Below are 115,343 nucleotides of genomic sequence, written 5' to 3'. Positions count from 1 at the left end.
CCGTCAAGGCGCAGATCATCGGACTGCTCAAGCAGCTGCAGGCCGAAATGGGTCTGTCGATCCTGTTCATCAGCCACGACCTCTCCACCGTCAAGTCGCTGACCGATTCCGTGGTCGTGATGTATCGCGGACGGATCGTGGAGGAAGCCCCGACCGAGCGTATTTTCTCGAATGCGCAGCATCCCTATACCCGGGCCTTGCTCGATGCGGTGCCAGCCACCAACCCGCGCGATAAGAGGGCGCGCAGCTTCCTTACCGCCGATGAGATCGCTGCCCAGACTCCGCGCTTCACCGTCATCCAGACCGGAGCCGCACCCCGGGCGGAGCCGCAACTCGTTTCCATCGCTCCCGATCATCGCGTCGAAGCCTTCGTGACGCCCTGAGGGAGGATCAATCATGCTCAGCTACATCCTCCGCCGCCTGGTCTCAGTCGCCTTCACCTTCTTCGTGGTGTCGCTGATCATCTTCCTGATGATGCATTCGGTGCCCGGCGGCCCGTTCGACGCCAATGACATGCCGGTCTCGGCGGCAGTCCGCGAAAAGCTCATGGCCCAGCTCGGGCTCGATCAGCCGCTTCATGTCCAATATCTGCGCTATATGTGGGGTGTGCTGCATTTCGATTTCGGCGTGCCCTATCAGAGCCCAGGCGAAACCGTTATCCAGCTTCTGTCCCGCGCCTGGGTGCCCAGCCTGGTATTGGGCGGGCTCGGTGTGGTTATTGGCGCGCCGCTCGGCATACTGCTGGGGATGGCGGCAGCGCTCAATCGCAACACCTGGATCGACTACATCGCCTCGGCCTTTTCCACGATCGGTCTCACTATTCCGGTCTTTGTGACCTCGATGCTGCTGATCCTGGTCTTTGCCGTCTGGCTGAACTGGTTGCCGGCCAGTGGCTGGCCGCATCCGAACCGCTGGATCCTGCCCATTATCGCCTATGCTGCCATCCCGTTGGCGACCTATGCCCGCTATACCCGCTCGGCGATGCTGGACACGATGAGCCGACCCTTCGTCACCGTGCTGCGTGCCAAGGGCCTGTCCGAACGGCGCATCGTCTTCCAGCATGTGCTGCGCAATTCGGCCATCCCACTGGTGACCGTGTTCCTGCCCATGTTCATCGGCACGGCGACGGGCTCGATCTTCGTGGAAGCCATGTTCCGCATTCCGGGACTGGGAGCCTATTTCGTCTCCTCGATCCAGACCCGCGACTACCCCTTGGAAATGGCGCTGATGCTGATGATCACCTTCATGTATTGCATCGCCTATTTGCTCTCGGACATCGTCTACGCGCTCATCAATCCGCGCATCCGTGTGGGAGGCGGCGAATGACCGAAGCTCTCGCCCAGTCCGCCCCACCCCGCCAGCGCAGTCCGCTTTGGTTTGCCTGGCAGCGTTTCTTGTCCAACAAGGCAGCAGTAGCGGGCGGGATTGTCCTGTCGGCGCTGATCCTCATGGCGCTGTTTGCCCCGCTGATCACCCCGGTGCCGCCCGAAGCGCAATTGTTTCTGACCCAATCGCTCGCCTTCCCTTCGGCGGAGCACTGGTTCGGCGTCGACAATCTGGGGCGCGATTTCTACACGCGCATCGTCTACGGCGCCCGCGTCTCGCTTTCTATCGGCTTCATCGCCGCGGGATTTTCGGTGTTGATCGGTATTCCGCTGGGCGCGCTGGCCGGCTATTTCGGCGGCCGGACCGACTGGGTGATCATGCGTATCATCGAATTGTTCTCCGTGGTGCCGCCCCTGCTGGCCGCCATGCTGCTGGGTGCGCTGACCCGCGGCGGCTACCCGACCATCGTGGCCATTGCCGCCCTCTTCGGCTGGGTGCAGGTGTGTCTTCTGGTGCGAGCACAGGTCAAAGCGTTTCGCGAAAAGGAGTTCGTACGCGCGGCACAGGCTCTGGGCGCCTCTCCGGGGTATATTATCCGCCGGCACCTCATTCCCAATTCGATCAGCCCGATCATCGTCGGCTTCGTCCTGGCCATTCCTCTGGCGATGATGCTCGAAGCCTCCTTGTCCTTCCTCGGCATCGGCGTGCCACCGCCAACCCCGACCTGGGGGCAGATGATCAATGAGGGCATCGACTACATGTTCTTCTATTGGCATCTGGCGGTATTTCCAACCGCTGCCCTCGCGATCACCGTGCTGGCCACCTCGCTGTTCGGCGACGGTTTGCGCGATGCGCTCGACCCGACCCTGAAAGGCCGCTGAATTGTCCGAAAACCTCGCCCGTCACTTCCTGCTGCGTGACGATGTGACCTTTCTCAACCACGGCTCCTTCGGTGCGTGTCCGCGCCCGGTTTTCGAGACCTATCAGCAGTTCCAGCTGGAGCTGGAAGGCGAGCCCGTGGAGTTTTTGGGCCGCCGGTTGCACGAGTTGCTGCGCGTGCCGCGCGAGGCCTTGGCGGCTGAACTCAACTGTGGTTCCGAGGATATCGTGGGTGTGCTCAATGCGACGACCGGGCTCAACATCGTCATTCAGTCGCTCGGCCTCAAGCCGGGCGACCAAATCCTGACAACGGACCACGAATATTCCGCGCTCGAAAAGACCTGGGATTATATCTGTCGCAGGACCGGCGCCGAGGTTGTGGTGGCCAAGGTGCCCATGCCGCTGACGACTGAGGCACAATTCACCGACACGGTAATCGCAGGGATGACCGAGCGCACGCGGGTGCTGTTTCTCAGTCATATTACCTCTCCCACCGCCTTGCTCTTTCCCATCGAGCGGGCCATTACCGAGGCCCGCAGTCGTGGCATTTTCTCGGTGATCGATGGCGCCCACACACCGGGCCATATCCCGCTCGACCTCACAGCGCTCGGCGCCGATTTCTATTCGGGCAATTGTCACAAGTGGATGATGTCACCCAAGGGGTCAGCCTTTCTTCATGCCCGACCCGAAGTGCAGGGGCTGCTCAATCCGCTGGTCATCAGCCATGGCTGGACCAAGCAAAGCCGCGAGCCAGGCGCAAAGGGTGCGTTCGGCAATTCGCCCTTCATCGATGAAATCGAAATCCAAGGCACGCGCGACCCCGCAGCCTGGCTCACCGTGCCTGCGGCCATCGCCTTCCGCCGAGACAATGACTGGTGGGCCATTGCCGACCATTGCCGCGCATTGGCGCAGGAAACCGCGCGCCGGCTGGGCGAGCTGACGGGGCTCAGCCCGCTCAGTGCACCCGAATTCTCGGCTCCGCAGATGGTGGCAATGCCCATACCCGAATGCGATACGGCAGCAGTTCACGCCGCACTGTTCGAGCGCTACGGGATCGAAATTCCGGTGTTCAAATGGCAGGAAACCTGCATCGCCCGACTTTCGGTGCAGGGCTACAATTCGGCTCCGCAGATGGACAAGTTTCTTGCAGCGCTGAGCGAGTTACTGGAATTGGGCACCAGGCAGCGTGCGGCCCAAGGCTGACAAAAGGCTGTGGATGTGGTGTGAGTACGCAACTGCGTCCGCTGGAGGAACGGGCACCGATGAGTCGGAATGCCGCCCTGAATTATCTTGAACCGCTTGAAAACCGCACGCGCAATGTTGCGGTTCTGGATGCGCTTGCCGAAATGGTCGAGCGCGCCGGCCTCAAGATTGGTGACCGGCTGCCGCCGGAGATTTCGCTCGCGGCTTCTTTGGGCGTTGGGCGCTCGACCATTCGCGAAGCTCTAAACCGCTGGGAAGGGCTCGGGATCATCCGGCGGCGGCGAGGCGACGGCACCTACCTGTCGGCACGCGTTCAAACCTCGCGCGGCCTCGTTCCCACGATGATCCGCCTTGAAGGCGAGGCGCTGCTGCGCCTTCTGGAAATCCGTCGTACGCTTGAAAACGACGTGGTGCGCAAGGCCACGCTGCACGCAACCAAGGCTCAGCGCGCCGAGATTTTCCGCTTGTGCCAGATGCTTCTCGTAGACGTCGATGCAGGCCGCCCCTGGCGCAAGGCCGACCATGCATTTCATCGCGCGATTTACGATGCGTCTGGCAACCCGATGTATGGGCAAATACTGGAAAACCTCGATCACGCGCTGGAAAGAAGCGACACTTCGCCCTTCAACCGCGACGGGTTTGGCCTTGAGTCCTTCCCTATCCATCGCGACCTTGCCGAGGCAATCGCAACGTCCGACGCGGTTGCAGCGGTGGACGCGATCAATCGCATCCTCGACACTGTAGAAACAGAAGTGCGCACGATCATCGGCGAAGGGCTATCGGCCTAGACGCCTTGGGTTGACGGAACGCCTTTAGGATCACCCTATTTTCACATGAACTACGTTCGAAGGCCTGTCGGCAATCCACAGGCCTGGAATGCCGTCTCAACTGTCACAAAACTGCTAAGCACCTGATCTAGAACCCTGGCCAGGGTCGCTAAGAAGCTGCCCCTTTCGCCTCCGATGTTCAAATGAACATTTCCTGTTTGCAAAGGAAGATTCGATGCTGTCAAATGCTGCCAAGCACGGGACGAAAAAGTCCTGGCGTAACGTCAAGGGAGTGAGCATGTTCAAGACCGTATTGTGCCTGTCCGCAGGCATGGCCGCCCTCGTTTCGGCAAGCACCGCCTATGCCCAGACCGAGATTTCCTGGTGGCATGCCATGGATGCCGAACTGGGCCAGAAGCTGGAGGCGATCGCCCAGGGCTTCAACGATAGCCAGGACGAATTTACCGTCGTGCCCACCTATAAGGGTAGCTATGCCGAAACGCTGACCGCCGCCATTGCCGCCTTCCGTGCCAACGAGCAGCCGGCGATCATTCAGGTCTTCGAAGTCGGCACCGGCACCATGATGGCCGCTACCGGCGCCGTTAACCCGGTCTACCAGCTGATGGCCGATGCCGGCGAACCCTGGGATCCCTCAGGCTTCCTCGCTCCGGTGACCGGCTATTATTCGGACACGAGCGGCAATATCCTGTCCATGCCGTTCAATTCGTCCACGCCGATCATGTATTACAACAAGGACGTCTTTGAAGCCGCCGGCCTTGATCCCGACGTTCCGCCCACAACTTGGGCCGAGCTTGAAACCATGGGCCGCCAGATCGTTGAATCCGGCGCTGCCAATTGCGCCCTGAGCTCTGCGTGGATCACCTGGATCCAGACCGAAAATCTTTCGGCCCTGCACGACAAGCCTTTCGGAACGCTGGAAAACGGCTTTGGTGGTCTTGGCACCGAATTCGTCTTCAACGACGAGCTTCAGGTTCGCCATTGGGACAACCTCAAGAAGTGGTCTGACGAAGGCCTCTTCCAGTATGGTGGCCCTGCCGGCGCTGCCGACGCTGCGCCCAAGTTCTACTCGCAGGAATGCGCGATCTTTATGAACTCCTCGGCTGGCCGCGCCGGTGTGATCGCCAATGCCACCGATTTCGAAGTCGGCTTCGCCCCGCTCCCCTACTATGACGACGTGATCGAAGAGCCGAAGAACTCGATCATTGGTGGCGCGACGCTCTGGGCGCTCAATGGCAAGGACGCCCAAGTCTATAACGGTGTTGCCAAATTCTTCACCTATCTCTCGAGCCCGGAAGTCCAGGCTCAGTGGCATCAGGACACCGGCTACCTGCCGATCACCAATGCTGCCTATGAGCTGGGCCAGGAACAGGGCTATTACGCCGAGAACCCCGGCTCCGACATCGCGATCAACCAGATCACGCGCGGCACTCCCTCGGCAAATTCCAAGGGTATCCGCTTCGGCAACCTGACCCAGGTTCGCGCTATCGTGGACGAAGAATTCGAGGCCCTGCTTGCCGGCTCCAAAACCGCTCAGGAAGCCCTGGACGCTGCCGTTGAACGCGGCAACCAGATCCTGCGTGACTTCGAAGCGGCCAACAGCTGATCCCCACGCCTGCCCGGGTCCATCGGGGGCCCGGGCAACTTTTCATCCGGGCGGCTCGGCCGTCAGGATCTGATCAGGCACGACCATCGGGAGTCCGGCCGCCAATGCAAACCAAGCGCACCATCTTCCCCAACAGGGTACTTCCTTACTTCCTGTTGCTGCCGCAACTTGCCGTCACGCTGGTTTTTTTCATCTGGCCAGCTCTCCAGGCGGTCAAGTCATCCTTCGAGCGCGAAGATCCGTTCGGCTTCAGAACCACCTTCATCTGGCTGGACAATTACACCCGCCTTTTTGCCGAGGCCGGATATATCAACTCCCTCTCACGCACGGCAGTCTTTGCAGTTCTCGTGACGCTGCTATCGATGTCGCTGTCCCTGATCCTGGCCGTAGCGGTCAATCGTGTCCTGCGGACCAACCGCATCTACACCACGCTTCTGGTCTGGCCCTATGCCGTGGCACCCGTCGTGGTCGGCATCCTGTGGTGGTTCATCTTCAACCCAACCATCGGCATCTTGCCATACATGATGCGGTCCGTCGGCATTGCGTGGAACCCGCGTGTCAATGGCGACCACGCCATGATCCTGGTGATCGTGGCCGCCAGTTGGAAGCAGATTTCCTACAATTTCCTGTTCTTCGTCGCCGGCCTACAATCGGTACCGCAATCGCTCACCGAAGCCGCTGCCATCGACGGCGCAGGGCCTTTCAAGCGCTTCTGGACCATCGTCTTCCCGCTCCTGTCGCCGACGACCTTTTTCCTCCTCATCGTCAACATCAATTATGCCATGTTCGATACATTTGGCATCATCGACGCCACGACGTCTGGCGGCCCTAACCAAGCCACCAATGTGCTGGTCTACAAAGTCTATGCAGATGGCTTTCTCGGCCTCAACATCGGTTCTTCGGCTGCACAATCGGTCATTCTCATGCTGATCGTCATCGCCCTCACCGCCATCCAGTTCCGCTTCATCGAGCGGCGTGTCCAGTATTGAGGGAGCCAGTCAAATGGTAGAAAATCGCCCTTGGCTCGCGTTCTTCACGCATCTCGTGCTGATCGTCGGCGTCGTGATCGTGGTCTTTCCGGTTTATCTCGCCTTCGTCGCCTCGACCCATACCGGCGCGGACTTCCTGCGCGGTCTCGTGCCGCTGCTTCCGGGTCTGCACATGATCGAAAACTATTCGAAGATGCTGTTCGACGGCATTTCCACGGCCGGCGCTCCGCCGCTCTGGAGGATGATGCTGAACTCGACCGCCATCGCCGTCATCATCGCCATTGGCAAGATCGTTATCTCACTGCTCTCGGCCTATGCGATCGTCTTTTTCAAATTTCCCTTCAGGCTCTTCGCCTTCTGGATCATTTTCATCACCCTCATGCTGCCGGTCGAGGTGCGCATCATCCCGACCTTTGCCGTGGTGGCAAACCTGGGCCTGCTCAATTCCTATGTCGGCCTCACCCTGCCGCTGATCGCCTCGGCGACCGCAACCTTCCTGTTCCGTCAGTTCTTTTTGACCGTTCCCGACGAGTTGATGGAAGCGGCCCGCGTCGATGGGGCAGGACCAATGAAGTTCTTTCGCGATATCCTGCTGCCCCTTAGCCGCACCAATATCGCCGCGCTCTTCGTCATCCTCTTCATCTATGGCTGGGTGCAGTATCTCTGGCCGCTGCTCGTTACCACCGACAGCCGCTATTACACCGTCGTCATGGGCATCAAGCGCCTTGCCGCCACTGCTGACGCCGAACCGCAATGGCATCTGGTGATGGCTGCGGCCGTGCTCGCGATGCTGCCCCCAGTCCTTGTCGTCATCTTCATGCAGCGCCTGTTCGTCAAAGGCCTGGTCGAAACGGAGAAATAGTCATGGCCACGATCAATCTCGTCGACCTACAAAAAGACTACGGTAATTCCCACGCCGTGCGCGGCATCAACCTCTCAGTGGCCGATGGCGAACTCATCGTCCTTGTCGGGCCTTCCGGCTGCGGCAAGTCCACGTTGCTGCGCATGGTCGCTGGCCTTGAAACGGTCACGTCCGGGCGCATCGAAATCGGTGGCCGCGATGTCGTGAAAGCCGAGCCGGCCGAGCGCGACATCGCCATGGTGTTCCAGAACTATGCGCTTTACCCGCACATGACCGTGCGCGGAAACCTTGAATACGGCCTCAAGAACCGCGGCACCCCACGCGCCGAGATCGATCGTCGCGTCGCCGAGGCCGCTGACATCCTCAAAATCGGGCCCATGCTCGACCGCAAGCCGCGCCAGCTCTCAGGCGGACAGCGCCAGCGCGTCGCCATGGGCCGCGCTATCGTGCGTGAGCCTGCTGCCTTTCTCTTTGACGAGCCCCTCTCCAATCTCGACGCCAAGCTGCGCGTGCAGATGCGCGTCGAAATCCGCAAGCTCCAGCGCCGGCTCAAGACCACAAGCCTTTACGTTACCCACGACCAGCTCGAAGCCATGACTTTGGCCGACCGCCTCGTGGTGATGAATCAGGGATTGGTCGAACAAATCGGCACGCCCACCCAAGTCTATGATCGTCCCGCAACGCTCTTCGTTGCTGGCTTCATCGGCTCCCCGCCGATGAACCTGATCCCGGTGACGTCGTTCGGAAATGAGCTTCCGAACCTGCCGGAAAATACGGACATCGTCGGCGTTCGCCCTGACCAGCTCAAGCTTGAGCCATCGCATGACGCTGCGATATCCCTGGCTGCGACAGCGGAACTGCTCGAGCCCATCGGTGGCGAAAGTCACCTTCATGTTCGTCTTGCGGATGGCCAGACCGTCATTCTGAGTGTTCCCGGCCGGCCTGCAATCGCGGAAGGTTCAGCGATCACCATTTACGCCAACCCGTCCGCCCTGCACCCTTTCAATCGCCAGACCGGCCGGCGTACCGATCACTGAGCGCAAGGAACAAAGCGTCATGTCCACTTCCGATCTTCCCGGCCCCTCGCCCGATCAGGTTCAGGCCCATCGCGGGGCCTCGGCAATAGCGCCTGAGAACACACTTGCCGCCTTTCGGGCCGCGGCCGAAGCGGGCGCGAAATGGGTAGAACTCGATGTCGCACTCAGCGCTGACGGTGTTCTTGTCGTCATTCACGACGACCGCGTCGATCGCACGACCTCGGGCACGGGCTCTCTGGGCGATCTAACTCATGCCGATCTTGTCACTCTTGACGCCGGCACATGGTTCGACCCGCGCTTTGCCGCTGAACGCCTGCCGACGCTCGAACAGGTCATCGTCACGCTTGGTGAGCTTGGCCTCTCGGCCAATGTCGAAATCAAACAGCACGCCCATCACACTTCCCTCGACCGGCTGGTCGATGCGGTCCGCTCGGCCATCGCCACCCGTCGTCCGGAAACCAGGATCATGATCTCGAGCTTCGATCCGGATTGCCTCAAGGCCATGGCCGCCAAGGAGCCTGACCTCGAAATGGCGATGCTCTGGGTCCAGTTGCCACAGGATTGGCAAGCCCAACTCGCTGCCATTCCGGCAAAGACCATCCATATGCATTACAAGGCGCTGAGCATCGGCATTCTTGAGGAAACGCGCAAGCACGGCATCGCCGTGCGGGTCTGGACCTGCAATGATCCCGTGCAGTTGCTCTCGTTCTGGGACGCGGGTCTTGCTGGCGTGATAACGGATAATCCGGCAATTTTTCTTAAGTAGAAAGGCCAGACGGCAGATGCTCTCTGTCCGGCAGCGCGATATCCTGTCCCTGATCGAGGCTGAAGGCGCCCAATATATCGAGGCGCTTTCTGAACGGTTCGGCCTGACCACCCAGACGATCCGTCGCGATATCAATGCGTTATGCGATCTTGGCTATGCCAAACGCTTTCATGGTGGCGTGGATGCGCCCGTAGGCGCCCGCAATATTTCCATCAGCGCGCGTGCCTCGCTCAACAACCAGGCCAAACAGCGCATTGGCCGGCGGGTGGCTGCTGCCATAGAGCCAGGATCGACCGTGTCGATGGGGATTGGCAGTACCGTGCGCTTCGTCGCTCAGGCTCTGCGCAACCATGAGCGATTGCGCGTGGTGACCAACAATCTCGACGTTGCGCTGATTTTGTGCGACGCGCCGCAGATCGAGCTTCACATGACCGGCGGGGTGCTGCGGCACGACGACAGGGATGTGGTGGGCACCGAGACGCTGCAATTCTTCAAGAAGTTCTATGCCTCCTACGCCGTGGTCGGCGCCGGTGCGCTTGATGCTGACAAGGGCGTGCTGGATTTCAGCTATAGCGAGGCGGAGACCACCACCACGCTCCTCGCTAATGCCAGGACCCGGCTTCTCGTCGCCGATGCCAGCAAGTGGGAGCGCAATGCCAGCATGCGTGTCGTACCATTCAGCGATATCGATTGCCTTTTTACCGATCACCTGCCCGCGGGACCGGCTACCGAGGCCCTAGAGACCGCAAAGACCGACGTCGTGCTGTGCGGCGCCGACAAGCCCTGAGGCGCAACCGGGGCCTTGAGCCGCTGTTGCAGGTGCTGTTTCACTTGGAGAAAAACCATTCATAGGCTCTTCCCATCGGGCGCGTATGCCTTCTAGATAGGCACTAGGAAGAAACGGCTATCAGAATAGCAATACGGGGATGCAGATGTCATTTATCACGCGCCGAACCATGCTCGCGACATTGGGCTTGAGCACCGCCTTGTCTCTAAGCGGCGCGTCCTGGGCGCAGGACGTAACCAGGGTTGCCGCCGTCTGGACCGTTCCGGTCGAGCAGCAATGGGCCAGCCGGCTACACAATGCGCTAATCGCCGCCGAAGAGCGCGGGGAGATCGACTACGTCTATTCGGAAAACATCACCAACACCGATTACGAGCGGGTGATGCGCGAATACGCCGAACAGGGCGTTCAGCTCATGGTCGGCGAGGCATTTGGTGTCGAGCAGCCGGCCCGTGCAGTGGCGGCCGATTATCCGGAAATCAGCTTCCTGATGGGGTCATCCCTGCCGCCCGTCGAGCCAAACTTTGCCACCTTTGACAATTTCATCCACGAACCGAGCTATCTCACCGGCATTATCGCCGGCTTGAAGACAGAGACTGACAAGATCGGCATGGTCGGAGGCTATGCCATTCCCGAGGTCAACCGCCTCATGCATGCCTTCATGGCCGGAGCGCTTTCGGTAAACCCGGATGCCACCTTCTCGGTTAGCTTCATCAATTCCTGGTACGATCCACCGAAGGCCAAGGAAACTGCCTTCGCCATGGTCGATGCCGGAGCCGACATCCTTTACGCCGAGCGTTTTGGCGTGTCCGATGCTGCCAAGGAGCGCGGCATCCTGGCCATCGGCAACGTCATCGACACCTCAACGGATTACCCGGGCACGATCCTGGCCTCCGCGCTCTGGCACGGCGAACCGATGATCGACAAGGCCATTGCCGACGTCAAAGCGGGCAGCTTTACCGCCTCGGACTACGGTATCTATGCTTTCATGGAATATGGCGGCGGTAGCCTGGTCGTCGATGAAAGCCTGGCTGGCCCAGAAGCCGTGGCAGCTGCCAGGGCTGTCGAGGCGACCATCCTCGACGGATCCTTCGTGGTCGAGATCGACGATACCGAGCCCACGTCCAGCCAGTAAGTCGTCGCTTTATTCCTTCATTCCGGTCTCCCCATCGGGAGGCCGGTCTTCGCGAGCGCGTCACCGATGCGACACTATTGTTTCTGGGGACGATGGCTATCGCCCGTTTTGTTCGGAGCGCAGATGTGACAGAGGAGCGGCACATCATGAGCCCGTCCAAGACCCTCCTCTCCCTGGAAAACATCACCAAGCGTTTCGGTGCGCTTGCCGCCAATGACGATATCTCGCTGAGGCTGGACGAGGGGGAAGTCCTGGCCCTTCTTGGAGAGAATGGGGCCGGCAAGACAACGCTGATGAACATCCTCTTTGGGCATTACGTCCAGGATGCAGGCAGCGTGCGCGTCAAGGATCGCGAGGGAAATCTGGTCACCTTGCCCCCCGGCTCGCCGGGCGCAGCCCTGGCGGCGGGGATCGGCATGGTTCACCAGCACTTCACGCTGGCGGAAAATCTCTCCGGCCTCGACAATATCCGGCTCGGCACCGAAAAGCTGCTCTCGTTTGGCCAGTCTGGCAGGGCCCGCGAGAAAATCGCACAGATCATCGCGGAAAGCGGGCTGGACGTTGATCTGGAGCGCCGGGTCGACAGCCTAACCGTCGGCGAAAAACAACGGGTCGAAATCCTCAAGGCGCTGTACCGGGATGCCAGGGTACTGATCCTTGACGAACCCACCGCCGTGCTGACGCCGCAAGAGGCCGAGGGCCTCTTCACCGTTCTACGGAGACTGGCCGCCAACGGGCTTGGCGTCATCTTCATCTCCCACAAGCTTGGCGAAGTGCTGTCCATCTCAAATCGTATCCTCGTGCTGCGGAGCGGCCGCAAGGCGGGCGAACTCGTCACCGCCGATGCTGATCGACGAGCCATCGCAGATCTGATGGTGGGCAAGGCTGTGACCGCGATTGACCGAAAGCCCGGCGTCCCGGGCGCGCCGGTCCTCGCGCTTGAGGGAGTGAACCTGGGCAAAAGTGGTGCCCGCCAATCACTGGTCGATGTCTCGCTCACACTCAGGGCCGGCGAGATCGTGGCGCTGGCCGGCGTGTCCGGCAATGGCCAGTCGGGTATCGCGGCGCTGTTGTCAGGCCTCGCCATTCCCGACAGTGGGCTTTTCAGTCTTTTTGGGCAGCCCGTCCTACGGGCCGACCCGCGTGATCTGGTTCGGGCGGGTCTCGCGCGCATGCCTGAAGATCGACAGCATGATGGTGTCGTCGGGACCATGAGCGTCGCCGACAATATCGCCATTGAGGATGTGCGCTCACCCGGTTTTTCACGCTTCGGCCTCCTGGACCGCAAGGCCATGCAGGAGCGCGCCGTCACTGCCATTGAAAGGTACGACGTGCGCTGTTCGGGGCCTGATGCCGAGGCGAGGCTGCTCTCGGGCGGCAATGTTCAGAAGCTGATCCTTGCGCGCGTGCTGGAGCGCACCCCCAAGGTCATTCTGGCCAACCAGCCGACGCGCGGGCTCGACATCGGGGCGCAGAGCGAGGTGCATAGACGCATTCTTGCTGCCCGCGACCGCGGCGCCGCTATCCTCGTGATATCCGAGGATCTGGACGAATTATTCACCCTGGCCGATCGTTTCCTGGTGATCCATGCCGGGCAGGTTGTCGACGCCGGACCCACCGAGACGCTGGACCGCGCCACTGTCGGCCTGCTTATGGCCGGCCACATGAACAGCATCGAGAGCCGGGCATCATGACACTTCGCCTTGAACCGCGCGCCAATGCTTCGCTGGGCCTTCGGCTGTCCGTTTCCATCGCCTCTGGACTGGCTGCCCTGCTGATCGTCGCCATCCCGGTCCTTGCGGCAGCCGGTAATCCGTTCACTGCCTATATTCTCATGGCGCAGGGCGCCTTCGGATCGATGTTCGCGCTCTCTGAAACACTCAACCGGGCGACGCCGCTGATCCTGACCGGCCTTGCCGCTACAATCGCCTTTCGTGCACGCTTGTGGAATATCGGTGCCGAGGGGCAGCTCTATATGGGCGCGCTTGCCGCCGTGTTGGTGGGCTCGGGTTTGCTGCAATTGCCACCTGCCCTGATGGTACCCGCGATCATGCTTGCGGGTTTTGTCGCCGGCGGCCTCATGATGATTGTGCCCACCTTGCTCAAGCAGCGCTTCGGTGCCGACGAAGTGGTCATCACCCTGCTGCTGAACTTCGTGGTCATTCTCTTAATCCAGATGTTGATCGAAGGGCCGCTCAAGGATCCGCTGGCCATGGGCTGGCCGCAATCGGTGCCGCTTTTGGCCGAAGCGCGCTTCGACAAGCTGATCCCGCGCTTGAGGATGCATTGGGGGCTGGTCGTCGGCCTGGTGGCCGCGCTCGTGCTCTGGTTCATGGTGCGCAAAAGCGTCCTCGGCTTTGAGATCAAGGCCGTGGGCGAGAACAAGGCCGCGGCACGCTTCGCCGGCATCCCTGTCGACGCCACTATGCTCAAGGTTGCACTGATCTCGGGAGGCCTTGCAGGCCTCGCCGGCGTTAGCGAAGTGGCCGGGGTCAAATTCTATTTGTCTGCCGACCTGTCGCCCGGGTTTGGCTATTCCGGCATCGTCGTGGCCATGCTGGCCGGTCTGTCACCGATTGGTTCGGTACTGGCGGCAGTCTTTATTGCTGCGGTGTTTGTCGGGGCGGATTCGATGAGTCGCGCCACGGGCATTTCGAGCTACATCGCCGATTTGGTCGTTGCGCTTTCGCTCCTCTGTATCCTGGTCGGCAGCTTCTTTCTGCGCTTCCGTATTGCCGGTATAGGCCGGCGCGTTGAGGTCTGACCCATGGACGTGCTGCTCGATATTTTCGGCTCCGCCAATTTCTGGGCCGCCGCCATCCGTATTGCCACGCCGCTGATCTTCGGCGTGCTTGGCGCCTTGCTGTGTGAACGGGCCGGCGTCCTCAATCTGGGCATCGAGGGCATATTCGTGGCCGGTGCCATGGCCGGATGGCTGGCGGTCTATCTGGGCGCCGGGCTTTGGGGTGGCGTGCTTGTTGCAGCGCTGGCTGGGGCGACCTTTGGATTGCTTCACGCCTTCCTCACCATCATCCTGGGATTGTCCCAGCACGTCTCGGGCATCGGCATCACGCTCCTGGCGACCAGTATCAGCTACTTCACCTATCGAACGTCCTTGCCGAGTGTGACCTCCCCGCCCCGCATCGCGCCGTTCCAGCCGATCGCCATACCAGTGCTGTCCGATCTTCCTTTTCTCGGGCCTGCCCTGTTCCAGCAGACCGCCCTGACTTGGCTGGCCCTGTTCATGGTCGCACTCATCGCTTTTGTCCTCTATCGCACACCCCTAGGTCTCGCTATCCGAGCCGTGGGCGACAACCCCGCATCGGTCGAAGCTCAGGGGCTTTCGGTTCGAGGACTGCGGATAGGGGCTGTGGTGACCGGATCGGCGCTCATGGCCTTGGGGGGCGCCTTTCTGACCATGTCGGCTTTCGATGCCTTCTTTTTCGGGATGATAAATGGTCGCGGGTGGATCTGCATTGCCCTCGTGGTCTTCGCCTCGTGGCAACCCGGCAAGGCGCTGCTCGGCGCCCTATTTTTCGGCGCCTTCGACGCCTTCCAGATCCGGCTGCAGGCTGAAATCGGCCAGGTCGTACCCGGGCAGATCTTCCTCATGCTACCTTATCTTCTTTCCATTCTCGCACTGGTGCTTGTGGCCCGTAAGGCGGACTATCCAAGAGCATTGCTGCAACCATGGACCAAGGGGCAAAGGCATTGAAAATTGCCTATTGTCCACTGGATTAACGACAGAGCGCCAGAGACCATTATGTTCGACCTCAAGATTACCAATGCCAATCTCCCCGATGGTCGCACCGGCGTCGATATTGGCATCCGGGACGGCCGCATCGCTGCCATCGAAGCCGATCTTGCTGGTGAAGCCGGCGCGGTTATCGACGCTGCCAATCAGCTCATCTCCCCGCCCTTCGTGGATACGCATTTCCACATGGACGCTACCCTGTCGCTCGGACAGCCGCGCTATAACGAGAGTGGGTTATTGCTTGAAGGCATTCAGATCTGGGGTGAGTTGAAGCCGCTCCTGACCCATGACGCTGTCATCCAACGGGCACTTGATTATTGCGACCTGGCCGTTTCGCAGGGCCTGCTCGCCATTCGCACGCATGTGGATATTTGCGACCAACGGCTGTTGGGCGTGGAAGCTCTGCTCGAGGTCAAACGACAGGTCGCGCCTTATATAGACCTGCAGTTGGTGGCCTTCCCGCAGGATGGTTACTTCCGCTATCCAGGCGCCATTGAACTGCTCGACCGGGCTCTGGACATGGGCGTCGATGTGGTCGGAGGCATTCCGCACTTCGAGCGGACCATGGCCGACGGTGCTGCCAGCGTGAAAGCCTTGTGCGAGATTGCCGCCGAGCGTGGCCTGCTGGTCGACCTGCACTGCGACGAGACTGATGATCCGCTTTCGCGGCACATCGAAACCTTGGCCTCCGAGACCCAGCGGCTGGGCCTCCACGGCCGCGTCAACGGTTCGCACCTCACGTCCATGCATTCGATGGACAATTACTATGTCAGCAAACTGCTGCCGCTGATCGCCGAGGCTGAAGTCAGCGCCACGGCCAATCCGCTGATCAATATCGGCATCCAGGGTCGTCATGACACCTATCCCAAACGCCGTGGCATGACGCGCATCCCCGAAATGCTCAAGTACGGCATCACCTGTGCCTTTGGGCATGATTGCGTCATGGACCCCTGGTACTCCCTCGGCATGGGCGACATGCTCGAGGTCGCCTCCATGGGCCTCCATGTCGCGCAGATGACCAGCCGCGATGCCATGCGCCAGTGTTTCGAGGCAATCACGACGGGCCCGGCGAAAATCATGCATCTCGACGGCTATGGCATCGCGGTCGGCAATAAGGCCGATATGGTTCTGCTCCAGGCAAAGGACCCCATCGAAGCTATCCGCCTCAAGGCGACGCGTCTTGCCGTGATCAAGTCGGGCAAGGTGATTGCCAGCGCGCCGCGCCGGGAAAGCGCCCTGGCGCTACCCGGCCGGCCGTCCAGCATCGACGCCTCTAGGGTGGGCCCACAATAGCGGCTAGAGGTTATGGCAACGAACATAATGGCCTGACCCTATATCGGTCGGGCCAGGCATGCTCTCCGAACAGATGGACGTTGCCTTGGGACAGCGGGACACAAAAGGACATCCCCGGCTGCCGCGGGTCCAAAGCGGAATATCTGCGGCTCGTTTCGTCCGCGTCGTCGCGATCTTGCGGTTGGGATTGGGCACGGCCTCGATCAACAGCTGCGTATATGGGTGGCGTGGATTATCGGTGATCTGCTCGCTGGGCCCCTGCTCTACAAGATGACCGGCATACATCACCGCTGTATCCTCGGCAAAATAGCGGGCCGTAGCGATATCGTGAGTAATGTAAAGCGCTGCAAGATTGCGCTGCTGCTTGAGATCCTCGAGCAGGTTCAAGATGCCTAAACGCACCGAGACGTCGAGCATTGAGGTCGGCTCGTCAGCCAGCAAAACCTCCGGCTGCACCGACAAAGCCCGCGCAATCGCGACGCGCTGGCGCTGACCGCCCGATAGTTCATGCGGCCGGCGCTTGAGATAATCGGCTGCCGGACGAAGTCCTACGCCTTCAAGAAGGGTCAGCATTTCCTCCTGAACCGCCTTGCCCTTGAGGTCGGGCCGATGCAGGCGCAGCGGGCGTTCAAGATGATAGCCGATGGATTGGGTGGGATTGAGCGAGCCGAACGGGTCTTGGAACACCATCTGCACTTCGGACCGATAGCGTTGCAGGCGATCGCCCTTGAACTGAGAAATGTCTTCGCCGTGGAAGCGGATCGCGCCGCTGCTGGGTTCATAGGCGCCGGCGACCATGCGGGCGCAGGTGGATTTGCCCGAGCCGGATTCGCCCACCAGAGCGAGCGCCCTGCCCCGCACCAATCTCAGGGAAATCCCGCTCAGCGCCTTGAGATAGGTCTGGTTGAGGAATGCGCCGCCAAGAATGAATTCCTTGTCGACATCGTCCATCTCGATGACAGGCGCATCGGCAACACGGGTCATGGCGGACGCTTCTAGTTCAGCAAGTGACATGCGGCCTCGCTCCGGTTCTGGGGATAATATCGCAGTTCAGGGGCGGTCGTCCGGCACACCTCCATGGCGTGGGGACAACGCGGCGCAAACCGGCATCCCTGCGGAAGGGAGCGCAAATCGGGCGGTGTGCCCGCAATGCCTTCCAGCCGCGTCCGCGGGCCGGTCAAGGGCGGGAAACTGTTCCCCAGCGCCCTGGTGTAGGGATGAAGCGGATTGGTGAGGATAGCCTCTGCCGGGGCCACTTCCACCAGTTCACCAGAATACATGACCCCTATCCGGTCACAAAATTCGATCATCAGGCCCAGATCGTGGGTGATGAACAGCACCGAAAAGCCCAGACGGGCTTTGATCTCCACAATCTGTTCGATGATGTCCCGCTGCACCACGACGTCGAGCGCGGTAGTCGGCTCGTCCATAATGATGAGCTTGGGGCTGAGGGCCAGGGCAATGGCGATACAGATGCGCTGGCGCATGCCACCGGAAAACTGGTGCGGATAATCATCCAGGCGGCGCGGCGGAATACCGACCAGCTCGAACAATTCCACCGCCCGCGCCCGCGCCCCGTCATTGCCCAGTTCGGGCTGATGGGTATGGATCACGTCAGTGATCTGCTCGCTTACCGGAATAACCGGGTTGAGCGCATTCATGGCAGACTGAAAGACAAAGCTGACCTCGTTCCAGCGATAGGCTTTCAATCGTGCCTTGTCGAATTTGAGCACGTCGTCGCCATTGAGACGGACCTGCCCACCCGACACCAGACCAGGCAGCCGGGTCAGGCGAGCCAGTGCAAAGGCGACGGTGGATTTGCCACAACCACTTTCCCCCGCAAGCCCGAAAGCTTCACCTTCGCGGATTTCGAAGTCGATGCCGTTGACGGCCCGGGCGACGGAATTGTCGCCAATATAGTCGACGGTGAGGTTGCGCACCTCGATCATGGCACGATCAGAAGACATCGGCACTTCTCCCCCGGCGTTTCAGGAACTTGCGGATCAGGCCGATCTTCCGGCCAGCCTTGAGCTGGGGATTGGTGATCTCATCCACGGCGAAATTGATCATGACCAAGGCGGCGCCAGTCAGCATGATGGCTAGGGCCGGTGGCCAGATCTCCCACCACGCTCCGGTCTGAAGCGCCATATTGTTCTGCGCCCAATAGAGCATCGTGCCCCAGGTGACCGCATTGGGATCGCCCAGGCCGATAAAGCTTAGTGCGGCCTCGGCCAGGATTGCCGCTATCGTTCCCAACACGAGCCCGCTCATGAAGAAGCTGAGCATGTTCGGGAAGATTTCCTTGAAGATGATGCGCCACTTCTTCTCGCCCATCAGCTCTGCGGAGAGCACAAATTCCCGCGTGCGAAGGGATAATGTCTGCGTCCGGATCGTGCGCGCTGGCCAACCCCAGCCGGTCAGGGCCAACACGATGCCGATGACAAGGGGTCCTGCACTATCCACCAAGCTGGCTATGACAATGATCAGTGGCAGGCCGGGCAGGACCAGCACCACATTGACGAAAAAGGTGAGGATGTCGTCGACGCGGCCGCCGAAATAACCCGCCGAAATGCCGATGGCGAGACCGATGACGGCAGCGGCAATACCGGCGCCGAAGCCAACGCCCAGGCTGATGCGGCCGCCATAGGCAACCTGCGTATAGACGTCCTTGCCCATGCGCGTCGTGCCCATCACATGTTCGTAGCTCGGCGCGACATGCGGTTTGCCGGCCCGGCGATGCGGATTGTACTCGCTGAACATGGGGGCCAGGATCGAGAACAGAATGATGGCCAGCAGGATGATGACGCCCGACATGCCCTTGGGATTGGTGACGAACGCGGCAAGCGAGGGCGACAGGCGGCTGGTCCAGCCAGGTTTCTTCTTGATGCGCAATTCGCGCATCACCTGATCCTGACTGGGTGCGGCACTGGCAATCGCCGCCTCGTCAAGCCGATCCAGCAGCGAACTGGCGTGGGTCTGAGTAATATCGGCCATGGGTCAGCCCTTTCTCAAACGGGGGTCGAGAATGACATTGGCAATGTCGGACAGGAAATTGGCGACCAGCACCGACATGGTGAGCAGGAGGAGCTGTGCCTGGATGAATGAATAGTCGCGACTTTCGATGGCGGTGACCGTAAACTTGCCCAGGCCCGGATAATTGAAAACCTGTTCGGTCACGAGCGCCCCGCCCAGCAGGAAGCCGACCGACAGAGCCAGCGACGTAATCTGCGGCAGGATGGCGTTACGGGCCACGTAGCGATAGCGCACCCGCCGGTCGCTGAGCCCCTTGGCGCGCGCAAGGATGACGAAATCCTCGTTGAGAAGATTGATCATCACATTGCGCATGCCCAAGTGCCATCCGCCAAAACTGACGATGAGAATGGAGAGAACTGGCAGCGTGGCGTGATAGAGCACGTTGCCAATAAATTGAGGGTCCCAGCTTGGAGACAGCCCTGTCGCGTGCGCTCGTCCCAAGGGAAACCACTGAAGCTGAAGCGAAAATGCATAGAACAGAAGCAAAGCGACGACGGCGGGGGTAAACGCGTTCAACATGACGTTGATCGGCGTGAACACGCTGTCGAAGAACCCGCCGCGGTTCCAGGCGGCGTGGATGCCCATCATGGTGCCGATCAGGAAAGCGAAGGTGATGGCGATGCCGACGAGCACCAGGGTCCAGGTTGCTCCATAAAACAGAAGGGATGAGGTCGGCTCCGGGAATTGGACAGTCGATATGCCGAAGTCCATGCGCAACACCTGCCCCACATAGCCGATATATTGCTCCCACAGAGAGCCAGTGGTGCCGTAGGATGCTCTGATTGCCTCTACCTGGGCTTCGTTGAGACGACCCTGGAATGACGCGATGATGCGCGCAGACGGATCGCCCGGCATGATGCGCGGGATAAAGAAATTGAGCGTTACCGCCACAAAGAAGGCGGCCAGATAAAAGGCGACACGCCGCAATATATAAAGCATCTGTCCAATCCTCGAATTTGCCGGTCGGAGCCAGGAACAAGCCCCGGCGCGGCATGGGCATCGTCAGAAGCGGCTACGGGCCGGAGCGGACGCGCCTGTTGGATCTGGTACCGACGATGGCGCCCCACCTGCAAAAGCGGGACGCCGCATGTCGGAACGGGAGGCCTATCGACTGATTGGCTTCAGCGAGAGAGCGTGGATCACGCGTTCACGTGTGCCTTCGAAGACGACTGGACGCACATAGGGATTTTCCTCGGTCACCCAGCCTTCGAAATTGCGGGTCGAGTACTCATACCAGGTGGGATTGGCAAAGAGGCCGATGACGGGCAGGTTCTCTGCCACTGCGAGGTGGATGTTGGTCATCTGCTCCATTTGGGCATCGCGATCCGCCGTGCTGCGGAAGGCAGCCAGCGCGTCCTCGACTTCCGGCAGTCGCATCTGGTGCATAGCCTGATAATCAACCCTGCCCTGCTCCATGTTGCGTGGATTGAACATGGGATTGTACGTGTTGTACGGCGTCGGTCCGCCATTGGTCCACATGATGTAGCTGTCGAAATCCCCGGTCCGGGCCTTATCGTTCCAGGCCCCCTGGTCCATGGTGCGGACTACGGCATTGAGGCCGACATCCTGCAGGTTTTCCGAAATGGTCTGGCCTGAATTGATCCAGTCGGTCCAGCCGTTCGGGATGTTGATTTCAAAAGAAATCGGCGTGCCGTCCGGGTTGTTGCGCCAGCCGTCATTGTCGGCGTCGACGAAGCCTGCTGCATCGAGCAGTTCCATCGCCTTGTCAGGATCGTAGGCCATCAGCCAGGCATAGGGTTCAAGCGCTTCGTCGTTGATCCAGGTGGCGTAGGCTTCGCCGGTGCCGATGGGGAAGCGAGTGTGGGTGGTCAGGCCAAATGTCGAAATTTCAACGATGGTGTCCCGGTCGATGGCGACCGACAGCGCCTTGCGGAATTCCAGGTCGTTGAATGGCGCCTTGGTCGTGTTGATCTGCAGATTCACATCGCCGCCAGGCGGCAGCCAGTAATTATTGAACTCGCTTTGCGGTGTGAAGGTGATTTCTGGATCGGTCAGGCCGGTGCCAAGCCAATCCACCTCGCCGGCCGACATCGCTGCTATGATCTGCTCGTTGCCATTGAGCTGCAGAAAGCGCAGGCAGTCGATGGCGTTCTCTTCGTTATAGCGGCTGGTTTCGTTGCGGCAGAGCTCGACCGAAGACCGGGAGAAATTCTGCACCTCGGTCCAAGGACCCGTCCCGACCGGTTTGGCATTGGCGTAGTTCTTGGGATCTTCGATGTCGGCCCAGATATGTTCGGGCAAGGGGTAGATGCCACCCAGAGCGAACCGGGCCAGCGCGTCGGGCTCCTTAAGATTGAACTTGACGGTATAGTCGTCAATCTTTTCCGCGCTTACAACAGAACCGGTATCGGTATCTTCCACATAGACGTCGATGCCCATGGGATAGTCTTGATTGGCCTTGGCGTATTCGAACGTAAAAATGACGTCGTCAGCGTTGAAATCCTCGCCGTCGCTCCATTTGACCCCCTCACGCAGGTTATAGGTAATCGACATCAGATCATCGGCGATCTCGTACGCGGTGGCCAGGGCCGGAAAATCGTTATCGGGGTTCCAGATATTGTCGATCCACAACGGTTCATAGGCGAAGTCACGGACGAATTGCTGAGGGCCTGTGGGATTGTTCGGATTGAAATTCTCGATCAATGCGTCGCTGTCGATCGGATGCAGGGTCAGCACCACGCGATTGTCTTGGGCCATGGCAGGCATGGACAGGGCAAGTGTCGCCAGGCCAGCGGTCATCAGCGCCAGCTGCTTTATCGATTTCATTTTGGTTTCCTCCACTTGGGTCTCCTCCTCGAGACATTTGTGAGATCGATCTCACATTAGAAATAAGTCGGCCCTTCGGGCCCTTGGTCTGCTAGGCCACCTCCATGGCCTGCTGCACTTCGACAGCACTGGATCGCAGGACAAGGCTAGTCTTGACCTCAGAAAGCAATTGAGTGGCATTGGATGACGCCATCAGCTCCAAAAGGTGCAGGGCCGCGTACTCGCCGAGCTTGTCGGGTTCCTGACGAACCGTCGTCAGGGGTGGCGACATGAACTTGGCATGATAGGAATCGTCAAAACCGACGACCGAAATGTCATAGGGGATACGAAGCCCAGCTTCGCTGACCGCAAGGTAAAGACCTGCGGCGATCACGTCCGCCCCTGCAAAAACCGCTGTCACGTCCTTTCGGCGGCGCAGGATTTCCGAGCCGGCCTGATAGCCGAAGTTCTCGTGGAAGAGCCCCGCCTGCACCTCGATATCCTCGATCGACATCCCGTATTCGGCCAAGGCCGCCTTGACCCCGCTCAGCCGATCGATCGCATCGCCGATGGTCGGATCGCCGGAGAGGTAGACGATCTTGCGATGGCCGAGCGCAAGAAGGTGTCGCATGGCGCTGCGAGCGCCCTCGAAATTATCGAGCAGGACCAAACCGCCCGAAGCCGGACAATGATCATGCCCAATCGAGACGACGGGAATTTTGGCTTTTCGCAGAATTTCGGCAGCGTCTTCGCGCATGGGACGCTCGAGATAGAGCACGATGCCATCGCAGGACCGGTCTATCATTTCTATGATGGCGCGCGCTTCCTGATCCTGATCGGCATAGCCGGACGAGACCATCAGCGATTTGCCCGCCGGGCGAATGGCGCGCTGCACGCCGTATATTATGTTCGCGAAATAGGGCGTGCCGATATCGACGACGACCGCACCGATGACATTGGAGCGGTTCGAGCGGAGCGCCTGGGCCATTGAATTGGGACGATAGCCGAGTTCGGCAATCGCTGCCTCAATGGCTTTGCGGTTCGCATCCGACACATAACCGTTGCCCGCGACTACTCGCGAAACGGTGGAGCGCGATACGCCCGCGCGTCTGGAAACGTCGGTAATGGTAACCATCCCGCCCCAACTCTCTCCCTGACAGCCCTCTTATGGGACCGATCCCACAAATCATGAAATCGATTGCGGGGGATGTCAAGCGCAGTGGTGGGACCTGTTGAGAACCACCTCCTCTCACGCAGCCGAGGCAATTTTTGCTGGGTAGTCAAAGTGGCAGCCCCATCCTGTAGTTGAGAGGGGCGTCATCGCGGCGCCGATTCGTTCACCGGGCTATACCCATCTGCTGACCCCTATTTAACAATGCGACGCCCATGACCGGTTCGCGCTATCTGGCCGTTGACTCGCTGCGCTTCCCGCCGCGTTGAGGTTAGCTCTCATCGAATGTGCAGGCTCGATGCGTCAAGGCCTTCGCCCTTTTTGATAGCGGCAATAACACCATCTCAAACGCTTCACTTGCCTCAATGACAGAAAGCCTTCTCTGATCGGTACTGTCGGCATGCCTTTGGATTGGCGATAGGTCTCTCTCTAGTCGGCACTAGGAATTTTGAAGAATAGCCTGCGCGCTTGAGATGCCGTGTCACCCCGCTAGCCAAGGCTTTGCGCAAGGGTGGTCGTTAAGGGTATCGCCACGAGCACGTTGAAGGGAAAGGTGACGGCCAATGACATGGTGAGGGGCAGTCCGGGGTCGACTTCTGGCAGGGCCATGCGGATGGCAGCGGGGGCCGCGATGTAGCTGGCGCTGCCGGCAAGGATTGCGAGTGCTATCACCGAGCCGGGCTGCAGGCCGATGAGGATGCCGACAAGCAAGCCGATGCTGCCGTTAAAAAGCGCAAATCCGATCGCCAGGGCGACGAGCGCAGGCGTTAGCCGACCACTGCGGAACATGTAACGCGCCGCGAGCAGGCCCATATCAAGCAGAAACAGGCAGAGAATGCCGCCGAATGCGCCTTCAAACACCGGTTGCACCGGTGCAAAGCCGACTGGCCCCACAGCCAGGCCGATAACGAAACCGCCAATCAGCAAAATGACCGAGCCATCCCTGAAGGTATGTGACAGGTGCGGCGCCAAGAGCGTGGATCGGGGGCCTGCAGAACGGCGTGCCAGCCAGAGCCCAACCAAAATTCCTGGGGCTTCCATGAGGGCAAGAACGGCAACCATGAAGCCGGCGACTTGCATGCCGGCGGCCTCGAGCGCAGCTGTGCCCGTGACAAAAGTCACGACCGAGACCGAACCATAATGCGCAGCTACGGCGCCTGCATCCATTCGATCGAGACCACCAAGTCGTCGGGTCGCCCAATAGACCGGCAGAGGCAGGAAGGCACTCAGGGCCAGACCGGCAAGCCCGGCCAGTATGAGTTCTATCGTCAGTCCACTTTGGGCAACCTGCACACCGCCTTTGAGGCCAATGGCTGCCATAAGGTAGATTGCCATCGCCTTGCTGATGGCTTCGGGAATTTGCAGATTGCTGCGCAGAAGCGATGCGAGCAGGCCAAGCGCGAAAAACAGGATGGCGGGAGAAACGAGACTTTGCATGGCGAACCGGGATGCTGAAATGGTCGGCCCGGGTCTAAGCCATCAAAATCGTTCTTGAAAATTCATTGATTGGATCCATTCATTCTTTAAAATAGAAAAATGACTGGTTTCAACTTTCACCACCTGCGCTATTTCATGGCGGTCGCCCGAGAAGGCAATCTCACCAAGGCCGCGCAGGGGCTTGCCGTTTCGCAATCGGCGCTTTCAACCCAGATCCAGACACTTGAAGCCCGGCTCGGACATTCCCTGTTTGAGCGGGTAGGACGACGACTGATCTTGACGGAAGCCGGTCGCATTGCGCTGGATCATGCAGAAGCCATATTCGCGCTGGGCGATGATCTCCTATCGACGCTGCGTGCGGGCGCAGGTCGACGGCAGGTACTGCGCGTGGGTGCATTGGCCACCCTTTCCCGCAATTTCCAGATCGATTTTCTCAGGCCTTGCCTGGGAAGGGAGGATCTCGAAATCGTCTTGACATCGGGAGGGCTCGACGAGTTGCTCGGTTTGTTGCGACGGCTCGACCTCGACGTCATCCTCTGCAATGCGGCCCCTGGAAGGGGACAGGCCGAGGGCCTTGTGGCGCACCGCTTAGCGCGCCAGCCTATCAGCCTTTTTGGCGCCGCATCGCTGGCTGGCCCATTCCGCACGCCGCGCGAAGCGTTGGCTGAGCATGGCGTGCTTCTGCCAACCGGTCAGAGTACCATCCGGCTTGAATTCGATGCCTTATGCGCCCGCCTGAACATTGTCCCCGCCGTCTTGGCAGAAATCGACGACATGGCCATGTTGCGCCTTATGGCTCGCGAAGGGATCGGACTTGCCCCCTTGCCTCCAATTGTGGTTCGCGACGAGCTGGAAGCCGGCACACTTCGGGAGGTCGTCCGGCTGCCGGGCATCGAGGAGACATTTTATGCCCTCACCTACCAACGGCAATTCCAGAGCCCAGTGGCCACAGAGTTGATCGAGGCTGCTTCGCGCTGGATCGCATAAAATTATGTCCGCACGCCTCTTGCAGCGCGTTGCACACATACCAATGTCAAAGCGGTGACCGGGCCCCTCTGGCGTTGACGGCGACGACCGCAACGCGATGTCGGATCACCTCGGCAGGGCCCGCGGGCATCTGCGTGTGGTGTCCGCAACTGGCGAAAGGCTCCCGCACGCACACTCCCTCAGCCCTCCCGAGCGGCACTTTGAGAGGAGTTATTCATGACAGAAGACCGATATTTGCGGCACGACGCCCTTTCGGCAGGCACCGCACGCCGACGCGAAGACAAATCAACCATCCGAGAAGTCCATCAGGATGCCGGGAGTGCATGTCACGAGGATTTCTTCCAGGCGCTCGTGGCCGGCGTGGCCGTGATCGCCCATGTCGATGGCCGGCTGGAATTGGCTGAAAGACGTCTCCTGGTCCAGGCGTTTGTCAAAAGCGCGGGGCCGCACGGCTTTTCGGTAACAGACCTCGCCCAGGAACTGGCCGACCACAGCCGAACCTATGACTACGACCCGTCTCTGGCCGAAAGTCGCGCGCTGGCTCAGCTTGCCGCCCTCACACTCAACGTGTCCGAGCGGCAGGCCATACGGCAGATCTGCCAGGATGTCATCATTGCAGACGGCGTCGTCCATCCCGTCGAGTTGGGCGCGCTTTACCGGGTTGAGAAAGCCCTGGGCATCGGAGGGGGACGATGACAGGGGCTCTGACTTGTTCTGCGCAAGCTGAGAGGCAAAAATGGAGCTTCTGACCAGCGCTTTCCTGGGCCAGCCCATCTGGATGTGGCTCGGCTTCCTCGGGCTTGTTATCGCTCTGCTGGCATTCGATCTGGGCGTGCTCCATCGGGATGGGCAAGAAATCGAAGTGCGGGAAAGCCTTCTCCTTTCAGGCTTTTATATCGCTCTCGGCCTGGCTTTTGGCGGCTTTGTGTGGTGGCAGCTCGGTGCCCAGTCAGGTGTCGAGTATCTGACTGGCTTCGTTGTCGAAAAAAGCCTGGCGATGGACAATGTCTTCGTCATTGCGATGATCTTCGGCTATCTCGCCATTCCTAGACAGCTACAGCATCGTGTCCTCTTCTGGGGGATACTTGGCGTTATCGTTCTGCGGGCGATCATGATCGGTTTCGGTGCAACTCTTGTTTCCGAATTCGGATGGGTTCTGTACATTTTTGCCGCCTTCCTGATCTTTACCGGCATTCGCATGCTCATGGTGGATCACGGCGATGCCGATCTGAGCAAAAACCCAGTGCTTCACTTCATGAAGCGCCGCTTTCGCGTTACCGAAGGTCTGCATGGCAACCGCTTTTTCGTACGTCAGCTAGATCCCAAAACGGGGCGCATCGAGCGTTACATGACGCCGCTATTTCTTGCGCTCGTTATGATTGAAATTGCTGACGTCATCTTTGCCGTGGACTCCGTACCTGCAATCTTCGCGATCACCACCGATCCCTATATCGTCTATACGTCCAACATTTTTGCGATCCTGGGGCTTCGAGCGCTCTATTTTGCACTGGCTGCCATCATTCATCGCTTCGCCTATCTCAAGCAGGCTTTGGCGGTTCTATTGGTGTTCATCGGCTCGAAGATCTTTGTGGCCGATCTGCTCGGCTGGGAAAAGTTTCCGGCCGAATGGTCGCTGACCATTACGGCGGTGATCCTTTCAAGCGGGATTGCCTATTCCCTGTGGAAGACCGCAAAACGAGCATGATGGTCAACTTTTGGGAGGACGCGGTTCGCCGCGCCCTCCCGTCAAGGAGGCCATCACGATCAAGCAATTGCTACGTTCTGGCCCGACAGGCGTCCGAGCAATATCGGACCTCATGCCAGACGCGCGCCCACTTCTTGCGCCATGTGAACGGGCGACCGCACTTGGCACAGATCTTTGTAGGAAGATCGCGCTTCTCGATCCGTTTGGGCATTTCAGATCTCGCTCCGCGTTACCAGCCGACTGAGCCGGGCTCGCCCTTGAATGGCCCCACAATGCCGGACGTGATCCATCCACCATAAAAGCGTCCTGGCTGGGGCGTAACGCGCTCGCCCCCAACGCTGCACCGGTCCATCGGCGCTGCGTAAAAAGCGAAAAAGCCTGCGATGGCGGCAAAGGAAGGCGTTGGCGCGGCATAGCACCAGGCTGCGCGAGCGGCGGTGCGGTCGCCCGCCACGACATCGAAATAGTCGGCCTCACCCTTCCATTCGCAGAAACTAGTGCCCTTCGCAGGCCGAAGCGCACCTGCCCGCACAAAGGACGGCGCGATGTAATAGACTGGAGGATGGCTGGTTTCGAGCACCCTGTGGCACCGGGGTGTGTCGACAATGCAAAGACCGCCAAAATGGATTTGTATGTGCAGTTCGACCGCTTCCAGGCGTGGCGGGCGCGGATAATGCCAGACACTTTCCTGCCCAGGCAGCGGCTTGATCGGCACGGGGATGCTCATTGCAGGCCTCAACGCGGTGGATAGGACTTGATCGTAGAAGTTGTACGGCACCACCGGGGAGCTGGATCGCGACGAGTTCTCGAAATAACCGTGCTTTCTATATCGCGCGGCAATCCTAGCGCTTAGTTTTACAAGGGCAATGTGCTAGATCGAGATCAACCAGCCAAGGTGGACAGACCGTGCTCAACGGCACTCACGACAATGCGCTTGTCATTCTCTCGATCATTGTCGCGACCGTGGCCTCCTACACGGCCCTCGATCTGGCAGCGCGAACGCATGCCGCGACCAATCGCACTTGGTCACGCGTCTGGCTTTCGGCTGCTTCCATTGCCATGGGCGGTGGCATCTGGTCCATGCATTTCGTGGCCATGCTGGCCCACACCATGCCGGGTATGGACGCCTCGTACGATCCGGGACTGACGCTCTTGTCCTTTGCACTGGCCGTGGGCGTTACCGGGCTTGCCTTTGCCATTGTCAGCCGTTCCAGCGCCATCCTGCCCCTGCTTGCCAGTGGCCTTTTGATGGGCTTGGGGATCGTCGGGATGCACTATACCGGGATGGCCGCGATGCGCATGCCTGTGCGCATCAGCTATGATGCGGCTTGGGTCATCCTTTCCATTGCCACCGCCATTGTCGCCGCCATTGCAGCGCTCTGGCTGGCCTTTCGGATGAGGTCCGGACGCTTCAGGATCGGCGCGGCCATCATCATGGGCTTTGCTATTTCCGGCATGCATTACTCCGGCATGGCCGCGGCCCAATTCATATCTGTACCCGAGACCGACCATATCCATCATGCAACAGATGTGGGGCAGACCAATCTGGCGCTTATTGTTTCCGCCATCACGCTCTTCATCCTGTTCCTTGCCATCCTCGCCAGCATGTTCGACCGGCGCTTTGCCGATCTGGCCGAGCGAGAAGCGGCGGCCTTGCGTCGAAGCGAGGAATTGTTTCGGACACTCTATCGGCGGACACCCCTGCCCCTGCATGCGCTGGACATCGACGGCCGCATTCAGGACGTGAGTGACGCCTGGACAGATCTTCTGGGCTATCGCCGCGAGGAGGTCATCGGCCGCCCCTTGGTCAGTTTCATGTCCGAGAGTTCTGCGGCAAGACGATTGTCGACCGACTGGCCGGAACTGATGGCGACCGGAGGCCCTATCGCGCGCGAATACGAGATGCGCACGCAGGCCGGCCAAATCCTGTCGGTGGTCTCGACCTCCCGGGTTGCGCCCGAGCTCGACAGCCAGTCCTATCGTGTGATCGGCGGCCTTATCGATCTCACTGGCCGGAGGGAAGCTGAAAAGGCCTTGGTCCAGGCGCAGAAGATGGAGGCCATCGGCCAACTGACCGGCGGCGTGGCGCATGATTTCAACAATCTGCTCGCCGTCATTCTGGGCAATCTGGAACTGCTGCGCAAGCATGTGCCCGCGGACGAGCGCACCGAGCGACTGGTAAGCAACGCGCATGAAGCGGCGCGCCGAGGCGCTTCGCTGACGCAACGCATGTTGTCCTTCGCCCGCAAGCAAGACATGCGGCTGGAAGTTGTCGACACCTTCGCGCTTATCGAAGGCATGATGGACCTGCTCAAAGGCTCCATAGGGCCGCAGACGCCATTGCAAGCTATGGCCAGGACCGACCAACCCCACGCTCTGGTCGACCCGCACCAGCTGGAGCTGGCTATCCTCAACCTCGTCGTGAACGCGCGAGACGCCATGCCGGGCGGCGGGTCGATCAGCATTACCGTTTCCCGGAATGAGGATCTCACCTTGGAAGGCCAAGGGGCCAAGCCCTTCGTCGTTATCGATGTCACCGATACGGGCACTGGCATGGACGAGGAAACAATGGCGCGGGCCCGCGAACCCTTCTTTACGACCAAAGGCGTGGGCAAAGGCACCGGCCTCGGCCTCTCCATGGTCCATGGCTTTGCCGAACAATCGGGCGGGCAATTCGTCTTGTCCAGTCGGGTGGGTGTAGGAACGTCGGCGAGCATCTATCTGCCAGCGAGCCGCCCGGCCGTCTCAGAAGGTCCGTTGGCAAAACCTGCTGCCCTGCACGATGAGGGAGCGCTCCGGATCCTGGCAGTAGACGACGATGCACTGGTACTGATGAGCACCGTCGATATGCTCACCGAGTTGGGCCATGACGTTACTTCGGCAAGCAACGGCAAGGAGGCTCTTTCGCTTCTGGAAAGCGATGCACCATTCGATATCCTGATCACTGACCAGGCCATGCCGGGAATGACCGGCGTCGAGCTCAGCCGGCAAGCACTGGCGAATGTGCCTGAGCTTTGCGTGATCATCGCCACGGGATATGGAGAGCTTTCCGACAGCCCCGAACGCGCAGCCCTGTTGACCAAGCCCTTTGATGAAGCGCGCTTGTCTCAAGCCATAGCGGCGTGTCGACAAGCCGACCCGGCCGACTAGCCGCCTCTGCCGAGCAGGCCGCATTGACTTGTATGGAAGACTGGCCGATCGTTTCCATCTAGTTGGGAGACGCTCGATAATATGAGCCATGTGCTGCTTTCGAACCTCAGAAATCTTGACGTGGCGCGCGCGATCGGGCCACTGCCTCAAGACCTTGGGCCAGACGTACTCCATGAGTGGTTTGGGGCCGGGGTCAGCTTTTTATCAAGTTCAGAGCGGCTAACTGCCCGATATTGGCAGGCGGTTCGCGAACTTTTCAGCTGCATCACGCCTCATGCCGGCAATGGCGGTGCGCTGCTCAACGAAGGCGGCATCTACCATGGCTGCTGGCTCGAAAGCACTGGCACGATAAACGCTGAAATCCTCAGCCGCTTTTTGCCCTCTGTCAGCACGTCGACCTTCAGCGCTTTCGCCGCCCATCAACGTGATGATGGGCTCCTGCCCTATAAGATCACCGCGCAAGGGGCAGCTTTCAATCAGATCCAGCTCGTCAGCCCGCTGGCTCGCTCCGCCTTCAACCATTATCGGCTCAACGGCACCGCCGGGACTTGGCTCGCCCAGATGTATCAGGCGATGGCCCGCTATGATGGCTGGATCAGCACATATCGGAACACGCAGGGCACCGGCGCGGTAGAGGCCTTTTCCACGTTCGACACCGGACATGATCTCTCACCCCGGTTCTGGCATGCTCCCGACAGTCCGTTTAAAAACGATCCTAGCCGACTTGATCCGGACAATCCCCTGCTGCCCTATATCGCGCCCGATCTTACCGCCAACATCGCCTGTCAGCGGCAGTATCTGGGGCTCATCGCAGCCGAACTGGGGCAAGACGGTGGGCCCTGGCAGCAAAAGTGCGATGCCAGTCTCAAGGCGCTTTTTGCGCAGTGTTATGACGCTGATGACGGCAATTTCTATGACCGGGATCGGCACGGAAGACTTGTGCGTGTGCAGTCGGACGTTCTCCTGCGGGTGCTTGCCTGCGAGGTAGGAGATGGTGCCCAATTTGCCGCTGCGCTGGATCGATACCTGCTCAATACCGGCAAGTTTTTTGCAAAGTTTCCACTGACTTCCATCGCGCTGGACGATCCGCGCTTCGACCCGAATGTCTCGCGCAACAGCTGGGCGGGGCCGACCAATTTCCTTACACTGATCAGGGCGCCGCATGCATTCGAGCATCACGGCCGTCATGTAGAGCTGAGCTGGATCATGCAGCCTATATTAGCAGCTCTGTTTGCTATGGATCGCTTTCCGCAGACACTCGATCCCTTCACGGGTGAGCCGGGATTTACCGAGGCCTATTCGCCTTCGATCCTGTGCCTGCTCGATTTCATCGAGCGGATGTCTGGCATCCTGCCACGGCCCGATGGCACAGTGTGGTTCACGAGCCTATTGCCAAAGCCGGTTCATCATCGACACGAGACCTGGGAAACCGGCTACGCTCGCACAATTGACGGGAGCCGTTTTGAACTCATCAATTCCTCGGAGGGTGGGGAAATCCATCGCGATGGACACCTGCTCAGTCGGTTCCCCGCAGGGGTGCGTATTACGCTTGATCGACGCGGCGGGCTGCGCGCGGCGACGGGTCTCACGAGCCGCAATGTCACAGCGGAAATCTTGCATGACGGTCAGCGCCATGCCATCGCGCTGGAGCCCAATAGCACTATCACCTGGGACGATGACGAGATGAGCTCCTCCAGGGGGCCGGGCCTGGTGCTACCGCGACATGGCTGATCCGCGCCTTGCGGGTCAACTGCCGGCAGAAAGCTCGGCAGAGTAATCCAGAATTGGGGCTGCCTCGTCGCCCCCCTCTTCGAGCATTGCGGCAACACGCTCGAGGGCGGCAACGAGCATGAGCTGCTCCCAATTCTCCAGCTGGGAAAATCTCTCCTGAAATTTGGCATGCGCGCCATCCGGAGCGATCTGCAGAACGGCCTGCCCCTTTTCGGTTAGCGACAACAGCGCCTGGCGCCTGTCCTTTTCTCCGCGACGGCGCAGGATCATGCCTGCACTTTCAAGCTTCTGGAGCAAAGCACTTGTCGTTGCCTGGGTAATTCCCATCCGCGATGCCACATAGCCGGCCGTTTGTTCACCAGCGCCATCCAGCATTTGCAGGAAAATAAGTTGCGATGGGGTCAAACCAGTGTCGCGCATGATCTGCCTGGAATTGTTCTCCGTTTTCCGCAGGATCTTTCTCATCGCCGTCAAGGCCAGCTTGGTCTGATCGTCCACAAGGTCGCTCCCGGTTTGCCCTCCTTTCATAACTGCCAAACCGAACAAACCCAAGCATAAGGCTCTCCAGTCATTTTTATTTATATCTAACTAAGCAATTTGATCTGATGGGACATGGAAAAGCCCTTCAGTGTGCCATTTTCTTTCATAAGCCTTTAATTTCGCAGCGCTTTACACTTTGAAAACACCTTGATGCCCAACTTTAGCCATCGACAGGGTTGCATTTTAGTTCGTAGCTGCTAATCATATCGACATGACTTTCGAACGATCAGGCCACTTTCACGCTTTTGCGCTGAGCCGCGCAGCGGGCGGACGACAGGCTGGCAAAGCCCAGAGGCGACAGCCAGGTCATGTTCGACACCTCCAATTTGCGCACCATCTGCGTCCCGATCCATTCCACTCCGGGCTGCAGGGCTTCTGAGCTCTCGCCCACTGCCAGCCTACGGGATGGGCTCCGGCTGGCGTTCACTGCCCAATTCAATCAATCAGGACAGACCAATGACACATTTTGGAAAGACCGCAGCGCTTGCGCTGGCGGCACTGACGGCGTCTTCGCTCACCACCCTTTCGGCCAGCGCGGCCAGCCTGGCGGAAATCCAGGAAAGCGGCACGGTGCGGATCGCCGTGGCCAACGAAATTCCCTATGGCTATGTCGACCCGACCGGTGAGGCCCTTGGTGCCGGACCGGATGTGGCCAAGGCCATCATGGAAACGCTTGGCGTTGAAAATATCGAGTGGGTGACCACCAACTTCTCCTCGCTCATTCCGGGCCTTCAGGCTGACCGTTTCGACATGGTCGCTGCCGAAATGGCCATCCTTCCGGATCGCTGCCAGCAGGTGCTGTTTTCGGAGCCCAACAGCTCCTATGGCGAAGGCCTTCTGGTTGCCTCAGGCAATCCCAAGGACATCCACGCCTATGAGGACTTCGCCCAGAACCCGGATCTGCGCGTGGCGATCATGGCCGGCGCCGACCAGCTCGAGATGATGCAGGAGCTGGGTGTGGACGAAGCCAATCTCGTCACCATCGCAGCCAATGCCGACGCCATCTCGACCGTATCCACGGGCCGGGCCGACGCCTATGCCGCCACAAGCCTGACGGCCAGCGGCCTCGCCTCGCAGAGCGACGCGGTGGAAGTTGCGGGCGCGTTCACCGATCCTATTATCGGCGGCGAAGAGGTGCGCAGCTGGGGTGGCTTCACCTTTGCCAGCGGCAACGAAGAATTGCGCGACGCCGTCAACGCCGCCCTTGCCGATTTCAAGCAGACAGATGCGTGGGCCGAGACCCTGTCGGGCTACGGCTTTACCCAGGCGGACCTTGATGGCTCGTCCGCCCGCACGACCGAAGAGCTCTGCGCCTCCAGCTAGCGCAGCACGCATGACCTGATTTTGGGCGGGTGCGACGGCACCCGCCCAAGTCGTGTTGCAGCACCCCTCTGAAGGACTGAAGATGCATTGGACCGAGTATTTCGGCCCCCTCTCCGAGGGGGCATGGGTCACCATTCAATTGACCGGCTATTCGACAATCCTGGGCGCCATATTGGCATTTGCGGCCGGCATCGGCCGCTTGAGCCCGAATTTGGGCGTGCGCAGCTTGGCCATCGCCTATATCGAGGTCTTTCGTGGCACCTCTTTGCTGGTGCAATTGTTCTGGCTCTATTTCGCCCTGCCCCTGGCCGGAATGGCCATCGGTGTCGACCTGCGCCTGCCACCCATCGTTGCCGGCGTGCTGGCGCTCAGCCTCAATATCGGGGCCTATGGGGCAGAAGTCGTGCGCGGCGCGATCCAGTCGGTGCACAAGGACCAGCATGAAGCAGCGCGGGCGCTGAACTTCTCGCCGCGTCAGACGCTTTGGAACGTGACCATCCCACAGGCAGTGCCTGAAATGATGCCGTCCTTTGGCAATCTGGCGGTTCAAAACCTGAAGGACACGGCGCTGGTCTCACTGATCAGCCTTGGCGACCTGGCGTTTCGTGCTGAGCAGATCCGGAACTTCACCCAGGACAGCACCACCATCTATTCGATGTTGCTGGTGACCTATTTCGGCATGGCGCTGGTGCTGACCGCGCTGATGCGCACGCTCGAATTCTATGCCGGTCGCTGGCGCACGGCGAGGAGCTGACCCATGTTGTTCGGATATGAATGGGACCTTTCGAGCCCATTGGCTTTCGCCATTTCGATCCTGCCCATATTGCTGACCGGTCTGGTCGTCACCATCCAGGCGGCGACGCTGGGGTTTGCCGTGGCCTTGGTGCTGGGCCTTGTCTGGGCGGTGCTCAAGGCCGTTCCATCGCCCTTTATCAGCTGGCCGGCAAAGGTCGTCACCGAGTTCATAAGGGACACGCCGCTTCTCGTGCAGCTGTTCTTTCTGTACTACGTGCTGCCCGAATATGGCATCGTGCTGCCTGCCTTCATGACCGGCGCCCTCGCCCTCGGCATCCAGTACAGCGCCTATACGGCTGAGGTCTATCGGGGTGGCCTGGAAGCAGTTGGCACCGACCAGCGCGAAGCTGCCCGGGCGCTCAACCTCAGCCCTGCCCGCACCTTCACCCATATCATCGTGCCGCAGGCCATTCCGCGCATCATTCCGGCCATGGGCAATTACCTGGTCTCGATCATGAAGGATGTGCCGATCCTGTCGGTGGTCACCGTGCTCGAAGTGCTCAACGTCGCCAAGATCGTGGGTGACCGAACTTTCGATTACCTGATCCCTCTCTCCATGGTGGGCGGCATTTACCTCATCTTGACGCTGGTGGCCTCGGCAGGCGTTCGCCTGCTCGACAGCTGGCTTCCCAAGCAAGGAATTCCATTGAAATGACCCAAGACATCATCCACTTCGACAAGGTGGTGAAGCGCTTCGGCGATCTGACCGTCCTCAACAACCTCGATTTCTCGGTCAAGCGCGGCGAGAAGGTTTCGATCATCGGCCCGTCCGGATCGGGCAAGTCAACGGTTTTGCGCATCCTGATGACGCTCGAAGGCATCGAAGGCGGCAAAGTGACCGTCGACGATGAGCCGCTCTGGCACGAACAGGCTGCCGACGGCACGCTGAAAGCGGCAAGCGAGGCGCATCTGCGCAAGATGCGCGCCAAGCTCGGCATGGTGTTCCAGCACTTTAACCTCTTTCCGCATATGAGCGTGATGCGCAACATCACCGAGGCTCCGGTCAAGGTGTTAGGCCTGTCGAAGGCCGAGGCACGGCAACGCGGCGAGGAATTGCTCGACCTGGTGGGGCTGGCCGATCAGGCCCAGAAGTATCCCGGCCAGCTGTCCGGCGGACAGAAGCAGCGCGTCGGCATTGCCCGGGCCCTGGCCATGCGGCCCAGCATCCTGCTGTTTGACGAGCCGACGTCCGCGCTCGACCCCGAGTTGGTCGGCGAGGTACTCAATGTGATCGGCAAGCTGGCCGACGAGCATGACCTCACCATGTTGCTGGTGACCCACGAAATGCGCTTCGCACGCGAAATCTCGGACCGAGTTTGCTTCTTCGATCGCGGTAAGATCCGCGAGGAAGGTACGCCGGAAGAGTTGTTCACCGATCCCAGCGAGGAGCGGACGCGCGAATTCCTGTCCGCAGTCCTCGACGGGTAGGCCAGCTAATTCGAAAATCTCAGCACGAAGCGGAAGGCGACTGAGCCTTCCCACCACATGGGGAAGTTGGTTCCCCATTTGTTGTTGTAGAGATTGACGCGAGCCCCCTCGGCAAAGGAATGCGTCTGGGGCTGGTAGGGCATGAACGGGCTGGCGGCCGGTGCTACGAGCGCGGCATCGACAAGCTCGACGGTGACGCTGGCTCGGTTGGTATCAAAGCGCAGGGCCGTGCAGGCCTGCAATTGTCCGCCGCCTCGAGTGACATTGTTTTCCGGCCTGTGCCAGAGGCCCAGTTTCTGCATCGCCCAGCCGTGTGCATCTGCAGGCGTTATGGACAAAAAGCCGGCCTCCGGCATGCGGTTGGCGGGCTTGTCGCGCAGGACCAGCATGATTTCCGCGGCATTGTCATCGATGGCCGTCAGCACGAATTCATGGGCCGCCGGACCGCCCAGCGCGCGGCGGGCCTCTTCTGGAAGAAGTCCCAACGCGGTGCGACCATCTTCCGATATCGCCTCGAACTGCGGCGCAAACCGCGCCGTCCGCGCGGTCTTTGCTGCGGCAAGGGCCGGCTTGTCGTGGTCCAGAATTGCCCATTCGATGCGGTGCTGCAAATAGCTGTCGAGGTGGGTCTGGAGCGTTTGCCAGTCAAAGCTCTCGTGTTGATAGGCCATAAGACACCCACTTGCGCCGGCCAGCTGACGACCGTCCGGCGCTGTCAGCGCGGCGATCGAGCCGGTTTCGGGATCGACCTGTGCCCGCCAGCCCTCATGCGACAGGGTATACCCCTCTCGTTTAGCGGCGGGCCGTGCGGGAACGGATAGCTCTGACAAGGCTGCCGCTGCCAAGGCCTGGTCGTCGGCATCCAGCGCCGCGACAGCGGTATCGAGATAGGCACGCTGCTCATTCCAACTTTGTTCGGCATAAGCAAACCGGTAATCGGATCGGCGCGCAGCGTCGAAATCCGCACGATCCCAGGCGTTCTCGTCGCGGAGATAGGTCTTGATGTCGACGCCCCAGGTGTGTTCGGCGACCATGGTGAGGCCCCGTCCAAAGGCGAGCCGCCTCTCGTCGAGTTGCTCGGCAAATCCATCGTAAAGCCGCGAGAGGGCGCGAAAGCGGGCCAGCTTATGCGGATCGGTGGCTGCGCCATGAATCCAGCTGTCGCCGATTTCCTGCGTCACGATCGGGAAGGCCTCGCGGCGGGACCACATCGCGTCCCCGAACGCATCGAGCGTCGAGGCCATGATCCTTGCGCCAGGATGATCGTGCGCCATCTGCCGCAATGCCTCGACCGTCTGTCCAACGCTCTGGGGCCCGATATTGTCGTTGGTATGGGCGAAGCTGAGACCAATATCCTCGCCTGCCGGAAAATCCGTCGCACCGTAGGAGCCCTGATACATCACGACGATCTCCTTGCCGCCCGGCGCCTGCCAGCGGAAGATCGGCGGCACGTCCGGTACGGGACTGGCCGTATTCACCCCGAGATGCAGAAACTTGAGGCCTGCCTCGGCCATGAGCGGGACCATGCCCAGCGTATGGCCCGGTACGTCGGTCATCTTGGCGGCAATTGTGGTCCGGCCGAAGCGCCTGTCGAGTTCGGCCGAATAGGAAAGCCCGGCACGAAAGAGGGCGGGGGTCATCAATTCGGTATGGGTAGTGAAGGGCAGCCCATGCCAGGCGATGAGGCCGCGCTCGATGGCGCGCTCGAGCCGACGGACCTTTTCGGCATCCTGGCTATTGAGATGATCCCAGATGAGCCAGGCCCCGGTGGTCCAGACGAATGCAGGTGCCTCGGGATCTTCGTTGAAAAAATGTTCGCCGGTCGACAGCGCCTGGGGGATGAACTGATCATGATATTGCCGGCGCACGCGGCTGGCGTGATCGGTGAAACCGATATCGAGATGGGTCTTGAAGACCAGGTGGATCGTCTTGTCGGTCATGTCACGCTGCCTAGTGTCGGGAAATCGCGAAAATCAGTTCTGGTGGCCGTCATAGGCAATGCGGAAACCGGTATTGCTGGTGGCGCTGTCGGGGCTCAGCGCCATGCGCGCGGCGATACGGTAGCGATAGCAATAACTGATATGGCACAGGAAGGAGCCGCCCTTGAGCACCTTCTCCTGATGAAGCAGAGCCTGCTCGTTCCGCGCCTTTGCCCGGCGCGAATTGGAGCGGATGCGGTAGGGATCGCGCGTCCATTCCCAGACATTGCCCGCCATGTTGTAGAGGCCCAATGCATTGGGTGCGAAGCTCATGGCGGGTGCGGTGCGCAGGAAGCCATCGGCCTCGCTGTTATAGGTGGGGAAATTGCCTTGCCAGATGTTACAGAACACAGTCTCGTCGGTCGGCTCGGCGTCGCCCCAGGGAAAGCGTTGCCGATGCGCGCCGCCGCGTGCTGCATGCTCCCACTCGGCCTCGTTAGGCAAGCGACCGCCGACCCAGGTGGCAAAGGCATTGGCATCGGCCCAGGACACCTGGACAACGGGATGGTCCATCCGCGCTTCGATATCGGAGCCGGGACCCTCGGGCATGTTCCAGGTCGCGCCCTCGACACGATGCCACCAGGAAAGGCCCGCCCCAGCCCGCCTTGCAGCGTCCAGGCGCTCCGGTGTGTTGAAAAACACCGCCGACCAACCGAACCGCTCGGCCTCGGTCACATAGCCGGTCGCCGCAACGAAGTCGGCAAACCGCGCATTGGTCACGGTAAGGGCTTCGAGGCTATAATCGGCCAGCACGATTGCGCGCTCGGGACCCTCTCCGTCCTGAGCCAGCATGGGGCTATTGGTGCCCACATGTGTTTTGCCGCCCCGCACGAACACCGGACGCTCCGACATGCCCAAGGATGCAAGGGGCGTTACCGCTGGCACAAGGTCCGCATCTGGCGGGCGGACATCCCGGCTGGGCGCGCAACAGGCGCAGGTCATTGCACTCACCTGATGGGTTTGCCCTGCGCATCGAACCTGTGAATGCGGTTCTGTTGCGGAGAGACCCGCATCAACGCACCGCTCCTGGCTGCCGACGCCCCCTCGATCCGCACTACGACGGGCTCGGCTTCCCCCATGTCGAGATAGACATAAGAATCTGCACCCAGGTTCTCGGTGTGGATCACCCTGCCCTCCCAGATCCCGTTGTCGCTGATGGTCAGGTGTTCACCGCGAATGCCCAAGGTGGTGCAGCCATGGGCCGCAGCCTTCTCCCCCGTGAGAAAGTTCATCTTCGGCGAACCGATAAAGCCGGCAACGAAAAGGCTGGCGGGTTGCTCATAGAGCTCCATGGGCGTACCGACCTGTTCCACTAGCCCGTCGCGCAGCACGCAAATGCGGTCGGCAAGCGTCATGGCCTCCACCTGGTCATGGGTCACATAGACCATGGTGACATTGTCCATTTCCGCGTGCAGCTTGGCGATTTCCAGCCTGGTGGCGACGCGCAGCGCCGCATCGAGGTTGGACAAGGGCTCGTCGAACAGGAACACCTTGGGATCACGGGTGATGGCGCGACCAATCGCGACGCGCTGGCGTTGGCCGCCAGACAATTGCTTGGGCAAACGGTCGAGATATTGCCGGATTTGCAACATGTCGGCCGCCTTTTCCACGCGCCTGCGGATATCCTGCTTGTCGTGCCCTCTCTCGAGCGTCAGGCCGAAGGCCATGTTGTCGTAGACGCTCATATGCGGGTAGAGCGCGTAGGACTGGAACACCATGGCGATGCCCCGCTTGGCGGGCGCCAGCGCATTGACGCGTTTGCCGTCGAAGATCATGTCGCCCGAGGTGATGTCCTCCAGCCCCGAGATTAGGCGCAGGAGCGTGGACTTGCCGCAGCCGGAGGGCCCGACAAAGACCATGAACTCGCCTTTGTTGATGGTGAGGTCGACGCCCTTGATCACCTCCAGACCGCCAAAGGATTTGCGCAGGTTCTTCAGTTCGATCGCAGCCATGGGAGTGTCCTTCAGGATAGGGCCGCAAGGCCGAGGCGGTCGAAAAGTTCAGATGGCGCACCGTAGCGGGCGAGCGTATCGCGCATCAGGTGGCGCATCCGGGCCAGCTCGTCGGGACGTTGCCCGACAAGGTTATCGAGCTGGCCGGGGTCGTCCGCGCGATTGAAAAGCATTGGTTCGCTGTCCATCGGCCTGCGATCGGTTGGCTTGTCTTCGGTGAAAGGGATCTTCCATTGCGGAATGTCGACATGGGGCATGAAATAGCCCTGGTCGACCGGCTTGTCCGGCGCGACGATGGTGGTGGGCACCATGGAGGAATAGGCAAAGAGCGGCTTATTTCGATCCGGCGGCTGGATCAGCGTCCAATCGCCGTCCGTACAACACAGACCATTGCCGAAAATGCCGTAGAGCACGGCCTCGCGCCCCGCATTGTCAGCCTCGGCCATGAGCGGCAGAACGGACCCGGAATGTGTACCCTCGGGCAGCGGCACGCCGGCGGCGTCCAGCACTGTGCCGAAAATATCAAGCGTGCTGGTCAGCGCGCTCACTGCCCGTCCCTCGGCCTTGTGGCGGGGGTCCCAGACCAGGAGCGGGATGTTCGCATGGCTGTCGAAATGCGGATATTGCTTGCCGAACCCGTGACGCTCGCCCAGATCGTGCCCGTGGTCGGTGGTGACGATGACGATGGTGTCATCCCAGAGGGCCAGATCGTCCATGGTCTGCATCAGCTTGCCGAACCAGTGATCGGTCATGGTGATCTTGCCGCCATATTGGGAGCGAATATAAGCAAATTCCTCTTCGCTCGTGCCGGCTAGGAATTCCGCCTGGCGTGCCGCATTCTGGTAGGGCGGCCAGAGCGTGAACCTGTCGCGGTCGGCACCGTCTCCATACATGGACGCATAAGGCTCAGGCACATCAAAGGGCTCGTGCACGTCGAAGCATTCGACCTGGAGAAAGAAGGGATTGTCCTGCCTGGGCGCCTTGAGCCAGTCGCATGCGCCGTTCATAACCTTTGCCGAGAAATAATCGGTCTCGTCGCGGAAATGGGCAATATTGGAATAATAGCGATGGCCATAGCCGGGACGCCACTTTTCGACATTGCGCACCCATTGCGGCAGGTCGCTGTCCGGCAGGAGCGGCTTCCAGAAATCAAGCTCATGCCCGCGCACCAGTTCGGCGCTCTGGAAGCCCTGGATATAGCCGTTCGCGGATTCTTCCCAATAATGATAGTGGTCCGTGACCATACCGGTGGAATAGCCGGCCTGCTCGACCAGTTTGGGTAGTCGAAGGTCAAAGGGCTCCAGAGGGCCCCAGGGGCGCCATTGAAGGTTCATGGTGCCAGAGAAGATTTCCCGCCGCGCCGGCATGCATGGCAGGCTGCAGGTAAAGTGATTATCGAAGCGCCAGGCGCCACGATCGACGAAAGCCTGCATGTTTGGGGTCGCAAACTCCTTGCCACCATAGGGCGAAAGGGCGTTGCGATTGACGCTGTCGATCAGCACGAGAATGATATTCATGGGAATGCCAATGCGATGAGTGTGGGGCCAGCGGTGGCGCTTGGGTCGGCGATCATGTCTTGACCGCGCCAGCCGACAGGTCGGACACGAGCTTGCGCTGCAGGAACATGAAGATGATGAGGGTGGGCAGGGTCGAGATGACCGAGGCGGCCATGACCAGGTTCCATTGCGTGGTGTACTCGCCGAAAAAGCCGGCAAGGCCGACCGGAACGGTCTTGTTCTCGTCCGAGGTCATGAGGGTGAGGGCGAAGAGGAATTCGTCCCATGCCGAAACGAAGGCGTAGACGGCAACGGTAACGATCCCCGGCCAGGCGACCGGCAGGATCACCCGGAAGATGATCTGTAGTGTCGAGGCACCGTCGATGCGCGCGGCATCGTCGAGATCGCGCGGAATCGTATCGAGATAGCCCAGCAGCATATAGATGCAGAACGGCAGATTGACCGCGATATAGGAAATGACCAGCGCCAGCGGGTTGTTGATCATGCCCAGCGAGAAGAAAGTCGCATAGAGCGGAGTGATCAGGATCACGAAGGGGAAAAGCTGGGTGGCAATTACAAGGATCAGCAAGGTCTGCCGCCCGGTAAACCGCCGGTTCCGTGAGAAGCCGTAGGCAGTGATCATGGAGATGCCAACCGCCACTACCGTGGCGATGGTGCAGACAAAAAGGCTGTTGCGCAGATAGGTCGGGAACGGCGAACCCTCCAGCAGGGTGGCGTAGTTGTCGAGCGTGAACGTCGTGATCAGCTGGAAGGTGCGCGTGAAAATCTCCGATTCCGGCCGGAACGAGATGATCACGACCCAAAGGAACGGGAACGCCAGGAGAAGAAGCAGCCCGACGCCGAAAACCACGGTGAGGAGGTCGCGGACCGGATGGCTGTTGATGGAATCCTTGGCCATGACGCGCCTCACTTTTCCCGGAAAATCACGAAGAAGTAGATGAGGGCGAAGGCGAACATGATGAGGCTCATCACAACGCCCACCGCCGCGCCCGCGCCCATGCGGTAATCCACGAAGGATGTGGTGTACATCTGCGTGGCCAGGACTTGCGTGTAGTCGCCCGGCCCGCCACGCGTGGCCAGCCAGACATAGACGAAGTTATTGAAGGTCCAGATGGTGGTCAGCAAGGTGATCACGGCCAGTACGGGCTTGAGCAGCGGCAGGACGATGCGTGTCTGGATCTGGAATTCGTTCGCGCCGTCGATGCGCGCGGCCTCCCGCAACTCGCTGGGGATGGATTGCAACGCCGCAAGGATAGTGATCACTACAAAGGGCAGTTCCCGCCAGACGAGCATGGTTTCGATGGCGCCCCAGACCGTGGAGGTGCGCGCCAGAAAAGGAATGCCCTGCTCGATCAGCCCGAGCCCCATCAGGGCCTGGTTGACGACGCCATAGCGGGCGTCGAGCAGCCATTTCCAGGCCGCCACGGCAACGACCGGCGGAGTGACCCAGGGTATGAGGATGAGGGACCGAACCAGCCATCCCAGTTTCCAGCGAGAGAAGACGCTGGCATTGAGCAAAAGGGCCAGGCCCAGTCCCAGGATTAGGCGGAGCACGACCGTAACGATCGTCAGCCATAGGGTGGTGTTGATCAGCGACTGGCCTGTCGAAGGATCTGTGAGAACCTCGGCAAAGTTATCGAAGCCAACCCATGTCCCCTCCCGGCCGAGGTCGAACAGGCTCAGCTCCTGAAAGGCGAGAGCGATGTTGTAGACTGCCGGGCCGGCGAAGAAGAAGGCCAGGATCAGCATGGCCGGGAGCACGAGCAGGTAGGGCTCGAGCTTTTTGCCCAGGACTTGCGCCGGCTCTTCAGCCGGCGCGCTGGTGGGGAGGACGGACATCCGTGTTATTCCTCAGAAGGCTCAGGATTTGCCGCGCTGGAGCAGGGTCTGCAGCTCGTCGAGGACCACCTGGCTGGCTTCTTCGGGCGACCGTTGCCCCGAGAAGACCGCGCCAAATTCGCGGTTGATCAGGCCGGTCATGCTCGACACCGCAATTGGCGAGGAGATGTAACGCTCGAAGGTCTGAGCCAAGGGCAGCATCTGCACGAAACCCTGCTCGTTCTCCGGAAAATCGAGCGCGTCCAGAACAGAGTTCTGTGCCGGATACTGATTGTAGGTCTTGAAGGTTTCCGGGCTCAGCAGGTAGCGCACGAAAGCCCAGGCCTCTTCGGGATGCTTGGTATTGGGGTTGATGCCCAGAGCGCGCCCCCCAAGATGGGAGATCCGCTTTTCGCTGCCCGCGGGGATCAGGCCGGTCAGGAGCGGCATTTCGGACTGGGCCTGAGCGGCACGGAAGGTCTGCGGCGGGAAGAAGGTGATGGCGCAATCGCCCCGGCCCAGGCCGCCGATCAGTTCGGGGTCACCCCAGCTGTTGACGGTGATCAGGCTCTCCGGCGCGCTTCCCGAGGCGAAGAAATTGTTGAAATAGGTCATGGCCCCGGCGATGTCCTCGGCCGTCGCCACCACTTCCCAGGTGCCGGGCGAAGTCTCGTCGACCAGCGTCGCGCCATTTGACCAGAGATAGTAATTGACCAGCGTCCACATGCCGCTGTCTGGCGAACTGCCCGCAGGGAAGCAAAGCCCGAACTGACCATTACCGACGCTGAGGGCCTCAGCCGCAGTCGCAAGCTCTTCCCAGGTATCGGGCAAGGCGACGCCGGCAGCTTCCAGCAAATCGGGACGGTACGCCATGGCGAATGTGTCGGCCGACCAGGGCATGCCATAGATCTTGTCGTCGAGCGTGGCCAATTCGAGCGCAAGGAAGTCGTCGATGCCCGCGCCCGGGGCCTCCGCCTCGATCAGCGGCCCGAGCTCGAGGAGCAGATTGGACCTGGCCAGGTCGCGGGTCCAGACGAAGGCCATGTGCTGAATATCTGGACCAGCGCCTGCCGGCACTTCGCGCGCCAATTGTGCAAGAGTATCACCACCGGCCATGGTTTCCATGCGGACCTGGATATTGGGATTGCTGGCATTCCAGGCATTGATGGCTTCTTGAAGCCCTGCCGTCTCCGTCGGAGGATCGAACTGGCGGAAAACCAGGCTCACCTGGTCTTGTGCATAAGCGGGCGTGGCAAGCGCGACAAGGCAAGTCGTCATCAGCGCCGCATGGCGCCAAGGTGTCATCTTCATTGCAATCCTCCTCATGGGCCTGACGCCCGAGCCGATATGCCGGCCATGTTCCTTCCGAGAGCCTCGCGCTATGCGCAATTTGATTGTGTTCGCTTCCCGCCCCACTCCCCCGGGGCCCATCCACGCTCACAGCTTGGCGCCAAAGCGCTCATACGCGGCGCTCTCTGATGTAGTGAGTACACCGGGCATACTGGACGTCAAATGCAAAGGTGCGATACGATATGCACAAATCGCATAGGAAGAGACATGCGCGAGCTGCGTCAATTCGTGGAAGTGGCGAGCCGACACTCCATCTCGGCTGCAGCCAAGCATCTCAACATCTCCCAGCCCGCCTTGTCGCGTGCGATCCAGAAGCTTGAAGACAGTTATGGAGCGCCACTGTTCATCCGCAACGGGGCCGGCGTAGCCCTTAGTCCATATGGCTCGGCGCTTTATAGCCGCGCGGTCCGCATCCTCCCCGCGCTCGACGAGGCCCGCGAGGAAATCGAGCAATTGCAGGGGCGTGCGAAGGCGGCGATCCGGATTGCTTCGGGCGACCTCTGGGGCCTTGCAATCCTTCCCGAGGTCACCCGCGAGTTCGCGCTGACACACCCCCATGTCGTGGTTCAGGTGGAAATCGCCGATGAGGGCACGCGGCTCGAAGGCCTGAGGAACGGGGTCTACGACCTTGTGTTCGGCACGTTCTCCGACCGATACACGCCGTTGGTCAAAGTGGAATTTCGCCCGCTCGTGCGTCAGGCCACCTTCATCTATTGCGACCAGAACCACCCCTTGCGACAGCGCCGTCTGGTGAGCATCGAGGAACTTCTCGCGCATCGCTGGATCAGCCCCGGATATGAGGACGACGCAGGTCCTGGAATGCTGGGACGGATGTCGCGTGACTTTGCGGCCCGCGTCGACACGATGATGAACGCCTTGCTGCTTCTGCGGCAGTCGCCTTTCCTCATGTCGGCATCGAGCGGCTTTCAGAGCCTGTTCCGCACATTCGGTATCGAGGCCCTACCCATCGAGGATGCGGGTCATGCAGATGATTCCGGCGTCATCTACCCGCCTCGCTCGCTGGAGCGGAGTGCGGTGAGGGATTATCTGCAGCTGGCGCGCAAAACAGTGTCGAAGCTGCAATTGCCGACCATCGAGTAGCATCCCCGGCGAGCCGAAATCTTCGCGACCGCTACCGCGGCACGTAGCGCAACCGGTACCTCCGAGGGTCGAAATTCAAATTTTTCGCCCGGGCGGCAACGACGCCATGGTGCTGCGGCATCACGAAAAAACGCGCCTTCGAAAACCCATCCAATCTTGACGCGCATAGCAGCCATGCAAATGCGCTTGACAAGAGCGACAGGAGCAACCAGAAATTGCAAACGTTTGTAATCTAGTTGCAAACGCTTGTATTTGAGGAAAGTGCAACGTGTCCAGTCGTGGGAAAACGCTGAAAGAGCTCGCTGAGCACCTGGATGTGTCGATCACGACCGTGTCTCGTGCCTTGGCCGGCAATGACAAGATTGCGCTCAAGACCCGAGAACGCGTCGCGGAAGCCGCGCGACAGCTTGGCTATGTTCCAAATGTCGCCGCGCGCCAGCTGGTGTCGGGCCGCAGCGGTTTTGCCGGGCTGGTTCTTCCCGTGCGCGGACCCAATTTCGTCGATTCCTATATCGGGGAATTTGTCACCGGGCTGGGCGAAGGACTGGTCGAACACGGCATGGATCTGTTCCTAGCCACGGCTCAGGCGGGGCAATCGGAACTCTCGGTGCTCCGTCACGTGGTGGAATCAGGGCGCGCCGACGGGGTGGTGCTGCTGCGCATCGCCGAAGTGGACGAGCGGGTCGACTATCTGCTCAAGCGCAACATTCCCTTCGTAACCCATGGCCGCATCCTTGACCAAAGCAAGCCGGTCAATTGGCTCGACGCCGACGGCGAAGCCGCCTTTGCCGAGGCATTCGATCTGCTTTACGACCTGGGCCACCGTCATTTTGGGCTGGTCAGTATCGCCGAGCCCATGATGTTCCGGCATCTGCGCGAACGGGGCCTTCGGCAGGCCATCGAGCGACGGGGCGATGATTCCGTGCACCTCGACATCGTGGCGGCGCCGCGCTTCGACCGCGAGGCAACCCTTTCCAGCGTGCGCACACTGATCGAGGCGCCGCAGCGCCCGACAGCGGTGCTCGGCCTGTTCGATGAACTTGCCCTCATGGTGCTCGAAGAAGCCGGCCGTGCCGGCATTTCCGTGCCCGGCGATCTGTCCGTCGTCGGCTTCGACAATATCGGCGCGGCCGCCTATGCGCCACCCGGGCTGACCACTTTCGAAACCTCGACCCGAAGTGCCGGGCGGGAGATCGGCTCGATCCTGATCGAGGTCATCGAGGGCCGTAATCCGGCGCCTGTGACCAAGCTCGTCCGCCCCAGCCTGGTGACACGCGCCAGTCACGGGCCGGCACCGTCTGCAACGACATAACAAAAGGGAGACAATCACGTGAAAAAACAAATCTCTATGCTGGCCTGCGCCACATTGGCGTTCGCCCTCTCCGCTGGAATGGCACAGGCCCAGACCCTATTCTGGTCGACCCAGGCCGCCCCGGTGGAGGAAACCCAGAAGATGCGTGAGCAGGTGTTGGCGGGCTTTGAGGGTGGCGTGGACTACCAGGCCTCCGAGACGGGCCCCTTCCTCACCCGCCTTGCTGCTGAAATCCAGGCCGGTTCGGGCCAGATCGGCGTCGTCGGTTCGCTCCATGGCGACCTTTCGACCTATGCGGACAGCTTTGTCGATCTGTCCGATGTCGACCTCTCCGGCATCGCGGTCAGCGAGGCTTTCATGGACCTGGGCAAGCTGGGCACCGACGAGCAGAAATACCTCCCCTGGATGCAGGCCAACTACGTCATGGCGGCCAGCAGGCAGGCCCTCGAATATCTGCCTGAAGGTGCCGATCTCAACGCTCTGACCTATGACGACCTGATTGCCTGGTCGAAGGCGCTCGCCGAGGGTACCGGCTCGCCCAAGTTCGGCTTCCCGGCTGGTCCGCAGGGCCTCAAGCACCGCTTCTTCCAGGGCTTCCTGCTGCCGTCCTATGCCGGCTCGACCGTCACAAAGTTCCGCTCCGCTGAGGCCGTCGAAGGCTGGAATGCGTTCAAGGAACTCTGGCAGTATACCAATCCCGCCTCGACCAACTACGCCTTCATGCAGGAGCCCTTGCTTTCGGGTGATGTGTGGGTGGCGTTCGACCACATCGCGCGGCTGGCCGATGCCTTCAACCAGCGCCCCGAAGACTTCGTGGCCTTCCCTGCCCCTGCCGGTCCGGCCGGTCGGGGCTTCATGCCGGTTCTGGCTGGCATTGCCGTTCCCGCCAGCGCACCGGACATCGATGCGTCCAAGGCCTTGGTAGCCTATATGATGCAGCCCGAGACGCAGGTCGCAACGCTTCGGGCCACCAATTTCTACCCGGTGACCGACGCCGCGCTTCCCGCAGACCTGCCGGAATCGGCCAAGGCCCTCGGCCCCGCCATCAATGCCATGACCACCGCGGACGATGCCCTGCCGGCGCTTCTCCCGGTGGGTCTGGGTGATCTCGGTGGGCAGTTCAACCAGGTCTATACCGACACGTTCGAGCGCATCGTTCTAGGCAACCAACCGGTCGAGGATGTCCTCAACCAGCAGGCCGATACCCTGCGCGGCCTCATGAACCAGGCCAATGCCCCATGCTGGCTGCCGGATGCTCCTTCCGAAGGCGCCTGCCCGGTCGACTAAGTTTCTCCTCCCCCGAGAAAGCCGCCCGGCGTCGCAAGATGCCGGGTGGTGGAACCGTTACCGGAGCCTCCAAGATGCAAGCCAAAGCGCTGCCTTACCTTCTATTGCTGCCGGCAACGGTCTTCCTGCTGGTCTTCTTCGTCTATCCCTTCGTCGAAATCGCCGTGCTGGCGTTCAGCCGCAATGGCAGCTTCTCGCTGCAGCCGCTGACCACGATGGCGACCCACTGGAAATTCGGCTCGGCCTTAGGCTGGACGCTGCTGCTTGCGGCCGTCGTGGTGCCCATCCAATTGGCCATGGCGCTGTCGATGGCCACCATCGTCACAAAGCTGCAAAAGGGTCGCAGCGCGATCCTCTACATTTTCTCGATCCCGCTCGGCCTGTCGGACTTGGCCGCGGGCATCGTCTGGCTAGCCATTTTCGAGCAGTCCGGCTTTCTCAATTCCATGCTCCATGGCCTGGGTCTCGTCGACCAGCCGATCCTCTTCCTGGGCTACCAGAATATCTGGATCATTTTCCTCGCAGTCGTGCTGGCCGAGATCTGGCGGGCCACTGCCATCATGATGGTGATCCTGGTTTCCGGCATGGGCCTGATCCCCAAGGAATATTACGAGGCCGGGGAAGTGTTCGGCGCGAGCCCCTGGCAGCGCTTCGTCAAGATCACACTGCCCATGCTGCGCCCCAGCCTCCAATCAGCACTGATCCTGCGCACGCTGGCCGCCTTCGAGGTCTTCGCCGTTGTCACGGCCCTCGGCGGCACAACCCTGCCCGTCCTCATGGGTGAAACCTACAACTGGCAATTCGCCCTGCAGGACCGCAACGTGGCTGCCGCCTATGCCATGGTGATCCTTGGCATCTCGATTGTCGCCACCCTGTTCTTCCTGCGCGTGTTGCGCGTTCCCAAGGGGGCTACGATATGAGCGCCACGACGACTGCCAGCGACCAGCCCACCCCGGTACAGGCTACCCGTTCGGCAGCACGCTTCCTGTTCTGGGCCTGCGTGTTCCTCATCTGCGCCTGGGTGCTGGTGCCGATCTACCTGCTGATGGTCAACGCCCTGTCGTCGCCTGAACAGGTCAGCGGCTTTCCCAAGAGCGGCTTGCCGGGCTTTGACTTCTCCTCGCTGCAGTTCTTCGCCGGCTTTTCCGGGGTGGGCCGCGCCCTATGGAACTCGGTATCGGTCGCCGTGCTCACCATGGTGCTCTCGATCGGCATCGGTGCACCGGCCGGCTATGCGCTGTCGCGCTTCGACTTCCCCGGCAAGGAAGTGTTCCGCATGCTCGTGGTGATGACGCGCGCGTTCCCTTTGCCGCTTCTGGCGCTGCCGCTGGCTGTGATGTTCATCCGCACCGGGCTCGACGATACCGCCTTGGGCCTGGCCCTGGTGCATACCGTTCTGGCTCTGCCCTTTTCGGTACTCATCACCTTCTCGCTGTTCTCGGGCATTCCGCTTGAGCTCGAGGAAGCGGCGTGGACGCTGGGATGCAATCGCTGGCAGGCCTTCCAGAAGGTCGTGCTGCCGCTGGTCCTGCCCGGCATTGCCGCCTCTGCAGTCTTTGCCTTCACCATTTCCTGGAACGAGGTCTTCGCCGCTGCGGTGCTGACCATCGAAAACCGCACCTTGCCGGCTTTCCTGATCCAGAACCTCAATGTCTCGCCTCTTCATCTCAAGTTCGCCGGTGGCGCCGCGCTCGTCGTGCCCGCCCTCGTCTTCATCTTCGCCGTTCGCAAGTACCTGTTTGCGATGTGGGGCATCGCCAACCGGTAAGGAGTTCATCCATGGCTGAAATTGTTATCAAGAATGTCGCCAAGCGGTTCGGCGGCTTTACCGCCCTGCACTCGATCGACCTGACCATCACGGACCAGGAATTCATGGTCCTGCTCGGCGCCTCGGGCTGTGGCAAGACCACGCTGTTGCGCATCATTGCCGGGCTCGAAACGCCCAGCCAGGGCGAAGTGTGGATCGGCGGCAAGCGCGTCGACCACCTGCCCCCGCGCGAACGCGGCATTTCCATGGTGTTCCAGAACTACGCGGTGTTCCCCCATCTGACCGTGTTCGAGAACATCGCCTTCGGCCTGCGCATGAAGAAGCTGCCGCAGACCGAGATCGACCGGCGCGTCAATCGCACGGCCGAGCTGATGCATATCGAGCAGCTTCTGAAGCGCTATTCCGGCCAGCTTTCGGGCGGACAGCGCCAGCGCGTCGCGGTGGCTAGGGCGCTCGCCATGGAGCCGGACGTGATCCTGATGGACGAGCCGCTGTCCAATCTCGATGCGCTGCTACGCCTCGAAATGCGCGCTGAACTCAAGGGCGTCCTGGCGGACAGCAAGACCACCACGATCTACGTCACCCATGACCAGGTCGAGGCGATGTCGCTGGCTGACCGCATCTCGGTGATGAATGGCGGCAAGATCGTGCAGGCGGCGAGCCCGGTGGAAGTCTACCGCAATCCCGCAGCGCGCTTTGTCGGCAGTTTCATCGGCAATCCTCCGATGAATTTCCTGCCTGCCAGACGCGGCACAAATGGCCAGTTCCAGGTGGCTGGCCTCGAACTGCCGGGTCCCGTTGCCGGGGATGCCCTCGACTTCGCCATCCGTCCTGAAGATGTCGAGATCGCGCCGACCGGTTTTGTCGCCACCGCCCGGGTCATCGAGCCCTTGGGCGCGCACACGCTGGTGACCACGGAGGTGGACGGAAAACTCTTCCGGGCCGTGCTCGACAGCGATCTCAAGGTCGCCCCGGGCGACGAATTGCGTCTCGCGCCCAAGCCGGACCGGGTGCGCTGGTTCGATCCCGAAACCACGCTTGCCGTCTGAGCCGTACCGAACTTATTCCCGAAAGCCATTTCATGACGACCGACAAAGCTGCACTGCGCAACCTGGCCATCGACGTTCTTAAGGAGAACGACCAGGGCGATTACACAATCCCGACCAAGGGCCTTTACCCCTTTCAGTGGAACTGGGATTCCTGCCTGACGGCGCTCGGACAGGCCCATTTTGACGAGGCTCGCGCCTGGCAGGAAATCGAGACCCTGTTCGCGCATCAATGGCCCGATGGCATGGTCCCTCACATTGTCTTCCATGTTTATTCGGATGGCTACTTCCCCGGTCCCGACGTGTGGGACACCAAGCGTCCCACCGCCACCTCAGGCATCACCCAACCTGCCGTTGCCGGATTTGCGGTCAAGCGCCTGTTCGAACGCGCCAAGGATCGCGCCCTGGCGGAAGAAAAGGCGCGATTGCTGCTGCCGAAAATCGATAAATGGCACGACTGGTTCTACCGCAACCGCGACCCCAGGGGCGAAGGCCTGGTTGCCATTCTGCATCCTTGGGAAGCGGGTCGCGACAATTCGGTAGACTGGGACGAAGCCTTCGAGCGCGTGCCAACCGATGGCATTACCCCTTACACCCGCCGCGATACCCAGCATGCCGATCCGGCGCATCGTCCGACCAAGGCGCAATATGACCGCTATCTCTGGCTGGTCGAAAAATTCCGCTCGCTGGGCTGGGACAACACCAGGCTGCACGATGCCTCACCGCTCCAGGTCATCGACCCCGGGTTCAATGCCATCCTGTTGCGCGCCTGCGCCGATCTGGCCGCGCTGGCGGAAACGCTCGGCGAGACCGCTATTGCCGCCGCCAACAGGGCACGAGCCGAAAAGGGCATCGCCGCCCTCGACGCGCTCTGGAGCGACAGCCATGGCCTTTACCTCTGCAAGGACCGCACCACCGGCCGGCTGATCGACAGCGCCTCCCTCGGCGGCATGCTGCCCGCGCTGGCCGATATTCCGGCCAGCCGCGCCGCCGCCATTGCCCGCACGATCGAACGCTGGTCGGCCAAGGTGAAGTTCATCGTTCCCAGTCAGGATCCGGATGATCCGCGCTTCGAAGCCAAGCGCTATTGGCGCGGCCCGGTCTGGCTCGTCACCAATTACATGATTGCCGATGGCCTTGCCGCCAACGGTGAAAGCGCCGTGGCTGAGCAGATCAGGGGCTCGAGCCTTGACCTGATTACCCAATCGGGATTTGCCGAGTATTATGACCCCATCACGGCAGAGCCTTGTGGCGGCGGTCGCTTCACTTGGACGGCCGCCATGGTGCTCGAATTTCTGGCAGAACCGACAAGATGAACATCCTCGCCATCGGCGCGCATCCTGACGACATTGAGATCTACATGTTCGGCACATTGGCCGCCTGTGCGGCCCGTGGCGACCGGCTCGACTACGTCATTGCCACCGATGGCGCCAAGGGCGGCAACGGCGATCCGGTCGCCCTCAGCGCCCTGCGGAAGAATGAAGCCCGCAGCGCCGCGGCATTGCTGGACGCAAAAGTGCATTTTCTGGATTTTGCTGATGGCGAGCTGGTCCCGGACCAGTCGCTGATCCTCACTCTCAAGTCTATTATTGCCGAAATGGATCCGGACCTGATCCTGACGCATCCTGCCATTGATTATCATGGCGACCACCGGGCGCTCAGCGAAGCGGTGCGGATTGCCGCGTCGTTCAGCGCGCCGGTGCTCTATTGCGATGCCCTGCGCGGTGTCGGACCGATGCCCTCCTACTACGTCGACATCACCGCGCATCGGGCAAAGAAGGCAATCGCCATCAACGCGCATGCATCCCAGGACCCAGAACGTTTTGTGGTCGCGTCCGAGCAATTGTCTGCCTTCCGCGCCAGCCAGGCCAATGGCGCCGCCGAGAGCCATGCCGAGGCCTTTCACTTCGAGCCCATATTCCCCTTTGTCGACATCCGAGCCCTTCTCCCCCCCGCCCCGCCCGTGCATCCGGTGGCCAACCGCGCGCGCATGCGGCGGCTCCAGGAGCCAAGCCAGCAATCATAAAGAGGGGACGTCCAACCTGAAATAGGCTTCTTGCGTGCACAGCGTTTCAAACCAGCACCGGGTCATGTACGGAAGTATGTTCTTCGCTGACCTACCAGCACATGCGTTTCGGAAAGGCCATGCTTACCCGAAGGCATGACCCGTCACTTCCTCTTAGTGACTGCGTCGCGAACGGTGTCTTGCATGCCTTGATCAAGCGAGAACCGCGGCGACCATCCGAGAATCTCTTTGTTCTTTGCGATATCGACCTGCAGAGAGTCGGTCAGCCGCACCGCCGCATCCTTCTGGCCTGCAACTCTGGCCAACAGACGCAAGAGCCCTATCGGAACAGGGAGCAGCTTGACGTTTCGATTCATATGGCGTGCCAGAACCCGTACGAGTTGAGGCGTGGACATGTCAGCACCGTCAGACGCCAGGAAAGTCTCATTGGCCGCTGCCGGATGGTCTATGCAGGTCATGATCAAGTCGACAAGGTTGCCGACATAGACAAAAGACCGCTGATTACGGACCATAGCAAGAGGCAGCGGGTAGCCGCGTCGAACCCATTCCACAATGCGGATGAAATTGCCACCAACACCGGGGCCATAGACCAGCACCGGACGGACCACGACGATCTCGATGCCAGTCATTCGCGCCAAGTCATGCAGTTCTTGTTCGGCTTCCCACTTGGAAATTCCGTAGGCATCCTGTGGATCAGGCTGATCGTCGGCCAGAAAGGGTCTACCGGGGCGCGTTTCCTCCCCGTTCACCTTTATCGAACTGACAAAGATCATGCGGCGCACGCCTGCTGCTGCCGCCTGTCGCGCCAGTCCAAGCGTCCCAGCCACGTTGGTGGTGCGAAACTCCTCCAACGGATCGGCAGCCCGATCCCTCATCACATGGACGCGTGCGGCAAGGTGGATAACGGTGTCCACATCTTGCAGAGCAGCGCTCCAGTCGGTGCTGCCATCGATAGCGCCCATGGCCTCGATGCCGGGACGAGCTGTGCGGCTGATGGCGCGATAGTGCTTTGCATCGGCCCGAAGCCGATCGAGCAAGGCGGCTCCTACGAATCCTCCGGCACCTGTCACCAGCAGCATGGTCATCTCCGTGTGGGCGCGGGTCCTCTGGCCTTTGCCAGTCCCTAGCGAAATGGCGAGATGGTTGCAACATGCGGCAAGCTGGGCGGACTGCGTTTCACTGCGCGCAGATTGCATCACTACCGGGATATTTAGTCGAACGGTTGTTAACCGGGATCAAAATTGGCTTGCTTGCCTGGAACTGCCCGGACTAGGACGGGGCTCGCACCGTGGAAATGGCCAGCATGCCGTCTTATGTTTTCTCCATCTTAGTTGTGTTGAGCGCTGCCGGTTTTGCTTGGCTGATGGCCGCGCTCGTGCAACGCAATGCGGTGCGGCTACGGCTGGTACAGGTACCCAACGAACGCTCCTCGCACCGGACGCCGACCCCCAGCGGCGGCGGAATCGCAATTGCAATGGCGTCCCTCTTTGCGGGCCTCGCGTTGCTGCCGTCATCCTTTGCACTGGCGGCATGGGGCGCAAGCCTGGTGGCAGCACTGCTGGGACTTGCCGACGATCGGATGGATCTTCCGGCCCTGTTTCGCTTAGGCGTACAGTTCGTTCTGGTTATGGTGCTGCTCGGTGCTGCGGGCAACCTGCCGCCTCTGACGATATCAGGTTTGATCGTGCCGCAAGCGCTGCTTTACGTCGGCCTTGCCCTGGCAGGGGTGTGGTGGATCAACCTGTTTAATTTCATGGATGGCATCGACGGAATTGCCGCATCAGAAAGCGTATTGTTATTGGCTGGCTTGATATTTTTCGCTCTAGGTAGCGGGCAAGATAGCGGCGCGGTCTGGCTGATGTGGTGGGGCGCGGCGGTGGCCAGCGCCTCGTTGGGCTTTCTGGTGCTGAACTGGCCTCCGGCGAAAATCTTCATGGGCGACGCTGGCAGCAATTTCCTCGCCACAGCCATATTCGCTATCGCGCTGGGTCTGCTGTCGGCAAACATTTTGGATTACAGCGTCGTTCTGATCCTGGCTGCCCTGTTCGTTGCTGATGCCACAGTGACGCTAATTCAGCGGGCATTCCGAGGAGAACGAGTCTTTTCTGCCCATCGCTCCCATGCATATCAGCGCCTCGCGCGCCGCTGGAACGGACATTTGCCGGTCACTTTGGCCTGCATTGCAGTTAATCTGACTTGGCTATATCCGTTGGCACTCTGGGCTCAAAGAGACCCCGCCATAGCATGGCTGGCCGTGCTGATGGCTTATGTCCCTATGGTGTTCATCTGCCTAATCGCTGGCGCTGGCAAGCCCGACTCGGAGACCCATGTTGCTACCGACTTGGCCACGCATGAAGAATAGACTTCTTAACTCGATCGGAAACCTTCCACGCTTCTGGAAGCGCCTAGTGCTTATGGCTTTTGACGCCGTTGCGCTGAGTTTTGCGCTGTGGGCTGGCTTCTCAATGCGCTACGGCTCCTGGACGCCGCCTCGCACCGGCGAGGAACTCCTGATCATCGCCACCGCGCCGATTGTCGCGATCCCGATCTTCATTCGTCTGGGGCTTTATCGCGCGGTTATCCGCTATCTTCCCGAGCGGGCCATATGGCGCATCCTGCAAGCAACAACACTTGCCGCGCTTGGCTGGGTTCTTTTGGTATTCCTCTCGGAAATGGCTGGTCGCGGCCTCGTGCCGCGCTCGGTGCCCATTCTCTATTGGGCAATCGCGACCATGTTGATCGGCAGCAGCCGATTTCTCGCAAAGAAGGCGCTGTGGTCTACAAATGCCAGCCAGATCAAGTTCCGTCCAATCCTGATCTATGGTGCGGGCAATTCAGGTGCGCAGTTGGTCAATGCGCTGCGCCGAGAGGGCACGCAGCGCATTGTCGGCTTCATCGACGATAACCGCGCGCTCCACGGCCGCGATGTCGCTGGCTTGCGCGTGTTTTCGCCCGCCAGCTTACCCAACCTGATCAGCCAGTATGGAATCGAGGAAGTCATCCTTTCAGCGCCCAACCTGAGCAAGGATCGGCGCCAAGAGATTGTGGCCAGCGTTGCCGGACACGGTGCGAAAGTACGGACTATTCCTGCGGTATCGGACCTGGTGGACGGGAAATACCTCGTCAGTCAAGTCAAAGAAATTGACATCGACGAACTGCTGGGTCGCTCCTCGGTACCATCGGACCCCGAGCTTATTCGCCAGATGGTTGAGGGGAAGACGATCCTTGTAACCGGTGCTGGAGGCTCAATCGGCTCAGAGCTGTGCCGACTGATCGTCAAGTGGGCGCCACAGCGACTAGTGCTGTTCGAGGCCAATGAGTTCGCACTCTACCAAATCGACCGCGAGCTTCGAGCGCTGCACGACCCCGCGATCGTGCCCGTTCTTGGCTCGATCGTGGACTCAACAGCAGTACGTCGCGCGATCCAAAATCACGGCGTGCAAATCGTTTTCCACGCCGCTGCCCACAAGCACGTACCGCTGGTGGAAGCTAATGCCCTGGAAGGTTTGCGAAATAACGTATTTGGCACCAGGACGGTGGTGGATACGGCCTTCCACCTAGGCGTTGAGCGCTTTGTGCTGATCTCGTCCGACAAGGCTGTGCGGCCGACCAACGTGATGGGTGCAACCAAGCGCTGGGCCGAGCTGATCGTGCAGGAAAAGGCTATTCGGGCCGATCGGGAGAAGACGGGACAGCTTTTTTGCGCAGTTAGGTTCGGCAACGTGTTGGGCTCCAATGGCTCAGTGGTTCCACTGTTCAAGGAACAGATCGCTCATGGTGGACCGGTGACGCTGACTGATCCGCAGATGACACGCTATTTCATGTCCATCCACGAGGCAGCCGAACTCATCGTGCAAGCCGGCGCACTTTCCGAAGGCGGCGGCGATGTGTTTCTGCTGGATATGGGCGAGCCGGTGCTGATCCGCGACTTGGCCACAAACATGATTAACTTGGCGGGCTTTTCGGTAAAAACGCCGGGCAATCCCGATGGAGAAATCGAAATCGTAGTCACCGGCAAACGCCCGGGCGAGAAGATGTATGAAGAGCTGTTCTACGATGACACGAATGTCTCGGTGACGCGCCAACCCAAGATCATGCGCTCGCTGCAGCAGGATACGACTGACCGGGACGTTCTGGACGCGCTGGCTCAACTCGAGCACGCCCTGCTGGACGAGAACGAAGTCGAGGCCCGCCGCATCTTGTTCAATTTCATCCGGCAGTGATCGACTGGTGCGCCCGCGCGCGGGCCGCGTCCGTCCCGGTATCGCATAGGCATGTGGTCGGCTGCACTCGCTTGGGCTTTGTAAAGCACCCGTCTTGCGGCGGGATTGCGGTGATCATGCTGGACACAGCAGTCAGCAGGCGCTCGCATGCCCTGAGGGGCTCAAACTGACGGGCCGGTTCAGTCAGCAGGTTCTCCGCATCGCCTTGGCGGAGCTTGGTCACCACTCCTGGCTCGAAAGGCGCCTTTGTGGGTGGCACATGACCGATCGGCACCGAGACATCTGGGCAACGCCGCTGTCGACAATGAGGTACTGATCAGTGCAGAGGGGGACGCCTCCAGTGCACACTCTTCGCACTCCGCCCCTCTGGGTAAGCTTAAACGGATGAGTGCCGGGCCAGCGTTGCCAGCACGTCCGTCGCCATTTGATCCATAATTGCCTTGCGGCTGTACGCGGCAATGAAGGATGGGCGAGGAGTGGAAGCGAGCGAGATGCGTTGAAGGGCAGCAATGGCATCGTCAACGTTGCAGGGCTCGAAGACCGCTGAGTTCGGCAATTTCTGCTCGCAAAAACTGCGGGAGAAGCCTGCCAGGCCAGCCCAGATGGGTTTGTCGGTCGCCCCGTACTCGAACAGTTTTGAGGGCAGAACCTTCTTGAAGGCGTCGTGGTCGTTGAGATGCAGGAACAGGATGTCAGCTTGGCGATAGGCCTCGATCAACTGCAGGCGGCGTACTGGCGGCAATATATCGACATTGCTCACGCCGAGTCGCGCCACCTCCTCCCGGAGCAACGCCAGGCGCCCTCCATCGCCGATGATCAAGAAGCGATGGGAGCCATGTAGGCGGCGCGCGAGTTCTGGCACCACAAGGTGCAGCCCCTGCCCTTCTCCTATGTTGCCGGCGTAGAGCACTGTCGCGACCGGCTTGGGAGCAACGTCCGCTGAATGGGGGATATTCAGAAATTCCCGGTCAATTCCATTAGTGAAATAGGAAAAGGCGCTGCGGGGGTATCGTGCGGTGAAATAGCCTGAGAAGCCCTCCGACACGAGGTTGACCTTGCTCGCACGGCGCACAGTCCACTGCTCCAGCAGCGAAAAGACCGGGCTCAGCGGTCTGGCGATACGGCCTGGTAGCACGTCCTTGATCGTGTCGACAAAGATGTCCCGAATATCGAGGTAAAGTGGGACGCGCTTGAGCCGGCTCACGAGCGCCGCCAGCGCCGCCGTCATGAGTCGCGAGGAGGTGCCATAGACCAAATCATAGCGCTTGTGACGGGTGAGCCTCATGACCCCTTTTGCATAACTGAGGAAGGCTTTGGCCTGGTCAACCATGCCACTTTTGTGAGCGGGTAGCGCTACACGATGGATCTCCACCACCCCGCTGCGCTCATGCTGGAGCGCGTCGTTGGAAAAGCTGATATACCGGTTGGGCAGCGTCGTGATGATCTCGATTTCTGCACCAGGCGGCAGCTGATCGAGCAGCGAGTCCACCAGCGCCGACATTCGAAACGAGCCAGCGGAAAGATCGGGCGTGTAGTAGAAGCTGAGTACGAGTATCTTCATTGCCTCACCACGCAAATGTCGTTGTGGCGGTCCCGCCCGAAATCTGGACGGCCAGCACTTTTGATGGGATGGACTGGCCAAAACGGGGATGCCAGGTGGATGCAGCGAGCGTCATGGCGTCCGCACCCGTGGTCGACACGTGCATCGTCTTCCCGGACGCCAGCGGTAGAAGCTCGGGGGCTATGGCGGCGATGTCTGGATGAAGGTGAAAGCGGGCCTCAGAGGTTGGACCGGATCGAGACAGTTGGTCCTGGATGACCAGTCTTCCCGGTGTGAAAGTCCATGTACGGGTATGGATTAGGCCGAGCGTTGGCTGGTAACCGTCATGAGAGCAGGCCACCCGAACAAGATCGGCTTCCTGATGCAGTGTCATCCCTGTGGGATGGGCTCGTCGGCCGACACGGAAGCCGGACCACACATCGGACGAATTGAGCGCGCCAACGATCAGTGTGTTGTGGGCGGCCGTACCGCGCTGGCGCAGGCGCTCAGGGGAAAGACCATATTCGGAGGTACCGGAATTGACAAAGACGCGACGACCGGCGACCGACAGCTCAAAGCTCAGGGTGTCGGCATGGGCATGGCCTGGCTGATAGTCGGGCCCAACAGGCGCAACATCGATCAGAGCGACGCAGTCGCCAAAGCTAACGCGGAGATAGCCGCTGTCCCTTAGGTGCACCAGTGGCGCGGCTTCGGCCCGCGGCAGCGTCAAGCCGAGCCGCGTGGCATAGGCGCTAAGCGCATCAAGCGATGGGGCAATACCGAAAGCGGCGTCATTGAAGAAGCCGATCTCGCCGTCGGGATGCGACATCGACTGCAGCCAGCGGAGCATCCGCTGTGCAGTCGGCCTTAGCTGCGCCGCCAGTCCTGCGCGATCGGCAAAGGCCTGGTCAATATTGATCAGATCGAGCACATCCTCGATGGCAAGGGCATGGTACATCGGGCTGCGTTCGAAATGCCCCCCGTCGGGCAGCACCTGTTCTGCTAATTCCCGGCGGAGGATGCCAAGCCCTATGCGCAGCCAGCGGTCTGCATCAGGTCCTTCAAAGTACAGGCCGCCATACACCAGTGCCTTGGCATTCGAGAAGAGGTGGTTGCCCAGCAGGTGGTGCTCAAGACGGCGTGTCAACCAATCCAATTGTATGGCGAGACTGGCTTCGACATCGGCATCAAGGGCATGCCCGGTCAAGGCCCATTTGATCCAGTTCACGATGCGCAGCGAGGTGGGGTAAGGCTCCCAGCCAGTCCCCACGCCGGGCGCATTCTCGGCAACCCAGCGTCGCAGCAAGCTTTGGTGCCAGTCGGCCCGCAAGGCGTTGTCGATGGCCGTTAGGTCAGAAAAATAGTGTAGATTGTATCGCCAGAGTCTCGGTACGGAGGCATCGTCCCACCCACCGGGATCGAGCTGGCGCACCTCGTTAAGCAGCAGGAATTCCGTCGGCCCGACCAAGCTGGGCGGGCCGGCAAACGTCTCAGCCCAGTGGCCAGAAGCGTCGCGGCGCCGGACTGCCACTGCGTTGGCAGCCCGAGGGCGCCGCAGCCGGTAGCCGATACGCCCATAGATTTGGATTGGCTTGAGATGGCGAACGGTTTCCCAGAGTCGCCGCACTTGGCGGATTCGGTTCATGTTGCCCTTACCTGCGGACTGGCCTTGGGCTTGCCCGGGCGGCTCTGCACGCACTTCTTTGCTGCCATTTTGGGTACGGCATCCATGTCGCGCCAGATACGAGTATCGCCTCCAGCTAACCGGGCAATTTTCGGCAAATCCATCGTGAAAGCCGTCCGCTGCTTAGCTGGATGCGTTCCCATGGCCTAGGAGGCCGCAGCTATTTGATCCTGCGCATCAATGCAGGCCCGCGCGACCTCAACCAATTCGGAATATGGGATAGGGCTCGCGCCCCCCGTGGAAACCGACTGTGCAAAGGCGGTTGCGCAGGCAACCTGACCTTTGTCCTGTCGCCAGTGACGAACGCTCTTGAGACTTGCTGCACCGTAGCTTTTGGTGGCGACGTAATTGTCTATGACCGCGATAGCGCCGCCGCAGAAGACCTCGACGCGTTCTTTGGGATAGCTGGGCGAACCGTTTGCGAGATAGTGCACAACAGCCGTTGAGCCATCCTCGAAACGCAGGGTGATATGTGCCTTATCGGAGGTCACCATCTTGGCGCCATCGCCGCCCATTGCAGCGGCGCGCACTTCGACAATCTTGGACCCGGTAAGGAAACGAGCAAGATCGATCAGGTGGCATGCCTCGCCAATGATGCGACCGCCACCGATCACAATATCCTGAGTCCAGTGATCGACAGGAATTGCTCCGGCATTCATCAACAGGATCAGAGATGCAGGTTCGCTCCGATTGTCCAGCCACGCCTTCACCGACCTGACATGTGAGGAAAAGCGGCGATTAAAGCCTACCATCAGCATTGGATTAGCAGCAGCCCGATAGGCAGCGTCGACCTGCTCAAGCTGTTCGACGGTGAGAGCAAGGGGCTTTTCAACAAAGACGGCCTTGCCGGCGTTCAACCCCTTGGCAATACTTGCTGCGTGATTTGAATGACGGGTAGCCACGGCAACAACGTTCATACCCGGATCGGAGAAAACCTGCTCCGCGTCCGTCGAAACGCGCTGGAAACCCAAATTCCTGCCGCCGGTCGTAGCCAGCGGTCCGCCCGTCGAGACTACAGTATTCAACGCAATTCCTGCGGCTTTGAACGCTGGCGCGAGCACACGGGATGCATAATTGCCGAAGCCGATGAAGCCGGCTACCGGCGATCCGGGAACCCGCGGCGTTGCAGGCTTGTCCGGCTGCGCAAGCGTAATTGTGCGCGCCGTTTTTGCTGTCGTCGCCGCCGGGCTGTCTTCAAACTCGAGGAGAACTCCGAGCGCGGTCGTGCTGTTGCTTATCAGAGCGTAGGCCGCTGCCGCATCTTCGAGGGCATAGCGATGGGTAATCAGCGCTTCTGGACTGAGCCCGCCATTTGCGAGCAATTGTAGGATCGCTTCAAAATTACGCTGCTCGGTCCAACGCACCATACCGATTGGATAGTCGTGTCCGTCCTGCTCATAGGCTGGGTCGTAGCGCCCCGGGCCATAAGAGCAGGATACCTGAAAGCTCAGTTCCTTGCGGTAAAACATGTCGCGGGAAATCGACAGGCCCACGACGCCGACCAGCACGATACGGCCGCGCTGCCGACTCATTTCCGCTGCCTGCTCGATGGGCTTGTTGGATGAGGTCGACGCAGCGATGATCACAGCGTCGGCGCCGTTGCCTCCCGTCAGGGCCACCACATGATCAACCGGATCAACGCCATCCGAAACGACGATGGTCCGCGCCCCAAATGTGTTAGCCAGCGTGCAACGGGCCGGATTCGGATCGATGCCGATGACTTGGCAGCCGTTGGCGCGCAACAGCTGTACGGTCAATAGCCCGATCAGGCCCAAACCAATGACCACCACCGTCTCGCCCAGTGTGGGATTGATCAAGCGCACGCCCTGCAGGCCGATGGAGGCGAGCACCGTGAATGCGGCAGCATCGTTTGAAACATTATCTGGAATACGTGCGCAAAGGTTGACCGGCACGCGAACCAGCTCAGCATGACTGCCGTTCGAAACCACTCGATCGCCAACAGCAAATCCAGAAACACCCTCGCCGACCGCGAGTACCACGCCGGCATTGCAATAGCCCAAGGGGATCTGTTCGCTCAGCTTCGACCGCACCGCCTCGACGGTGGTCAACAATCCGTCAGTCTTGGCTTTGGCCAAGACCTGTTTGACGCGATCAGGGTTCTTGCGCGCTTTCTCCAGCATGGAAGACTTGCCGAACTCGACGAGCATACGTTCCGTACCAGCGCTGACCAAAGTGCGTTTGGTCTCGATAAGCAAAGTCCCCGGCAAGACAACTGGCGCAGGTACATTCTCGATGACAGTTTCACCGTTTCCGATGCCCTGAAGAAGTTGCCTCATTCAATTTCCTGTCCATTGTGCCGTGGAGGAGCCAGGCGGCCTGACAAATGCCGGGACTATCGATACCAGCGAAGGCCGGATTGTGGTCGATGATCGGTAATCCAGGGTGACTGGCAGCAGCCCCTTAGAGGCGAGAATTGGCCTGCTTCTAGTCAGGAGAGCGCGCCAAATCAAGTCAGGGACCCGGGACACAACGCTCGCCATACTAATCCCGGGGCCTCACGCCACGACACCCCTGGGCTAGGCCGGCGCGAGTTCAGAGCGCATATTCCCTTTTTTGGGCAGTATGCCGCTGCTTGCGATGAGGAAGAAGAACAACGTCCACATAATTGCACCCGTGTAAGGCACACGAATTGGCGTATTCAGCAGATATGACACTGAGAGCAAAGCGCCAAATATGCTCCAGAGAAAGCTCGAGCAGCGGCCATAGCTACGAACCCAAACGAACACCAGAATGGCGGCAACGATCAGGCCAAATACCCCACCGCGATAGTAAAACTCCAAATACTGATTATGCGTCGAACCAAAAACTCCTGCCTCAGAGAAACCGGTTCCCAAAAGGAAGTTGACGTTAACAAGATCGAATTGCTCCAAAACATCAAAGCGGCCACCATCGAGACTTGTCTCCCCCGAAAGCATCGCCATCAATTTCAGAGAGATCAGTGCTTCTGGGTATAGCAGCATGAATAATATTAGTGCTGAGGCAAATGCTGCACCGGCCGCCCCGATCATTAAAAAGTATATCGACCTTCGCTTAGCCACTGCGAACAGAATGCCGAACATGAAAATCAAAAGAAACGGCTCTCTGGCGCCAGTGAAGATGATCCCTACAAACAAGACGGCTCTGAAAATCCACATCCATGGATCGCGTGAAATGAAAGAGGCACACAGCCCAATCGCCAGCACCGTAGGCCAATATACCCATACTTGGTAGATCACGAACACGTCGAAAACACTGCCATTTGCACGACCATCATTGAGCACATTTTGTAGCTGGTAGGGCAGCCAGATCAGCGTCACAACACTGATTGTGTATACACCGATGAGCAAAACCCGTTCAGGCGCGACGGATGGTTCCAGCCTCGTCATCAGACTGTAGGCGGAGAATCCCACAATCAGAGACGATAGGTATGACATTGAGAGGGTGAGGGAGAAATGCTCAGGATCGAGGATCCCGAAGAGCGCCGTAGGCAGAAGTATGCATACGAACAATGCTGCAAGAACAGACAGGGCCGAGACCGATCTGCATGCGAGAATGGCAATGGGGAACAGCGCAGCAATCAGCAAAGAGACAGGCAGACCCCTTGCCTCAAAGCTGAGCGAATTGAACAGCCCTGAACTGCTCAGAAAAACCGGCATGAACAGCAGCACGGAAATCAGGCTGACAGCCGCCTTCCGCCTGCCAGCCGCACCAGTAACTGAACCCTCCATCAGTTCCGAACTATTCACCGCAACACCCAATCTTTAGCGCACTGGACCATCAGTGCCACGCAGGGCCTGTTTGAGCAATTCTGCATCGGGGAAGTTCACCAGCACACCCATGCCCTTTTTCTGGAAGACCACCATACTGCCCACTGCGACGGCGGAGGCGCCACCCCGCTTCACTGCGTCGGCGATGTGACCGATGGTCCCGCTACCGCCCTGCGCAATTACGGGGATGGAAACGGCTTGAGTCACGCTGGCGATAAGCTCGATATCCTGCCCCTGCCAGGTGCCTTCGCGATCGATCGAGGTAAGGAGAATTTCGCCCGCGCCGCGCTGCTCGGCTTCCTTTGCCCATTCGACCGGATCGCGCCTTGTACGCTTACGGCCACCCTGTGTCGCGACACGGTATTGGCCGAACAGGTTCTTGCGCACGTCGATGGAGACGACCACGGCCTGGGCCCCATAAGCGTCGGCGATCTGGGTAATCAGCGCCGGATTGGTTTCGGCATGGCTATTGAGGATGACCTTTTCAAAGCCGATCTGGAACACCGAACGGGCATGCTCGAGCGTGCTGATACCGCCGCCATAACTGAGCGGCATGAAGCATTCGTCGGCAATGTCGCGCAGCACGGACAGATTGGGTGTCCGGCCTTCACGGGTGGCGGTGATGTCAACGAAGGCCAGTTCGTCAACTTCGAGCTCATTGAAGATGCGGACTGTATTGCAGGGGTCGCCGATATATTGAAAGCGCCCAAACCGCTCGGTTTTGACGAGGCTGGCATTGCGCAGCAGCAGGGTCGGGATAATCCGGGTTCTCAGCATTACAGATCCGCGAAATTCTGCAGCAGTTTCATCCCGAAGCGATGGCTCTTCTCGGGGTGGAACTGCGCGCCAAACAAGTTATCGGCGTGAAAGGCAGCGTCAAACTCGATCCCGTGCGTCGCTTTGAGGATTGAATGGCTGGGCTCGTCGACGTGTACGCAGTAGGAATGCACGAAATAAAAGCGCGGCTCTTCCGGCAGGTTGTCGGTCAGCGGGTCCGGCTGGGTTGGGCGCACCTCGTTCCAGCCCATATGCGGCACCTTGAGGCCAGGTGCAGGCGGAATGCGCGTCGTCTTGGCTGCCACCCAGCCCAGACCGGGCAGCCCGCCCTCATCGCTGCTACGCGTCATAAGCTGCATGCCAAGGCAGATGCCCAGCACAGGGATCTTCTCCTGCATGGCCTTGCGATCGAGCACCGCGCGCAGGTCGCCGCGATTGAGATGGGCCATGCCATTGTCGAAAGCGCCGACGCCCGGCAGCAAAATTTTCCTGGCCTTGCCGATAAGGTCGAGGTCGGAGGTTATCTGAACCTCGATGTCGAGGCGTTTAAACATGTTCCGGATGGAACCCATGTTGCCCACGCCATAGTCGATGACGGTAATCATGGCCTACTTCTTCGCCGGAAAGCAGTACTTGAGGTAAAAACTGGTTGGCACCAGGTTCATGCCGGCCAGGATGCGGAACAGGGGACGCAGGCGCTCGAAGCGCTGCTTGTAGGTCTTGAACTCCCACCACGACCGCGGGGGCGTCGCCATCACGCTGGCATATTCGTTGGCCGAGACTTCGATGCGTTTCTGGAAATAGGAGACCAGTTCGGGCTCCACCGTGGGCGGCGTATTATATTCAGCCCAGGCCTCTTCACGTGTCATCTTGCCGTTGCGCGCCAGCGCGGACAGCGTGTTGTTGCGCATGTCGGTGGAGAACTTCTGCGGCAGGTATACGCTGTGCAGGAAGGACGACATGCGGTTTTCGAGGTGGTGACCGCCGTAATATTTCCAGTCGAACTCTTGCTCGAGAAAGGCGCGCGCGTCTTCCTTGGAATAGTCGAGATACCAGAAAGGCCGGATCTTCCGGATTCGCGCCACGGTGGTCCACCACATAAAGCGGGAAAAGGTCATCAGCGGATAGGACGACAGTTTGCGGCGTCCGAACTGGCGATAAATGCTCTTGATGTAGCCGCCGTCGAAATAGTTGCGCCCAACCGGGGTGATGCCCTCAGTGACGAAGCTGTGGCCTTCGAGCACATATTGCACACCATGCTTCCAAGCGGCTCGATACATCACCTCGGCCAGCGCCAAATCGGTCGATGCCTCAATTTCCGCCACGCTGGCCATGAAGAACGACCGGAAGATATCGTCCGATTCCTTGTTGTCCACCACATGGGTATAGAGATCGATATCCAGGGCACTCAGCACCTTGCGGATATTTTCCGTGGCGATGGCGGTGTTCCAGGTATTGTCATAGTGTACGGCCAGCGGGCGGAGGCCCCACTCCTTTGCCAGATACACCATATAGGACGAATCGGTGCCGCCGCTGACGCCGATGACGCAATCATACTTCTTGTTGCGGCCGGCCTTCTTTATGTCGTCGATGATCTTGTCGAGCTTGGCCTTGCCCTCGGCCGTCCCGGTGCCGAACTGCTGCTTGAGCGTATCGACCTGGTGGCAGAAGTTGCACACGCCCTGCTCGTCGAAATGGATGCCGTTCACCCGCTCGTCGTAGATGCAGCGGGAGCAGACCCGCAGGCCGGCTTCGGCAATGTTGGCTGGGTTCGACATCGCGTCCACCTCACTCATTTTCTGGCTGCAATCGCGCCGGGCAGCCCCAAGCGCGGCCGCCCGCAGGCACATCGCCGTTCACGAAAGACATCGCGCCGATCACCGCCTTGTCGCCAATGGTGACGCCGCGCGCGACAATGGCATTGGGGCCGATATAGACGCCATGGCCGATTCGGGTCGGCGACTGGTCGACCGGCGCCTTGCCCAGCGTGATGCTGCGCTGCACCGTATCGTGGGTATAGATTTGCACGCCCGCCGAAATCGAGCAGTGATCGCCGATCTCAAGGCCGCCACCCGAGCCGTCGAGAATGACATTGGGGCCGATCCAGGTATGCTGGCCGACGCGCACGTCGCCGATGATGAGCACGTTGTCGTAACAAGACGTGCCCTCGCCAAAACCGTATTCACGGGCGTTTTGCCAGCGATCGGTGACCAGGTCGCCAAAAGAGACGCGGCGATTGTGCCTGGCGATCTTGTCGGCTTGCCTGCGACTTTGCAGCGCTTCGATCTCGTCATCCATTGCTAGGCGTCTTTGCCCGGCCGGGCGACTGGGCGAAGCGGATGATCTCGTCGCAGACCCGCGTTACCGGCACGCCCTCGTAGCACGGCACGGTGATGGTGGTGGCTTCGAGCTGCATCGCACGCGGCTGCACATCCGCATACTTTTTCGAGAAATAGGTCGTGCCGCTCTGGCAATAGGTGCCCAGCGTGGTCTCGATTTCCTTGGTCTTCAGATAGTGGACCAGCGCGTCGCGGTCGAGATTTTCGGGTACGCGGAATACCAGCGACTGCACATTGTGCAGCACGTCATCGCCGATGCGCTGCGGCATGAAGCCGATTGGCGCAAGCTGCTCGACATAGGCCTGACGCACCGCGTTGCGGTTGGCAACGATGGCATCGAGCTGGGCAAGCTGCTTGCGACCCATTATGGCCTGCAGCTCGGGCAGGCGGAAGTTGTAGCCATAATCGACGAAGTCGAGGCCCAGGCCGCGCATGCCGTCGGCTCCATGCATCAACTTGACGCGCAGCCAGTCGGCCCAGTCAGCACGATTGGTGGTGATGGCACCGCCTTCGCCGGTATTGAGCAGTTTGCGCGGATGGAAGCTGAAGCAGGTGATGTCGGCAATGCTGCCGCAGCGCACGCCGCGCTCGGTGCTGCCGATGGCGCAGGCCGCGTCCTCGATCAGCGGAATGGCATGCTGCCGACAGACCGCCTGGATTTCGTGCAGACCGGTGGGGTTGCCCAGGGCATCGACGAAGATGACGGCCTTGGTCTTTGGCGTGATCTTGGCGGCGAGATCCGCAGGCGACATGTTGAAGGTGCCGAGATCGACATCGACAAAGACAGGGATAGCCCCGAGGTCCTCCACGACATTGGCCGTAGCCGGGAACGAGAAATCGGCCACTGCGACTTCATCGCCCGCTACGATGCCCAGGCATTTGAGCGCGACCCACAGGGCCGTGGTCGCCGAGGTGGCGAGGAAGGCGTGATCGGCGCCGGTATAGTGCTTGATGTCCTTGACGAAGGCATCGACATGGGCGCCACGGGTGAACTGGCCCGACGAGAAGACCGCGCGGAAATCTTCTTCCACGTCCTCAAAGGTCATGTAGGGTCGCATCAAGCGGACGGGGTCGCTCATCGCTTGTCACCGATTTCGTTGACATACCAGTCAAGCGTTTGCGCCAGGCCCTCATCGAAAGGCGTGAGGGAATAGCTGATCAGGCTCTTGACCTTTCCATTGCTGGCATTGTGGCACAGCACGTCGGCACGGCGGGCCGGCTTGCGCAGGATCTCACCGCCATAGTTGAGCCGTGCAGCGATGCGGTGAACCAGATCCGACATGCTAGTCTGGTTGTCGCTGGAAATGTTGACCGACTCTCCAGCCGGCAACACCTTGAACAGCTTGATCACGGCATCGACGGTGTCTTGCACCATGATGAAATCGCGCGTCTGTGTGCCTTCGCCATGCAGCTCCGGCTGGCCGCCATTGAGGATGCGCCAGGCCGTGATCGGGATGATGCCGGCCAGCAGGCCGCGATAGTTCTGGCGCGGACCATAATTGTTGAACGGACGCACGATGAAGGCATCGACGCCGAACATGTGGACGTAGCTTTCGACTGCAAGGTCGGCGGCAGCCTTGCCGGCGGCATAGGTCGTCGTCGGGTTGCGCGGATGCTTTTCGTCCATCGGCTCATAGACGGCGGTGCCGTACACTTCCGAGGTGGAGAAATGGCACAGCGTCTTGAACGCACCTGCGCGCTGCAGTTCGAGCAGGTTCAGCGCTACGGTGACGTTGGTGCCAAAAGCATTGGCGGGGTTGATGAAGGAATAGTTCAGCGCCTTGGTGGCGCAGTTGAACACGATGTCGATAGCGTGCTTTTCGGTGATATAGCGCAGGCTGTCGGCGAATTCGGCGTCGTCGCGATAGAAGGTAACCTTGCCGGTTGCCAGTGCGGCGGCGAGATTGGCTTCGGAGCCGACGAACAGGTTGTCGATGACGGCGACATGCGCCGCGCCTTCGACGAGCAGCCGGTCGACAAGGTGGCTGCCGATGAAGCCCGCGCCGCCCGTTACCAGGATAGTCTTGCCCGCTAAGGACCTGTCGGTCATTTCAGTACCTCGTTTCTGACGGTATCGGCGATTTCGAGCGCCGAAAGGCCAGCTTTTGCATTGGGATAATTGTCACCCGGATGGGCGGCGCAGCTTGCGATGAAGGCCAGCAGTTCCGACAGAAGCGCTTCCTGCGGGCGCACCTCGACCGCTTCCTGGGTCGCTGTGATCTTGTAGGGCTGGCCTTCTGCCTGCACGATCTCGGACTGCCGGGTAATCAGGATTTCCTTGCGCAGCAATTCGCAGTCGACAAACATGTCGGTGCACGTCGCTTCGATCTTGCGCATCTTCTTTTCGGTGATGCGGCTTGCCTGGATGCGCGAGAACCGGCCATTGTCATGAGTGATAAGCGTCGAAGCAAAGTCGATGACGTCACCGCGCGCAAATCCGTGCGCGGCCACCGAACGGGCCGGACCGTTGATATAGAGCGCCAGATCGATATCGTGGATCATCAGGTCGATCACCACGTCTACGTCGGTGATGCGCGAGCTGAGCTTGTTGGTGCGGGTGAAGTCCACGCTGATGACGCGCTCGGACTTCTCTAGAATATCCTTGAGGCCCTGCACGGCGGGATTGTAGCGCTCGATGAAGCCAACCTGCACGTTGACGCCGTTGGCATCGGCAAAATCCTTGACGACGCGGGCTTCCTCTACGGTCGCCGCCAGCGGCTTTTCGACGAAGATATTCTTTACTGACTTGCCGATGTGCATGATGTAGTCGGCATGCGTGGCCGTGGGCGTGCAGATGACGACGGCATCGACGGTGTCCAGCGCTGCGAACGGGTCGGCCACGGCACGGGTGCCATGCGTCGCCGCCAATTGCTGGGCCGCCTGCTGGTTCAGGTCGGATATGAAGACAAGTTCGGCCTCCTTGAGCATCGAGAGAATGCGCAGGTGGTTCTTGCCCATGCTGCCGAGGCCGACCAGGCCGATTTTCAGTGCTGAGGCGCTCATTATTCGGTCTCGGGGACCCGCTGGCCCATTTTGTTGATCCTGCCCGCAACTCGCGCTGGGTTGCCTTTCACCAGAGTGTAGGGGGGCACGTCGCGGGTGACAACGCTGCCTGCGGCTACCATGCAATACTCGCCCAGCGTGACGCCACAGACGATGGTGGCATTGGCGCCGATGCTGGCGCCGGTTTCCACTTTGGTGGGTGTGATCGACCAGCCAGTATTGAAGGCGCGCGGCACCAGATCGTTGGTGAAGCAGGCATTGGGGCCGACGAAGACGTCATCGGCAATGGTGACGCCTTTATAGACCGAGACGCTGTTCTGAACCTTGCAGCGGTCGCCGATACTCACGCCCTCGTCGATATAGACATCTTTGGAGATGATGCAGTTTTCACCGATCGATACATTCTCCCGAATCTGGACATTGATCCAGACCTTGGTACCGCTGCCTAGCCGAGCCTGGGGGGACACATGTGCGCTCGTATGAATGAAGACGTCGGCAGACTGGCTCATGCTGCACCCCTGGCATCGAGAGCTTCGGACAAGGCCTCGACCACCGAGGCGATTTCACGCTGGGTGATGTAGGCGAAAAGCGGCAGGTTGAGGACCGAACGGCTCAACCGGTCGCCGTTGTCGCCGCCGTAATGCGCCTTGAGATAAGGTTTGGCGCCGGCCTGCGAGGCGATCGTGCCCGGATAGATATTGCCGAAGCCGATCTCCTTTGTGCGCAGTACATCCTCGATCCGCGTCTTCTGCGCTGCATCCTCGATCAGGCAGACATTGCAGTATCCGTTTTCGCCATAGGACGGAGGCGCCGCCATCGGCACGATGCCCAGAGCCGGCAGCAGCCGGCGGTACTCGTCGGCCGCGGCGCGACGCGAGGCGATCCGGGCGTCGATATGGTCGAAGGACAGGTTGAGATACGCGGCCTGCAGCGAATCCATTCGCGAGTTCCAGCCCACATCGCCGAAGCCATAGTGCTCGGTGCGACCATGGTTGCTGAGGCGCCGGACCCGCGTCGCGAGCTCCGCGTCATTGGTCAGCACGGCGCCGGCATCGCCGGCTGCGCCCAGCACCTTGGCCGGATAGAAGGATACAGTCGAAATCAGCGCGCCGGCATAGATGGGCGCATTGTCATGGGTGACGCCAAAGGCTTGCGCGCCATCTTCGATAAGCTGCACGCCGCGTTCCAAGCACAGCGCGCGCAAAGCGGTCAGCGCATTTGTGCCCCAGCCATAGAGATGCGCGACGATGGCGGCCTTGGGCTTTTCGGCCTCGATAGCCTCCTCGAAGGCGGCAAGATCAATGCCGCCATCGGTGAGGCTGATATCGACAGTGACCGGTATGGCATTGACGTTCACCACCGCTTCGAACGTCGCCCAGAATGTCGCATTGGGCACCAGCACCACATCGTCCCGGCCGACGCCCAGCGCCCGCAAGGCAAGCTGGATAGCGTCGGTACCGTTGGCGCAGGACACGGCAAAGCTGGTTCCGCAATAGGTCGACAGCTGATCCTCGAGAGCCTTGACTTCGGCACCACCCATGAACTGGGTCTCGGCGGTCATCCGAGCGACCTTATCGCTCCACGCCGAGCGAAAGCCCTCTTCGTGTCGCGCTATGTCGATAAAGGGAACTTTCATGTCGTCTCCATACCCGGGATGACCCGCAACGGGGTTGCTTCAGCGGCCAGATTGGCATCCCAGCGATCTCTCCGGCTCGCGGGACGTTTGCCAATTGTCTGGCAGGCTCATGCCATGGCAGTGCGCTCCCGCGCAAGAACAGGTCGTTCAAGTTACAGCTCCGATTGGCCAGCATCAGATGATCCGGGCTGAGTCTGGGGTTGGAGATCTCGCTTTCGGAAGCCTGCGTAGGCCAGCCATGCGCTGCCCAGCATCACCAAGACGCTCGAAAGTATCTGGACGATTACGACATCCCGCAATGTCGCCACATCCAGGATAAAAAAAGCAAGTAAAGTTGCAGAAAGCGCGAACAGAGACAGAATAAAGGACTGAAACCCCTTGTCGAGATAGTACAGTACGCTTCCGATGACGGCGTAAGACCCCCAAACCGACAGCTTCAGACAGACTAGGAACGCGAAATCCAAAAAATTGCCGCTGAATTTGACAGGGTCAAGGTAGTGCAGGACTTGCGCAACACCATAGGCGCAAATCGCAACGAGCATGATCGTCGCCAGGCAGATGGCCTGCAGTCCAAACAGGCCCGACAAGGTGATCCTCCTGTTGACGACGCGGCTGCCTGCAAAGGTCTGGAACGGCAGAAACAGGGCAGCTCCACCGATAAAGATCAGTGAAGCCAGCGAATAGTCGCCTGCAAGGCCCGAGCTCAGATCAACCTCGCCAATACTGAGGAACTCCAGGTTCGCATAGACGATCGACGCGCAGGCGGCGGCAAATGGCCAGATCGCACTTTTAAAGAACTGCGGACCAAGACGGTGCAGGACGCTCCAGTCCAACACAAAGTCCTGCCTGCGAATGCGAGCGCTCGAGAGCAATAGAAAGACCGGGTATATCAACGCCATCGCAATCAGGACGCTTAGTGCATCCAGAAAAAAGGCTCCCGCCAGCGCAGCGACAAATAGCGACGACTTCCAGAAAATCTGGAACTTTGAGTATGCCGCCAGTTCTCCGTTCGCCTGCATTACAGCCAAGGCGATATTGCAAATTGCGGCCCCTGCGACGATTAGTGGAAAGGAGCTGAAATAAAGTGCCTGCTGAAAGAAACCGACCTGGGCACCGGTGGTGGGCACTATGCCGTAGAGAATCACTCCCGCAATCAGAGACGACACAACCACGAGCAGCTGGATCACTGGTAGCGCAGCCTTGCGCTCAGCCGGTGACATTCGCGGAAACAAATGCGTCACTGCGGTGTTGAGGCCCAACATGGCAATGGTGGTGGCGACAGCTATATAAGCCTGAGCGACGCGGAACGCGCCAAATTCCACATTGCTCAAAATTAGTCCAAGAACAACAAACGTCATGAGGAAGACGAAATTCACCCAGACGTTTGCTGCAAGTAACTTGGATAGATCTCCGGAAAAAAGCCCCATCGACGCCGCTAAATCCTTGTATCTACAAACCGATCAGCGACATGCCCGCGCAAAAATCTGCAATTCATGCTTGGTCACGACCAGAAATTTGCAGGCTTACTGCGCGAAACGACCCTATGCCTTCGTGTAGAGCATGCCCCTCGTGTCGATTATCCGCGCGGTTTCCCTAAATCGGATATCAGGCGACTTGAAAGACTTGTGGTCCACGAGCATCACAACAACGTCACACTGCTCCATTGCCTCCACCTGTGAGGCAAGCATCACCTTATCCCCCAGCTTGGACGGCAATCTCGTGATGTTCGGCTCCACGGCCAACACGGGGCCTGGATGGCTCACTGAGATTCTTTTGACAATCTCGATGGCCGGGCTCTCCCGCAAGTCGTCGATATCGGCTTTGAAGGCCAGACCAAAGCAGCCGATCTTGACGTCCCGAAGCTGTGCCCCAGGGTGGTCGGCCAGAAAGCCCAGCACGGCCTCGTGAATTTTGGCGACCACCCAGTCGGGCTTGGCGTCATTCACCGTTCGCGCCGTACGAATAAGCTTCGCTTGCTCGGGCGCCGAGGACACTATGAACCACGGGTCCACGGCGATGCAATGACCGCCCACGCCCGGGCCCGGCTGCAGAATGTTCACCCGTGGATGGCGATTGGCGAGCGCGATCAGTTCCCAAACATTCATGTTCAGCTTATCGCAGATCACCGACAGTTCATTGGCAAAGGCAATGTTGACATCGCGGAAACTGTTCTCGGTCAGTTTGGCCATTTCAGCGACGCGCGGACCCGAAGCGATCAGGCATTCACCAGTTACGAAGGTTTTATAGAGCGCTGCCGCGAGAGCAGAGCAGCGGTTGGTCATACCGCCAATGATCCGATCATTGGTGATTAGTTCCTGCATGACCTTGCCGGGCAGAACGCGCTCGGGACAATGGGCGATGCGGATATCCGACTGTTCCCCCTCTGTCTGGGGGAAACTCAGATCAGGACGAGCGGAAGCGAGCCAATTGGACATGGTTTCCGTGGCGCCGACCGGCGAGGTGCTTTCGAGGATCACAAGATCCCCCTTCTTGAGCACAGGGGCGATGGACCGGCAGGCAGCCTCGATAAAGGACAGATCGGGCTCGTGATGTTCGCCCTTGAACGGAGTGGGCACGGCGATAAGGAAAGCCTCGGCAGGCTCGGGAGTTGTGCCCGCGCGTAGATAGCCTTCCTTGACCGCAGCCCGCACGACCATGTCCAGAGCGGGCTCAACAATGTGGACCTCACCCCTATTGATTGTGTCGACGGCGCGCTGGTCTACATCGACGCCGATAACCTCGATTTTCCGCGAGGCAAACATGGCAGCTGTCGGGAGTCCGATATACCCAAGGCCGATAACCGAAATGCGTTTGAAGGGCCGATCGAGCATCACTGTTCTGCCTCGTATACGCCGAAGAATTTTTGGATGGCATCGCGGATGCGATAGGAAGCGAGGCCATCGCCATAAGGATTGTGAGCGCCCGCCATGGCTTGGTAGGCAGCTGTGTCGTCCAGAAGTCTGGTTGTCTCTCGAACGATCAGATCGGTATCGGTACCTACCAGCTTGACGGTTCCGGCATCAATTGCTTCCGGTCGCTCGGTCGTATCACGCATCACGAGTACGGGCTTGCCGAGCGACGGCGCCTCCTCCTGTACGCCCCCTGAATCGGTCAAAATGATGTCTGCGCGACGCATGAGGTGGACGAAGGGCAGATAAGTCTGCGGCGCGACCAGGTGAACGCGCGGCAACGCTCCGAGGCAGCTTTCGACCGGGCCTTTGACATTGGGGTTAAGATGGACCGGATAGACAATCTGGACATCCTCACGTTGCGCAATAAGAGCAAGAGCGTCGCAAATTCTCTGGAAACCGCCCCCGAAGCTCTCGCGACGGTGCCCGGTGACCAGGATCATGCGCCGGGACGGATCGATACCGAACTCGGCATCCAGGGCCGCACTCTGCTCCGGGTCCGCATCCAGCCGCCTCACAACCTCGAAGAGGGTGTCGATAACCGTATTGCCAGTTACCATTATCGTCGCTGCGGGCACTGCCTCAGCAAGGAGGTTGGCCGCCGCACCTTCTGTTGGCGCGAAATGCAGCCGGGCAATCGTGCCGGCGACCCGACGATTGATTTCTTCGGGCCACGGGGAATAAATGTTGCCCGTGCGCAAACCAGCCTCGACGTGCCCCACCGCTACCTGCTGATAATAGGCCGCGAGCGAAGCCGACAGAGTCGTGGTGGTGTCGCCATGGACCAACATCAGGTCGGGCGAGAAGTCGTCCAGGACCGGTTTGAGACCCATCAGCACCGCGCCGGTAATTTCCGAAAGGCCCTGGCCAGGCTTCATGATATCCAAGTCGTAGTGAGGTTGAATATCAAACAGGTGCAGCACCTGATCGAGCATTTCACGATGCTGGGCCGTGACTGCTACGCGAACCTCCAGCCCAGCCGTATTCCTCAGCACCTCATAGATCGGCGCCATCTTGATGGCCTCCGGTCTGGTTCCAAACACCATTAGTACTTTTTTCATATAACCTCTTGGGGCCAGACCTTGGTCGGCGTCCATCCGATCTGGATCGGCATTATTGATGGTTTATGCGGGGCGTGCTGGTGGCAGGAGCAACTTGACCTGCGCAGCGAGATAAGCTGACCATGAAGTGTGGTCAAGCTGATGCTAGGCTGCGCCGTGAATGACATGCATTTTTTGTCCTAGACGCTGACCGGACGTTCTGGCAGACAACGCTAAGCAAAAGCCTGCGCTCGCCAGAGACCACGCCTTGGGTGTCGACCCAAAGCAACCTGGCGGCTTGAGGCAGGCTAAAATAGCGAATTGCCTTAGCTGGGCCGCCGTACCTTTATGCCGGAAAACGGAGCACCGAGGATGCCTCAACAAACGCCTCGAAGCGCTGGTGAGCTTAGCCCCTTCGACATCGCCGATTGGCTCTGGTCATTCAGGTGGCTCGCTGTCGCGCTGTTTCTGGGCGCTACCGCCTGGACTGGATCGCTGTTATTTGCAAACGCTGGCAGCACGGCAGTTGAGGAGCCGCGCCATGATCTGGTCATAGGCATTTACAGAGCCGGGACGCCTGTCCGCAGCGTGACGGAAATCGCCGATATTTATGGTTCTCGCCTGATGTCTCCCACACGGGCCCTGATCAGTGAGGCCGGCGCAGCCCCCGTGGTCCTCCGCGCCCAGAACAGGGACGCCGCCGAAGCGGCAGCGACGGAATCCAGCGAGTTGGCAATGCAGCTGGTTGCCGAAGTTCAGGCGCAGGCAGACACTCTCGCGGTCTACATGCGGCGAGAAATCGTGCCCGATTTTATCGCTGAGCAATACTTCACAAACACTGCCTTCCTGGCAGGCGTTCAGTCGGGGCTGATCGAGATTTCTCGCCCGGTCATCAGGGAAGTGACTTCTGCTCGGGGGACCGGCCCAGGCATCAGATTGGCCCTGCCCTGGATTACTGCCGGCGTGGTGTTCCTTGCGGTTGCTGGTGTGATCAGTTTCGTTTCAGCCTGGAGAACCCGTCGCCAGCCCAAATGACGCTTCAGGTTATTGGTCCACAGCACAGTGCCTAGTGGGGAGATGATGTGGTGCCGTCGAAGGTTTTGACCCGAACATCTTGACCCGCCAAATCGCCAAACGGGTTATCGAAGATCGATTTCCTGCAGAACAGGAACGAGTAGTGGCTTCCGGACTTGCGAGAGCGCTCTTATTGATCGCAATAATTGCGACAATTATTCCGCCCGGCTACCTGGCCTATATTGGGTCATACGTCGCCCTGATCGCCGCCATTATTGCGGTCGTTACCTGTGGGTGGCGCGAAAAACCCGTATTGCTGCACCCAACGTCACTCGCAATTCTCGCCTCCATTGCATTGATATGTGGGACATTGCCGTGGGTCTATCATGCACCGCAGGACCTCTTGGCGCCGGTGCTTATTCTGCCCATGTTGACGACCATTGCACTTGGGTTGCTGGCGCGACCGGCCGGCCGTGTGCCGAGACCAACTACATTCGCGTTTATCTGCCTGGCTGGGTCGTTCATTGCGCTAGTTGGCGGCGCCTATGAACATTTCGTTCTTGGTCTCTACAGGCCTGGTCTGGGAAACAATCCCATCCATTACTCGACACTTGCCGCAATGTCGGGCTGCCTGGCGTTGGTCGGCATGATCTCCAGCAGCGCGCGATGGAGATATGTCTTTCTGTGTGGACCAGTCTTGGGGCTTGCTTGTGCGATAATTGCAGATTCGCGCGGACCTATGCTTGGGGCGCTGGTGATGTCGGCGTTCGGACTAGTTATGCTGACCATATGGCTCTGGCGCGAAACGATGTTTCGCATCGCGCTACTGGTCATCTCCGCCATAGCTGCAGGCGCCGTAGCGTACCTGATGCAAAGCGGTAGCGACCGGGTCGCAAGCGTGGTCCAAAGCGGGCTGAACCTGTTCACATTCACTGGCAGCCCGGACGATATCCGAGCAGCGTTTTATGCATCGGCGTTTGAGATCCTCCAGACCTCTCCCCTGGTGGGCCTCGGGCTCGGACAAATAATGGTGCCGTTTGAAGAATTGTTCCCCGACTTTGTCATCGCCTTGGGTCGCTTTGACAACCTGCATGCCGACTGGGCCAATTTTGCGGCCATGGCCGGAATCGTGGGATTGATCGCGTGGGTGTTGCTCCTGGTCTCTCCCATGCTGCTGCTCCTCGATCGAGCGGCTCGGCAGGATAGGTCAACCGTTCTCGGCACGACGGTACTGGCCACCGGTCAGCTCGTCATGGGGGTCAGCAACGCCACCTTTGGCATCTTGCCGCAAACCATGATGTTCGCTGTCGCGGCTGGCTACTTCCTGGCCTGGATGCGGCCGAGATCTGCTCAAATGCACACGCCGCTTCGCGACTAGCGCCAATAAAGGTTATGCGACAGCCGAGACTGGCGGGTACAAAACAACTCCAGCCCCCGAAGGCGTAAACACGTGCGGTCTTGCTCCTGAAGTCGTCAGCGCACTAACAGCGGCACCTTACCGGAGCTCGTACGGAAAGGCTGGGCAATCAGGCAAAATTTAAACGTCAGAGCAACGTTGGCTGCATCGAAGTCCTGAGCGAAACGATCAGCAGGCGCATCGGGACGCGCCACCCCAAATACGGTCACCTGTCCTGGATGCTCCTGCTTCAACTGAATGTGCGAGCAATAGTCAAAGCACTTGTGGTGCCGGCCAAAGATCAGCGCCGTCAGGAACACCTTATTGCCGTGGGCATCGATTATGAATTCGCCGGACCGCCCTTCGCGGATCTCAAATGACCTGAGCAGGCCTTCGTCATGCCGGCCCTCAACGAGATCTCCTGTGTCATAGCGTATGAACGGAGACGCCTGATTGTAGAAGCCGGTACAGATGAGCTTGCTATGGGTATCGATCTGCACCGCCTCCGCAAATCCATAGCTTTGAAAAGGCTCATAAATACCCTTTGCTGTCTCATACGCCAGCAAGGCGCGCTCAGTGTGGCCGTACCATGATATCGAGCTGCAGCCGAGCAGGCGCTCCGTTGCACTACGGGCCTGGGGCGCGGGAAACTCTGAGCCGAGCAGCATCCCCCTTACTTTGCCACGCATGAGGCCGAGCAAGGGATGGTTGTTGTCTTCCAACCACTGCACAAAGTCGAAAATGCTGCTGGGATATCCGTGAAGGTAAGGCGCCCGGAAACGCTGAAAAATGGGCACCAGATTGTCGGCTACCGCCTGCCATCCTGCATAGATGTCGACGTTGAACTGATGGCGGGCCGAATCGTACATAACCAGATTGCGAACATCGGACCGTCCTGCAAAAACAATGCGTAAATCCGTCTGGCGAAAACCAAGGCGTGCCCAGATCGTGTGCATATGAGCCCACTCGTGAGCCACGCTGGATGGCTCGATGTAGAACTCGAGGGTGCTGCCGCTGCTGCCACCGGTATTGACGATGTAACGACCTGGCTTGGAGGACGAACGGTGTTCCAACGGTACCGATTGGAGCATCGCTTTGTTGATAATCGGCAGGTCGGCCAGATCGTCGAAAGTGCTGAATCGAGCTGGGTCCACGCCGCCGGCTCGATAAAGCTCACTATAGAAGGGCACATTTGCGTACGCGTAGGATGCAATCGCCTTGACGCGTTCGAATATGGCTTTCTTGCGCTGCGCGACCCCTTGGGCCGATAGTTCAGCGATCTGCTTCTTACGCAGGCGGTAGATCGTCGCGATTCCCGGCCGAAACGCAAAGGGCACCAGCGAAACTGCCTGGCCAACGGGCATAGGCAGCCGCGTGAGATTGCTTTTGACGTAGCCGACGAAACTCATCCCTGGCTCCGACCAATCTCGTTGTACATCTCGAGAAGCTCAGCGGCGACGATGTCGGCGTCGTGGTACTTTTCGACGTATTTTCGACTGGCAACGCCAATCGAGCGGCGACGCTGAGGGTCCAGGATGAGCTCTTCCAGCGTTTTCTCGATTGTGTCCGGATTGGCATTAACCAGCGGCAATTCAGGGGGATAGCTATCGATCAGGTCGGGTCTGATATAAGTGATTGTCGGCTTCCCCGCCGCCATGGTTTCCACTGCTGTTACGCCATGTGAGCCACAGCGCAGCTCGTCAACATAGATGTCGCATTCTGAAATGCGTTCATACATCTGTTGCTGTGTAAGCTGCCGCACCAACTCAAATTTGAATTGTAATCCTTTTTTCTGCAGCCGCTCCACTGCAGCAACAAGATATTCCGTGCCCTTCACCAGCGGCTCGGTGGGAATATGCAGGACTACCGGAATCTTGGCTTCTTCATCCGGATATTTGGCCTGGATAAGGTCCAGGTTCACGGGCTGACGGAAAGTATATACTTTTTCAAAATAGGGACTTGCGTATGTCGCCATTTCCGGATCCGTAGCGGCGAACCGGATATTCCTTGACCACGAAAGATAACGGGCCTTGACGACAGCATCCTTTCTCCAGTCGGGCTCACGATAGAAATAAGGGTTGTGTCGATTTGCTTCGGCGAGAAAGCGCGCGTCCCCTCCGCCGAACGATATAACCATAGGGATTCCAGCGCGCCTCAGGACGGGCCCTTCATACAGCCAGTGCGCTTCGCGAAAGAATATGTTCGCACTGTGGTAGTGCACGAGCGAGCATTCGCGGCTAGCCCGCTTTATAAAGGCCGGGATCGACAGCAACTTGCGAAACAGACTGTCGTCCGGTCCGCAAACAGCTTCATCGTAAGGAAGGCGGCGTTTCAGGTCGTGAACGTCTTTCTCGTGGAAGATCACGTTGCGGCTTGGCGCGCCGAGCTTGCGGAGTGACTCCGCTACCCGGAAGGGCCATCCGGCGAGGCTGCCATACTGGAGAATGTACTTTTCACCAGAGCTTTCCATATTACCGTCGAACGACGGCGCATCGGACTGCTGCCGCCTCTGAAGAGATTCAGGGATGATCGTGGCACCTTTTGGTTGGCTCATCGCAGGGCAACTTTTCTCTAGATGGGAGGCTGCAGACGGGATGCTGCGGGTCGGCTTTGCGTCATGGCTATGCTTGTGCGCGACGGCAGCCGGACTGCTGGCTCCGACCTCGTTTCACAAGACATGCGCAACGCTGATCGTGCACTTCAGCGCGCGTCCGGTGGTGGACCATCTTCGTCCCTTGGTCAATGCCACATGCAGCGGTAGCGGCTGGGCAGCTCCTGGCTAATAACGCGAACCAAGCGAGGGCCGCAAGTATCGCCTTCGGCATAGTGCCCGCATGCGCCTCCCCAGGTGCGAGTGGCGCGGAACTCCAGCGACAGGCGCTTCTGTCCTAATGTGTCATCCAAGATCTGCCGACACGGTGCCGGACATGCGCTGCGATCCGGAACTGAACGGCAGACGACCAATTGGTCATCACCCGCACGGTAACTCGTTTGCCAAGGGTTTTTTGCTTGATCTCTCGTGGCGCTCGTACAGCACCCCCATCGAGGTCAGTCAGCATCAATGACTTCAGCAATCTGGCTGGGGCGCCAGGATTCGAACCTGGGAATGGCGGTACCAAAAACCGCTGCCTTACCACTTGGCGACGCCCCAACTGGCGCGGTTCCTACACGGTTTGCTTTTGCTTCGCAACATGATGTCGACGGCTGCTGAAAAGGTTGCGCGAGGCGCTTGAACAGGACGGGACACGCAGCTATAACGCCGCCACATCGCAGCTGCTGAGGCCCATTTTCGGAGGTCTCTGCCCGAGGCTGCGAGTTCGACGGAGTATAGCGCAGCCTGGTAGCGCACCTGCTTCGGGAGCAGGGGGTCGAGTGTTCGAATCACTCTACTCCGACCAATCAACCCCGGCGTCTCAGGACGTCGGGGTTTTTTACACCGACAGGGTCACCGACAGAGGTGGCCTCGATGCTGTAGTTGGCCCAAACCTTAGGCCGACTGCAGTTGCGGATAAGCACTATCGTCTGCTTCGCGCCCCAAATCGGCCATTCCACAGGGCATTCCAGTATCCTAAAAGCGGTCGGTCCTCTTTGGCCAAGGCAGCAACGCAATGGAGTAGGAACTTCTCTGTTCGCCTCCATCTCGAATAAATTCGGAAGCAGCCGAAAGAATGTGGTGTCAGTGACGGTTCAGAACTTGGCAAGAAAGGTAGAATTTTTGGATCCTGAACGTCTCAGTCGCGCGTCAGCCTCATAGCCTGGTCGTACGGTGCGCCTGCATCGACAGCTTGCCGCCTGGCTTCCCCGTCAATCCTAGGGCTATTTCCATGGCGCGCTTATCACGGGTTGCCCCTGTCTTGGCCGAGCCGACGAAATGAGCCAGCCCCCGCCGCTTGCCTGGCGTCAGCGCGTCCCAGGCCTGCTGCGCCGCCTTATCGCCGGACAGGGTGCCTAGCAGCTCCTCAGGAACGTCGACACAGTCTTGGTCGGCAATGTTGAAGCGCAGCTCTACCGGCATGCCGACCTTAAGACCCATGGCTTTGAGCCGTGCAGAGCCAAGGATCAGGTGATGGCCTTGTGATGAGGGAATGAACGCGCCGGAAAACGGATAATCGTTGATTTCCCCCTCGACGCGCAGCCTCGGATGAGCAGCGAGTGGCAGCTGGTTGGCGATTGCAACCGGCAGATAGATGACGGAATGGAGATACTTTTCATAATCGAGGGTATCGACGACCCCCTGAAAGTCGAAGGCATAAAAGCTCATCGCGTGTCCTGTTTCTCAACCAGCGTATTGCGTTAACTTGCCAAGGAGATAGGCGCGCACGGCATCATCCTCCGTCAGGCCAATGGCTCGCTGGAAAGCCGCTACAATCGCTTGCCGGTCTGTACCGAGCCGCTGCAGCAACTGCGCCTTGAGCGCCCAGAATGGCTGATAGTCCCCTGTCACCGCTTCGGGCATTTGCGCCAGTTCCTGGAGGCCCATTTCAGCTCCATGCACCTCAGCGGTGGCTGCGGCCAGGCCCACCAGATTGCCGATCGTGGGGGCCTTCTGCGCCAATAGCCGATGCAGCGCCCATGCCGGAAGGCGCATGTCAGCGCCCGTCACTCGCGACTGTACCAGGACGGACTGTATCGCTGCCTCCAGCTGGAAGCGCCCCGGCTGCTTGAGCCCGCCTGCCGTGCGCAGTTTTTCCTCTGCTTCGCCTACCATCGGCAGATTCCAAAGCGCGGTATCCTGTTCGGCCAGCGGCACATAGCGGCCTTCCACCCGCCGCGCCGCGCTGCGGCTTTCGCAAAACAGCATCAGCGCCAGAAGCCCCAGCGCCTCCGCATCCTGCGGCCGCAGTTCCACCAGCACCCGCGCCAGCCAGATCGCCTCTTCAGTCAGGCCCTTGCCCAGCTGATCGTCGCTGCCGGTGCTGTCCCAGCCTTGTCCGTAGGCTGCATAGATGGCTTCGAGCACATTACCCATGCGCTCGCCTAGTTCATCTTCTGCTGGCACTTCGTAGGCGATGCCGGTGTCCTTGATGCGCGCCTTAGCACGGCTCAGCCGCCGTCCCATGGCGTCGGGCGAAACGAGGAAGGAAGAGGCAATGCGCTCGGCAGTCAGCCCCAGCACGATTTGCAGCATCAGTGGCGTGCGTGCGGCAGCATCGATTGCCGGGTGGCCGCACACGAACATCAGTTCCAGCCGTTTGTCGGCAATCACGGGCATTTCCCCGGTCTCGGTCGGTGCCATAACAAGGAGGTTGCTGATCGTTTGTTCTCGTGTCTTCAGTACCCGGGCGCCATCGCGCAGCCGATTTTGCGCTGCCACCATCAGCCATGCATCGGGGTTGGCCGGCACGCCTTGTGTCGGCCAGATGTCGAGCGCCCGGGCAAACGCGTCGGCGAGGGCGTCTTCGGCTGCGGCCAGGTCGCGCCATGCTCGCGCGAGATATGCGAGAAGGCGCCCATAGGAGGTGCGGGCAGCGTTCTCTGCCGCCCGTCGCCCACGTTCCTGAACACTGCCGTCCACTGCGCCTAGCCTTGGTTAGGCGGCGGCAGCACGGGGCGCACTTCGGTCGCCCCATAGGTGGACGAAGGACTACGCGCCGCCCAGGATAGCGCAGCATCGAGGTCCGGCACCTCGATCACCACATAGCCGGCCAGCTGTTCTTTTGAAGCCGCCACGGGTCCGTCCTGCACAAGGCGGTTCCCACCATCGAGCCGTACCGTAGTTGCCGCAGCAGGAGGCAGGAGCCCGTCTCCCCTTAGGACGACGCCTGCCTCGTACAGCGCACCGATGTAGGCGTTCCAGGCTCCCCAATAGGGGCCGGCGCGGTCGGGGGATGTCGCGCTGGGCAGCGACCTCGGCCTCGTTCTCATAAAACATCAGCATGTATTGCATTTTGGGTTCCTGTCCTTGTTTGGAGAGGCGGATTATCCGGCTCTGCAATACTGACGCGCCCAGGGCTGCCATTCGGACAGGGCCTAAAACATTCTTGGCCAAATAGAAGAGCCATGACGAACCAAGCGCACGTGAAGACAGGCAGCCACCTGCATTGCCACGACCAGCCAATCCCTTCTCAGAAGATACCGTGGGACGGTTCGAGCCGCTCAATGGCAGCCTTCAGAGGTTAGCAGACCAGTTCGATTGTCCGAAACGTGGTCGGTTGGCGCAGTCAGCAACGCGCCCGTTTCCGGTCATCTCTGCTTCGTTCCATTTCACCCAAAAGCAGCCATAGCGAATATGGTCACTGGGCTGCGATTTTTTTCCCTTCCGCCCATTGTTCCGGTGCCTGCGTCTTGATCTCGAACTGATCCTGAGTACGGGTATAGCTGTGGCCACCGAGGCGGCCGACGGCATCCATGGCGTGCTGGTCGATATGGAGCTTGCTGGCATCCACAGCGCTGCTGCGCACGTAGAGCCCGACCACTTCCCCGAGGATAATTTCGCGCGCCTTGCCCACTTCCAGCGTCATGTAGCGCTTGCATTCGAGCGCGGCGGGCGCAGCCAGGATACGTGGACTGCGCACAGCGTGACCAGGGACGGTTTCGAGACCAGCCTCTGCCAATTCATCGATTTCAGGCCCGAACTTGATGGCGCATATCTCCATCTGGTCTACCAGCGCCTGGTCCACGATGTGGACGGTGAACTCCCCGGTTTCTCGGATGTTGCGCGCCGTATCCTTGAACCGCATGTCGGCATAGTTCTCGACGCCGACCGCGATGATGGCCGGGTCGTGGGTCAGCACGTTGAAGAAACTGAATGGGCCGGCATTGGCCTTCCCGTCAGTGCCGAGCGTTGTGATGAGGGCGATCGGCCGCGGGATCACCGTGCCGATGAGCAGCTTGTAGCGCTCGCGTTCGTTGAGCGCTCCGAAGTCGAAATGGGTATGTTCCATCAGACAGCGACCCGGTGGGTTTCGAGCGGCGTGTGGCGGCTGAGGTTTTCGAAGCCATCCTTGGTGACGAGATAGCAGTCGCCGATATTGCAGCCCGCCGACTGGGCTTCGAGCCACTGCGTATGCAGCACAAACACCATGCCTTCCTCCAGCGTGTCGAAATTATGCGAGGAGACGTTGAAGCTGTTCTGGGCGCCCGCCATGCCGACCGAATGGCCCAGATTGGGGTTATGAGGCCCGAAGGTCGCCGGATAGACATGCATGAGCTTGCGACCCTGAGCTTCCCAGTTTGCATCGGGCACATGCTGGCGCGGCACCAGGCGCGCGCCACCGTCATCGGCCGGGCTCCAGTTATAGGGCATGGTGCGGGCATGGGGCGAGGCCAGAAGGTCGTGCTCGATATAGGACGAGAAGGCGGCGTTGTTGACCTCGCTGATCAGCGCACCCGGCTTGATCAGCTTTTTGGCGCGCTTCACACCCTCGGTGCAGGCGGCCAGCACCTTTTCCTGCCGCGCCGTGATCTCGCCGACCGCGATCATGCGGGCGGTCTGGGCGGCGTAGCCGCGATAGGTGACGTTCGAGATATAGAGGTTGATGATGTCGCCCGGACGCACGATGTGGCCATAGGGCTTGCCGCAATGGGTGCCGTATTCGTTGATGCCGATCTGGTAGCCGTCGCCCGTCTCACCACCCCTGGCAAGCTGGGCCATGGTGAAGGCCGCATAGATTTCCGCATCGGTCACACCGGGCCGGGTGACGTGGTAAGCGGCCTGCGTACCGATGGAGATGAGCTGGGCAGCGGCGCGGAACATCTCAATTTCGCGCGGGCTGCGGATCTTCTGCATCCGGTCGATGATGCCATTGTCCTTGACGTACTTGGCCCTGGGCATGGCCTCGCTGAGATCGCTCCAGAAGTCGCGCGACGTGCGGTCGCCCAAAAGACCGATCTGGCCCTTGGCGAAACCCAGCTTGTCGACCAGCTTTGCAACCGCCTCGGCAGTCAGCGTCGTGGATGACCCGGGGCGATCGGCATATTCCCGCCCGATGGCGCCGACCTGCCAGATATCCTCGACCAGCACCGGCTCGCCGCCCGGGGGCAGGATCACCGACTGGGTGAAGAACGACACCAACGTCAGCGGCTTGTCGCTGTCGGTGGGGATGATCAGCACGCCTTCGCGCATCCAGTCGCAGACATAGCGCAGATAGGCGTTCGAGGTGTGGAACCAGCCCACCCCACGAGGTCGGGATTGTAGGCAATGCCATTGACCTCGACGGTGACGGTCGGGCCGTATTCGCCTTGGAAGGCCGGATCGAGCTTGTCCCAGTTGCTGAGACGCGACGGATCGATCTTCTGGATCAGGTCATTCTCGATCGCCACGGCGCCTTGGCCCGGCGACATCAGCAGCGTATCGAAGGCCGGCGCATCGGGGCTCGCCATCACCTTGGCAAACTGGTCCTGCGCCAGGGCCGGCGAAATCGTCAGGTCGAAGCCCTGCTCGGACAGCAGCGGGGTCAGGATGCGGCGATACCCATCCTCCCAGTTGCCGGGAAAGGTTGCGGCGACGAGGCCACCGGCCGCGCGGGCCGGCAGGGGCAATAGGCCGGCAGCAGCCGCACCCATGGCGAGAACGTTGAACTGGCGGCGGGACAATCTGGTCGTCATTTCAGGCACCCTTGGCTTCACGTTGATGAGGTTGGGAGAGAGAAGTGCCGGCCGCAGCCGGGAAGACATGACACCTGCTGGTGTCGATGCAAAGGAAGGTGGTTTCGCCGGCCGTGCCGGATAGGGTTGCGGGGCCGCGCATCTGGCTGGTCCGGATTTCGGCGCCGTCGGCCAGCGTCAGTTCGTGGACCAGGGTGGGGGCCGAGCGCGATGGCGACCGTGACCCGAGCCGGGAGGGTGTTGACGCAGGCATCGGCGGTCAGCGACACATCCTCGGGCCGGCAGGTCACGACGACAGGCGAGCCGACATGGTAGCCCAAGCGCCGCGGCAGGATGAGAACCTCGCCACCCGAAAGCCTGACCTTGCTCTGGCTCGCATCCACGGCCTCGACTGTGCCCGGCAACTGATTTGCTTGGCCGATAAACGTGTTGACGAACAGCGACTTCGGCTCGTCATAGACCCGTGTCGGTGTGTCGATCTGCTCGACCTGCCCCTTGTTCATCAGCACCAGCCGGCTGGCGAGGCTCTGGGCTTCTTCCTGGTCGTGGGTCACGATCAGCGTCGTGATGCCCAGTGACCGCTGCAGCCGCAGCATTTCGACCTGCAGGTCGAAGCGCAGGGCGCGGTCGAGCGCACCGAAGGGCTCGTCGAGCAGAAGCAGGTTGGGGCGCGCCGCCAAGGCACGCGCCACGGCAACGCGCTGCTGCTGGCCACCCGAGAGTTCGCGCGGCAGGCGGCGCGCCATGGTATCGAGGCGCACCAGCGCCAGCAGTTCGGAGACCCGCTCGCGGCGCTGTGCCTTGGGCAATCCCTGGCAGGCAAGGGGGTAACCGACATTCTCTTCGACGGTCAGGTGGGGGAACAACGCATAGTTCTGGAATACCATGCCGATGCCGCGCGTCCGGGCCGGCATGGTATCCAGCCGCTGGCTCCCCATGGTGATCGATCCTTCCTGTGGCCGGATCAGGCCGGCAATGGAGCGGAGCACCGTGGACTTGCCGCAGCCGCTTGGCCCGAGCAGAGCGACGACCTCGCCCGGCTGCACGTCGAAAGATATGCGATCGATGGCGAGCGCTGTCCCATACCGATGTGTCAGGCTGCTGACCCTGAGGCCGGCTTGCGGCGTAAGGCTGGCTGCGGAGTCGACGGTCGAAACTTGATCTGTCATGGTCAGGTCTCAGATTGGTCCTAGCCACCACATTGCAGGCGCTGTGCCAGTTCATCTTCGTCGTGGCATAATTTTCCCTATCGCAATGAATAATAAAGAGAATTGTAGCTTTTCACCGATTTGCGCAACCAGTTGCGAACGTACATTCGAAGTTATTTTCGGATATTATTTCGCACATTCGTGCGCCATATGATGTTATTGTAGGCAACACGAATCCGGGATTTGATGATCGCATGCCCCCTCGCAAACAGCCGCGCGCCAAGCCTATCGACATTGAGGTAGAAGATGCGGAAGACGTCACCGATCGCATCTGCGCGACGCTGTCGACAGCCATCGCAGATGGCGCGCTTAAGCCGGGCAGCAAGATCATCGAGGAAGCCATTGCCGAGCATTTCGGGGTCAGCCGTACGGTGGTGCGCGGTGCCCTGGGTGTTTTGCAGCGTGAGCGACTGCTAGAGCGCAAGCGCAACCGCGGCACCTTCGTCGCGGAGCCCAGCATCGAGGAAGCGCACCAGCTTTTTGAAGCGCGCCGGGCGCTCGAGCGCACGATCCTCGAACTGGTGGTTGCCAGGATTACCGAGGCAGATTTCGCTCGGCTGGAGGCCATCACCGCCGCCGAACTTCGACTGCACGAGCAGGATCATGACGCGGCAAAGGCGACCATGGTCGGCCAATTCCACGTCGAGCTCGCCGCCATCGCCGGCAATGTCGTGCTCAGCGAAATGCTCGCCAAGCTGGTGGCCAGACTATCCCTTGTGATGGCGCTCTATGAAGACGAGCGGCAGGACGACTGCGGCGCCGACCACCACCGCGCAATCGTATTGGCCTTGCGCGCAAAAGACATCCGCAAGGCCCAGACCCTGATGGATACCCACCTCGCCGACATCGAAGGACGCGTGAAGCTCACGCCGGGGCAAAGCGAACGGCACAGCTTCATGTCCGTGCTGGAGACGTTCAGCGAGTCCTAGTCGTTTGAGGTTGCGCGCCACCCATAGGCGTTTTTAATCTGGCCATCGGAGGCCAAAGGAGAAATGTAAGGGGTATCTCACAGTACGATCCTGCGGCTGCAGGAAGACCTGCTTGCAATGCCGGCAGGCAGGTTGGCGCGAAACGTGCATTGAAGGTCAGACAAATCTGGTCAATCCGCTTCTTCCTCGACCGAGAGGGAAGGATGAGGGACCGAGCACTTTTTGACCTTGCGATCGACAGCAAGCTTCGGGGCTGCGATCTGGTGAAGATCAAGATCGGCACGCTCGTGGCTGGCCCTGCCATCCTATCGCGGTCGATTGTAATCCAGCAGAAAACAGGCAGACCCCACCAGTTCGAGATCACCGCGAAAACAAGAGCCAGCCTGCGTGCCTGGCTCGAGCGACGCGGCGGCACAATCGTTGACTTCGCCTTCCCGAGCCGTGTGGTGCCAAATGGCCACCTGAGCACCCGTCAATACGTCAGGCTGGTGGACGAGTGGGTCACGGCCATCGGGCTGACGCCTGAGGAGTATGGCATCCATTCTCTGCGCCGTACAAAGGCGTCGCTTATTTACAAAGCCACAGGCAACCTTCGGGCCATCCAGATACTGCTTGGCCACAGCAAGATCGAGAACACAGTTCGTTACCTTGGCGTGGATGTCGACGACGCTTTGTCGTTGTCAGAGGCTACCGAGATCTGAGCAAGCGACTTCGAAGGTAGCCGCTTGTGCCCCGTCGGCGAAGCGCCCCATTCCGGACACTGGACCGGCTGTTTCGAATTCCGAAAAGCGGATATGCTTTCGGGAATTGATGGCGACCTAATTGGGGTGGAAAGCGGACTGTCCGAATCTGCAAAACATAGGTTTAGAGCAGCCGTTCTTGTCGGGCCGATGAAGCCGATTGCAGAGGTAAGGGCGGCAATAATCAATGCGCATGACCGTCGTAGAAGTCGGGTTCGCCAAGACGCCAATAGCCGGCAGCCTTGATCAGGTCTGCGTCATGCCCTGCAGTGATGAAGTGCTCGCGCAAGCCGGAGGACATGGCTGCCTCGCCGGCGATGAAGATGTATCCCTGACCTGGTGGAAGCGTCGCCGCTTTCACGGTTTGGGTAAGCGAGGCGCCGGCTGAGCGCTCGATCCAGGTCATTTCCAGGTTTGTCGCGTGGCTGAAATCTTGGCGCTCGGCCAGGGTGGCGACCTCGACAAAGGCAATGATCCTGGTCTCGGCCGGCAGTTCTTCGATACGCCGGCCGATAGCCGGGAGCGCCGTCGCGTCGCCGATCAGAACGTAGTAATCGAAGTCATCGCGCACGACGAACGATGCGCGAGGCCCCCCAATGCCAAGGCGGTCGCCGGGTTTGGCGCCTGCGGCCCACTCTGCCGCGATGCCACCGTCATGCAGAACGAAGTCGATCGCCAGCTCCTGCTTCTTCCTATCGAAGCTGCGAGGGGTGTAGTCGCGCCCTTCAGGCTTCGGCATTCCCTCGGGCCAGTCCAGGCCGTTCGGGCCAGGAACCGGAACGACTGGCTCTGTTCCTTCGGGATGAAACCAGATTTTGACGTGGTCGTCATAAGCAGCCGAAGGAAAGTCGGCGAAGCTTGGATCCGTGAACGTGACGCGCATCATGAGCGGGGTAATGCGCTCGGTGCGCACAACTTCGGCCACACGAAATTTGAGTTCGTGGCGCACACGCTCGGCTACCGGACGATCCATGGATAACTCCTATTCATAATAGATGCCGATGCGGCGGCCGCCGATGGTCTCGACATGCACCGGCGTTTGATAGACCGCGGTCAGAACATCGGAGGTAATGATGCGCTCAGGCGTGCCCTCACGGGCAACCTTGCCGTCCTTCATGCAGACGATGTGATCGGAGTAGACCGACGCGAAATTGATATCGTGCAGCACGACAACGATGGTCTTGCCGAGTTCTCGCGATGCCTGTCGCAGCTGTCGCATCATGCTGACGGCATGTTTGAGATCGAGATTGTTAAGCGGCTCATCGAGCAGCACGTAGTCGGTATCCTGACACAGCACCATGGCCACGAAGGCCCGCTGCCGCTGGCCGCCGGAAAGCTCATCCAGGAACCGTTCGGCCAGATCGGCTAGATTGAGATAGTCGATCGCCTGGTCGATATGTCCTTTGTCCTCGATCGTCAGGCGCCCTTTCGAATACGGATAGCGACCGAAGCTGACGAGGTCCCGTACGGTCAATCGAGCCGTCATGTGGTTGTCTTGGCGCAGGATCGACAAGCGACGCGCCAGCACATCGCTCGGGGCTTTTGTGACATCAAGGCCATCCACCGTCACCGTGCCGCGGTCCATGCTCATCAGCCGGCTGACCATGGAAAGGAAGGTCGACTTGCCGGCGCCGTTGGGACCGATGATCGACGTGATCCCACCAGAAGGCAGCGTGATCGACACACCATCGACAACGCAGCGCGAGTCATAGTGCTTGGTGACGCTATCGGCGACGATCATCGCGCGGCCCTCCGCAGGACAAGAAAGATGAAGACGATGCCGCCGAGGAACTCGATGATGATCGAAAGTGCAGTGTCGAAGGCAAAGACGCGCTCCAGCACGGTCTGCCCGCCGACAAGGCAGGTAACGGCAAGCAGTACCGCCGCCGGCAACACGTAGCGGTGACGCGAGGTGCCGACCAACGAATGAGCGAGGCTTGCGACAAGCAGACCGAAGAACGTGATCGGCCCTACCAGCGCGGTCGATACCGCTACCAGCACGGACACCAACACCAGGATGACGACGACCGTGCGCTTGTAGTCGACACCAAGATTGATGGCATGGGCGCGGCCGAGCGATAGCACGTCGAAGGTATGGCCTAGCCGCAAAGCGCAGAGACTGACCAGGACGACAATGGCGGTGGCCACGGCGAGCAGAGTGGAGTCGACGGTCGCAAAGCTTGCAAAGAACGAGTCCTGCAGCACCTGGAACGCATTGGGGTCGAGCAGGCGCTGCATGAACTGCGACAGTGAGCGAAAGAGAATGCCGAAGACGATCCCGACCAGAACCAGAAGGGTCAGGCTACGCTCCTCGCCGAGGAACAGCCAGCGGAACAGAAGGCCGGAAAACAGCACCATGACTGCTATTTCGATGCCGAACTGCATCTGCTGATCTATGTTGACCAGCGCACCGACGCCGAGGAAGAAGACAATGGACGTCTGCAACAACACGTAGAGGGCATCAAAGCCCATGATCGAGGGCGTCAGGATGCGGTTGTTGGTGACGGTCTGGAACAGCACGGTAGAGACGGCGACCGAATAGGCAACAAGACAGAGCGCCAGGAGCTTGCGACCACGAAAGGGCAGGATGAAGCTCCAGCTGCCCCTGGCGCCGATTACCATGAAGCAGGCGATCGAGACGAGGGCCAACGTCGCAAGAATGAGCAACGCGAAGGTCGGCCGCGACATGCCGCCGATGCGGCGCTGACCGGGCTCCTGGATCAACACGGTGACAGGCTCAGCTGGCATGGCGGCGCGTCCTGAGCAGCAGAAAGAGGAACATGGCGCTGCCGATGACGCCGACGACGACGCTGATGGGAATTTCGTAGGGATAGCGCACGATGCGGCCAAGGATATCGCAGGCGAGAACGAAGCCCGCGCCCATCACCGCGACCCAGGGAACAGTGCGACGCATGTTGTCGCCCACCATCAGGCTGACCAGATTGGGGATGATGAGGCCGAGGAACGGGATGGACCCGGCGGTAACAAGCACAGTGGCGCTGACCATCGACACGATGACCAGTCCGAGCACCATGACGCGCTGGTAGTTGAGCCCCAGGTTTGTGGTGAAATCCTTGCCCATGCCGGCGACGGTGAATCGATCGGCGGCTAGGTATGCGAACACACCGCAGCCAAGGCCAATCCAGAGCAGCTCATAGCGCCCCCGCAGGATGCCGGAGAAATCGCCCATATTCCAAGCCAGCAGCGAAGGGAGCAGTTCAAGGCGATAGGCGAAGAAGCTGGTCACCGCGCCGATGATGCCACCCAGCATGATGCCGACCAGCGGCACCAGCATCACGTCGCGCAGCGGAACGGCCCGAAGGATGCGCAGGAACAGCGCCGTCCCGGCCAGTGCGAACCCGGCGGAAATCAGCATTTTGCCCATCAGTGGCCAACCGGGCACGAAAACCGCGGCAACGAGAAAGCCGAGACTGGCGGACTCGGTGGTGCCCGCTGTGGATGGTTCGACGAAGCGGTTGCGCACGACCATCTGCATGACGAGGCCGGCTATGGCCATGGAAGAACCGGCCAGGATGATCGCCAGCGTGCGCGGGATGCGGCTGATCAGCAGCACCTGCATCGGCCGATCTTGCGGCGATGTCGAGAGCAAGGCGTCAAGCGAGACGTCGCTGACGCCGACAAAAAGGCTCGTCACCGCCAACAGCAGCGTCACAACGATGGCGAGGATGAGAAGGCGCAACAGCCAGCCCTAGATCAGAAGACCCGGGCATCTGGCGATGCCCGGGCGAGTTGGATTGAGCCGATTAGGCGTTGAGGCCAGCTAGAACCTGGTCGAGCAGCAGCATGACGCCCTGGTAGCCATGCATGGTGATGTAGGCGGCCTGCGGGTCGAGATAGATGATGTGCCCTTCCTGGGCAGCCTTGGTCTGATTGACCAGCTCGTTGTCGAGCAGGGCTGCGGCGGCGCCCGCCGTTTCGCCGGTGCCTGCGTCGCGGTCGACAACAAAGAGCCAATCGGGATTGGTTTCGAGGATGAACTCCATCGAAATGCCATCGCCACCATGGTCGCCGTCTTCGACATCGGCCATGGCCGAAGGAATGCCGAGCTGGTTATGGATCCAGGCGACGCGTGAGTCCGGGCCATAGACGCCGACATTGCCGGCATTGGTCACGATAACAAGCGCATTGCCCTTGTCGGCGGCGGCGGCCTTTACCTCTTCGACCTTCGCGTCGAGCGCAGCATTGAGTTGCTCAGCTTCAGCTTGCCTGCCGAAGATATCGCCGAGCTTGACGAGATTGGCTTTGATGCCGCCAAGGATATCGGAATTGTCGGCCAGCGACATGTCGATCGTCGGCAGAATGTCCTTTGCAGTGCCGTAAGCTTCGGCAGACCGAGCCGAAACGAAGTAGACGTCGGATTCAGACGCCGCGATGCCCTCGAAATCGGGCTCGAACAGCGAACCGAGCTGGAGATATTCAGCCGGTACCTTGTCGGCAAGGTAGCCAGGGACATTGCTCGAGGGGGCACCCGCAACGTCGATCCCCAGTGCATTGAGATTGTCGAAGGTCGCCCAATCCTGCACCAGTACCTTGGCCGGGACGCCCGACAAGGTGGTTTCACCTTGAGCGTGGTTGACCACGATGTCCTGAGCATGGGTTGGCGTCGCGAAAGCGACTGCGGCAAGGGCAGCAAGCCAGACTGATTTCATGAGCCGTTCTCCTGTAGCCAGAACGATCTATCTAACATGATATTCAGAATCAAGTTTTCTTCATGCGACATTTACGTGCTTTAGCGGGCTTCAGTTCTGGAGGACCGCGGTCTCCAACTCGGGCCAAGTTCATGAACGATCTACGCCAAATCATTTGGCTCACCGAACCTGCTGCTTCTGCCCTGTGAAAAATGCGGGCGGCGCATGACGCTTCCCTTGCGCTCAAGGCAGCGGCAGCTTTCAGGGTGTCCTGTCGTGATGACCGAATGACCGAAATGGGGTCGGCAGCTGCCAGGCAGAAACGCGCCCCATTTCGGCCGCTGAGACCGCGGTACTGATTTCCCGAAACCTGCCAGTCCGCTTTGGCCGCCGCGACGGCTGAATTGGGGTGACTAGCGGTCAGTCCGGTCATGAGGTGCTAACGACTGATCCGCGAAAATAATGGGCATTCAGGTGCCTTGAATTCAGCGCCAGAATCGGGGAGCTTTGACTCGCTTTCGGTTCCGCCATATCGCGCGGATTAAAAGGGAACACGGTGCGGATTACCCATCAAGGGCCAAAACCGTGGCTGCCCTCGCAACTGTAAGCGGCAAGTGACCAGCACATCGCCACTGACCTTGACGGGTTGGGAAGGCTGCCGGGAACGACAGAGCCGCGAGCCAGGAGACCTGCCAGAGCGCAAGACCATGTAGCCGGGCGAGGTGTCCTGGCAGGGAGCGCGTTTTGAAACCAGGCACGGATTCCGTGGCATTGGCGACATGCAGGCCTTCTCCCGACCGGAGAAGGCGAAATGCTTCGACCTGATGCCGTTATTGTTTGCATTTCCCAGCAGCATCTGAACGCCGCGCGGCAGCGCGAGCTTTCCGCACTCGTGTCCGAGGCTTCGCCGGTTCCGGCGCGCATGGTACGGCTCGAGGGCACCGGCCCGCATCTGGGCGATGCGCTGGATGAACTGGTGGCAGCGGGCCACCGCAGCATTCTCGTGCAGCCGCTCGGGCTACCCTTTTCGAAGAGTCTCGCGGCGTGGCTGCCGGGCGTGCTGGCGCACTGGCGGCAGGAGCGGCAGTGGCCGGATGTAACTCTGCTGATTGGGCCCGACCAGGCGATAAACGACGACACTATCCGTCGCATCGTCAGTGCGGCCGTAGCGGCGGATAATGCCGAGTTGATTGCGGAGACGCAGAAGCCCAGCCTCGGCAAGCCGGGCTGGAACCAGCCGCCGTCATTTCGGCATCACCTGATCGTCTGCACCGGCCCCCGTTGCCACTTTCGCGGCGCCCCGAACCTGAAGCTCGCGCTCAGCGAGGAACTCACCCGCGTCGGTCTCGGCGGCGAATGTCTCGTCGCCACCTCGGGCTGCCTCTACCCCTGCAATCAGGGTCCGCTGCTCGCCGCCTATCCACGCGGCGAATGGTACCGGCTGCTCGACCGCGAGGCTGTCGCCCGCTTCGTCGAGACCGTCATCGGCCGCGGCAACCCGGTCCCCGAACTCCTCGTCCACCGCGTCGCGCCGCTCGACGCCCCGGCCGACGTCACCCCTTTTAAAGGAGAAAACGAATGAAGCTCAAATCCCTCTTGGCCGCAGCGCTGCTCGCCACGCTGCCGGCCCTCGCGGTCGCGCAGTCGACGACCTATCCGCTGACTATCCAGAACGGCGAAAACACACTGGTGTTCGAAAAGGCGCCCGAACGCGCCGTGACCCTCAATGGTCATGTCACCGAGCTGGCATTGTCGCTGGGGCTGGCGCCGAAAATGGTCGGCACTGCCTATCTCAACCACCCGATCCTGCCTGAGCTCAAGGCCGACTACGACAGTATACCGATCCTTTCGGACGGCACTGGCTCGCGGGCACTTGAAGTGGTGCTCGGTACCAATGCCGACTTCGCCTTCGGTCGCCTCAGTGCCTTCCGCGACACCGCAGTGGCGCCGGTCGAAAAGCTCAAGGAACTCGGGATCAACGCCTATGCGGTCAAGGGCACCTTGATCAAGGGTGCCACCATGGCGGACGTCTACACGGACATCACCAACCTAGGGCTAATCTTCGACATTCAGCCGGCCGCGACGGCGCTGATCAACAAGATCAAAGGCGAAATCGCCGAAGTTGCTGACCTCATTGCGGCGGCGGGCAAGCCGAAGGTGAGAGTGCTGGTGTATGACAGCGGCGAGGACGCGATCTACACCACCGGCAAGGCGCTGCAAACCCATCTCATCGAACTGGCGGGCGGCGAGAACGTCTTCGCTGATCTCGAGGAGACCTGGTCGGATGTGAGCTGGGAAGAAGCCGTTGCCCGCGCGCCGGACGTGATCGTCATCAACGATTACGGTCAGACCAGCGCCGAGGACAAGATCGCGCTGCTCAAGGACAACCCGGCGCTGGCCAGCGTACCGGCGATCCAGAACGACCGCTTCGTCGTGCTGCCGCTGCCGTCGGCCTTCGAGGGTGTCCGCAATCCCGATGCGGTCCGCACTTTGGCGGCCGGATTCTATCCGGACCTGTTCCAGTGACCGCTCTTGCATCCGACGCTCCCGCCCGGACACGCTCGTCTTGGCAGGAGCACCTCCGCGACCTGCCGCTGCCGCTGGTCAGCGCCGTGCTGGCGGCTGGCCTTGTGCTGTCGCTGACGCTTGCGGTCACCATCGGGCCGGTGGACCTCTCCATGCGGACAGTGTGGCAGATCGCTTTCGCCAAGCTCACCGGCACCAGCGGGAACTGGACAGGCGCGCAGGAGAACATCGTCTGGATGTTGCGCTTCCCGCGCGTGCTGCTGGCGGCAGTGGTCGGCGGCGGGCTGGCTGCGGTCGGCGTCGCCATGCAGGCGGTGGTGCGCAACCCCCTGGCCGACCCCTACGTACTCGGCATCTCGTCGGGCGCCTCGGTGGGCGCAGTGCTGGTGCTAGGCACCGGCGCATTCGGATTCTTCGGCATCTACGCCGTCTCAGCTGGTGCCTTCGCCGGTGCAGTGGCGTCGTTCACGCTGGTGTTCCTCATCGCCGTCGCGGGCGGGCAACTCTCGCCTCTGCGGCTCGTGCTCGCCGGCATGGCCTGCGGCTATTCGCTCTCGGGGCTGACAAGTCTAATCGTACTCACCTCCGAGAATCGCGAACTGGCGCGCAACGCGATGGAATGGATGCTGGGCAGCCTCGGCGGCGCGTCCTGGTCCGATCTGGGGCTGCCGTCAGCCGTCCTCTTGGTTGGGACGCTATGGTTGTCGCTGAGCGGCCGCGCCCTCAATGCGCTGCTGGTCGGCGACGATACGGCGCGCACGCTGGGCATTGATGTCGGTCGCCTGCGGGTAACTCTGTTTATCGTGCTCTCGCTGCTCACCGGCGTTATGGTCGCCGTCTCTGGTGCCATAGGCTTTGTCGGCCTCGTCATCCCGCATGTGGTTCGTATGCTGGTCGGCACCGACCATCGACGGGTGCTGCCGGTCTCGGTGCTCATCGGCGCCATATTCCTCGTCTGGGTCGATGTCGTCGCCCGCATGGCCTTCGCGCCAATCGAGTTGCCGGTCGGCGTCATCACAGCACTGCTCGGCGGCCCGTTCTTTGTCTGGATGCTGGTCGCGCAGCGCTGGAAGTCGCGGGACGCAGCATGACCCAGCTCTCCGTCAAAAACCTGTCTGTCGAGATCGAGGGAAAGCAGCTCGTTGACGCCGTACTCTTCGATCTCCAGCCCGGCGAATTCGTCGGCCTGGTCGGTCCCAACGGCTCGGGCAAATCCACGCTGTTGCGCGCCATTTACCGGGTGCTCAAGCCCGAGTCCGGCCGTGTCATACATCTGGGCGACGATGTCTGGAAACTCACCGCCCGCGATGCCGCCCGCCGCACAGCGGTGGTGGCGCAGGAGCAGATGGGGGAGTTCGACTTTACCGTGCGCGAGCTGGTGCAGATGGGCCGAACGCCACACAAAGGACTGCTCGATGGTGACAGCACTGGCGATCGTGATATCGTCGACCAGTGCCTCGAAGAAGTCGCTATGAGCCATTGTGCGACACGATCGTTCCTCAGCCTGTCCGGCGGCGAGAAGCAGCGCGTGCTGGTCGCCCGGGCATTGGCGCAGCAGGCGCCATTCTTGGTGCTCGACGAACCCACCAACCACCTCGACATCCGTCATCAGCTTGAACTGCTGGACTTGATCCGGCGGCTGAAGATCACGACGCTCGCTGCGCTGCATGACCTGACGCTAGCAGCCCGCTACTGCGACCGCCTGGCGATGATGCATGGCGGTACGCTCATCGCTGTCGGCACACCCGCAGAGGTGCTGACGGCGGACCGGATCCGGGAAGCGTACGGCGTGGAGGCCGAAATCTCTAACTACGACGGGCGAACACGGATTGACTTCGACCTTAAGCGCTAGTGTCCGTTTCGGGGCCGAAGCGCTCGTTGCGGAAGCGGAGCACGAATGGCAGAAATGGGGTCGATACCTGCCAGGCATGAAAGCGCCCCACCCAGGACATCGGGCAATGCTAGGTCCGAAGAGACGGCCATCATCGTACTTTTCCAGAATAGAAGGGCGCGGCCATCGCCGCGCCCGTGCAAACAAATCACTTTACTCCGACCAATCCACCCCGGCCTCTCGCGAGGTCGGGTTTTTTACACTGACTGCGTTGACGGAAGCTCCCAGTGGCAGCAAGCTGTTGCCGGGCCCAAAAACCTTGGGCCAGCCGCTGCAACGGCTATCATTATCGTGCTGCGACGTGCGTTCACGATCTGCTCGAATCAGACATTCTCCTTGCCTGGTGCACTCATGGCTTACCCACGCTCACCGGGGGCGCGGGCATGGCGCTGGCCGCCATGTCCAGGATATGAAGCCAAGCCTTGCTCCTCCCCCGCGCCCGGCGCGTGCAGGTGCCGAAACCCTCATCGACCAAGTCGCGCAGCTCAGGCGCGCCATCGCCATTCTGGGTCTGGTCTATGGTCGGGGGCGTGGCCTTCGCCGCTTTGCTGCATAAGGCCCTGCCATGCCTCCAACGCCCGCTCGCGCTGGTCAGGACCTGCGACGGGCATCCTCCACTCTTGCTTGGCCCCGGCTTGCCGGTCTGAGCGACGTCAGACCTGCACCAGCTGCACGGAAGCAAGGGTCTCGGCATCGTCGAAATGCCGTGCCGGATCGCCGTTTGTCACCAGGACATCGACATCGGACACCTGCGTGACGAGATGGGGCGCCTTGCGGTCAAACTTGCCTTCATGCGCCACCAGAACCACTTTGCGGCTCTGCGCCAGCACCTCGCGGGTCAGCTCGACTTCCATGGGATCGAATTCGAGCACCGCGCCGTCCCTGTCGATGGCGCTGGCCCCGATAATGGCGAGGTCGAACTTAAACTTCTGCCGCACCCCGCCCGCCAGGGTCAGGATCGAGGTATCCTTGTTGCGCACATAGCCGCCATAGACATAGACCGTGGCATCGGTATGCAGTGCACAATTGTAGATGACTTCAAGGTTTGGCGAAGCAATCAGCACGCCAGGAAAATCGGCGATGACATGATGCAGGGCGTGAAAGGTCGTGCCCAATCCCACAAACAGGGTCGCCCCATTGAACAGCAAGGGCCGCAGGGCCTCCACCAGTTCCCGCTTGATCTCGATTTCGGTGCTGTGCCGTTCGCTGTAGGTATAGCGGGCCACGCCCGGCGCGGCAAAGGCGCCGCCAAACCCCTTTACCAACAGTCCCCTTTCCTCGAGAACCTTGAGGTCGCGCCGGATAGTTTGTGTCGTCACGTCGAACTGGGCGGCTAGCTCGGATACCGCGGCCGCCCCATTGGTGCGCACGGCTTCAAGGATCTGTGCCTGCCGCTGGTTCAGGTCGCCAACACCGCCTTCGGACGGCGTCCTAGGCGCGGAATAGGGAGAATCCATCCGCGCATGCCCGCTCATTTCAACCGCACACCCAGATAGGTGCGATCGTCGGTCAGCGCGATTTCGGTCGTTCCTTTGGTGCTCATGTAGCGGCCGATCTTGTGCAAGTCCTCGGCTTCCACGTCGCGGAACGCCTGTTCCCATGCTGCGACGCCAAAGCCATCCCCCAGCTTGAAATAGCCATCGGAGAATAGCTCTATCGTCTCGATATCGGCCAGCGCATAGGAGCGCGTCTCCACATATCGTTGCGGCACGGCAAAGCCGTCGAGCCCACCATAGCCCAGGACGGGGTCGGTGACGTTCTGGAAATCGCCCTGCGCAAAGCAGATGCCGCCATGCACCAAGGCCTCGATTTCGGCCTCCGGTATGCTGGGCAGATGCGCGCGACAGGCCTCGATCGAGCGGCGCTCGATCTCCGCGATGACGTCGGGTGCCGCGGTTTCGGCGCCTTCAGCCTGGTGCCTCGTGCCCTGCCAGGTGATGAGCGCCGCCAATTGGTCACAGGTGGCCAGGTCGCGGCCCAGCGCCTCGAAATAGCGCCAGGTTTCACGGCGCATGATCGCGGTGACGTCGTCGAGCGGCTTGAGCACCTGCAATACGTCGTCGCCATTGATGCGCAGGCCGCTATCGCCCACCGCCACCACCTCGAGACGATCGCCGATGATCATCGCCGCCATTACCGTACAGCCGCCGCGCAGCTTCCAGTCCGCCTCCACAGCCGCGACGGCGTCATTGGCCTGGTAGCGGGCATGGATGGCGCGCCCCAGATAGTCCACGAAATGCTGGCCACCGGCATATTGCAGGTCCGGCTGGCCGGGATCACCCTGCGCCAGCAGGAAGGTTTCAATGGCCGCCTGCACGGTGCGCGAGGCGAATTGCCCCGACAGCATGCCGTCATAGCGGGTGCCATTGCGGTCGGTCACGCCATCGATGACGGCGTAACCGCGATTGGGCATGATGACGAGGCTGTCCTCATTGGCTTCTGGAGCGCTGAACTTCTTGCCCAGCGAGAAGGCTTCCATGTGCTTCATTCGGATATAGGCCCCGTCATCATCTCGTCGTTATGGATTATTCGCCGATGGCCGTGCGCCACTGGCCGAGAACGGCCTCGGCGCCGCCCAGCTCGCTCAGCGGCTGGATCCGGAGCACGTTGACCTCGGACAGGTTCGGCGTGCCCGGAGGGGCGGCGACGTCGGTGCGCACGGAGCGGCGGCCGATTTCGGTGGCCAGCAATTCCTGGGTCGACTTGGACATGGCCCAGTCAATGAAAGCCTTGCCGTTTTCAGGGTTCGGACCGCCCTTGATAAGGCCGATACCGTCCGGAGTTGCCACCGTGCCGTCGCTGAGGAGCACCACGCCCACGGGCGCGCCACCCTGGACATATTCGAGGGCGTTGTCTTCCAGGGTCAGGCCCATCGAGGTTTCGCCATCGGCCACGAAACGCGGCACCGCGCCCGAGCTGTCGGTGAACACGAAGTTCTGGGCGATCTCGGCATACTTGTCCCAGCCTTCTTCACCGAAGAGGGTCAGCACGGCCTGCAATTGCTGCATGGCAGAGCCCGAACCGTCGGCGCGGGCCGATGCGATCTGGCCTTGCCACTTCGGATCGGCGAGTTCCGCCCAGCTCTTGGGCGCTTCCTCGAGCGGAAGCAGGTCGGTGTTGACGGCCAGCACATAGACAACGGCCGTATAAGGCGTCCAGGCATCGTCGGCGATGAACTGGGGGTCGATCGTGTCGAATTCAGGCGGGCTATAGGGCTCGAGAATGTCGGCGAGTTCGGTCAGCTGGCTGCCGGAAATGGACCAGATGACGTCTGCGGCCGGCGAACCGGCTTCGGCGCGGGCGCGGCGGGCAATATCGCCCGAACCCAGTTGCACGACTTCGGCCTTGAGGCCGGTTTCCTGCTCGAACACCGGCAGCAGCCGATCGACGATGGACGATTTGTGGGCCGTGTAGACCACGACCGAGCCTTCCTGGGCCTGCAATGCAGGGCTCAGGGCAGTGGTGGCGGCCAGCGCCAGCGCCATACCTAGGAATGTTCGTTTTGCAACACGCATGATTTCCTCCTGTGCTCCCTTGATCAAATTCTGATCGCTTACGATCATGAAACGACATTCTACTTGTTGCAAGACGAAAATCATGTTTACGATTTGACATGTTGTGACTTGAGCTATGGGGGAGGGCTCGCATGGCCTATCTGACCGTTAAGGACGGGGTGAAGCAGTTCACCGGCTTCCGCGCGCTGAATGGCGTATCCATTTCCGTCGAGCGGGGGGAATTCTTCACCCTTCTCGGGCCCTCGGGCTGTGGCAAGACCACCCTGTTGCGGGCAATTGCAGGGTTCAACGACCTGACGACCGGCAGCATCCTGCTCGATGGGCAGGACCTGCGCGCCATCCCGCCCCACAAGCGGGATATCGGCATGGTGTTCCAGGATTACGCCGTCTTCCCGCATCTGTCGGTGTTCGACAATGTCGCCTTCGGCCTCAAGCCGCGCAAGGTTCCCGCCGATCAGGTCAAGACGCGCGTCGCCGAGGCGCTCAAGGCCGTGCATCTGGAGGCCCTGGCCGAGCGGCTTCCCGCCGCCATGTCCGGTGGGCAGCAGCAGCGAATCGGCCTCGCCCGCGCCATGGTCATCAATCCGCGCCTGCTGCTGATGGATGAGCCCTTGTCCAATCTCGACGCCAAGCTGCGCATCGAGCTGCGCGAGGAAATCCGCGACATCCAGAAGCGCGTCGACATCGCCACCATTTATGTCACGCACGATCAGGAAGAGGCTCTCGCCATCTCCGACCGTATCTGCGTGATGAGCGCCGGCCATATCGAGCAGATCGGCACGCCGCAGGACATCTACGGCAATCCCCAGACGCTGTTCGTCGCCAATTTCGTGGGCACGCTCAACACGCTTAAGGACACCGAGGGCCGTGCCAAGCTCCTGGCAGATCTCGGCCTGCATACCAAGGCAGCACATTGGACGGTCCGCCCCGAGCGCCTTTCCCTGGCCAAGGCGGGTGAACCCATTCCCTCGCGGTCCGTGGCCGTTCCCGGCACGGTGAGCAAGTTCACCTATCTGGGCCGCGAAGCCCATGTTCTGGTGGAAACCGCGGCCGGCGCCGTCGTCGTCCAGATCGCCAATCCCGCCTATGGCGCCGTGCGCAATCCCGGCGACGAGGTTTCGGTTCTGTTTGAACACAGCGCGCTGATGGCTTTCGATGCCGACAGCAAGCGCCTGCCGCTGGAGAGCTGAGCCATGTTGCGGCGTTTCGATTTCTGGACGCTGGTGATGATCGGCACCTGGGGCATCCTGCTCCTGCTGCTCTTCATCCCGGTCGGGTCAGTGCTCCTGTCGAGCTTCTTCGACACGGCGGGCAATGCCACGGCGGACAATTACGTCCGCTTCTTTGCAGAACCGCGGTTCCAGCGGGCGTTCCTCAACACCCTTGTGGTCGGCTTCGGCGGACTCGCGGGCGCGCTGCTGCTGGGCTCCATCATGGCCTTCTGCATTTCGCGCTTCAAGATCAAGGGCAGCCGCTTCGTGTCCCTGCTGGCGATTCTGGCGCTGGTGTCGCCGCCATTCATCGGCGCCTATTCCTGGATCGTGCTGTTCGGTGCGGGCGGCGTCGTGCGTGCCTGGCTGCGGGACTTCGGCATCACCATGCCGCCGATCTACGGCGTGGGCGGCATCCTCATCGTCTTCGCGCTCAAGTTCTACCCCTTCGTCTACCTGATGGTTTCGGGCGCCCTGTCCAACGTCAACCGCTCGCTCGAAGAAGCGGCCGAAGGTCTGGGCCTCACGCCCTTGCAGCGCACCTTCAAGATTTCCTTCCCGATGGTGTTCCCTGCCCTGACAGCCGGCGGACTTCTGGCGCTGATCCAGTCCATCGCCGATTTCGGCACGCCGCGCCTTCTGGGCCGGGGCTACAACGTGCTGGCGACCGAGGCCTATACCCTCTATTCGGCCGAAGTGGGCTCGAACATGTCCATGGCCACCACGATCAGCGTAGTGCTGATCGCGGTCTCAATGTTCTTCGTGCTGCTGCAGCGCTTCATGTCGCGCCGCAATGTCTATCATGGCAACATGATCAACAAGCCGGCCAAGATCCAGCTCAAGGGCTGGCGCAACGCGCTGGCGCACTTTGCGGTCTATTTCATTGGCCTCTGCGGCGCGATGCCGGTGATCATCTCGGTCATCTATTCGTTCCGCCGCACCAGCGGCCCGGTTTTCCAGGATGGTTTCGCGCTGCAGAGCTATGAGCGCATCCTGTTCAACCTGGGAGATGTGGTGCGCAATTCGCTCACCTTCTCGGCCTCGGCGGTGGTGATGATCGTCATCGTCGGCACCATCGTCGGCGTGCTGGTGGCGCGGCGTACCAATCTCAATACCTCCCTGCTCGATGGCGCGTTCATGATCCCCTATGTCATGCCCGGCATCGTCATCGGCATCGCCTATATCGCCGCCTTCAACACCGGCCCGCTGGTGCTGACCGGTACGGCCTCGATCATCGTGCTGTCGATCTTCATCCGTCGTCTGCCCTATACGGTGCGCACCACGTCCTCGTCGCTCAGGCAGATTTCGCCGTCGCTCGAAGAGGCCGCAGTCTCGCTCGGCTACAGCCCCTTCCAGGCTTTCCTGCGCATCACCGTGCCGCTCATCGTGCCGGGGATCATTGCCGGCGGCATGCTGAGCTTCGTCACCGCCATCAACGAACTGTCGTCCTCGCTCGTGCTCTATGTCGGTTCGACCATCACCATGCCGGTGCGCATCTACCTGCTGATCCTGGATGGCGATTTCGGCACGGCCGCCGCCATGTCGACCATCCTCCTCGTCCTCAGCGGCATCGCGGTCTATATCGCCTTCCGCCTCATGGGCCGGAACGAGCAGGCCCTGCTCTAGTCAAAAAAGCGCCGGGGGCGGCAACAGCCATCCCCCGGCGCATCCCGGCCCCGTCCAAGGGGGCTGGCTTCAGACGTCGACCCAGCCGCCGCTGCGCTCGCTGGCAAAGATCGCGTCCAGCACCTTCATCGATGCAATGGCGTCCTCCACGCCCCAGGGCAAGGATTGCTCCCCCAGCACGGCCAACGCGAAGGCCTCGGCCTGCTCGGTATACTGATCGCAGGCCGGCAGGATTTCCCGGCGCGCCAGCGAGCCATCGAAAGGCGCGCCGGTATCGACGGTAATCGCGGTGCGCTCATTGGCCGGCGCATTGAAGGGGATGACGATGTCGAGCTTGGCCTTGCTGCCCAGAACCTGCACGCTCTGCTCGCCAGTGGTCTGGGTCGAACAGACAAAGCTCAATTGCCGGCCCTGCCCAAAATCCATGAGCACGCTGGCAAGGCGATCGGTCTTGAACTGCTCGTCGCGCTCCACCATCGCCACGACGCGCTTCGGCTCGCTCTCAAACAGAAAACGCCCGGCGGTGATCGGGTAGCAACCGATATCCATCAACCCACCGCCGCCGATATCGGCCTGGTTGCGGACATTGGCCGGGTCGGCGTTGAAATAGGTGAAGACCGCATTGATCGCCCGCAATTCGCCGAGCTCGCCGGCACGGATGATTTCGCGGGCGCGCAGCCATTGGGGATGAAAGCGGATCATGAAGGCTTCAAGCACGATGCGGTCGGGCGGGCAGTCGCGCAATTGCGCGGCTTCTGCGGCCGACAGGGCAATCGGCTTTTCGCACAGGACATGCTTGCCGGCCTTGGTGGCCGCCAGCGTCATGGGCACGTGCAGATGGTTGGGCAGCGGATTATAGATCGCGTCGATTTCAGGATCGGCGAAAAGCTCTTCATAGGAGCCGTAGGCCTTTGCAATGCCCAGTTGCGCCGCAGCCGCCTTGGCCTTGCCCAGATCGCGCGAGGCGATGGCGACGACTTCGGAATGCGGCGAGGCCATGATGGCGGGCGTCACCTTTTCCATGCCGATATTGGCGGTCGAGAGAATGCCCCAGCGGACCTTCTTCATGAGACGTCATCCTTGTTGATTGGAGAATGCGCTGAAATCAGCGGAAAAAATCCTGGTCTTCGGGGCCGAGATAGCGCTGGGCGCGTTCGGGCACGATGTCGACGCCCATGCCGGGCCGGTCTGGCACCGTGATCATCCCGTTTTCCACCGGCGGCAGGCCGTCGACAATGTCGTTCCACCAATCCGGGTCGCCATGGGTATATTCGAAGGCGATGAAATTGTTGGGCAGCGTCGCTGAGACCTGCACCAGCGCGCCGAGGCCGAGCACGCCATTGGCCGTGCCGTGCGGCGCCATGGTGATGCCGTGCAGGTCCGCATATTCGGCGATCCACTTGAGTTCGGCGATACCGCCGACATCGGCCGGATCCGGCCCCACTACATGCACGGCCTGCGTCTCGATCAGTTCCTTGAAGTTCTGGCGCAGATAGATCTGCTCGCCGGTATGGATCGGGGTCGTCGAGGTGCGCGTCAGTTCCCGATAGATGCCGGCATTGACCCAGGGCGTGTAATCGCCGGTCAGAAGGTCTTCGATCCACATCAGGTTGAACGGCTCGAGCATCCTGGCCAGCCGGATCGCGTCGCCCAGCATCCAGCCCGGACCGCAATCGAGCGCCAGCCCGACCTTGTCGCCGGTGACCTCCTTCATGGCCGCCACGCAGTCCACGAAGTGCCGCAGGCCCTTCTCGGTGACCGGCCCCCGGTCGAGCGCGCCGTGAAAGGGGCTGGCGCTGGGCTCACCATAATAGAAGTCCGGCACCTCCCGCTTCATGGCCGAATGGAAGCCGATGGGCTGTTTGAAAATGGTGAAACCCTGCGGCAGATCCATCATCTTCTTCATGTCGTCGGCATAGTCTTCGGGCCGATACCCACTCATCGGAAACCGCACCGAGCCATTATAGACGCGCACCTTGTCGCGCACCTTGCCGCCGAGCAATTTGTGCACCGGCAGCCCCGCCGCCTTGCCGGCCAGGTCCCACAATGCCATCTCGATGACGCTGACCGCCGTCCCCCAGGGCTTGAAGCCACCGCGCTGGCGGATCTTGAGCATGACGCGCTCGACCAAAGTGGGATCTTCCCCGATCAGCGCATCGCGAAAGGCCAGGATATGCGGCTTGAGATAGGTCTTCCAGGTCTCTGCCTGCGCATAGCCCGAAATGCCTTCATCGGTCACGATGCGCACGATCGGGCTCTTGCCGATAATGGCACATTTCAGGTCGACGATTTTCAACGGATTCCCCCCGGGGTCTTGGTCTGTCTAGGCCGGCATGGCCCGGCTGATTTTTTCCGCCGTCTCGATAGCGGCCATGCGGATGACCTCCATGCGGGCGGTTTCGGTGCCGGTCAGGAACGGCACGCTGACCGCCGCCACCATCTTGCCGCCCCTGGTAAAGATCGGCGCAGCAAAGGCCTGGATCGACGGCGCGTTCTCTCCCTTGTCCTGCGCCCATCCCAGCCGTCTTATGCGCGCCAGTTCGGTGCGCAGCCGCTTGGGGTCGGTCACCGTCTTGCTGGTGAAGGCGCTGAGCGGCCGGTTGATCCAGCGCGCCAGTTCCTCGGGTTCGAGATATGCGAGCAAGAGCTTACTGGCTGCGCCGGCATGAACGGGCATGCGCTGCCCCGGGGCCACGGTTAGCGCATATTCGCGCCGCCCCTGTGCGGCGGCGAGCACCAGGATGCCTTCATTGTCGATGACGCTGAGCTTGACGCCCTCCCCCAGTTCGGCGGCCAACTGGTCGATGAAGGGCTGGGTGATGGCCACGAGGTCGATATCGCTGGCCCGCGACGCCACGTGGGAGGCCAGGGTCAGAAGCCGCGCACCCAGGTGATAGGCGCCCGCATCGTCGCGGCGCACCATGTCATGCTGCTGCAGCGTGTTGAGGATGCGATAGACCGAGGTGCGGGGCTGCTTCAGCACAGCCGTCAGGTCGCTGATCGTCATGCCCGGCTCGCGCTGCTCGAGCGCGGCCAGCAGGTCCATCATGCGGTCGATGACCGGTATGGTATGCTTGCTGGTGGCACTCGTGTCGATATCGCTGATCAAGGCATTCGTCCGCAGTTGACTTTTCCTGGCTCTGCACTAGCATAAGTTTGTGAACTGTCAAAGTTCATATTTGGATTGACTACTCAAAGGTCAACCGTCCGGCGCAACGACGCCAATGAGGATTTTCAAGGATAGAAACCCGCGCTTCGAGGGGAAAAGGCCCGCCCTTTTCGGTCGCCCTTGCGGCTGCGGCGTCAAAGGTTCGTTTCATGCTGACAGTTTCCGCCATCACCCACGTCGCCATCCGGGTCAAGGATATCGGCCGCACGCTCGATTTCTACGTCAACAAGCTCGGCTTTGCCGAGATGATGCGCCTGGATCGCGACGGTCGTCTGTGGCTCGTCTATCTGCGCATCACCGACGAGCAATATCTCGAGGTCTTTCCGGAGGGTGAAGGCGAGCGCGCCAGCGAGCGCGAAGCTGTCGGCTACAACCATATGTGCCTGCAGGTGCCCGACATCGAGCAGACCGTGCGCGAGCTCGATCAGGCCGGCGTCGAGATGATCCGCCCCAAGGTGCAGGGCGCCGACGGCAATTGGCAGACCTGGATCGAGGACCCGGACGGGCACCGGATCGAACTCATGCAGATGGCGGAAAATTCCATGCAGGCCCAGGCTGTGGCCCGGATCAAGGCAGGCTGAACCATGGCACGCATCACCTATCTGACCGCGATCGATTTCGGCGCCGGCGAGCTTGCCACCCTGCCCGCAGCGCTGAACGACCTCGGGATTTCCCGACCGCTCCTGGTTTCCGACCGTGGCATCGAGGCCGCAGGCCTTCTCGCCAGGGTCGAGGCACTGCTGCCCCAGGGGAGCGCAGTGTTTCTCGACACCCCGCCCAACCCCACCGAGGCGGCGGTCGATGCAGCACTCAAAGCCTATCGCGATCAGCACTGCGACGGCATCGTGGCGCTGGGCGGCGGCTCGCCGATCGATCTCGCCAAGGGCGTGGCGCTGCTGGCCACCCATGACGGCAATCTCGAACATTATGCCGCCATCTATGGTGGCCTCGAGCGCATAACCTCGGCCGTTGCGCCGATGATCGCCATCCCCACCACGGCCGGCACCGGTGCAGAAGTGGGCCGGGCCGCGCTCCTTACCCTGGCAGACGGGCGCAAGCTGGGGATCATCAGCCCCCACCTCATTCCGCGCCGCGCCATCTGCGATCCCGACCTGACCTTGGGCCTGCCGCCCTTCCTCACGGCCGCAACCGGGCTCGACGCCCTTTCCCATTGCATCGAAACGTTTCTGTCGCCGCGCTTCAATCCGACGGCGGAAGCCATCGCGCTCGATGGCGCCGGCCGCATCTGGCGCAACCTGCCGCTGGCCTTTGCCGATGGCGCCCATGCGGCGGCGCGCAGCGAGGTCATGCTCGGGGCCCTGCATGGCGGCCTCTCGTTCCAGAAGGGCCTTGGCGCAGTGCATTCGCTCAGCCACGCCCTTGGCGGCCTGCAGGATCTCAAGCTGCATCATGGCACGCTCAATGCCATCCTGATGCCGCTGGTCGTCCGCTTCAACGCGCCCGCCGTCGGCGACAAGCTGGCAAGGCTCAAGGCCGCCATGGGCCTGGCCGACAGCGCCGACCTAGCCGCCGAGCTCGAGGCCCTCAACACCAGCTTCTCCCTGCCCAAGGGCCTCGCGCAGATGGGCGTTCGACGCGACCATTTCGACTGGATCATCGAGCGCGCCCTTGCCGATCACAGCCATCCCACCAATCCCCGCGCCGCCTCCGCCGACGACTACCGCGCCATTCTGGAAGCGGCCATGGCGGACACGACTTCACCGGAACAATCGCAATGAAAATCGTCGCCCTCAAGACCTTCGTGGCCAATGTGTCGCGAACCAATTTCGTGTTCGTCAAACTCTATACCGACGAGGGCATAGAGGGCGTGGGCGAGGCGACGCTGGAATGGAAGACCAATACCGTCGTCGCCGCGCTCGAGGAACTCGAACGCGTTCTGATCGGCAAGGACCCCTTTGCCGTCGACGCCCTGGTCGAGCAATTGCACCGTGACAGCTATTGGCGCACCGGCGCGGTCTTCCGCACGGCCCTGGGCGGCATCGAGGCAGCCCTGCTCGACATCAAGGGCAAGGCGCTGGGCGTACCGGTCTATGAATTGCTCGGCGGCAAGTTCCGCGACCGCATCGCCTGCTACGCCAATCACTGGTTCTTCGGCGCAACCACGCCCGAGCAATATGCCGAAAATGCCCGCAAGGCGGTGGCGATGGGCTACAATGCCCTCAAATGGGACCCGTTCGACGTGGCCGATCTCGAAATGGATCGCAAGCAGCGCCGGCAGACCATCGAGATCGTCGAAGCGGTCCGCGACGCGGTCGGCCCCGACATCAACCTCATGCTCGATGTGCATGGTCGCCTCAACGTGCCGACCGCCATTGCCATGTGCAAGGCTCTGGCGCCCTATGACCTGACCTGGATCGAGGAACCCACGCCGCCGGAAAGCATCGATGCCCTGGCCGATGTGCGCGCCAATAGCCCCATCCCCATTGCAGCAGGCGAACGCTTCTACGAGCCCCCGCGCTTCCTCGAGGCGCTCGCCAAGAAGGCTGTCGACATTCTCCAGCCCGACGTCTCCCATGCCGGCGGCATGGGCGAGACCAAGCGCATCGCCCACAATGCCCATACCCATCTCATCCCCATCGCCCCGCACAATCCCGTCGGCCCGGTGATGAACGCCATGACGCTCCACATGTCGGTGGCGATCCCCAACTTCTCGGTCTTCGAGACGGTGTCGGTCGACGTCCCCTGGCGCAAGGAACTGGTGCGCGAGACCCTGCAGTTCGAGAACGGCTTCATGCTGGCGCCGACCGCGCCGGGCCTGGGCGTCGAGCTGATCGAAGAGGCCTGCGCCCGCTTCCCGTATGAAGCCACCAATGTGCCGCTTTTCGACGGCTCGATGAACACGACGGGCGTCGCCACCGGCAAGCAGACCTTCGGGCACTAAGCCATTGATCTTTGAGCAGATAGCCCCGAATCCGGACCTCTTTCCCGAGCGGCGGGCATAATCGCCCGCCGCCGATCCGCCATGTCTTGCAGAGGGCCGGAATGACCCTCGCAGGGCCGGGCAATCCCCGGCCGCCTTGAGAGCGCGAAACGCACCACACGTTCGGCACGCAGTTGACAAGGCGAGCCATTCTGCGCCAAAGTGCATAATAGAACTGACAGAGTTCAAATATGAACTGGATCGCCGATAAGATCCACTGTCGGACGGAGGAGTTCCGAGATCGCCGGTGACGCCAGCCCCTGGGGCTCGTCCGGCAATCCGGCATCCAGGCCGGCAGGTCATTTCCAGCCGATGTTGGCATCGGCACAGCAACCGCGACCCGTCGGGTCGCAATGGGAGGAAGTATGAAGACGCGTTTGATCAAGACCGGACTTGCGGGAGCCGTTTCGGCTTTGGCGCTGTCCACCGGCATGGCCTTTGCCGGCGAAGTTGTTTGGTGGACCCCCAACTTCAACGAAGCCCGCGCCCGCGAGCTCGTGACCAAGTTCCAGGAAGCCAATCCCGACATCACGGTGAACCTGCAGATCACCACCACGGATGGCCTGCCGCAGCGCGTTCTGACCGCCCTGCAGTCCGGCGCCGCCCCCGACATCATCGACGTCCAGCATGGCTGGGTGAACGGCTATGCCCAGAACAACCTGGTCATGCCGCTCGATGACGTGCTGCAGGACCGCGACGACTATGTCCCCGCCGCCCTCGACTACGTCACCTTCAACGACCAGCTCTGGGGCATGCCCTACCGCATCGAATCCCTGGCGGTGATCTACAACAAGGGCCATTTCACCGAGGCCGGGCTCGATCCGGAAAACCCGCCCCAGACCTGGGACGAGTTGATCGCGGCCGCCGAGGCCCTGACGCAGAACGGCCGTTCCGGCTTTGCCATCACCGGTGGCGGCGAAGTGGGCAACACCATCTTCCGCTCCATGCCCTTCATGTGGATGAATGGCGGCGGCATCATCTCGGAAGATGGCACGCAGGTGCTGGTCAACAGCCCCGAAACCGTGGCTGCGGTCGAGTTCTATACCAATTTCTACAAGAACGGCCTGTCCCCGTCCTCGACGCTCGAGAACGACGGCACCGCCAATCGCCGCCTGTTCATCGCCGAAACCGTCTCGATGTATCAGGCCGGCCAGTTCGACGTGAACTCGATCAAGACCGAGAACCCGAATATCGATATCGGCGTGATGACCATCCCGCATCCCGAGGGCATGGACACCGCTGCCGTGCTGGGCGGCTGGAGCTTCGTCATCCCGAGCGATGCCAGGAACCCGGACGAGGCCAAGACCCTGATCGCCTTCCTTTCGGAAGCCGAGAACCAGGGCTATCTGACCGACACGTTCCCGGCCCGCGTCAGCGCCATGGACCTGCCGCGCTTCGATGACCCGATCCTGCAGGTCTACAAGCAGATGCTGCCCTTCGGTCGTCCGGCTCCGGCGCATCCGAACTGGGTGCAGATCACCCAGGCCTATTTCGATGGCATCCAGCGCATCCTCCTGGGCGACGAAGATGCCCAGACGGCCATGGATGGCGCCGCCGCCGAAATCGAAGCCCTGCTCTAAGCCTTCCTCCCGGTCTCCGGCTGCCTCGGCAGCCGGAGTGCCCTTCCTTTTCGCCCGGTGAATGTGATGCACAGAAAATCGACTGGCTATCTCTTCGTCCTGCCCGCCTTGCTGGTGCTGGGCCTGCTGATCGCCTACCCAATCGCCTATACGGGCCTGCTCAGCGTCACGGACAATCAGGGCAATTACGTCGGTCTCGACAATTTCCGGACCATTCTGGCGGCCCGCGCCACGCCGACGGCCTTCGTCAACACGCTCTGGTGGGTTGCCGGCTCGATCTTCTTCCAGGTGATCCTGGGCGTGCTGACCGCCATCCTGCTCAACCAGAATTTCCGCGGCCGCGCTATCGTCCGTTCCGTAACGCTGATCCCCTGGGTCGTGCCCGGCATCGTGGCCGCCACGACCTGGGCGTGGATGCTGCATACCGAGTTCGGCATCATCAATTACATGCTCACCGCCCCTGGCATCATCGACGAGCCGGTCGGCTGGCTGACCAATGGCAGCACGGTCATGCCGGTGATGATCGCGATCAATGTGTGGAAGATGTTCCCCTTCGTCGCCATCATGGTGCTGGCGGGTCTGCAGTCGATCCCCAACGATCTCTACGAAGCCGCCCGCATCGACGGCGCCAGCTTCTGGGAAGAGGTCTGGTACGTCATGCTGCCCCAGGTGCGGCCGGTGATCATCGCCGTGACCCTGCTGCTGGTGATCTGGGCGCTCAATCACATCACCATCATCTACGCCATCACCCGCGGCGGCCCTGCAAACCGCACGCTCATCACCCCGATCCAGATTTTCCGCACGGCCTTTGAGAGCGTGCAGTTCAATCAGGCGGCCGCCCTTTCGGTGATGTTCTTCGCCGTCGCGATCACCGTGGTCTTCATCTACATCCGCACCACTGCGGCCAATGCCGGAGCATCCAAATGAGCGATACCGCGCTGAAGCTCAAGCGCACCGGATTGCCGGTGCCGCTCATCATCATCGGCTCCGTCGTGCTCGTTGCGGTGTGCCTGTTTCCGTTCTGGTGGATGGGCCTGTCATCGATCAAGACCCTGCGCGAGCTCTATACCATTCCGCCGATCTGGTGGCCCAGCATGCCGACGCTGGACAATTATTATACCGTGCTTTTCGAATCCAATATCCCGCGCTACTTCCTCAACAGCGTGGTGATCTCGTTGGGTTCGACGTTCCTGGCAATGGTGCTGGCGATCTTTGCCTCCTACGGCTTTGCCCGCTTCGACTTCAAGGGCAAGCCGCTGCTGCAATCCTTCGTGCTGGTGGGCCAGTTGCTGCCCACGGCCGCGATCATCGTACCGCTCTTCGTCACCCTGCGCGTCCTGGGCCTGGTCAATACCTATTGGGGCCTGATCCTCGTCTACATGATCATCACCCTGCCGCTCTCGGTCTGGATGCTGACCAGCTATTTCCGCGCCATTCCGGTAGAGCTGGAGGAAGCCGCGATCATTGATGGCGCCAGCCGCATGGGCGTGCTGTTCCGCATCACCCTGCCCCTGTCCATTCCCGGTCTTATCTCGGTCCTCGTCTATGCCTTCGTGACCACTTGGAACGAGTTCATCTTCGCGCTGGTCTTTGCCACCGACAGTTCGGTCAAGACGCTGCCCATCGGGCTCGCCGAATTCTCCACCGAGTTCAACACCGACTGGGGCGCCGTCATGGCCGCTTCCATGGTGATGACGCTCCCCATCGCCATCCTCTTTCTGTCCATGCAGCGCCTGTTCGTCGGCGGCATGACGGCCGGCGCCACCAAGGGCTGAGCCCGTTATCGAAAGGACCAGTCACATGGCTTCCCATTCCCATATCCCCCAGCTTGGCCTCGGGACC

At 60.6% G+C, this 115,343-nt stretch carries 103 protein-coding genes, 2 tRNA genes, 3 pseudogenes and 1 riboswitch (2 of these 109 running past the window's edge); of the genes and pseudogenes, 53 read left to right on the top strand and 55 right to left on the bottom strand.

The annotated features are described in order from the left end of the window. The 16 genes from VE26_RS02580 to VE26_RS02505 all read left to right on the top strand — a co-directional run. Positions 1–383, top strand: partial view of an ABC transporter ATP-binding protein gene (locus VE26_RS02580; RefSeq protein ID WP_052715615.1) — the end only. 1,372 nt of this gene lie to the left of the window's left edge; 383 of the gene's 1,755 nt are visible here — the last part of the coding sequence; its start codon lies beyond the left edge, outside the window; it ends in the stop codon at positions 381–383. A 13-nt stretch (positions 384–396) separates the two neighbouring features. Beyond that, positions 397–1,326 (top strand): ABC transporter permease, encoded by a 930-nt coding sequence (locus VE26_RS02575; RefSeq protein WP_046103639.1) that lies wholly within the window; start codon positions 397–399, stop codon positions 1,324–1,326. Continuing rightward, entirely contained in the window at positions 1,323–2,207 is an 885-nt protein-coding gene (locus VE26_RS02570; protein ID WP_046103638.1) for an ABC transporter permease, read from the top strand. The genes VE26_RS02575 and VE26_RS02570 overlap by 4 nt, the downstream gene beginning before the upstream one ends. Before the next feature lies 1 nt (position 2,208). After that, a complete protein-coding gene (locus VE26_RS02565; RefSeq protein ID WP_046103637.1) occupies positions 2,209–3,408 on the top strand; it encodes an aminotransferase class V-fold PLP-dependent enzyme in 1,200 nt (399 codons plus the stop codon). 59 nt (positions 3,409–3,467) lie between these two features. Beyond that, entirely contained in the window at positions 3,468–4,196 is a 729-nt protein-coding gene (locus VE26_RS02560; RefSeq protein ID WP_046103636.1) for a FadR/GntR family transcriptional regulator, read from the top strand. A gap of 277 nt (positions 4,197–4,473) precedes the next feature. Next, on the top strand, positions 4,474–5,799 hold the full coding sequence (gene ugpB / locus VE26_RS02555; RefSeq protein ID WP_046104927.1) for a sn-glycerol-3-phosphate ABC transporter substrate-binding protein UgpB: 1,326 nt from the start codon (positions 4,474–4,476) through the stop codon (positions 5,797–5,799). Positions 5,800–5,903: 104 nt separating this feature from the next. Further along, entirely contained in the window at positions 5,904–6,788 is an 885-nt protein-coding gene (ugpA, locus tag VE26_RS02550) for a sn-glycerol-3-phosphate ABC transporter permease UgpA (protein ID WP_046103635.1), read from the top strand. 13 nt (positions 6,789–6,801) lie between these two features. Further along, positions 6,802–7,650, top strand: a complete 849-nt coding sequence (gene ugpE / locus VE26_RS02545) for a sn-glycerol-3-phosphate ABC transporter permease UgpE (protein WP_046103634.1) — start codon at positions 6,802–6,804, stop codon at positions 7,648–7,650. Positions 7,651–7,652: 2 nt separating this feature from the next. Beyond that, on the top strand, positions 7,653–8,687 hold the full coding sequence (locus VE26_RS02540; RefSeq protein ID WP_046103633.1) for a sn-glycerol-3-phosphate import ATP-binding protein UgpC: 1,035 nt from the start codon (positions 7,653–7,655) through the stop codon (positions 8,685–8,687). Positions 8,688–8,706: 19 nt separating this feature from the next. Continuing rightward, on the top strand, positions 8,707–9,453 hold the full coding sequence (locus VE26_RS02535; RefSeq protein WP_046103632.1) for a glycerophosphodiester phosphodiesterase family protein: 747 nt from the start codon (positions 8,707–8,709) through the stop codon (positions 9,451–9,453). A 16-nt stretch (positions 9,454–9,469) separates the two neighbouring features. Beyond that, positions 9,470–10,240 carry a DeoR/GlpR family DNA-binding transcription regulator gene (locus VE26_RS02530; protein WP_046103631.1) on the top strand — a complete coding sequence of 257 codons (771 nt, stop codon included), beginning with the start codon at positions 9,470–9,472 and terminating at the stop codon, positions 10,238–10,240. Positions 10,241–10,385: 145 nt separating this feature from the next. Next, entirely contained in the window at positions 10,386–11,372 is a 987-nt protein-coding gene (locus VE26_RS02525; RefSeq protein ID WP_244465614.1) for a BMP family protein, read from the top strand. A gap of 146 nt (positions 11,373–11,518) precedes the next feature. Next, positions 11,519–13,066, top strand: a complete 1,548-nt coding sequence (locus VE26_RS02520) for an ABC transporter ATP-binding protein (RefSeq protein WP_046104926.1) — start codon at positions 11,519–11,521, stop codon at positions 13,064–13,066. Next, positions 13,063–14,136 carry an ABC transporter permease gene (locus tag VE26_RS02515; RefSeq protein WP_046103629.1) on the top strand — a complete coding sequence of 358 codons (1,074 nt, stop codon included), beginning with the start codon at positions 13,063–13,065 and terminating at the stop codon, positions 14,134–14,136. Before VE26_RS02520 ends, VE26_RS02515 begins: the two co-directional genes overlap by 4 nt. Before the next feature lie 3 nt (positions 14,137–14,139). Continuing rightward, on the top strand, positions 14,140–15,087 hold the full coding sequence (locus VE26_RS02510; RefSeq protein WP_046103628.1) for an ABC transporter permease: 948 nt from the start codon (positions 14,140–14,142) through the stop codon (positions 15,085–15,087). 48 nt (positions 15,088–15,135) lie between these two features. Continuing rightward, a complete protein-coding gene (locus VE26_RS02505) occupies positions 15,136–16,419 on the top strand; it encodes an amidohydrolase family protein (protein ID WP_200897205.1) in 1,284 nt (427 codons plus the stop codon). A 3-nt stretch (positions 16,420–16,422) separates the two neighbouring features. Here the strand turns inward: VE26_RS02505 and VE26_RS02500 are convergent, their stop codons facing one another. From VE26_RS02500 to VE26_RS02470, 7 genes are all read right to left on the bottom strand, one after another. Then, a complete protein-coding gene (locus VE26_RS02500) occupies positions 16,423–17,403 on the bottom strand; it encodes an ABC transporter ATP-binding protein (protein ID WP_046103627.1) in 981 nt (326 codons plus the stop codon). A gap of 11 nt (positions 17,404–17,414) precedes the next feature. Continuing rightward, a complete protein-coding gene (locus VE26_RS02495) occupies positions 17,415–18,368 on the bottom strand; it encodes an ABC transporter ATP-binding protein (protein WP_425283847.1) in 954 nt (317 codons plus the stop codon). Positions 18,369–18,375: 7 nt separating this feature from the next. Continuing rightward, positions 18,376–19,413, bottom strand: coding sequence for an ABC transporter permease (locus tag VE26_RS02490; RefSeq protein ID WP_244465613.1), 1,038 nt, complete (start codon positions 19,411–19,413; stop codon positions 18,376–18,378). Positions 19,414–19,416: 3 nt separating this feature from the next. Further along, positions 19,417–20,391, bottom strand: coding sequence for an ABC transporter permease (locus VE26_RS02485; RefSeq protein ID WP_046103625.1), 975 nt, complete (start codon positions 20,389–20,391; stop codon positions 19,417–19,419). Between the two features lie 165 nt (positions 20,392–20,556). Next, positions 20,557–22,239, bottom strand: coding sequence for an ABC transporter substrate-binding protein (locus VE26_RS02480; RefSeq protein WP_052715807.1), 1,683 nt, complete (start codon positions 22,237–22,239; stop codon positions 20,557–20,559). A gap of 91 nt (positions 22,240–22,330) precedes the next feature. After that, positions 22,331–23,353, bottom strand: a complete 1,023-nt coding sequence (locus VE26_RS02475) for a LacI family DNA-binding transcriptional regulator (protein ID WP_052715614.1) — start codon at positions 23,351–23,353, stop codon at positions 22,331–22,333. A 525-nt stretch (positions 23,354–23,878) separates the two neighbouring features. Beyond that, positions 23,879–24,826: a sodium-dependent bicarbonate transport family permease gene (locus VE26_RS02470; protein WP_046103624.1), complete on the bottom strand. Its 948-nt coding sequence runs from the start codon at positions 24,824–24,826 to the stop codon at positions 23,879–23,881. A gap of 99 nt (positions 24,827–24,925) precedes the next feature. Here VE26_RS02470 and VE26_RS02465 point away from each other — a divergent pair, with 99 nt between their 5' ends. The 3 genes from VE26_RS02465 (at position 24,926) to VE26_RS02455 (ending at position 27,518) form a co-directional block, all read left to right on the top strand. Then, positions 24,926–25,813: a LysR family transcriptional regulator gene (locus VE26_RS02465; RefSeq protein WP_046103623.1), complete on the top strand. Its 888-nt coding sequence runs from the start codon at positions 24,926–24,928 to the stop codon at positions 25,811–25,813. 216 nt (positions 25,814–26,029) lie between these two features. Then, the gene (locus tag VE26_RS02460) at positions 26,030–26,509 is read left to right on the top strand and encodes a TerB family tellurite resistance protein (protein WP_046103622.1); all 480 of its coding nucleotides are present in this window, start codon (positions 26,030–26,032) and stop codon (positions 26,507–26,509) included. Positions 26,510–26,549: 40 nt separating this feature from the next. Beyond that, a complete protein-coding gene (locus VE26_RS02455) occupies positions 26,550–27,518 on the top strand; it encodes a TerC family protein (RefSeq protein WP_046103621.1) in 969 nt (322 codons plus the stop codon). A 70-nt stretch (positions 27,519–27,588) separates the two neighbouring features. Here VE26_RS02455 and VE26_RS17325 read toward each other — a convergent pair whose 3' ends face one another. Both VE26_RS17325 and VE26_RS02450 read right to left on the bottom strand, forming a co-directional pair. Then, complete coding sequence (locus VE26_RS17325; protein ID WP_084619872.1) at positions 27,589–27,729, bottom strand: DUF2256 domain-containing protein; 141 nt, start codon at positions 27,727–27,729, stop codon at positions 27,589–27,591. Positions 27,730–27,747: 18 nt separating this feature from the next. Continuing rightward, a complete protein-coding gene (locus VE26_RS02450; protein ID WP_046103620.1) occupies positions 27,748–28,245 on the bottom strand; it encodes a DUF427 domain-containing protein in 498 nt (165 codons plus the stop codon). A 179-nt stretch (positions 28,246–28,424) separates the two neighbouring features. On the opposite strand from VE26_RS02450, the gene VE26_RS02445 reads away from it, so the two are divergent. Both VE26_RS02445 and VE26_RS02440 read left to right on the top strand, forming a co-directional pair. Then, positions 28,425–30,668 carry an MHYT domain-containing protein gene (locus VE26_RS02445; RefSeq protein ID WP_046103619.1) on the top strand — a complete coding sequence of 748 codons (2,244 nt, stop codon included), beginning with the start codon at positions 28,425–28,427 and terminating at the stop codon, positions 30,666–30,668. A gap of 81 nt (positions 30,669–30,749) precedes the next feature. Continuing rightward, entirely contained in the window at positions 30,750–32,399 is a 1,650-nt protein-coding gene (locus tag VE26_RS02440; protein WP_046103618.1) for an MGH1-like glycoside hydrolase domain-containing protein, read from the top strand. 15 nt (positions 32,400–32,414) lie between these two features. Here VE26_RS02440 and VE26_RS02435 read toward each other — a convergent pair whose 3' ends face one another. Then, positions 32,415–32,897 (bottom strand): MarR family winged helix-turn-helix transcriptional regulator, encoded by a 483-nt coding sequence (locus VE26_RS02435; RefSeq protein ID WP_046104921.1) that lies wholly within the window; start codon positions 32,895–32,897, stop codon positions 32,415–32,417. Between the two features lie 498 nt (positions 32,898–33,395). Here VE26_RS02435 and ehuB point away from each other — a divergent pair, with 498 nt between their 5' ends. From ehuB to ehuA, 4 genes are all read left to right on the top strand, one after another. Then, positions 33,396–34,262: an ectoine/hydroxyectoine ABC transporter substrate-binding protein EhuB gene (ehuB, locus tag VE26_RS02430; RefSeq protein ID WP_046103617.1), complete on the top strand. Its 867-nt coding sequence runs from the start codon at positions 33,396–33,398 to the stop codon at positions 34,260–34,262. Positions 34,263–34,344: 82 nt separating this feature from the next. Then, the gene (gene ehuC / locus VE26_RS02425; protein WP_046103616.1) at positions 34,345–35,016 is read left to right on the top strand and encodes an ectoine/hydroxyectoine ABC transporter permease subunit EhuC; all 672 of its coding nucleotides are present in this window, start codon (positions 34,345–34,347) and stop codon (positions 35,014–35,016) included. 3 nt (positions 35,017–35,019) lie between these two features. Further along, a complete protein-coding gene (gene ehuD, locus VE26_RS02420) occupies positions 35,020–35,712 on the top strand; it encodes an ectoine/hydroxyectoine ABC transporter permease subunit EhuD (RefSeq protein WP_046103615.1) in 693 nt (230 codons plus the stop codon). After that, positions 35,709–36,485 (top strand): ectoine/hydroxyectoine ABC transporter ATP-binding protein EhuA, encoded by a 777-nt coding sequence (gene ehuA, locus VE26_RS02415; protein WP_046103614.1) that lies wholly within the window; start codon positions 35,709–35,711, stop codon positions 36,483–36,485. The genes ehuD and ehuA overlap by 4 nt, the downstream gene beginning before the upstream one ends. A gap of 5 nt (positions 36,486–36,490) precedes the next feature. Here the strand turns inward: ehuA and VE26_RS02410 are convergent, their stop codons facing one another. The 7 genes from VE26_RS02410 to VE26_RS02380 all read right to left on the bottom strand — a co-directional run bounded on the left by VE26_RS02410 (position 36,491) and on the right by VE26_RS02380 (position 45,062). After that, positions 36,491–38,425, bottom strand: a complete 1,935-nt coding sequence (locus tag VE26_RS02410) for a DUF5054 domain-containing protein (RefSeq protein ID WP_046103613.1) — start codon at positions 38,423–38,425, stop codon at positions 36,491–36,493. A gap of 33 nt (positions 38,426–38,458) precedes the next feature. Next, positions 38,459–39,316 (bottom strand): formylglycine-generating enzyme family protein, encoded by an 858-nt coding sequence (locus tag VE26_RS02405; protein ID WP_244465612.1) that lies wholly within the window; start codon positions 39,314–39,316, stop codon positions 38,459–38,461. Positions 39,317–39,411: 95 nt separating this feature from the next. Then, positions 39,412–40,416, bottom strand: coding sequence for an ABC transporter ATP-binding protein (locus VE26_RS02400; RefSeq protein ID WP_046103611.1), 1,005 nt, complete (start codon positions 40,414–40,416; stop codon positions 39,412–39,414). 11 nt (positions 40,417–40,427) lie between these two features. Beyond that, on the bottom strand, positions 40,428–41,933 hold the full coding sequence (locus VE26_RS02395; RefSeq protein WP_046103610.1) for a sulfatase: 1,506 nt from the start codon (positions 41,931–41,933) through the stop codon (positions 40,428–40,430). A gap of 52 nt (positions 41,934–41,985) precedes the next feature. After that, complete coding sequence (locus VE26_RS02390; RefSeq protein WP_046103609.1) at positions 41,986–42,831, bottom strand: carbohydrate ABC transporter permease; 846 nt, start codon at positions 42,829–42,831, stop codon at positions 41,986–41,988. An 8-nt stretch (positions 42,832–42,839) separates the two neighbouring features. Continuing rightward, positions 42,840–43,772 carry a carbohydrate ABC transporter permease gene (locus VE26_RS02385; RefSeq protein ID WP_046103608.1) on the bottom strand — a complete coding sequence of 311 codons (933 nt, stop codon included), beginning with the start codon at positions 43,770–43,772 and terminating at the stop codon, positions 42,840–42,842. Positions 43,773–43,793: 21 nt separating this feature from the next. After that, on the bottom strand, positions 43,794–45,062 hold the full coding sequence (locus VE26_RS02380) for an ABC transporter substrate-binding protein (protein WP_046103607.1): 1,269 nt from the start codon (positions 45,060–45,062) through the stop codon (positions 43,794–43,796). A gap of 246 nt (positions 45,063–45,308) precedes the next feature. Between VE26_RS02380 and VE26_RS02375 the strand changes: the two genes are divergently transcribed. From VE26_RS02375 to VE26_RS02340, 8 genes are all read left to right on the top strand, one after another. Beyond that, positions 45,309–46,202, top strand: coding sequence for a LysR family transcriptional regulator (locus tag VE26_RS02375; RefSeq protein ID WP_046103606.1), 894 nt, complete (start codon positions 45,309–45,311; stop codon positions 46,200–46,202). Positions 46,203–46,470: 268 nt separating this feature from the next. Continuing rightward, entirely contained in the window at positions 46,471–47,514 is a 1,044-nt protein-coding gene (locus tag VE26_RS02370; protein WP_046103605.1) for a LacI family DNA-binding transcriptional regulator, read from the top strand. An 18-nt stretch (positions 47,515–47,532) separates the two neighbouring features. Then, a complete protein-coding gene (locus VE26_RS02365) occupies positions 47,533–48,801 on the top strand; it encodes an ABC transporter substrate-binding protein (protein ID WP_244465611.1) in 1,269 nt (422 codons plus the stop codon). A 74-nt stretch (positions 48,802–48,875) separates the two neighbouring features. Then, entirely contained in the window at positions 48,876–49,721 is an 846-nt protein-coding gene (locus VE26_RS02360; RefSeq protein ID WP_046103603.1) for a carbohydrate ABC transporter permease, read from the top strand. Then, positions 49,718–50,569 (top strand): carbohydrate ABC transporter permease, encoded by an 852-nt coding sequence (locus tag VE26_RS02355; protein WP_046103602.1) that lies wholly within the window; start codon positions 49,718–49,720, stop codon positions 50,567–50,569. Before VE26_RS02360 ends, VE26_RS02355 begins: the two co-directional genes overlap by 4 nt. Positions 50,570–50,580: 11 nt before the next feature. Further along, entirely contained in the window at positions 50,581–51,618 is a 1,038-nt protein-coding gene (locus VE26_RS02350) for an ABC transporter ATP-binding protein (RefSeq protein WP_046103601.1), read from the top strand. Positions 51,619–51,650: 32 nt separating this feature from the next. Continuing rightward, positions 51,651–52,931: an amylo-alpha-1,6-glucosidase gene (locus VE26_RS02345; protein WP_046103600.1), complete on the top strand. Its 1,281-nt coding sequence runs from the start codon at positions 51,651–51,653 to the stop codon at positions 52,929–52,931. Next, a complete protein-coding gene (locus VE26_RS02340) occupies positions 52,928–53,641 on the top strand; it encodes a PIG-L deacetylase family protein (protein WP_046103599.1) in 714 nt (237 codons plus the stop codon). The genes VE26_RS02345 and VE26_RS02340 overlap by 4 nt, the downstream gene beginning before the upstream one ends. A gap of 143 nt (positions 53,642–53,784) precedes the next feature. Here the strand turns inward: VE26_RS02340 and VE26_RS02335 are convergent, their stop codons facing one another. Further along, complete coding sequence (locus VE26_RS02335) at positions 53,785–54,720, bottom strand: UDP-glucose 4-epimerase family protein (RefSeq protein WP_200897204.1); 936 nt, start codon at positions 54,718–54,720, stop codon at positions 53,785–53,787. A 224-nt stretch (positions 54,721–54,944) separates the two neighbouring features. Between VE26_RS02335 and VE26_RS02330 the strand changes: the two genes are divergently transcribed. Both VE26_RS02330 and VE26_RS02325 read left to right on the top strand, forming a co-directional pair. Beyond that, positions 54,945–56,003 carry an MraY family glycosyltransferase gene (locus VE26_RS02330; protein ID WP_046103597.1) on the top strand — a complete coding sequence of 353 codons (1,059 nt, stop codon included), beginning with the start codon at positions 54,945–54,947 and terminating at the stop codon, positions 56,001–56,003. 52 nt (positions 56,004–56,055) lie between these two features. Next, the gene (locus VE26_RS02325) at positions 56,056–57,864 is read left to right on the top strand and encodes a polysaccharide biosynthesis protein (RefSeq protein WP_244465610.1); all 1,809 of its coding nucleotides are present in this window, start codon (positions 56,056–56,058) and stop codon (positions 57,862–57,864) included. Between the two features lie 376 nt (positions 57,865–58,240). Here the strand turns inward: VE26_RS02325 and VE26_RS02315 are convergent, their stop codons facing one another. The 16 genes from VE26_RS02315 to wecB all read right to left on the bottom strand — a co-directional run bounded on the left by VE26_RS02315 (position 58,241) and on the right by wecB (position 76,580). Then, positions 58,241–59,425 carry a glycosyltransferase family 4 protein gene (locus VE26_RS02315; RefSeq protein ID WP_046103594.1) on the bottom strand — a complete coding sequence of 395 codons (1,185 nt, stop codon included), beginning with the start codon at positions 59,423–59,425 and terminating at the stop codon, positions 58,241–58,243. A gap of 4 nt (positions 59,426–59,429) precedes the next feature. Beyond that, the gene (locus tag VE26_RS02310; protein WP_244465609.1) at positions 59,430–61,103 is read right to left on the bottom strand and encodes a heparinase II/III family protein; all 1,674 of its coding nucleotides are present in this window, start codon (positions 61,101–61,103) and stop codon (positions 59,430–59,432) included. A gap of 131 nt (positions 61,104–61,234) precedes the next feature. Further along, positions 61,235–63,385: a bi-domain-containing oxidoreductase gene (locus VE26_RS02305; protein ID WP_046103592.1), complete on the bottom strand. Its 2,151-nt coding sequence runs from the start codon at positions 63,383–63,385 to the stop codon at positions 61,235–61,237. 240 nt (positions 63,386–63,625) lie between these two features. Beyond that, positions 63,626–64,834 (bottom strand): hypothetical protein, encoded by a 1,209-nt coding sequence (locus VE26_RS02300; RefSeq protein WP_152658685.1) that lies wholly within the window; start codon positions 64,832–64,834, stop codon positions 63,626–63,628. A gap of 15 nt (positions 64,835–64,849) precedes the next feature. Continuing rightward, entirely contained in the window at positions 64,850–65,632 is a 783-nt protein-coding gene (locus VE26_RS02295; RefSeq protein WP_046103590.1) for an AglZ/HisF2 family acetamidino modification protein, read from the bottom strand. Further along, a complete protein-coding gene (hisH, locus tag VE26_RS02290) occupies positions 65,632–66,237 on the bottom strand; it encodes an imidazole glycerol phosphate synthase subunit HisH (protein WP_046103589.1) in 606 nt (201 codons plus the stop codon). Before hisH ends, VE26_RS02295 begins: the two co-directional genes overlap by 1 nt. Positions 66,238–66,240: 3 nt before the next feature. Continuing rightward, positions 66,241–67,410, bottom strand: coding sequence for an N-acetyl sugar amidotransferase (locus VE26_RS02285; protein WP_046103588.1), 1,170 nt, complete (start codon positions 67,408–67,410; stop codon positions 66,241–66,243). A gap of 10 nt (positions 67,411–67,420) precedes the next feature. After that, positions 67,421–67,930: an acyltransferase gene (locus VE26_RS02280; protein WP_046103587.1), complete on the bottom strand. Its 510-nt coding sequence runs from the start codon at positions 67,928–67,930 to the stop codon at positions 67,421–67,423. Further along, positions 67,923–69,050 (bottom strand): DegT/DnrJ/EryC1/StrS family aminotransferase, encoded by a 1,128-nt coding sequence (locus tag VE26_RS02275; RefSeq protein ID WP_046103586.1) that lies wholly within the window; start codon positions 69,048–69,050, stop codon positions 67,923–67,925. Before VE26_RS02275 ends, VE26_RS02280 begins: the two co-directional genes overlap by 8 nt. Next, complete coding sequence (locus VE26_RS02270; RefSeq protein ID WP_046103585.1) at positions 69,047–70,021, bottom strand: NAD-dependent epimerase/dehydratase family protein; 975 nt, start codon at positions 70,019–70,021, stop codon at positions 69,047–69,049. The genes VE26_RS02275 and VE26_RS02270 overlap by 4 nt, the downstream gene beginning before the upstream one ends. Further along, on the bottom strand, positions 70,018–70,974 hold the full coding sequence (locus VE26_RS02265; RefSeq protein ID WP_046103584.1) for a Gfo/Idh/MocA family protein: 957 nt from the start codon (positions 70,972–70,974) through the stop codon (positions 70,018–70,020). The genes VE26_RS02270 and VE26_RS02265 overlap by 4 nt, the downstream gene beginning before the upstream one ends. Then, on the bottom strand, positions 70,974–71,483 hold the full coding sequence (locus VE26_RS18670; RefSeq protein WP_046103583.1) for an acyltransferase: 510 nt from the start codon (positions 71,481–71,483) through the stop codon (positions 70,974–70,976). The genes VE26_RS02265 and VE26_RS18670 overlap by 1 nt, the downstream gene beginning before the upstream one ends. Beyond that, positions 71,480–72,610 carry a DegT/DnrJ/EryC1/StrS family aminotransferase gene (locus VE26_RS02255; RefSeq protein ID WP_046103582.1) on the bottom strand — a complete coding sequence of 377 codons (1,131 nt, stop codon included), beginning with the start codon at positions 72,608–72,610 and terminating at the stop codon, positions 71,480–71,482. Before VE26_RS02255 ends, VE26_RS18670 begins: the two co-directional genes overlap by 4 nt. Positions 72,611–72,762: 152 nt before the next feature. Beyond that, positions 72,763–74,037, bottom strand: coding sequence for a lipopolysaccharide biosynthesis protein (locus VE26_RS02250; RefSeq protein ID WP_046103581.1), 1,275 nt, complete (start codon positions 74,035–74,037; stop codon positions 72,763–72,765). A 114-nt stretch (positions 74,038–74,151) separates the two neighbouring features. Beyond that, on the bottom strand, positions 74,152–75,441 hold the full coding sequence (wecC, locus tag VE26_RS02245) for a UDP-N-acetyl-D-mannosamine dehydrogenase (protein ID WP_046103580.1): 1,290 nt from the start codon (positions 75,439–75,441) through the stop codon (positions 74,152–74,154). Then, positions 75,441–76,580 (bottom strand): non-hydrolyzing UDP-N-acetylglucosamine 2-epimerase, encoded by a 1,140-nt coding sequence (wecB, locus tag VE26_RS02240; protein WP_046104920.1) that lies wholly within the window; start codon positions 76,578–76,580, stop codon positions 75,441–75,443. The genes wecC and wecB overlap by 1 nt, the downstream gene beginning before the upstream one ends. Before the next feature lie 351 nt (positions 76,581–76,931). On the opposite strand from wecB, the gene VE26_RS02235 reads away from it, so the two are divergent. Both VE26_RS02235 and VE26_RS02230 read left to right on the top strand, forming a co-directional pair. Then, a complete protein-coding gene (locus VE26_RS02235; protein WP_046103579.1) occupies positions 76,932–77,594 on the top strand; it encodes a hypothetical protein in 663 nt (220 codons plus the stop codon). A 79-nt stretch (positions 77,595–77,673) separates the two neighbouring features. Further along, positions 77,674–78,951 (top strand): O-antigen ligase family protein, encoded by a 1,278-nt coding sequence (locus tag VE26_RS02230; protein ID WP_152658684.1) that lies wholly within the window; start codon positions 77,674–77,676, stop codon positions 78,949–78,951. A gap of 95 nt (positions 78,952–79,046) precedes the next feature. Here the strand turns inward: VE26_RS02230 and VE26_RS02225 are convergent, their stop codons facing one another. The 3 genes from VE26_RS02225 to VE26_RS02210 all read right to left on the bottom strand — a co-directional run bounded on the left by VE26_RS02225 (position 79,047) and on the right by VE26_RS02210 (position 82,120). Further along, positions 79,047–80,378, bottom strand: a complete 1,332-nt coding sequence (locus VE26_RS02225) for a phenylacetate--CoA ligase family protein (protein WP_046103577.1) — start codon at positions 80,376–80,378, stop codon at positions 79,047–79,049. After that, positions 80,375–81,523 carry a glycosyltransferase family protein gene (locus VE26_RS16950; protein WP_052715612.1) on the bottom strand — a complete coding sequence of 383 codons (1,149 nt, stop codon included), beginning with the start codon at positions 81,521–81,523 and terminating at the stop codon, positions 80,375–80,377. Before VE26_RS16950 ends, VE26_RS02225 begins: the two co-directional genes overlap by 4 nt. A gap of 522 nt (positions 81,524–82,045) precedes the next feature. Next, positions 82,046–82,120 (bottom strand) — tRNA-Gln (locus tag VE26_RS02210). Positions 82,121–82,290: 170 nt separating this feature from the next. On the opposite strand from VE26_RS02210, the gene VE26_RS02205 reads away from it, so the two are divergent. Beyond that, a tRNA-Pro gene (locus VE26_RS02205) sits at positions 82,291–82,367 on the top strand. A 350-nt stretch (positions 82,368–82,717) separates the two neighbouring features. Here the strand turns inward: VE26_RS02205 and VE26_RS02200 are convergent. From VE26_RS02200 to VE26_RS02170, 7 genes and pseudogenes are all read right to left on the bottom strand, one after another. Beyond that, a complete protein-coding gene (locus tag VE26_RS02200; protein ID WP_046103574.1) occupies positions 82,718–83,230 on the bottom strand; it encodes a YdeI/OmpD-associated family protein in 513 nt (170 codons plus the stop codon). Between the two features lie 15 nt (positions 83,231–83,245). After that, the gene (locus VE26_RS02195; protein ID WP_046103573.1) at positions 83,246–84,484 is read right to left on the bottom strand and encodes an RNA polymerase sigma factor; all 1,239 of its coding nucleotides are present in this window, start codon (positions 84,482–84,484) and stop codon (positions 83,246–83,248) included. 5 nt (positions 84,485–84,489) lie between these two features. Continuing rightward, positions 84,490–84,834, bottom strand: coding sequence for a YciI family protein (locus tag VE26_RS02190; protein WP_244465608.1), 345 nt, complete (start codon positions 84,832–84,834; stop codon positions 84,490–84,492). A 368-nt stretch (positions 84,835–85,202) separates the two neighbouring features. Then, positions 85,203–85,853, bottom strand: a complete 651-nt coding sequence (locus VE26_RS02185) for a flavin reductase family protein (RefSeq protein WP_046103572.1) — start codon at positions 85,851–85,853, stop codon at positions 85,203–85,205. Then, positions 85,853–87,088: pseudogene (locus VE26_RS02180) on the bottom strand (M24 family metallopeptidase); the annotation flags it as partial. The gene VE26_RS02185 and the pseudogene VE26_RS02180, both read right to left, overlap by 1 nt. Beyond that, positions 87,088–87,516, bottom strand: a pseudogene (locus VE26_RS02175) (type 2 periplasmic-binding domain-containing protein); the annotation flags it as partial. The pseudogenes VE26_RS02175 and VE26_RS02180, both read right to left, overlap by 1 nt. A gap of 1 nt (position 87,517) precedes the next feature. Further along, a pseudogene (locus VE26_RS02170) lies at positions 87,518–88,685 on the bottom strand (ABC transporter ATP-binding protein). A 233-nt stretch (positions 88,686–88,918) separates the two neighbouring features. Between VE26_RS02170 and VE26_RS02165 the strand changes: the two are divergent. Together VE26_RS02165 and VE26_RS02160 are read left to right on the top strand one after the other, a co-directional pair. Then, a complete protein-coding gene (locus VE26_RS02165) occupies positions 88,919–89,653 on the top strand; it encodes a GntR family transcriptional regulator (RefSeq protein WP_046103570.1) in 735 nt (244 codons plus the stop codon). A 74-nt stretch (positions 89,654–89,727) separates the two neighbouring features. Then, positions 89,728–90,354: a tyrosine-type recombinase/integrase gene (locus VE26_RS02160; RefSeq protein WP_046103569.1), complete on the top strand. Its 627-nt coding sequence runs from the start codon at positions 89,728–89,730 to the stop codon at positions 90,352–90,354. A 223-nt stretch (positions 90,355–90,577) separates the two neighbouring features. Here VE26_RS02160 and VE26_RS02155 read toward each other — a convergent pair whose 3' ends face one another. The 5 genes from VE26_RS02155 to VE26_RS02135 form a co-directional block, all read right to left on the bottom strand. After that, positions 90,578–91,366, bottom strand: a complete 789-nt coding sequence (locus VE26_RS02155) for a siderophore-interacting protein (RefSeq protein WP_046103568.1) — start codon at positions 91,364–91,366, stop codon at positions 90,578–90,580. Positions 91,367–91,375: 9 nt separating this feature from the next. Further along, positions 91,376–92,134: an iron ABC transporter ATP-binding protein gene (locus tag VE26_RS02150; protein WP_046103567.1), complete on the bottom strand. Its 759-nt coding sequence runs from the start codon at positions 92,132–92,134 to the stop codon at positions 91,376–91,378. Then, positions 92,131–93,081, bottom strand: coding sequence for an iron chelate uptake ABC transporter family permease subunit (locus VE26_RS02145; protein ID WP_046104918.1), 951 nt, complete (start codon positions 93,079–93,081; stop codon positions 92,131–92,133). Before VE26_RS02145 ends, VE26_RS02150 begins: the two co-directional genes overlap by 4 nt. Positions 93,082–93,130: 49 nt before the next feature. Further along, positions 93,131–94,093 carry an ABC transporter permease gene (locus VE26_RS02140; RefSeq protein WP_046103566.1) on the bottom strand — a complete coding sequence of 321 codons (963 nt, stop codon included), beginning with the start codon at positions 94,091–94,093 and terminating at the stop codon, positions 93,131–93,133. A gap of 64 nt (positions 94,094–94,157) precedes the next feature. Further along, complete coding sequence (locus VE26_RS02135; RefSeq protein WP_046103565.1) at positions 94,158–95,063, bottom strand: siderophore ABC transporter substrate-binding protein; 906 nt, start codon at positions 95,061–95,063, stop codon at positions 94,158–94,160. A gap of 481 nt (positions 95,064–95,544) precedes the next feature. After that, positions 95,545–95,753, top strand: a riboswitch (cobalamin riboswitch). 100 nt (positions 95,754–95,853) lie between these two features. Between VE26_RS02135 and VE26_RS02130 the strand changes: the two genes are divergently transcribed. The 4 genes from VE26_RS02130 to VE26_RS02115 are packed head-to-tail and all read left to right on the top strand — an operon-like array spanning position 95,854 to position 99,420. Continuing rightward, positions 95,854–96,624: a (2Fe-2S) ferredoxin domain-containing protein gene (locus VE26_RS02130; RefSeq protein WP_046103564.1), complete on the top strand. Its 771-nt coding sequence runs from the start codon at positions 95,854–95,856 to the stop codon at positions 96,622–96,624. Continuing rightward, on the top strand, positions 96,621–97,568 hold the full coding sequence (locus VE26_RS02125) for an ABC transporter substrate-binding protein (protein ID WP_052715611.1): 948 nt from the start codon (positions 96,621–96,623) through the stop codon (positions 97,566–97,568). The genes VE26_RS02130 and VE26_RS02125 overlap by 4 nt, the downstream gene beginning before the upstream one ends. Then, a complete protein-coding gene (locus VE26_RS02120) occupies positions 97,565–98,659 on the top strand; it encodes a FecCD family ABC transporter permease (RefSeq protein ID WP_200897203.1) in 1,095 nt (364 codons plus the stop codon). The genes VE26_RS02125 and VE26_RS02120 overlap by 4 nt, the downstream gene beginning before the upstream one ends. Further along, the gene (locus VE26_RS02115) at positions 98,656–99,420 is read left to right on the top strand and encodes an ABC transporter ATP-binding protein (protein ID WP_046103563.1); all 765 of its coding nucleotides are present in this window, start codon (positions 98,656–98,658) and stop codon (positions 99,418–99,420) included. Before VE26_RS02120 ends, VE26_RS02115 begins: the two co-directional genes overlap by 4 nt. 692 nt (positions 99,421–100,112) lie before the next feature. Here VE26_RS02115 and VE26_RS02110 read toward each other — a convergent pair. The 3 genes from VE26_RS02110 to VE26_RS02100 are packed head-to-tail and all read right to left on the bottom strand — an operon-like array spanning position 100,113 to position 102,974. Next, complete coding sequence (locus tag VE26_RS02110; RefSeq protein ID WP_160297784.1) at positions 100,113–100,934, bottom strand: DeoR/GlpR family DNA-binding transcription regulator; 822 nt, start codon at positions 100,932–100,934, stop codon at positions 100,113–100,115. Then, positions 100,931–101,947, bottom strand: coding sequence for a hypothetical protein (locus tag VE26_RS17990; protein WP_046103562.1), 1,017 nt, complete (start codon positions 101,945–101,947; stop codon positions 100,931–100,933). Before VE26_RS17990 ends, VE26_RS02110 begins: the two co-directional genes overlap by 4 nt. Before the next feature lie 37 nt (positions 101,948–101,984). Then, positions 101,985–102,974 (bottom strand): extracellular solute-binding protein, encoded by a 990-nt coding sequence (locus tag VE26_RS02100; RefSeq protein WP_160297783.1) that lies wholly within the window; start codon positions 102,972–102,974, stop codon positions 101,985–101,987. A 131-nt stretch (positions 102,975–103,105) separates the two neighbouring features. Here VE26_RS02100 and VE26_RS02095 point away from each other — a divergent pair, with 131 nt between their 5' ends. Both VE26_RS02095 and VE26_RS02090 read left to right on the top strand, forming a co-directional pair. Next, a complete protein-coding gene (locus VE26_RS02095; RefSeq protein ID WP_046103561.1) occupies positions 103,106–104,164 on the top strand; it encodes an ABC transporter ATP-binding protein in 1,059 nt (352 codons plus the stop codon). Positions 104,165–104,167: 3 nt separating this feature from the next. Continuing rightward, positions 104,168–105,811, top strand: coding sequence for an ABC transporter permease (locus VE26_RS02090; RefSeq protein ID WP_046103560.1), 1,644 nt, complete (start codon positions 104,168–104,170; stop codon positions 105,809–105,811). A 69-nt stretch (positions 105,812–105,880) separates the two neighbouring features. On the opposite strand, the gene VE26_RS02085 is transcribed toward VE26_RS02090, so the two are convergent. Genes VE26_RS02085 through VE26_RS02075 form a run of 3 tightly spaced genes read right to left on the bottom strand, consistent with a single transcriptional unit; the run spans position 105,881 to position 108,920 of the window. Continuing rightward, positions 105,881–106,879, bottom strand: a complete 999-nt coding sequence (locus VE26_RS02085; RefSeq protein WP_046103559.1) for a Gfo/Idh/MocA family protein — start codon at positions 106,877–106,879, stop codon at positions 105,881–105,883. Between the two features lie 37 nt (positions 106,880–106,916). Next, entirely contained in the window at positions 106,917–108,107 is a 1,191-nt protein-coding gene (locus VE26_RS02080) for a mandelate racemase/muconate lactonizing enzyme family protein (RefSeq protein ID WP_046103558.1), read from the bottom strand. A 27-nt stretch (positions 108,108–108,134) separates the two neighbouring features. Beyond that, a complete protein-coding gene (locus tag VE26_RS02075; RefSeq protein ID WP_244465606.1) occupies positions 108,135–108,920 on the bottom strand; it encodes an IclR family transcriptional regulator in 786 nt (261 codons plus the stop codon). Between the two features lie 209 nt (positions 108,921–109,129). Between VE26_RS02075 and VE26_RS02070 the strand changes: the two genes are divergently transcribed. From VE26_RS02070 to VE26_RS02040, 7 genes are all read left to right on the top strand, one after another. Next, positions 109,130–109,561, top strand: coding sequence for a VOC family protein (locus tag VE26_RS02070; RefSeq protein ID WP_046103557.1), 432 nt, complete (start codon positions 109,130–109,132; stop codon positions 109,559–109,561). A 3-nt stretch (positions 109,562–109,564) separates the two neighbouring features. Further along, positions 109,565–110,719, top strand: a complete 1,155-nt coding sequence (locus tag VE26_RS02065; protein WP_046103556.1) for an iron-containing alcohol dehydrogenase — start codon at positions 109,565–109,567, stop codon at positions 110,717–110,719. Beyond that, complete coding sequence (dgoD, locus tag VE26_RS02060) at positions 110,716–111,882, top strand: galactonate dehydratase (protein WP_046103555.1); 1,167 nt, start codon at positions 110,716–110,718, stop codon at positions 111,880–111,882. Before VE26_RS02065 ends, dgoD begins: the two co-directional genes overlap by 4 nt. A 404-nt stretch (positions 111,883–112,286) precedes the next feature. Next, positions 112,287–113,501 (top strand): ABC transporter substrate-binding protein, encoded by a 1,215-nt coding sequence (locus tag VE26_RS02055; protein WP_046103554.1) that lies wholly within the window; start codon positions 112,287–112,289, stop codon positions 113,499–113,501. 66 nt (positions 113,502–113,567) lie between these two features. Continuing rightward, positions 113,568–114,428, top strand: a complete 861-nt coding sequence (locus VE26_RS02050) for a carbohydrate ABC transporter permease (RefSeq protein ID WP_046103553.1) — start codon at positions 113,568–113,570, stop codon at positions 114,426–114,428. Then, positions 114,425–115,276 carry a carbohydrate ABC transporter permease gene (locus VE26_RS02045; protein WP_052715608.1) on the top strand — a complete coding sequence of 284 codons (852 nt, stop codon included), beginning with the start codon at positions 114,425–114,427 and terminating at the stop codon, positions 115,274–115,276. The genes VE26_RS02050 and VE26_RS02045 overlap by 4 nt, the downstream gene beginning before the upstream one ends. Before the next feature lie 25 nt (positions 115,277–115,301). After that, a protein-coding gene (locus VE26_RS02040) for an aldo/keto reductase (RefSeq protein WP_046103552.1) crosses the window boundary here: on the top strand, positions 115,302–115,343 show its start. Its footprint extends 774 nt past the window's final position; only the first 42 of its 816 coding nucleotides appear in the window; it begins with the start codon at positions 115,302–115,304; its stop codon lies off the right edge, out of view.

This window comes from Devosia chinhatensis (assembly GCF_000969445.1).
Taxonomy (GTDB): domain Bacteria; phylum Pseudomonadota; class Alphaproteobacteria; order Rhizobiales; family Devosiaceae; genus Devosia; species Devosia chinhatensis.
The sequence above is the reverse complement of the archived record's forward strand: the minus strand, read 5'-3'. Positions and strand labels throughout refer to the sequence as shown.

Excerpts from the sequence above, each read along its gene's own strand:
- ugpE (WP_046103634.1), top strand. The coding sequence starts at position 6,802 with ATGGTAGAAAATCGCCCTTGGCTCGCGTTCTTCACGCATCTCGTGCTG.
- VE26_RS02225 (WP_046103577.1), bottom strand. The coding sequence starts at position 80,378 with ATGAGTTTCGTCGGCTACGTCAAAAGCAATCTCACGCGGCTGCCTATG.
- VE26_RS02355 (WP_046103602.1), top strand. The coding sequence starts at position 49,718 with ATGAGCGCCACGACGACTGCCAGCGACCAGCCCACCCCGGTACAGGCT.
- VE26_RS18670 (WP_046103583.1), bottom strand. The coding sequence starts at position 71,483 with ATGAGCCAGTCTGCCGACGTCTTCATTCATACGAGCGCACATGTGTCC.
- VE26_RS02575 (WP_046103639.1), top strand. The coding sequence starts at position 397 with ATGCTCAGCTACATCCTCCGCCGCCTGGTCTCAGTCGCCTTCACCTTC.
- VE26_RS02150 (WP_046103567.1), bottom strand. The coding sequence starts at position 92,134 with ATGATCGTCGCCGATAGCGTCACCAAGCACTATGACTCGCGCTGCGTT.
- VE26_RS02560 (WP_046103636.1), top strand. The coding sequence starts at position 3,468 with ATGAGTCGGAATGCCGCCCTGAATTATCTTGAACCGCTTGAAAACCGC.
- VE26_RS02165 (WP_046103570.1), top strand. The coding sequence starts at position 88,919 with ATGCCCCCTCGCAAACAGCCGCGCGCCAAGCCTATCGACATTGAGGTA.
- VE26_RS02305 (WP_046103592.1), bottom strand. The coding sequence starts at position 63,385 with ATGAGGCAACTTCTTCAGGGCATCGGAAACGGTGAAACTGTCATCGAG.
- VE26_RS02255 (WP_046103582.1), bottom strand. The coding sequence starts at position 72,610 with ATGAAAGTTCCCTTTATCGACATAGCGCGACACGAAGAGGGCTTTCGC.
- VE26_RS02285 (WP_046103588.1), bottom strand. The coding sequence starts at position 67,410 with ATGTCGAACCCAGCCAACATTGCCGAAGCCGGCCTGCGGGTCTGCTCC.
- VE26_RS02505 (WP_200897205.1), top strand. The coding sequence starts at position 15,136 with ATGTTCGACCTCAAGATTACCAATGCCAATCTCCCCGATGGTCGCACC.
- VE26_RS02090 (WP_046103560.1), top strand. The coding sequence starts at position 104,168 with ATGTTGCGGCGTTTCGATTTCTGGACGCTGGTGATGATCGGCACCTGG.
- VE26_RS02135 (WP_046103565.1), bottom strand. The coding sequence starts at position 95,063 with ATGAAATCAGTCTGGCTTGCTGCCCTTGCCGCAGTCGCTTTCGCGACG.
- VE26_RS02265 (WP_046103584.1), bottom strand. The coding sequence starts at position 70,974 with ATGAGCGCCTCAGCACTGAAAATCGGCCTGGTCGGCCTCGGCAGCATG.
- VE26_RS02100 (WP_160297783.1), bottom strand. The coding sequence starts at position 102,974 with ATGCGTGTTGCAAAACGAACATTCCTAGGTATGGCGCTGGCGCTGGCC.
- VE26_RS02235 (WP_046103579.1), top strand. The coding sequence starts at position 76,932 with ATGCCTCAACAAACGCCTCGAAGCGCTGGTGAGCTTAGCCCCTTCGAC.
- ehuA (WP_046103614.1), top strand. The coding sequence starts at position 35,709 with ATGACCCAAGACATCATCCACTTCGACAAGGTGGTGAAGCGCTTCGGC.
- VE26_RS02085 (WP_046103559.1), bottom strand. The coding sequence starts at position 106,879 with ATGAAGAAGGTCCGCTGGGGCATTCTCTCGACCGCCAATATCGGCATG.
- ehuB (WP_046103617.1), top strand. The coding sequence starts at position 33,396 with ATGACACATTTTGGAAAGACCGCAGCGCTTGCGCTGGCGGCACTGACG.
- VE26_RS02280 (WP_046103587.1), bottom strand. The coding sequence starts at position 67,930 with ATGGATGACGAGATCGAAGCGCTGCAAAGTCGCAGGCAAGCCGACAAG.
- VE26_RS02440 (WP_046103618.1), top strand. The coding sequence starts at position 30,750 with ATGAGCCATGTGCTGCTTTCGAACCTCAGAAATCTTGACGTGGCGCGC.
- VE26_RS02250 (WP_046103581.1), bottom strand. The coding sequence starts at position 74,037 with ATGGGGCTTTTTTCCGGAGATCTATCCAAGTTACTTGCAGCAAACGTC.
- VE26_RS02125 (WP_052715611.1), top strand. The coding sequence starts at position 96,621 with ATGAAGCTCAAATCCCTCTTGGCCGCAGCGCTGCTCGCCACGCTGCCG.
- VE26_RS16950 (WP_052715612.1), bottom strand. The coding sequence starts at position 81,523 with ATGAGCCAACCAAAAGGTGCCACGATCATCCCTGAATCTCTTCAGAGG.
- VE26_RS02570 (WP_046103638.1), top strand. The coding sequence starts at position 1,323 with ATGACCGAAGCTCTCGCCCAGTCCGCCCCACCCCGCCAGCGCAGTCCG.
- dgoD (WP_046103555.1), top strand. The coding sequence starts at position 110,716 with ATGAAAATCGTCGCCCTCAAGACCTTCGTGGCCAATGTGTCGCGAACC.
- VE26_RS02050 (WP_046103553.1), top strand. The coding sequence starts at position 113,568 with ATGCACAGAAAATCGACTGGCTATCTCTTCGTCCTGCCCGCCTTGCTG.
- VE26_RS02455 (WP_046103621.1), top strand. The coding sequence starts at position 26,550 with ATGGAGCTTCTGACCAGCGCTTTCCTGGGCCAGCCCATCTGGATGTGG.
- VE26_RS02410 (WP_046103613.1), bottom strand. The coding sequence starts at position 38,425 with ATGACCGACAAGACGATCCACCTGGTCTTCAAGACCCATCTCGATATC.
- VE26_RS02095 (WP_046103561.1), top strand. The coding sequence starts at position 103,106 with ATGGCCTATCTGACCGTTAAGGACGGGGTGAAGCAGTTCACCGGCTTC.
- VE26_RS02405 (WP_244465612.1), bottom strand. The coding sequence starts at position 39,316 with ATGTCGGAGCGTCCGGTGTTCGTGCGGGGCGGCAAAACACATGTGGGC.
- VE26_RS02395 (WP_046103610.1), bottom strand. The coding sequence starts at position 41,933 with ATGAATATCATTCTCGTGCTGATCGACAGCGTCAATCGCAACGCCCTT.
- VE26_RS02315 (WP_046103594.1), bottom strand. The coding sequence starts at position 59,425 with ATGAAGATACTCGTACTCAGCTTCTACTACACGCCCGATCTTTCCGCT.
- VE26_RS02525 (WP_244465614.1), top strand. The coding sequence starts at position 10,386 with ATGTCATTTATCACGCGCCGAACCATGCTCGCGACATTGGGCTTGAGC.
- VE26_RS02380 (WP_046103607.1), bottom strand. The coding sequence starts at position 45,062 with ATGAAGATGACACCTTGGCGCCATGCGGCGCTGATGACGACTTGCCTT.
- VE26_RS02345 (WP_046103600.1), top strand. The coding sequence starts at position 51,651 with ATGACGACCGACAAAGCTGCACTGCGCAACCTGGCCATCGACGTTCTT.
- VE26_RS02330 (WP_046103597.1), top strand. The coding sequence starts at position 54,945 with ATGCCGTCTTATGTTTTCTCCATCTTAGTTGTGTTGAGCGCTGCCGGT.
- VE26_RS02540 (WP_046103633.1), top strand. The coding sequence starts at position 7,653 with ATGGCCACGATCAATCTCGTCGACCTACAAAAAGACTACGGTAATTCC.
- VE26_RS02295 (WP_046103590.1), bottom strand. The coding sequence starts at position 65,632 with ATGCTGAGAACCCGGATTATCCCGACCCTGCTGCTGCGCAATGCCAGC.
- VE26_RS02340 (WP_046103599.1), top strand. The coding sequence starts at position 52,928 with ATGAACATCCTCGCCATCGGCGCGCATCCTGACGACATTGAGATCTAC.
- VE26_RS17325 (WP_084619872.1), bottom strand. The coding sequence starts at position 27,729 with ATGCCCAAACGGATCGAGAAGCGCGATCTTCCTACAAAGATCTGTGCC.
- VE26_RS17990 (WP_046103562.1), bottom strand. The coding sequence starts at position 101,947 with ATGAAGCACATGGAAGCCTTCTCGCTGGGCAAGAAGTTCAGCGCTCCA.
- VE26_RS02510 (WP_046103628.1), top strand. The coding sequence starts at position 14,140 with ATGGACGTGCTGCTCGATATTTTCGGCTCCGCCAATTTCTGGGCCGCC.
- VE26_RS02465 (WP_046103623.1), top strand. The coding sequence starts at position 24,926 with ATGACTGGTTTCAACTTTCACCACCTGCGCTATTTCATGGCGGTCGCC.
- VE26_RS02520 (WP_046104926.1), top strand. The coding sequence starts at position 11,519 with ATGAGCCCGTCCAAGACCCTCCTCTCCCTGGAAAACATCACCAAGCGT.
- VE26_RS02045 (WP_052715608.1), top strand. The coding sequence starts at position 114,425 with ATGAGCGATACCGCGCTGAAGCTCAAGCGCACCGGATTGCCGGTGCCG.
- VE26_RS02535 (WP_046103632.1), top strand. The coding sequence starts at position 8,707 with ATGTCCACTTCCGATCTTCCCGGCCCCTCGCCCGATCAGGTTCAGGCC.
- VE26_RS02335 (WP_200897204.1), bottom strand. The coding sequence starts at position 54,720 with ATGCTGCTGGTGACAGGTGCCGGAGGATTCGTAGGAGCCGCCTTGCTC.
- VE26_RS02450 (WP_046103620.1), bottom strand. The coding sequence starts at position 28,245 with ATGAGCATCCCCGTGCCGATCAAGCCGCTGCCTGGGCAGGAAAGTGTC.
- VE26_RS02490 (WP_244465613.1), bottom strand. The coding sequence starts at position 19,413 with ATGGCCGATATTACTCAGACCCACGCCAGTTCGCTGCTGGATCGGCTT.
- VE26_RS02390 (WP_046103609.1), bottom strand. The coding sequence starts at position 42,831 with ATGGCCAAGGATTCCATCAACAGCCATCCGGTCCGCGACCTCCTCACC.
- VE26_RS02530 (WP_046103631.1), top strand. The coding sequence starts at position 9,470 with ATGCTCTCTGTCCGGCAGCGCGATATCCTGTCCCTGATCGAGGCTGAA.
- ugpB (WP_046104927.1), top strand. The coding sequence starts at position 4,474 with ATGTTCAAGACCGTATTGTGCCTGTCCGCAGGCATGGCCGCCCTCGTT.
- VE26_RS02200 (WP_046103574.1), bottom strand. The coding sequence starts at position 83,230 with ATGAGCTTTTATGCCTTCGACTTTCAGGGGGTCGTCGATACCCTCGAT.
- ehuC (WP_046103616.1), top strand. The coding sequence starts at position 34,345 with ATGCATTGGACCGAGTATTTCGGCCCCCTCTCCGAGGGGGCATGGGTC.
- VE26_RS02500 (WP_046103627.1), bottom strand. The coding sequence starts at position 17,403 with ATGACCCGTGTTGCCGATGCGCCTGTCATCGAGATGGACGATGTCGAC.
- VE26_RS02185 (WP_046103572.1), bottom strand. The coding sequence starts at position 85,853 with ATGGAACATACCCATTTCGACTTCGGAGCGCTCAACGAACGCGAGCGC.
- hisH (WP_046103589.1), bottom strand. The coding sequence starts at position 66,237 with ATGATTACCGTCATCGACTATGGCGTGGGCAACATGGGTTCCATCCGG.
- VE26_RS02360 (WP_046103603.1), top strand. The coding sequence starts at position 48,876 with ATGCAAGCCAAAGCGCTGCCTTACCTTCTATTGCTGCCGGCAACGGTC.
- VE26_RS02470 (WP_046103624.1), bottom strand. The coding sequence starts at position 24,826 with ATGCAAAGTCTCGTTTCTCCCGCCATCCTGTTTTTCGCGCTTGGCCTG.
- VE26_RS02065 (WP_046103556.1), top strand. The coding sequence starts at position 109,565 with ATGGCACGCATCACCTATCTGACCGCGATCGATTTCGGCGCCGGCGAG.
- VE26_RS02400 (WP_046103611.1), bottom strand. The coding sequence starts at position 40,416 with ATGGCTGCGATCGAACTGAAGAACCTGCGCAAATCCTTTGGCGGTCTG.
- VE26_RS02145 (WP_046104918.1), bottom strand. The coding sequence starts at position 93,081 with ATGTCGCGGCCGACCTTCGCGTTGCTCATTCTTGCGACGTTGGCCCTC.
- VE26_RS02155 (WP_046103568.1), bottom strand. The coding sequence starts at position 91,366 with ATGGATCGTCCGGTAGCCGAGCGTGTGCGCCACGAACTCAAATTTCGT.
- VE26_RS02190 (WP_244465608.1), bottom strand. The coding sequence starts at position 84,834 with ATGAGAACGAGGCCGAGGTCGCTGCCCAGCGCGACATCCCCCGACCGC.
- VE26_RS02460 (WP_046103622.1), top strand. The coding sequence starts at position 26,030 with ATGACAGAAGACCGATATTTGCGGCACGACGCCCTTTCGGCAGGCACC.
- VE26_RS02070 (WP_046103557.1), top strand. The coding sequence starts at position 109,130 with ATGCTGACAGTTTCCGCCATCACCCACGTCGCCATCCGGGTCAAGGAT.
- wecB (WP_046104920.1), bottom strand. The coding sequence starts at position 76,580 with ATGAAAAAAGTACTAATGGTGTTTGGAACCAGACCGGAGGCCATCAAG.
- VE26_RS02115 (WP_046103563.1), top strand. The coding sequence starts at position 98,656 with ATGACCCAGCTCTCCGTCAAAAACCTGTCTGTCGAGATCGAGGGAAAG.
- VE26_RS02110 (WP_160297784.1), bottom strand. The coding sequence starts at position 100,934 with ATGAGCGGGCATGCGCGGATGGATTCTCCCTATTCCGCGCCTAGGACG.
- VE26_RS02055 (WP_046103554.1), top strand. The coding sequence starts at position 112,287 with ATGAAGACGCGTTTGATCAAGACCGGACTTGCGGGAGCCGTTTCGGCT.
- VE26_RS02130 (WP_046103564.1), top strand. The coding sequence starts at position 95,854 with ATGCTTCGACCTGATGCCGTTATTGTTTGCATTTCCCAGCAGCATCTG.
- VE26_RS02480 (WP_052715807.1), bottom strand. The coding sequence starts at position 22,239 with ATGAAATCGATAAAGCAGCTGGCGCTGATGACCGCTGGCCTGGCGACA.
- VE26_RS02515 (WP_046103629.1), top strand. The coding sequence starts at position 13,063 with ATGACACTTCGCCTTGAACCGCGCGCCAATGCTTCGCTGGGCCTTCGG.
- VE26_RS02270 (WP_046103585.1), bottom strand. The coding sequence starts at position 70,021 with ATGACCGACAGGTCCTTAGCGGGCAAGACTATCCTGGTAACGGGCGGC.
- VE26_RS02375 (WP_046103606.1), top strand. The coding sequence starts at position 45,309 with ATGCGCGAGCTGCGTCAATTCGTGGAAGTGGCGAGCCGACACTCCATC.
- VE26_RS02350 (WP_046103601.1), top strand. The coding sequence starts at position 50,581 with ATGGCTGAAATTGTTATCAAGAATGTCGCCAAGCGGTTCGGCGGCTTT.
- VE26_RS02495 (WP_425283847.1), bottom strand. The coding sequence starts at position 18,368 with ATGATCGAGGTGCGCAACCTCACCGTCGACTATATTGGCGACAATTCC.
- VE26_RS02385 (WP_046103608.1), bottom strand. The coding sequence starts at position 43,772 with ATGTCCGTCCTCCCCACCAGCGCGCCGGCTGAAGAGCCGGCGCAAGTC.
- wecC (WP_046103580.1), bottom strand. The coding sequence starts at position 75,441 with ATGCTCGATCGGCCCTTCAAACGCATTTCGGTTATCGGCCTTGGGTAT.
- VE26_RS02475 (WP_052715614.1), bottom strand. The coding sequence starts at position 23,353 with ATGGTTACCATTACCGACGTTTCCAGACGCGCGGGCGTATCGCGCTCC.
- VE26_RS02325 (WP_244465610.1), top strand. The coding sequence starts at position 56,056 with ATGGCTTTTGACGCCGTTGCGCTGAGTTTTGCGCTGTGGGCTGGCTTC.
- ehuD (WP_046103615.1), top strand. The coding sequence starts at position 35,020 with ATGTTGTTCGGATATGAATGGGACCTTTCGAGCCCATTGGCTTTCGCC.
- VE26_RS02275 (WP_046103586.1), bottom strand. The coding sequence starts at position 69,050 with ATGAGCGACCCCGTCCGCTTGATGCGACCCTACATGACCTTTGAGGAC.
- VE26_RS02485 (WP_046103625.1), bottom strand. The coding sequence starts at position 20,391 with ATGCTTTATATATTGCGGCGTGTCGCCTTTTATCTGGCCGCCTTCTTT.
- ugpA (WP_046103635.1), top strand. The coding sequence starts at position 5,904 with ATGCAAACCAAGCGCACCATCTTCCCCAACAGGGTACTTCCTTACTTC.